This is a genomic window from Pseudoalteromonas arabiensis (assembly GCF_001550155.1).
GTDB classification, from domain to species: domain Bacteria; phylum Pseudomonadota; class Gammaproteobacteria; order Enterobacterales; family Alteromonadaceae; genus Pseudoalteromonas; species Pseudoalteromonas arabiensis.
The window spans coordinates 1-115,343 of the sequence record NZ_LRUF01000005.1; the positions used below are offsets into that span (position 1 = coordinate 1).

The 115,343-nt window shown below is 40.2% G+C and carries 107 protein-coding genes and 2 tRNA genes (1 of these 109 running past the window's edge); 82 read left to right on the forward strand and 27 right to left on the reverse strand.

What is annotated here, in order from left to right:
• Positions 1–9: 9 nt before the first annotated feature.
• Positions 10–1,338 carry an IS4 family transposase gene (locus PAARA_RS00720; protein ID WP_062567086.1) on the reverse strand — a complete coding sequence of 443 codons (1,329 nt, stop codon included), beginning with the start codon at positions 1,336–1,338 and terminating at the stop codon, positions 10–12.
• 209 nt (positions 1,339–1,547) lie between these two features.
• On the opposite strand from PAARA_RS00720, the gene tsaE reads away from it, so the two are divergent.
• The 10 genes from tsaE to PAARA_RS00770 all read left to right on the forward strand — a co-directional run bounded on the left by tsaE (position 1,548) and on the right by PAARA_RS00770 (position 12,241).
• Positions 1,548–2,018: a tRNA (adenosine(37)-N6)-threonylcarbamoyltransferase complex ATPase subunit type 1 TsaE gene (gene tsaE, locus PAARA_RS00725; RefSeq protein ID WP_062567170.1), complete on the forward strand. Its 471-nt coding sequence runs from the start codon at positions 1,548–1,550 to the stop codon at positions 2,016–2,018.
• 33 nt (positions 2,019–2,051) lie between these two features.
• Positions 2,052–3,395 carry an N-acetylmuramoyl-L-alanine amidase gene (locus PAARA_RS00730; protein WP_062567171.1) on the forward strand — a complete coding sequence of 448 codons (1,344 nt, stop codon included), beginning with the start codon at positions 2,052–2,054 and terminating at the stop codon, positions 3,393–3,395.
• A gap of 23 nt (positions 3,396–3,418) precedes the next feature.
• Positions 3,419–5,257, forward strand: coding sequence for a DNA mismatch repair endonuclease MutL (gene mutL / locus PAARA_RS00735; protein ID WP_062567172.1), 1,839 nt, complete (start codon positions 3,419–3,421; stop codon positions 5,255–5,257).
• A 15-nt stretch (positions 5,258–5,272) separates the two neighbouring features.
• Positions 5,273–6,190, forward strand: a complete 918-nt coding sequence (gene miaA / locus PAARA_RS00740; protein ID WP_083515228.1) for a tRNA (adenosine(37)-N6)-dimethylallyltransferase MiaA — start codon at positions 5,273–5,275, stop codon at positions 6,188–6,190.
• 80 nt (positions 6,191–6,270) lie between these two features.
• The gene (gene hfq / locus PAARA_RS00745) at positions 6,271–6,534 is read left to right on the forward strand and encodes an RNA chaperone Hfq (RefSeq protein WP_062567174.1); all 264 of its coding nucleotides are present in this window, start codon (positions 6,271–6,273) and stop codon (positions 6,532–6,534) included.
• A 17-nt stretch (positions 6,535–6,551) separates the two neighbouring features.
• Entirely contained in the window at positions 6,552–7,841 is a 1,290-nt protein-coding gene (gene hflX / locus PAARA_RS00750; protein ID WP_062567175.1) for a ribosome rescue GTPase HflX, read from the forward strand.
• Positions 7,842–7,932: 91 nt separating this feature from the next.
• Complete coding sequence (gene hflK, locus PAARA_RS00755; RefSeq protein WP_062567176.1) at positions 7,933–9,099, forward strand: FtsH protease activity modulator HflK; 1,167 nt, start codon at positions 7,933–7,935, stop codon at positions 9,097–9,099.
• 5 nt (positions 9,100–9,104) lie between these two features.
• Positions 9,105–9,983, forward strand: coding sequence for a protease modulator HflC (gene hflC / locus PAARA_RS00760; protein WP_062567177.1), 879 nt, complete (start codon positions 9,105–9,107; stop codon positions 9,981–9,983).
• A 224-nt stretch (positions 9,984–10,207) separates the two neighbouring features.
• Positions 10,208–11,521 carry an adenylosuccinate synthase gene (locus PAARA_RS00765; protein WP_062567178.1) on the forward strand — a complete coding sequence of 438 codons (1,314 nt, stop codon included), beginning with the start codon at positions 10,208–10,210 and terminating at the stop codon, positions 11,519–11,521.
• 111 nt (positions 11,522–11,632) lie between these two features.
• On the forward strand, positions 11,633–12,241 hold the full coding sequence (locus PAARA_RS00770; RefSeq protein ID WP_062567179.1) for a tetratricopeptide repeat protein: 609 nt from the start codon (positions 11,633–11,635) through the stop codon (positions 12,239–12,241).
• A 42-nt stretch (positions 12,242–12,283) separates the two neighbouring features.
• Here PAARA_RS00770 and PAARA_RS00775 read toward each other — a convergent pair whose 3' ends face one another.
• Positions 12,284–14,143, reverse strand: a complete 1,860-nt coding sequence (locus PAARA_RS00775) for a cation:proton antiporter (RefSeq protein WP_062567180.1) — start codon at positions 14,141–14,143, stop codon at positions 12,284–12,286.
• A 914-nt stretch (positions 14,144–15,057) separates the two neighbouring features.
• Between PAARA_RS00775 and proB the strand changes: the two genes are divergently transcribed.
• Both proB and PAARA_RS00785 read left to right on the forward strand, forming a co-directional pair.
• Positions 15,058–16,164, forward strand: coding sequence for a glutamate 5-kinase (proB, locus tag PAARA_RS00780; protein WP_062567181.1), 1,107 nt, complete (start codon positions 15,058–15,060; stop codon positions 16,162–16,164).
• Entirely contained in the window at positions 16,161–17,408 is a 1,248-nt protein-coding gene (locus tag PAARA_RS00785; protein ID WP_062567182.1) for a glutamate-5-semialdehyde dehydrogenase, read from the forward strand. Before proB ends, PAARA_RS00785 begins: the two co-directional genes overlap by 4 nt.
• 159 nt (positions 17,409–17,567) lie before the next feature.
• Here PAARA_RS00785 and PAARA_RS00790 read toward each other — a convergent pair.
• Positions 17,568–17,643 (reverse strand) — tRNA-Ala (locus PAARA_RS00790).
• A gap of 166 nt (positions 17,644–17,809) precedes the next feature.
• Between PAARA_RS00790 and PAARA_RS00795 the strand changes: the two genes are divergently transcribed.
• A complete protein-coding gene (locus PAARA_RS00795) occupies positions 17,810–18,196 on the forward strand; it encodes a hypothetical protein (protein ID WP_062567183.1) in 387 nt (128 codons plus the stop codon).
• Entirely contained in the window at positions 18,197–18,697 is a 501-nt protein-coding gene (locus tag PAARA_RS00800) for a prolyl-tRNA synthetase associated domain-containing protein (RefSeq protein WP_062567184.1), read from the forward strand.
• Here the strand turns inward: PAARA_RS00800 and PAARA_RS00805 are convergent.
• Positions 18,664–19,800, reverse strand: a complete 1,137-nt coding sequence (locus tag PAARA_RS00805) for an MFS transporter (RefSeq protein WP_062567185.1) — start codon at positions 19,798–19,800, stop codon at positions 18,664–18,666. The genes PAARA_RS00800 and PAARA_RS00805 overlap by 34 nt on opposite strands.
• 233 nt (positions 19,801–20,033) lie before the next feature.
• Between PAARA_RS00805 and PAARA_RS00810 the strand changes: the two genes are divergently transcribed.
• From PAARA_RS00810 to PAARA_RS00835, 6 genes are all read left to right on the forward strand, one after another.
• Positions 20,034–20,573, forward strand: a complete 540-nt coding sequence (locus tag PAARA_RS00810; RefSeq protein ID WP_062567186.1) for a DUF2058 domain-containing protein — start codon at positions 20,034–20,036, stop codon at positions 20,571–20,573.
• Between the two features lie 125 nt (positions 20,574–20,698).
• Entirely contained in the window at positions 20,699–21,022 is a 324-nt protein-coding gene (locus PAARA_RS00815) for a c-type cytochrome (RefSeq protein ID WP_062567187.1), read from the forward strand.
• Between the two features lie 130 nt (positions 21,023–21,152).
• Positions 21,153–21,920, forward strand: coding sequence for a class II aldolase/adducin family protein (locus PAARA_RS00820; RefSeq protein ID WP_062567188.1), 768 nt, complete (start codon positions 21,153–21,155; stop codon positions 21,918–21,920).
• Between the two features lie 9 nt (positions 21,921–21,929).
• Entirely contained in the window at positions 21,930–23,105 is a 1,176-nt protein-coding gene (locus PAARA_RS00825; RefSeq protein ID WP_062567189.1) for a mandelate racemase/muconate lactonizing enzyme family protein, read from the forward strand.
• A gap of 138 nt (positions 23,106–23,243) precedes the next feature.
• On the forward strand, positions 23,244–23,636 hold the full coding sequence (locus tag PAARA_RS00830; protein WP_062567190.1) for a hypothetical protein: 393 nt from the start codon (positions 23,244–23,246) through the stop codon (positions 23,634–23,636).
• Positions 23,637–23,659: 23 nt separating this feature from the next.
• A complete protein-coding gene (locus PAARA_RS00835; RefSeq protein ID WP_062567191.1) occupies positions 23,660–23,992 on the forward strand; it encodes a hypothetical protein in 333 nt (110 codons plus the stop codon).
• Positions 23,993–24,038: 46 nt separating this feature from the next.
• Here PAARA_RS00835 and PAARA_RS00840 read toward each other — a convergent pair whose 3' ends face one another.
• Complete coding sequence (locus tag PAARA_RS00840; RefSeq protein WP_062567192.1) at positions 24,039–25,001, reverse strand: FHA domain-containing protein; 963 nt, start codon at positions 24,999–25,001, stop codon at positions 24,039–24,041.
• Between the two features lie 120 nt (positions 25,002–25,121).
• On the opposite strand from PAARA_RS00840, the gene PAARA_RS00845 reads away from it, so the two are divergent.
• Positions 25,122–27,668, forward strand: a complete 2,547-nt coding sequence (locus PAARA_RS00845; RefSeq protein WP_276325274.1) for a serine/threonine-protein kinase — start codon at positions 25,122–25,124, stop codon at positions 27,666–27,668.
• Between the two features lie 16 nt (positions 27,669–27,684).
• Here the strand turns inward: PAARA_RS00845 and PAARA_RS00850 are convergent, their stop codons facing one another.
• From PAARA_RS00850 to PAARA_RS00895, 10 genes are all read right to left on the reverse strand, one after another.
• The gene (locus PAARA_RS00850) at positions 27,685–28,167 is read right to left on the reverse strand and encodes a hypothetical protein (protein ID WP_062567194.1); all 483 of its coding nucleotides are present in this window, start codon (positions 28,165–28,167) and stop codon (positions 27,685–27,687) included.
• A gap of 70 nt (positions 28,168–28,237) precedes the next feature.
• Entirely contained in the window at positions 28,238–28,600 is a 363-nt protein-coding gene (locus PAARA_RS00855; RefSeq protein ID WP_062567195.1) for a hypothetical protein, read from the reverse strand.
• A 156-nt stretch (positions 28,601–28,756) separates the two neighbouring features.
• The gene (locus PAARA_RS00860) at positions 28,757–29,119 is read right to left on the reverse strand and encodes a hypothetical protein (RefSeq protein ID WP_062567196.1); all 363 of its coding nucleotides are present in this window, start codon (positions 29,117–29,119) and stop codon (positions 28,757–28,759) included.
• A 44-nt stretch (positions 29,120–29,163) separates the two neighbouring features.
• Entirely contained in the window at positions 29,164–30,006 is an 843-nt protein-coding gene (locus PAARA_RS00865) for an amidohydrolase family protein (RefSeq protein WP_062567197.1), read from the reverse strand.
• Positions 30,003–30,728: an SDR family NAD(P)-dependent oxidoreductase gene (locus tag PAARA_RS00870; RefSeq protein WP_062567198.1), complete on the reverse strand. Its 726-nt coding sequence runs from the start codon at positions 30,726–30,728 to the stop codon at positions 30,003–30,005. The genes PAARA_RS00865 and PAARA_RS00870 overlap by 4 nt, the downstream gene beginning before the upstream one ends.
• A gap of 9 nt (positions 30,729–30,737) precedes the next feature.
• On the reverse strand, positions 30,738–31,226 hold the full coding sequence (locus PAARA_RS00875) for an FKBP-type peptidyl-prolyl cis-trans isomerase (protein ID WP_062567199.1): 489 nt from the start codon (positions 31,224–31,226) through the stop codon (positions 30,738–30,740).
• A 63-nt stretch (positions 31,227–31,289) separates the two neighbouring features.
• Complete coding sequence (locus tag PAARA_RS00880; RefSeq protein ID WP_062567431.1) at positions 31,290–32,762, reverse strand: transglycosylase SLT domain-containing protein; 1,473 nt, start codon at positions 32,760–32,762, stop codon at positions 31,290–31,292.
• A gap of 43 nt (positions 32,763–32,805) precedes the next feature.
• Positions 32,806–33,807: an MBL fold metallo-hydrolase gene (locus PAARA_RS00885; RefSeq protein WP_083515230.1), complete on the reverse strand. Its 1,002-nt coding sequence runs from the start codon at positions 33,805–33,807 to the stop codon at positions 32,806–32,808.
• 65 nt (positions 33,808–33,872) lie between these two features.
• Positions 33,873–34,160: a cell division protein ZapA gene (locus PAARA_RS00890; RefSeq protein ID WP_062567200.1), complete on the reverse strand. Its 288-nt coding sequence runs from the start codon at positions 34,158–34,160 to the stop codon at positions 33,873–33,875.
• Positions 34,160–34,390 carry a cell division protein ZapB gene (locus PAARA_RS00895; RefSeq protein WP_062567201.1) on the reverse strand — a complete coding sequence of 77 codons (231 nt, stop codon included), beginning with the start codon at positions 34,388–34,390 and terminating at the stop codon, positions 34,160–34,162. The genes PAARA_RS00890 and PAARA_RS00895 overlap by 1 nt, the downstream gene beginning before the upstream one ends.
• A gap of 240 nt (positions 34,391–34,630) precedes the next feature.
• Between PAARA_RS00895 and PAARA_RS00900 the strand changes: the two genes are divergently transcribed.
• The gene (locus PAARA_RS00900) at positions 34,631–35,470 is read left to right on the forward strand and encodes a 23S rRNA (adenine(2030)-N(6))-methyltransferase RlmJ (protein ID WP_062567202.1); all 840 of its coding nucleotides are present in this window, start codon (positions 34,631–34,633) and stop codon (positions 35,468–35,470) included.
• A gap of 51 nt (positions 35,471–35,521) precedes the next feature.
• Here the strand turns inward: PAARA_RS00900 and PAARA_RS00905 are convergent, their stop codons facing one another.
• The 3 genes from PAARA_RS00905 to PAARA_RS00915 form a co-directional block, all read right to left on the reverse strand.
• The gene (locus PAARA_RS00905; protein WP_062567203.1) at positions 35,522–36,331 is read right to left on the reverse strand and encodes an META domain-containing protein; all 810 of its coding nucleotides are present in this window, start codon (positions 36,329–36,331) and stop codon (positions 35,522–35,524) included.
• A gap of 109 nt (positions 36,332–36,440) precedes the next feature.
• The gene (locus tag PAARA_RS00910) at positions 36,441–37,007 is read right to left on the reverse strand and encodes a PhnA domain-containing protein (protein WP_062567204.1); all 567 of its coding nucleotides are present in this window, start codon (positions 37,005–37,007) and stop codon (positions 36,441–36,443) included.
• 124 nt (positions 37,008–37,131) lie between these two features.
• Entirely contained in the window at positions 37,132–37,800 is a 669-nt protein-coding gene (locus tag PAARA_RS00915) for a substrate-binding periplasmic protein (RefSeq protein ID WP_167346327.1), read from the reverse strand.
• A gap of 203 nt (positions 37,801–38,003) precedes the next feature.
• Between PAARA_RS00915 and PAARA_RS00920 the strand changes: the two genes are divergently transcribed.
• From PAARA_RS00920 to PAARA_RS00950, 7 genes are all read left to right on the forward strand, one after another.
• Positions 38,004–39,290, forward strand: coding sequence for an EAL and HDOD domain-containing protein (locus PAARA_RS00920; RefSeq protein WP_062567206.1), 1,287 nt, complete (start codon positions 38,004–38,006; stop codon positions 39,288–39,290).
• A 43-nt stretch (positions 39,291–39,333) separates the two neighbouring features.
• Complete coding sequence (locus tag PAARA_RS00925; protein ID WP_062567207.1) at positions 39,334–39,948, forward strand: paraquat-inducible protein A; 615 nt, start codon at positions 39,334–39,336, stop codon at positions 39,946–39,948.
• Between the two features lie 43 nt (positions 39,949–39,991).
• Entirely contained in the window at positions 39,992–40,345 is a 354-nt protein-coding gene (locus tag PAARA_RS00930) for a hypothetical protein (RefSeq protein WP_062567208.1), read from the forward strand.
• A 106-nt stretch (positions 40,346–40,451) separates the two neighbouring features.
• Positions 40,452–41,774, forward strand: coding sequence for a TolC family protein (locus tag PAARA_RS00935; protein ID WP_062567209.1), 1,323 nt, complete (start codon positions 40,452–40,454; stop codon positions 41,772–41,774).
• The gene (locus PAARA_RS00940) at positions 41,767–43,224 is read left to right on the forward strand and encodes an efflux RND transporter periplasmic adaptor subunit (RefSeq protein WP_062567210.1); all 1,458 of its coding nucleotides are present in this window, start codon (positions 41,767–41,769) and stop codon (positions 43,222–43,224) included. Before PAARA_RS00935 ends, PAARA_RS00940 begins: the two co-directional genes overlap by 8 nt.
• Positions 43,221–46,325 (forward strand): efflux RND transporter permease subunit, encoded by a 3,105-nt coding sequence (locus PAARA_RS00945; protein WP_062567211.1) that lies wholly within the window; start codon positions 43,221–43,223, stop codon positions 46,323–46,325. Before PAARA_RS00940 ends, PAARA_RS00945 begins: the two co-directional genes overlap by 4 nt.
• A gap of 142 nt (positions 46,326–46,467) precedes the next feature.
• Positions 46,468–46,923, forward strand: a complete 456-nt coding sequence (locus PAARA_RS00950; RefSeq protein WP_062567212.1) for a hypothetical protein — start codon at positions 46,468–46,470, stop codon at positions 46,921–46,923.
• Positions 46,924–46,950: 27 nt separating this feature from the next.
• Here the strand turns inward: PAARA_RS00950 and ppx are convergent, their stop codons facing one another.
• The 3 genes from ppx to PAARA_RS00965 all read right to left on the reverse strand — a co-directional run bounded on the left by ppx (position 46,951) and on the right by PAARA_RS00965 (position 51,147).
• On the reverse strand, positions 46,951–48,438 hold the full coding sequence (gene ppx, locus PAARA_RS00955; RefSeq protein WP_062567213.1) for an exopolyphosphatase: 1,488 nt from the start codon (positions 48,436–48,438) through the stop codon (positions 46,951–46,953).
• Positions 48,431–50,518, reverse strand: a complete 2,088-nt coding sequence (gene ppk1, locus PAARA_RS00960) for a polyphosphate kinase 1 (protein WP_062567214.1) — start codon at positions 50,516–50,518, stop codon at positions 48,431–48,433. The genes ppx and ppk1 overlap by 8 nt, the downstream gene beginning before the upstream one ends.
• A gap of 122 nt (positions 50,519–50,640) precedes the next feature.
• On the reverse strand, positions 50,641–51,147 hold the full coding sequence (locus PAARA_RS00965) for a glycine cleavage system transcriptional repressor (protein ID WP_062567215.1): 507 nt from the start codon (positions 51,145–51,147) through the stop codon (positions 50,641–50,643).
• A 330-nt stretch (positions 51,148–51,477) separates the two neighbouring features.
• Between PAARA_RS00965 and PAARA_RS00970 the strand changes: the two genes are divergently transcribed.
• The 10 genes from PAARA_RS00970 (at position 51,478) to PAARA_RS01015 (ending at position 62,318) form a co-directional block, all read left to right on the forward strand.
• Positions 51,478–53,712, forward strand: a complete 2,235-nt coding sequence (locus PAARA_RS00970; RefSeq protein ID WP_062567216.1) for an ABC transporter permease subunit — start codon at positions 51,478–51,480, stop codon at positions 53,710–53,712.
• Positions 53,713–53,727: 15 nt separating this feature from the next.
• Positions 53,728–55,377 (forward strand): phosphate ABC transporter permease PstA, encoded by a 1,650-nt coding sequence (pstA, locus tag PAARA_RS00975; RefSeq protein WP_062567217.1) that lies wholly within the window; start codon positions 53,728–53,730, stop codon positions 55,375–55,377.
• A 26-nt stretch (positions 55,378–55,403) separates the two neighbouring features.
• Complete coding sequence (gene pstB, locus PAARA_RS00980) at positions 55,404–56,231, forward strand: phosphate ABC transporter ATP-binding protein PstB (RefSeq protein WP_062567218.1); 828 nt, start codon at positions 55,404–55,406, stop codon at positions 56,229–56,231.
• 46 nt (positions 56,232–56,277) lie between these two features.
• On the forward strand, positions 56,278–56,979 hold the full coding sequence (phoU, locus tag PAARA_RS00985; protein WP_062567219.1) for a phosphate signaling complex protein PhoU: 702 nt from the start codon (positions 56,278–56,280) through the stop codon (positions 56,977–56,979).
• Between the two features lie 151 nt (positions 56,980–57,130).
• Positions 57,131–57,808: a TIGR00153 family protein gene (locus PAARA_RS00990; RefSeq protein ID WP_062567220.1), complete on the forward strand. Its 678-nt coding sequence runs from the start codon at positions 57,131–57,133 to the stop codon at positions 57,806–57,808.
• 42 nt (positions 57,809–57,850) lie between these two features.
• The gene (locus PAARA_RS00995) at positions 57,851–59,119 is read left to right on the forward strand and encodes an inorganic phosphate transporter (RefSeq protein WP_062567221.1); all 1,269 of its coding nucleotides are present in this window, start codon (positions 57,851–57,853) and stop codon (positions 59,117–59,119) included.
• A gap of 85 nt (positions 59,120–59,204) precedes the next feature.
• A complete protein-coding gene (locus PAARA_RS01000) occupies positions 59,205–60,131 on the forward strand; it encodes a hydrogen peroxide-inducible genes activator (protein WP_062567222.1) in 927 nt (308 codons plus the stop codon).
• Between the two features lie 133 nt (positions 60,132–60,264).
• On the forward strand, positions 60,265–60,807 hold the full coding sequence (locus PAARA_RS01005) for an RNA polymerase sigma factor (protein WP_062567223.1): 543 nt from the start codon (positions 60,265–60,267) through the stop codon (positions 60,805–60,807).
• On the forward strand, positions 60,800–61,399 hold the full coding sequence (locus PAARA_RS01010) for a hypothetical protein (protein WP_062567224.1): 600 nt from the start codon (positions 60,800–60,802) through the stop codon (positions 61,397–61,399). Before PAARA_RS01005 ends, PAARA_RS01010 begins: the two co-directional genes overlap by 8 nt.
• A 1-nt stretch (position 61,400) precedes the next feature.
• Positions 61,401–62,318 carry a hypothetical protein gene (locus PAARA_RS01015; RefSeq protein ID WP_062567225.1) on the forward strand — a complete coding sequence of 306 codons (918 nt, stop codon included), beginning with the start codon at positions 61,401–61,403 and terminating at the stop codon, positions 62,316–62,318.
• 31 nt (positions 62,319–62,349) lie between these two features.
• On the opposite strand, the gene PAARA_RS01020 is transcribed toward PAARA_RS01015, so the two are convergent.
• Together PAARA_RS01020 and PAARA_RS01025 are read right to left on the reverse strand one after the other, a co-directional pair.
• Positions 62,350–62,553, reverse strand: a complete 204-nt coding sequence (locus PAARA_RS01020) for a hypothetical protein (protein WP_062567226.1) — start codon at positions 62,551–62,553, stop codon at positions 62,350–62,352.
• Between the two features lie 230 nt (positions 62,554–62,783).
• Entirely contained in the window at positions 62,784–65,294 is a 2,511-nt protein-coding gene (locus PAARA_RS01025; protein WP_062567227.1) for an EAL domain-containing protein, read from the reverse strand.
• 214 nt (positions 65,295–65,508) lie between these two features.
• Between PAARA_RS01025 and queA the strand changes: the two genes are divergently transcribed.
• The 8 genes from queA to PAARA_RS01065 all read left to right on the forward strand — a co-directional run bounded on the left by queA (position 65,509) and on the right by PAARA_RS01065 (position 74,501).
• Positions 65,509–66,540: a tRNA preQ1(34) S-adenosylmethionine ribosyltransferase-isomerase QueA gene (gene queA / locus PAARA_RS01030; RefSeq protein WP_062567228.1), complete on the forward strand. Its 1,032-nt coding sequence runs from the start codon at positions 65,509–65,511 to the stop codon at positions 66,538–66,540.
• Between the two features lie 253 nt (positions 66,541–66,793).
• Positions 66,794–67,921 (forward strand): tRNA guanosine(34) transglycosylase Tgt, encoded by a 1,128-nt coding sequence (tgt, locus tag PAARA_RS01035; protein WP_062567229.1) that lies wholly within the window; start codon positions 66,794–66,796, stop codon positions 67,919–67,921.
• A 29-nt stretch (positions 67,922–67,950) separates the two neighbouring features.
• A complete protein-coding gene (gene yajC, locus PAARA_RS01040; RefSeq protein ID WP_062567230.1) occupies positions 67,951–68,289 on the forward strand; it encodes a preprotein translocase subunit YajC in 339 nt (112 codons plus the stop codon).
• Between the two features lie 22 nt (positions 68,290–68,311).
• Positions 68,312–70,171, forward strand: coding sequence for a protein translocase subunit SecD (gene secD, locus PAARA_RS01045; protein ID WP_062567231.1), 1,860 nt, complete (start codon positions 68,312–68,314; stop codon positions 70,169–70,171).
• Positions 70,172–70,179: 8 nt separating this feature from the next.
• Positions 70,180–71,127 carry a protein translocase subunit SecF gene (secF, locus tag PAARA_RS01050; RefSeq protein WP_062567232.1) on the forward strand — a complete coding sequence of 316 codons (948 nt, stop codon included), beginning with the start codon at positions 70,180–70,182 and terminating at the stop codon, positions 71,125–71,127.
• Between the two features lie 56 nt (positions 71,128–71,183).
• Complete coding sequence (locus PAARA_RS01055) at positions 71,184–71,702, forward strand: hypothetical protein (RefSeq protein WP_062567233.1); 519 nt, start codon at positions 71,184–71,186, stop codon at positions 71,700–71,702.
• 94 nt (positions 71,703–71,796) lie between these two features.
• On the forward strand, positions 71,797–73,587 hold the full coding sequence (locus PAARA_RS01060) for a GGDEF domain-containing protein (RefSeq protein WP_062567234.1): 1,791 nt from the start codon (positions 71,797–71,799) through the stop codon (positions 73,585–73,587).
• Between the two features lie 83 nt (positions 73,588–73,670).
• Positions 73,671–74,501, forward strand: a complete 831-nt coding sequence (locus tag PAARA_RS01065) for a substrate-binding periplasmic protein (RefSeq protein WP_062567235.1) — start codon at positions 73,671–73,673, stop codon at positions 74,499–74,501.
• Between the two features lie 25 nt (positions 74,502–74,526).
• Here the strand turns inward: PAARA_RS01065 and suhB are convergent, their stop codons facing one another.
• Positions 74,527–75,330: an inositol-1-monophosphatase gene (gene suhB, locus PAARA_RS01070; protein ID WP_062567236.1), complete on the reverse strand. Its 804-nt coding sequence runs from the start codon at positions 75,328–75,330 to the stop codon at positions 74,527–74,529.
• A 334-nt stretch (positions 75,331–75,664) separates the two neighbouring features.
• Between suhB and trmJ the strand changes: the two genes are divergently transcribed.
• From trmJ to nagP, 11 genes are all read left to right on the forward strand, one after another.
• Positions 75,665–76,387, forward strand: a complete 723-nt coding sequence (gene trmJ, locus PAARA_RS01075) for a tRNA (cytosine(32)/uridine(32)-2'-O)-methyltransferase TrmJ (protein ID WP_062567237.1) — start codon at positions 75,665–75,667, stop codon at positions 76,385–76,387.
• Between the two features lie 193 nt (positions 76,388–76,580).
• On the forward strand, positions 76,581–77,072 hold the full coding sequence (iscR, locus tag PAARA_RS01080; protein ID WP_062567238.1) for a Fe-S cluster assembly transcriptional regulator IscR: 492 nt from the start codon (positions 76,581–76,583) through the stop codon (positions 77,070–77,072).
• Positions 77,073–77,094: 22 nt separating this feature from the next.
• Positions 77,095–78,312: an IscS subfamily cysteine desulfurase gene (locus PAARA_RS01085; protein WP_062567239.1), complete on the forward strand. Its 1,218-nt coding sequence runs from the start codon at positions 77,095–77,097 to the stop codon at positions 78,310–78,312.
• A gap of 41 nt (positions 78,313–78,353) precedes the next feature.
• Positions 78,354–78,737, forward strand: a complete 384-nt coding sequence (gene iscU / locus PAARA_RS01090) for a Fe-S cluster assembly scaffold IscU (RefSeq protein ID WP_062567433.1) — start codon at positions 78,354–78,356, stop codon at positions 78,735–78,737.
• A gap of 11 nt (positions 78,738–78,748) precedes the next feature.
• The gene (iscA, locus tag PAARA_RS01095) at positions 78,749–79,072 is read left to right on the forward strand and encodes an iron-sulfur cluster assembly protein IscA (protein WP_062567240.1); all 324 of its coding nucleotides are present in this window, start codon (positions 78,749–78,751) and stop codon (positions 79,070–79,072) included.
• Between the two features lie 78 nt (positions 79,073–79,150).
• A complete protein-coding gene (gene hscB / locus PAARA_RS01100; protein WP_062567241.1) occupies positions 79,151–79,678 on the forward strand; it encodes a co-chaperone HscB in 528 nt (175 codons plus the stop codon).
• Between the two features lie 46 nt (positions 79,679–79,724).
• On the forward strand, positions 79,725–81,587 hold the full coding sequence (hscA, locus tag PAARA_RS01105; RefSeq protein WP_062567242.1) for a Fe-S protein assembly chaperone HscA: 1,863 nt from the start codon (positions 79,725–79,727) through the stop codon (positions 81,585–81,587).
• An 11-nt stretch (positions 81,588–81,598) separates the two neighbouring features.
• Positions 81,599–81,937 carry an ISC system 2Fe-2S type ferredoxin gene (gene fdx, locus PAARA_RS01110; RefSeq protein WP_062567243.1) on the forward strand — a complete coding sequence of 113 codons (339 nt, stop codon included), beginning with the start codon at positions 81,599–81,601 and terminating at the stop codon, positions 81,935–81,937.
• A 94-nt stretch (positions 81,938–82,031) separates the two neighbouring features.
• Positions 82,032–83,459, forward strand: coding sequence for an NAD-dependent succinate-semialdehyde dehydrogenase (locus PAARA_RS01115; RefSeq protein ID WP_062567244.1), 1,428 nt, complete (start codon positions 82,032–82,034; stop codon positions 83,457–83,459).
• 227 nt (positions 83,460–83,686) lie between these two features.
• Positions 83,687–86,335 carry a family 20 glycosylhydrolase gene (locus tag PAARA_RS01120; protein WP_062567245.1) on the forward strand — a complete coding sequence of 883 codons (2,649 nt, stop codon included), beginning with the start codon at positions 83,687–83,689 and terminating at the stop codon, positions 86,333–86,335.
• A 389-nt stretch (positions 86,336–86,724) separates the two neighbouring features.
• Positions 86,725–88,008 carry an N-acetylglucosamine MFS transporter NagP gene (nagP, locus tag PAARA_RS01125; RefSeq protein WP_062567246.1) on the forward strand — a complete coding sequence of 428 codons (1,284 nt, stop codon included), beginning with the start codon at positions 86,725–86,727 and terminating at the stop codon, positions 88,006–88,008.
• A 279-nt stretch (positions 88,009–88,287) separates the two neighbouring features.
• On the opposite strand, the gene PAARA_RS01130 is transcribed toward nagP, so the two are convergent.
• A tRNA-His gene (locus PAARA_RS01130) sits at positions 88,288–88,363 on the reverse strand.
• A 277-nt stretch (positions 88,364–88,640) separates the two neighbouring features.
• Between PAARA_RS01130 and PAARA_RS01135 the strand changes: the two genes are divergently transcribed.
• The 22 genes from PAARA_RS01135 to galU all read left to right on the forward strand — a co-directional run bounded on the left by PAARA_RS01135 (position 88,641) and on the right by galU (position 111,926).
• Complete coding sequence (locus PAARA_RS01135; RefSeq protein ID WP_062567247.1) at positions 88,641–89,471, forward strand: mechanosensitive ion channel family protein; 831 nt, start codon at positions 88,641–88,643, stop codon at positions 89,469–89,471.
• 23 nt (positions 89,472–89,494) lie between these two features.
• On the forward strand, positions 89,495–90,274 hold the full coding sequence (locus PAARA_RS01140; protein ID WP_062567248.1) for a DUF481 domain-containing protein: 780 nt from the start codon (positions 89,495–89,497) through the stop codon (positions 90,272–90,274).
• Positions 90,275–90,400: 126 nt separating this feature from the next.
• On the forward strand, positions 90,401–93,061 hold the full coding sequence (locus PAARA_RS01145; RefSeq protein ID WP_062567249.1) for an SLBB domain-containing protein: 2,661 nt from the start codon (positions 90,401–90,403) through the stop codon (positions 93,059–93,061).
• 70 nt (positions 93,062–93,131) lie between these two features.
• Positions 93,132–94,088: a Wzz/FepE/Etk N-terminal domain-containing protein gene (locus tag PAARA_RS01150; protein WP_062567250.1), complete on the forward strand. Its 957-nt coding sequence runs from the start codon at positions 93,132–93,134 to the stop codon at positions 94,086–94,088.
• 59 nt (positions 94,089–94,147) lie between these two features.
• Positions 94,148–95,428, forward strand: a complete 1,281-nt coding sequence (gene tviB / locus PAARA_RS01155) for a Vi polysaccharide biosynthesis UDP-N-acetylglucosamine C-6 dehydrogenase TviB (RefSeq protein WP_209438160.1) — start codon at positions 94,148–94,150, stop codon at positions 95,426–95,428.
• A 14-nt stretch (positions 95,429–95,442) separates the two neighbouring features.
• Positions 95,443–96,387 carry a Gfo/Idh/MocA family oxidoreductase gene (locus tag PAARA_RS01160; protein ID WP_062567251.1) on the forward strand — a complete coding sequence of 315 codons (945 nt, stop codon included), beginning with the start codon at positions 95,443–95,445 and terminating at the stop codon, positions 96,385–96,387.
• Positions 96,388–96,389: 2 nt separating this feature from the next.
• On the forward strand, positions 96,390–96,971 hold the full coding sequence (locus tag PAARA_RS01165; RefSeq protein ID WP_062567252.1) for an acyltransferase: 582 nt from the start codon (positions 96,390–96,392) through the stop codon (positions 96,969–96,971).
• A 7-nt stretch (positions 96,972–96,978) separates the two neighbouring features.
• On the forward strand, positions 96,979–98,082 hold the full coding sequence (locus PAARA_RS01170) for a DegT/DnrJ/EryC1/StrS family aminotransferase (protein WP_062567253.1): 1,104 nt from the start codon (positions 96,979–96,981) through the stop codon (positions 98,080–98,082).
• Positions 98,079–99,356, forward strand: coding sequence for a lipopolysaccharide biosynthesis protein (locus PAARA_RS01175; protein ID WP_062567254.1), 1,278 nt, complete (start codon positions 98,079–98,081; stop codon positions 99,354–99,356). The genes PAARA_RS01170 and PAARA_RS01175 overlap by 4 nt, the downstream gene beginning before the upstream one ends.
• Positions 99,340–99,957 carry an acyltransferase gene (locus tag PAARA_RS20860; RefSeq protein ID WP_062567255.1) on the forward strand — a complete coding sequence of 206 codons (618 nt, stop codon included), beginning with the start codon at positions 99,340–99,342 and terminating at the stop codon, positions 99,955–99,957. Before PAARA_RS01175 ends, PAARA_RS20860 begins: the two co-directional genes overlap by 17 nt.
• 13 nt (positions 99,958–99,970) lie before the next feature.
• Positions 99,971–100,591 carry an imidazole glycerol phosphate synthase subunit HisH gene (gene hisH, locus PAARA_RS01185; protein ID WP_062567256.1) on the forward strand — a complete coding sequence of 207 codons (621 nt, stop codon included), beginning with the start codon at positions 99,971–99,973 and terminating at the stop codon, positions 100,589–100,591.
• Positions 100,592–100,593: 2 nt separating this feature from the next.
• Positions 100,594–101,367, forward strand: a complete 774-nt coding sequence (locus PAARA_RS01190; protein WP_062567257.1) for an AglZ/HisF2 family acetamidino modification protein — start codon at positions 100,594–100,596, stop codon at positions 101,365–101,367.
• Entirely contained in the window at positions 101,364–102,488 is a 1,125-nt protein-coding gene (locus PAARA_RS01195) for an N-acetyl sugar amidotransferase (protein WP_062567258.1), read from the forward strand. Before PAARA_RS01190 ends, PAARA_RS01195 begins: the two co-directional genes overlap by 4 nt.
• The gene (locus tag PAARA_RS01200; RefSeq protein WP_062567259.1) at positions 102,485–103,024 is read left to right on the forward strand and encodes an acyltransferase; all 540 of its coding nucleotides are present in this window, start codon (positions 102,485–102,487) and stop codon (positions 103,022–103,024) included. The genes PAARA_RS01195 and PAARA_RS01200 overlap by 4 nt, the downstream gene beginning before the upstream one ends.
• Positions 103,021–104,139, forward strand: coding sequence for a glycosyltransferase (locus PAARA_RS01205; RefSeq protein ID WP_062567260.1), 1,119 nt, complete (start codon positions 103,021–103,023; stop codon positions 104,137–104,139). Before PAARA_RS01200 ends, PAARA_RS01205 begins: the two co-directional genes overlap by 4 nt.
• Positions 104,140–104,144: 5 nt before the next feature.
• Entirely contained in the window at positions 104,145–105,422 is a 1,278-nt protein-coding gene (locus tag PAARA_RS01210) for an O-antigen ligase family protein (RefSeq protein ID WP_062567261.1), read from the forward strand.
• A complete protein-coding gene (locus PAARA_RS01215; protein WP_062567262.1) occupies positions 105,412–106,563 on the forward strand; it encodes a glycosyltransferase in 1,152 nt (383 codons plus the stop codon). The genes PAARA_RS01210 and PAARA_RS01215 overlap by 11 nt, the downstream gene beginning before the upstream one ends.
• Positions 106,560–107,690, forward strand: coding sequence for a glycosyltransferase (locus PAARA_RS01220; protein ID WP_062567263.1), 1,131 nt, complete (start codon positions 106,560–106,562; stop codon positions 107,688–107,690). The genes PAARA_RS01215 and PAARA_RS01220 overlap by 4 nt, the downstream gene beginning before the upstream one ends.
• Before the next feature lie 119 nt (positions 107,691–107,809).
• Positions 107,810–108,883, forward strand: a complete 1,074-nt coding sequence (gene wecB / locus PAARA_RS01225) for a non-hydrolyzing UDP-N-acetylglucosamine 2-epimerase (RefSeq protein WP_062567264.1) — start codon at positions 107,810–107,812, stop codon at positions 108,881–108,883.
• A complete protein-coding gene (locus PAARA_RS01230) occupies positions 108,883–109,611 on the forward strand; it encodes a WecB/TagA/CpsF family glycosyltransferase (protein WP_062567265.1) in 729 nt (242 codons plus the stop codon). The genes wecB and PAARA_RS01230 overlap by 1 nt, the downstream gene beginning before the upstream one ends.
• A gap of 160 nt (positions 109,612–109,771) precedes the next feature.
• Entirely contained in the window at positions 109,772–110,824 is a 1,053-nt protein-coding gene (wecA, locus tag PAARA_RS01235) for a UDP-N-acetylglucosamine--undecaprenyl-phosphate N-acetylglucosaminephosphotransferase (RefSeq protein ID WP_062567266.1), read from the forward strand.
• A 193-nt stretch (positions 110,825–111,017) separates the two neighbouring features.
• Complete coding sequence (galU, locus tag PAARA_RS01240) at positions 111,018–111,926, forward strand: UTP--glucose-1-phosphate uridylyltransferase GalU (protein ID WP_062567267.1); 909 nt, start codon at positions 111,018–111,020, stop codon at positions 111,924–111,926.
• 303 nt (positions 111,927–112,229) lie between these two features.
• Here the strand turns inward: galU and PAARA_RS01245 are convergent, their stop codons facing one another.
• Positions 112,230–113,306, reverse strand: coding sequence for a phosphotransferase enzyme family protein (locus PAARA_RS01245; protein WP_062567268.1), 1,077 nt, complete (start codon positions 113,304–113,306; stop codon positions 112,230–112,232).
• 7 nt (positions 113,307–113,313) lie between these two features.
• Positions 113,314–114,234 (reverse strand): NTP transferase domain-containing protein, encoded by a 921-nt coding sequence (locus PAARA_RS01250; RefSeq protein ID WP_062567269.1) that lies wholly within the window; start codon positions 114,232–114,234, stop codon positions 113,314–113,316.
• A gap of 201 nt (positions 114,235–114,435) precedes the next feature.
• Here PAARA_RS01250 and PAARA_RS01255 point away from each other — a divergent pair, with 201 nt between their 5' ends.
• Both PAARA_RS01255 and secA read left to right on the forward strand, forming a co-directional pair.
• The gene (locus PAARA_RS01255; RefSeq protein ID WP_062567270.1) at positions 114,436–114,909 is read left to right on the forward strand and encodes a DUF721 domain-containing protein; all 474 of its coding nucleotides are present in this window, start codon (positions 114,436–114,438) and stop codon (positions 114,907–114,909) included.
• A gap of 412 nt (positions 114,910–115,321) precedes the next feature.
• Positions 115,322–115,343 carry the start of a preprotein translocase subunit SecA gene (secA, locus tag PAARA_RS01260; RefSeq protein ID WP_062567271.1) on the forward strand. Its footprint extends 2,687 nt past the window's final position, so 22 of the gene's 2,709 nt are visible here — the first part of the coding sequence; the start codon lies at positions 115,322–115,324; the stop codon falls past the right edge of the window.

Here is a 115,343-nt window from a genome sequence, read left to right on the forward strand (position 1 = left end):
TAATGCCAGTCAGTTAAGCTGACTGGCTTTTTTCTTTGTGGGGTATTTAGTCGGTCTTTTCCTCACAACTCTTGGGTAATACCTATCAGGCCGTTTGTCAGGTAATTTCATCATCCTTAACGATTCCATCAGGTATTCATAGTGAACGGGCAACTTGGTTACTGTTTCCGGTAAAGTGGTTAGGAAGAACACGATGATGTGTCTCATGCAGAGGCCGAAGCTAAGCCGCGATGGGGATAGCTCAGGCATATCTTTAACGGCATCCAGCATAATCATCCGAATCAGGTTGTAGGCCAGTAGTAGTCCCCAGAGCTCCTGTCGTACCATCTCAGGTTTCTTGCTACGAAGTGTTAGCTTGGCCTGATTTAGCGTCTGTTTCATTTCCCTGAACCCTAGCTCTATTTCCCAGCGTTGAACGTACACATCAACAACTTCTTCGTAGGGAAACTGCAATACATCGACCATTGAACTGAGCACATGGTAGCTTTTCCCGTCTACTTTGTAACTGGTTAGCCTCGCGTCGATGGTTTCTGGTAGACCATCAAATTTTTTCCGAGCCTGAGGCGAAGTCTTGAGAGTGATAACAGCATCATGTTCGCTTAGTCGGTGTTTTACTGTGTACTGTAGATCTTTACGGGCAGGGAGCATCCAGTGCGTATTAACGCCTTTAGTCATCCATAAGTACAATAACCCCAGCGAATAATATCCTCTGTCGAAAAGAGTCAGAGAGTTATTGGGAACCGAAGGAATAAGCCGCTGCGCAAGAGACATCTCCCCCACATCCCGACTGTCAAACTCACTGGCCAGTAGAAGGTGGCTGGAGGTTTCCATCAGACTACACATGCGTACCTGTGGATACGGATTATCGCCTTTAGCATTACGGTCACAACCGAATGCAGTAAGGTTCTCACCGGTATCCTGAGCACGAAACATCACGCCATCAACTGCTAACACATTTAAACCACACCACTGTTCAAAGGCAAAATCACCAAAGGCCCGTTGTGCCATCAGCTTAAAGACGTGACCGACAGCTTCATCACCTAGTCGTTGCCGAGCTTGAACTACCGCACTGGGGGCAACAAATCGATTTTTACCTGGTAATGAGATATCAAGTTTATTTGCGATGTCCCAGACAGGGTCATTACGAAAAAGACTCATACCCACGATAGTAAATACGACCGAATCCAGAGGTAACCGGCGACGTCTGATAGTTGCTACGCCCGATAGTGTATAGGCTTGCTGAAGAAGTTCAGGGTCGACAAAAGACATAAGCTTATCGACAGCCTTCAAGTCTTCCGCATGACTAAATGTTTCATCGAGGTTTGTGAGTAAAGACATAAAAAAATCCGATATCAGTTTCTGATATCGGATTTTGAAGCCTTTAAAAGATCGGTCAACCGATCATGAAAATATTCTTAACTGATCGGCATTAGGCAACTTGCCGGTTTTTTTTGTTTCTGACTCATGGTTCGCCTGATTCTCGCCTTAAAAAAATATTCTGGTATGATTAATAAAGTAATGTGTTTCAAGTATTTCATGAGGTAATAATGACCAACAGTGTTGGCTTTGCATTGGCAGATGAAGCCGCAACGGTAAATATGGGCAAGCAACTTGCAAAATTAATGGAGCAAGGAGCTGTGATTTATTTACATGGAGACTTAGGTGCCGGTAAAACCACCTTAACGCGTGGTATTGTGCAAGGTTTTGGTCATCAAGGTAAGGTTAAGAGTCCAACTTATACACTGGTTGAACCATACCAGTTAGATAAAGCTGATATTTATCACTTCGATCTATATCGCTTGGGCGACCCTGAAGAGCTTGAGTATATGGGGATCCGTGACTATTTTTCCCCACACGCTATTTGCGTAGTAGAGTGGCCTGAAAAAGGGGGGGAGTTTATACCCACGCCAGATCTTGATGTTACATTACGTTATGAAGGTGAAGCACGTGCTATTTTAATAAATAGTTTAACAGAGCGTGGTCATTCGATTGTAGAGAAGTTGAAGAGCACGCAATAATAAACAGATAAAAATAAAGGTGTATGAGCAAAAATGGGTCGTTGTACATTTAAACTATTAACTATCTTAATGTTTTTGGTTGTAAGCCAAGTTGCGTTTGCACAAAATACAATTAATAGCGTACGTGTCTGGCCCTCTCCTGACAGCACTCGTGTGGTCTTTGATTTGAACGAGAAGCCTGATTTTAGTTATTTTATGCTAAAAAACCCAGCCCGTTTAGTGGTTGACTTAAAAAATACCAATAAGCTAGATAGCTTGCCTAATATTCCTAAAAAGCATCAGATAGTTTCAAAACTGCGTTACTCAAAGCCAAAAGATAGTAAAAGTGTCCGTTTTGTTTTTGAACTCGCGCGCGCCAGTAAACCGGTTGTGTTTGCTTTATTGCCTACCGAACCATACAAACACCGCTTAGTGGTTGACCTTGTAGATAAAACACCGAATGCAGAACCGATTGCTTCAACTAACACGAGTGTGAAAAAACGAGAGCTTCATCAAGAACGTGATATCGTCATTGCTATTGACGCGGGTCACGGTGGTGAAGACCCAGGTTCAATTGGCCCCTCAGGTACCTATGAAAAAGATATCACGCTACAAATAGCGAAGCGCTTAGAGCGCATGATAGACGCTGAACGAGGAATGATCTCGCGTATGGTGCGCCGCAGTGACTACTTTGTAAATTTAAACACCCGAACCAGCATTGCTCGTAAGAAAAAAGCCGACTTTTTTGTGTCGATCCATGCCGATGCCTTTACTAGCCCGCAACCAAATGGTGCGTCAGTATGGGTGCTTTCACTGCGCCGTGCTAATTCAGAAATTGGTAAATGGATTGAGGATAAAGAGAAACATTCCGAGCTTTTAGGTGGTGCTGCTGGGGTATTAAAAGATACTGCGAGCGAAAAATATTTAGCGCAAGCACTGTTAGATATGTCGATGGATCACTCGATGAAAACAGGCTTTAGTGTTGCACAAGAAGTTGTTAGTGAATTAAAAAAAGTTGCTAAAATGCACAAAAAGCACCCTCAAGCGGCAAGTCTTGCGGTATTGAAATCTCCAGATATTCCGTCTATTTTGGTCGAAACTGGGTTTATTTCGAACCCGCGTGAAGAGCGAATGCTAAAAACAGCACAGCATCAAGAGCGCTTAGCAAAAGCAATTTTCACCTCAATTAAAAATTACTATATGCAAAACCCGCCAGACGACTCGTTATTTGCTAAGTTAAAAGCGCAGTTTCCGACTAAACACAAAGTACGTCCAGGTGAATCATTAAGTATTTTGGCAAGCAGATACAATACCTCCGTTAGTAAGTTAAAAACGGCCAACAACTTAAAATCGAATACCCTGTTTATTGGTCAAGAGCTTGATATTCCGCAAAGCTAATCAATTTTTGCGTTAGGAACACTATGAGTATAGAAATACTACCCGCGCGATTGGCTAACCAAATTGCTGCGGGTGAAGTGGTTGAACGACCAGCCTCGGTTGTTAAAGAGCTAGTCGAAAACAGTTTAGATGCTGGCGCAACGCGCATTCAAATAGACATTGAACGTGGTGGCCACAAGCTTATTCGCATTCGTGATAATGGCTCAGGCATTAATAAAGATGAGCTGACATTAGCCTTGTCACGCCATGCCACGAGTAAACTAAAATCACTTGATGACTTAGAGAACATTTGCTCACTGGGTTTTCGTGGTGAAGCCTTGGCATCTATTAGTTCAGTATCGCGCTTAACTTTGAGCTCAAAGCCAAAACAGCAAGAAGCTGCATGGCAAGCCTTTGCAGAAGGGCGTGATATGGCTGTGCAAATAAAACCAACAGCCCACCCAGATGGCACCACTATTGAAGTTAAAGATTTATTTTTTAACACCCCCGCACGACGCAAATTTCTGCGCACAGAAAAAACAGAGTTTTCACATATTGATGAGCTTATAAAGCGGATTGCATTGAGCCGGTTTGATGTCTCAATTACGTTAACGCATAACGGCAAAGTGGTGCGTCAATACCGTGCAAAGCCTAATCCAGAACAAGCAATTAGCCGTGTTGCACAAGTTGCCGGTAAAATCTTTAGTGAACAAGGTTTGCATATTCAATCTGGTGAAGCAGGGTTAATGCTAAGAGGCTGGGTATTGCCTGTTGGGTCAAGCAATACGACTCAGTATACCTATGTGAATAACCGCATGATGCGCGACAAGCTCATTTTACACGCGATTCGCCAAGCATTTGAAGAAGTCGCAGGCTCAGAAGAACTACCAGGCTTTGTTATCTACATTGATATTGACCCACGTCAGGTCGATGTAAATGTGCATCCAGCCAAGCATGAAGTACGTTTTCATCAAGGGCGTTTAGTGCATGACTTTATTTTGCAGGCAATAAAACAAGTTGTGGTGCCGCTGCAGCATGAAGCTGGTTTTACTGAGCACAATGACACTGCTTTTCAGCAGGCCCCGTTTGAAGAGTTGAGTCTGAGTAGCTCGCAGTTAAGCTATACTGCATCAGCGCCTACAGAGCAGTATGATTATCCTAAATCAGAGTTACAGCCAACACGCTCAGCGAGTTACTCTGGCACAGCAGGGCGTTCGGGAGGGGGGGTTAGTCGCGATAGCCAAGGACGCAGTAAAGCATCACATCAAGATGTGAATGCTTTTTATCAAGGGATCAGTGAGCAACATGCTGCGCATTTTGATCAAGTACGGCCTGAGCCAAGCATTGCTGCACCGGTTGTGGAGCAAACAAAACTTGCCAAACTTATTCACGTACGCGAAGGTGAATGCGTATTTAGTGAAGACAAGCAACTATTTGCTGCGCATTTTAAGCATGCTTTAGCGCTCGACTGGCAAGCGCAAGTAGAGCAAGCTGGCAGTCTTGATGGCAAAGCTTTGTTGTTACCTGTACGAGTAAACACACATGCTGATGATATTAGTGCTTTAAATGCTCAGCAGTCGTGGTTTACCCTGCTAGGTTTTGATTTAGTGATTGAAAAGCAATTTGTGATGGTTAAAAAGCTTCCGCCTTGTATGTATTTACTTGATGTTAGTAATGCCATTGAGCGACTTATCATTGCTTGCAAAACATCGCCAAGTTCATTGGATGAATGGCTAGAATGGTTAACACAGCAAATTCCGACACGTTATTACACAAGCCAAGCCTTTATGGAACAAGTGACTCGGTTAGAAAATAATCCACAAACTATGCAACGTTTACGTCAAAAAGCAGTTAAAATAGAACTATCTCAGTTTTTAAACTAAGCAAGGTATTTAGGCTTGAATAACTTACCCGTCATTTTTTTAATGGGACCAACCGCAGCAGGGAAAACAGACTTAGCAATTTCGCTGTGTGAGCATTTAAACACAGAAATAATCAGTGTAGATTCAGCGCTGGTGTACAAAGATATGAATATTGGTACAGCTAAACCAGATGCTGATGAATTAGTGCGAGCGCCTCATCATCTAATCGATATTATTGATCCTGCAGAAAGTTATTCAGTTGCTGATTTTCGTCGCGATGCGATTGAAAAGATTGATCTATTTCATAAGCAAGGTAAAGTACCTGTATTAGTTGGCGGTACAATGATGTACTTTAAGTCATTGATTGATGGTTTGTCGCCACTACCAGAGGCATCACCCGAAGTGCGGGCTGAACTCGAAAAGGAAGCAAAGCAGTTTGGTTGGCCGCATTTGCACGCAGAGCTCGTTAAAATCGATCCTGAGGCTGCGAGTAAAATAAGTGAAAATGATTCACAACGTATTAATCGTGCGCTCGAAGTTTATCGTATAACTGGCAAAACAATGACAGAGTTACAAAAACAAAAGCAGCCAGCGCTTCCTTATACTTTTCATCAATTTGCTATCGCGCCTGCCGATCGCAGCGTTTTACATCAGCGAATTGAGAAAAGGTTTAAAATAATGCTTGAACAGGGGTTTGAAAATGAAGTTTCATCCCTATATAAACGTAAGGATTTACACCCAGATCTACCTTCGATTCGTTGCGTAGGTTATAGACAAATGTGGGATTACATTGCAGGCGAAATTGACTATGATGAAATGGTCTTTCGTGGTGTTGCTGCCACGCGCCAGCTTGCCAAGCGGCAGTTAACTTGGCTAAGAGGTTGGCCTGATGTTACATGGTTGGCCACGGGTGATGAAGAAAACTTGCAACGTGTAGTAAGTTCGCTAAGCTAGTAGTAGTTGAAAAATTTTTAGCTTTGTTAAATTAGTTCAGCTACTTAATTATAATAACACCTAGAACGAAGGAAAATAACATGGCAAAAGGCCAGTCGTTACAAGACCCATTTTTGAATGCGTTACGTCGTGAGCGCATTCCAGTATCAATCTTTTTGGTTAATGGCATTAAGTTACAGGGTAAAATCCAGTCATTTGACCAATTTGTTATTTTACTTGAAAACACCGTGAATCAAATGGTGTATAAACACGCTATTTCTACCGTAGTTCCAGCGCGTACTGTTAACTTCCAAGGTGCACAAGGAAGCGATGATTCAGAAGAGCAAGAGCCTGGAAATTTTTAAATTTAGGAGCGTAATGCTTGTTTGACCGTTATGAAGCCGGCGAACAGGCAGTTTTAGTTCATATCGACTTACCTAAAGAAGGGGATCGTGAAGATCTTCATGAATTAGAGTTGTTGGTATCTTCTGCTGGTGTTAGTAGTTTGGCGATTGTGCAAGGCAGTCGTCAAGCACCACATCCGAAACTTTTCGTCGGTACCGGAAAAGCAGAAGAAATCGCTGAAACTGTCAAAATCCACAATGCAGATGTCATTATTTTCAACCATCAACTAAGCCCGTCACAGGAACGTAACTTAGAGAGCGTTTGTCAGTGTCGTGTACTTGATCGTACGAGTTTGATCCTTGATATTTTTGCCCAGCGAGCGCGTACTCATGAAGGTAAACTTCAAGTTGAGTTAGCGCAGCTACGTCACATTTCAACACGCTTGATCCGTGGTTGGACTCACCTTGAGCGCCAAAAAGGTGGGATAGGTTTACGTGGTCCAGGTGAGACGCAGCTTGAAACCGATAGACGACTTCTGCGTGCAAGAATTAAGAATATTCGTGCACGATTAGATAAAGTTGCTGTGCAACGTGAACAGGGGCGACGAGCACGTACCCGTAATGAAATACCCACAGTGTCATTAGTTGGTTACACTAACGCAGGTAAATCGACCCTGTTTAATCGAATAACAGACTCAGATGTGTATGCGGCCGACCAATTATTTGCAACACTTGACCCGACATTACGTAAGTTAGACATTGGCGATGTTGGTCCAGTGATCCTCGCGGATACTGTTGGCTTTATTCGTCACTTACCACATGATTTAGTGGCTGCTTTTAAAGCTACATTAACTGAAACCCGGGAAGCCGATTTACAGCTACATGTTATTGACGTAGCAGACCCGCGTCGTAAAGAGAATATTGAGCAGGTGCAGTCAGTTCTAAAAGAAATTGATGCAGATGAAGTGCCGCAATTATTAGTGTATAACAAAATTGATGCGCTAGATGACGTTGCGCCGCGTATAGATAGAAACGATGAAGGCCAGCCAATTAGAGTGTGGTTATCTGCTCGAACGGGTGTGGGTTGTGAGTTACTGTCAGAGGCAATTAATGAGTTGCTAGCAAAGAAAATGCTGGCAGAGTCGCTTAAATTACCTCCACAGCATGGTCGTATTCGCGCTGCATTATTTAACTTAAATGCTGTTCATGAAGAGTGCTTTGATGAACAAGGTAATTGGTTGCTTTCAGTGCGTTTACCGATGGCTGAGTGGAATCGTTTGAAAAAAGAAATGGGACAGGATCTCGATTCTTTTATAGTTGCGAACTAAAAATCGTCAGCATTTGTTAATTTTAGTATGAGAAATGCTGTAGATTTGATAGATTTAACCCAATTCATTTAGATAACAATGGAGTATAGCTATGGCCTGGAATGAACCGGGTAATAATGGCAATGATAAAGATCCGTGGAATAACAAAGGCGGAAAAGATCAAGGCCCACCTGATTTAGACGAGGTACTGCGTAAATTCGGCAACAAGTTTGGCGGTTTATTTGGTGGTAACAAGCCAGGTAAAAACGGCGGCGGACTTGGTGGCGCAGGCATTTCTTTCATATTAATTATTGCCATCATCGTTTGGGCATTAAGCGGTATTTATACAGTTAAAGAAGCTGAGCGCGGTATTGTTTTACAATTTGGTCAGTTTAGTCGCATTGCAGAGCCAGGCTTACGTTGGAAAATGACGTTCATCGAACGTGTCATTCCGGTTGATATTGAAGCGGTACGCTCTTTATCTGCGAAAGGCTTTATGCTGACTGAAGATGAAAACGTCGTAAATGTAGAGTTTGAAGTGCAGTATCGTGTTATCGATCCTCACCTATATAAGTTCAGTGTAACGGATGCTGATCACAGCCTACAACAAGCGCTCGATAGCGCACTTCGCTATGTTATTGGTCATGTGAAAATGGACCAAGTATTAACAACAGGTCGTGAGGTCGTTCGTCAACAAACGTGGGATGAGCTAAACAAAATTATCGAGCCGTATAACCTTGGTATTATTGTTAGCGACGTGAACTTTAAAGATTCACGCCCACCAGGTGAAGTAAAAGATGCCTTTGATGATGCTATTGCTGCACAAGAAGATGAAGAGCGTTTCATCCGTGAAGCAGAAGCTTATGCCCGTGAGATAGAGCCGCGTGCCCGTGGTCAAGTGACACGTATGACACAAGAAGCTGAAGCATATCGCGAGCGTATTACATTAGAAGCGCAAGGTGAGGTAGCACGCTTTGAAAAGCTATTACCAGAGTACCAAGCAGCGAAGGAAGTAACACGTAAACGTTTGTACATTGATGCAATGGAAGAAGTACTGGGTAATAGCTCTAAAGTACTTGTTGATGTGAAAAACGGTAATAACATGATGTATTTACCGCTTGATAAAATAATGGAAAAGCAAGGCACCGCGACCCGTGTTGCACTGCCAAGTTCAAGTGATATCAAAGATTTGCGCAACAAGTTGAATACATCACGCAACAGTACGGTTAACTCGAGTAATGACCGTTTTGCAACTGATCGCTTTAATGAGGGGAGATAAGCAAAATGAAAAATTTTAGTTTAGTAATACTTGCCCTTGCGGTTGTTATGTCTTTTTCATCTATTTTTGTCGTACAAGAAGGTGAAAAGGCGATTGTATTGTTGTTCAGTAAAGTGCAGAAAGACAGTAATGACACGGCAGTAGTTTATGGCCCAGGCTTGAACTTTAAAGTGCCATTTTTCAGTCAAGTACGCCGTTTAGATGCACGTATCCAAACATTAGATGGTGCACCTGATCGTTTTGTAACAAGCGAGAAAAAAGACTTAATTGTTGATTCATACGTGAAATGGCGTATCAACGACTTTAGTGCATTTTACCTACGCGCACGCGGTGATAAGCAATACGCTGAAACACTGCTTAAGCAAAAGGTAAATAATGGTCTACGTACTAATTTTGGTTCTCGTACTATTAAAGAAATTGTTTCAGGTGAGCGTAGTGAGCTTATGGAAGAAGCATTAGTACAAGCTTCAGAAAGTGCGCAAGAGTTAGGTATTGAAGTACTTGATGTACGTGTTAAGCAAATTAACTTACCACAAGAAGTCAGTAGCTCAATCTTCCAACGTATGCGCGCTGAGCGAACTGCGGTGGCGAAAGAGCATCGCTCTGAAGGTCAAGAAAAGGCAGAAACAATTCGTGCTGAGGTTGATCGTCGTGTAACAGTTATGCTGGCAGATGCTGAGCGAAATGCGCGAACTGTTCGCGGTCAAGGCGATGCAGAAGCGGCGGGGATTTATGCTAATGCTTATAATAAAGATGCTGAGTTTTTTAGCTTTGTGCGCAGTCTTGAAGCTTACAAAAAAACCTTTAAAGATAAGCAAGACGTCATGATTATCTCTCCAGATAGTGATTTCTTTAATTACATGAAAGGCGCTAATGCCCAGTAATTAAACACTTAATAATGAAAGCCCTGCACTTTGCAGGGCTTTTTTATTTCAGTCGTGAACTAATTTCTTTGTATTATAAATTTATAACTCCCTGTTCTGGCTGCGGTTGTTTTATTGGCTATGGTGATAAAAAGTCGGCCGCAGAAAAAATAAGCTAAACGGGGTGATCTTTCACCTCGTTTTCTGGTAAAATCTCGTCCTAATTTTTTCTAAGTGAATTTGCAATGGGTAAAAACGTTGTTGTACTAGGCACCCAATGGGGTGACGAAGGTAAGGGTAAGGTAGTTGACCTCCTTACAGACAAAGCATCTTTAGTAGTTCGTTATCAAGGTGGTCATAACGCAGGCCACACTTTGGTAATTAACGGTGAAAAGACGGTTTTACACCTTATTCCATCGGGTGTATTACGTGACAATGTTAAGTGTGTGATTGGTAATGGTGTTGTTTTATCACCAGAAGCGTTGATGAAAGAAATTGGCATGCTAGAAGAGCGTGGCGTGCCTGTGCGTGAGCGTTTATTAATTAGTGAAGCGTGTCCGCTTATTTTACCTTTCCACATTGCATTAGATTTAGCCCGTGAAAAAGCACGTGGCGATAAGCCAATCGGTACTACAGGTCGTGGTATTGGTCCAGCTTATGAAGATAAAGTAGCACGTCGTGGTTTACGTGTTGGCGACTTATTCAATCCTGAATTATTCGCGAGCAAATTAAAAGAAGTATTGGAATACCATAACTTCACACTAGAGCATTACTACAAAGTAGAGCCGGTTGATTTCCAGAAGACATTTGATGATGCAATGGCTATTGCTGATATCTTAAAAGCGATGGTTGTTGATGTGACTGAGCTACTTGATCAAACGCGTTTAGCGGGCGACAACATCTTATTTGAAGGTGCGCAAGGTACATTGCTTGATATCGACCATGGTACTTATCCGTACGTAACATCATCAAACACAACCGCAGGTGGTGTAGCAACAGGTGCTGGTTTTGGTCCATTACACCTTGATTACGTACTAGGTATTATCAAAGCTTACACAACACGTGTAGGTTCAGGTCCTTTCCCAACAGAGCTTTACGATGGTCTTGATAAGCAAGACCCTGTAGGTAAGCATTTAGGTGAGAAAGGTCATGAATTCGGTGCAACGACAGGTCGTTTACGCCGTACTGGTTGGTTAGATGCAGTGGCGATGCGCCGTGCAGTTCAAATCAACAGCATCTCAGGTTTCTGTTTAACTAAATTAGACGTTTTAGACGGTTTAGAAACATTAAAAATCTGTACTGGTTATCAGTTAGAAGATGGCACAGTAACGAACGTGACGCCATTAGCTGCTGAAGGTTACGAGAAAGTAACGCCAGTATACGAAGAGATGCCAGGCTGGTCAGAAAACACAGTAGGTGTAACCTCAGTTGATCAGTTGCCTAAAGCGGCACTTGATTACATCAAACGTATCGAAGAAATCACGGGTGTTCCAGTTGATATCATCTCAACAGGTCCTGATCGTGTAGAGACCATGGTATTACGCAACCCGTTTGCATAATTGCCATAGTGACTAAAAAAGCTGCTTCGGCAGCTTTTTTTGTGCCTAAAATTCACTCTGGAATGATAATTGTATATTATTTGCTAAGACTGACTTTTTTAAGTGATTTTGATGCGTGTTTTATTGCCTTTAACATTACTCTTTTCCAGCCTGAGCATGGCTGAAGAGCCCATTGCAGCAGTACCTCTGTACACAGAAAGCGAGTTAATTGGCTTGATCAATAAAAATGCACACCTAGCACGTGTAAAGGCAGATGATTGCCAGTTAGTACAAGATATCGAAGCGCGAGCCAATAAAATGGCGCTACCATCGTATCAGTTCCTGTATGGCGATATGCTGGCATATGCAGTCTGTGTTGATCGTAACGTAGAGTTGGGGGTGTATTATATGCGTCAAGCTGCTGAGCAAGGGTTAGCAGCAGCACTAGAACAACTTGGCCGCTATTATGATATCGGGCGGTTGGTTCAGCAAGATAAAGCGATGGCCGTGACCTATTTGCGCGAAGCATCTGCACAAGGTAACTTAAAAGCGCAAATGCGCTTAGTTAGGCTATTCAACCAAGGGTATGGTAGCCCAAGAGACTATGAGGATGCTTATCGCTGGTTGTTTCACTCTATGGTAGCAGATAAAGCGCAGCATAAAAAAGTTGAGCAATTATTAGCAAAACTAGCGCAAAAAATGCCTGATAGTGTGGTTCGGCGCGCACGTTTACCTATGTAATTTAAACCGTTAAAAATAAGGCCAGCATGTGCTGGCCTGTGATCATTTATCTTCTTTTTTATCTTTATTTTTGTTCTGGTTAGGGTCTTTAAGAACCGATAACTTGGGTGGTTGTAAAGCAACGATGCGCTCACCTACTTGCGGTGTTTTCTCCATATTTGTCGTAAATGGTCTAATACGAACAGGAGAGTCGTCATCATCATCTTTTTCACCGTTTAAAATAAATAACGGAATAGCTTCACTATTAACTTCTTTATATTGCTCCCAGCTAAACTCATCCGAAATGCGTGTAGCACTCACTTTACCACCTTTGGCTATTAGACTGCTTAAACGTGCATATGCGCCATTGTCACCAAATAGAATCTGACGAGACAAAAATGTTGCGCTATCTTTGTTTGCTTTAGCGTGGTTAGTTGAAGAACGAAGAGAATACACATCCTTTTCATTTAGCAAATGCGAGAAATACTGCACACCCAATGCATTATGGTGACGATTAGGTGAAAGTGCTAAAACACTACGAATTGTTGTTAAAGGTAAATAACGCTCGGCATGTTCAGACTGTGGATTACCATAATAACAAGGCAGGCCATCCATACGTGCCATTTTGCAGTTCTCCCATGCTGGATCAGAAAGATGTACAGGAATATTCTGCTCTTTTAGTCCACAGGCTATTGCACGTGCAACATGGTTTGCACCAATGATTAAAATAGTATTTGGCGCAGGCTGGCGCACTTTTAATAGTTTAGCCAGTGGTGTAGCTGTCAGACTTTGTAGTACAACCGTGACGATGATTACCGTGAAAATCAGCGGCACGATTTTCTCTGCGTCCGCGATACCTGCTTCAACCATGCTCAGTGCAAACACTGAGCCCACAGCGGCTGCGACGATACCTCTTGGTGCGATCCAAGAGAGTACCAAACGGGACTTTATTGGCAGATCTGAGCCGATAGTTGAAATAGCGATGCATGCAGGGCGCGCGATAAAGAGCACGATGGCTAAGAAAATAAACACATCACTGTGTAACATCATTAAGTCTGAAAGCTGTAAGCGTGCGGCAAGTAAGATAAACAAGGATGATATCAAGATCATCGACAAGTCTTCTTTAAACTCAAGTACTGAGTCTATTTCCAAGTCATCTTGATTGGCTAGCCAAATACCGAATACAGTCACAGCCAGTAATCCAGATTCATGGCTCAGATGATTTGATACTGTAAAGCTAATCAATACCAATGCTAAAATACCAAATTTGTGTAACTCAAAAGGCAACCACTCGCGACGAATGAGTAAGGTGGTTAGCCAGCCCGCGGCGACACCAATTGTTAAGCCAACCCCTAAGGTTTTAAACAAGGCAATAATTGTATGGCTTAATACTTCTCCTTGCCCAACAAGCATAACGGCTTCAAAGACGAGCACTGCAAATAAGGCTCCGATGGGGTCAATAACAATACCTTCCCACCTGAGGATGCGGTCTATATCTTGGTTAGGGCGCATTGAATTAAGTAAAGGTGCGATAACTGTTGGTCCTGTAACCACAAGCACAGCCCCTAGTACTGCGGCAACTCGCCAATTAAGTTCTAAGATCCAATAGGCACTTAAACTGATAATAATGCAGGTGGTTATCATGCCGATGGAGCAGAGATTTCGGACAACTTTTCCTATCCCTTTAAGTTCTTTAAAGTGTAATGTCAGCGAGCCTTCAAAGAGTATAACTGCAACACTTAACGAAACCACGGGGAATAGTAAGTCGCCTAAAAGGGCATCGGGTTCAAGCACGCCACTGAAAGGGCCAAGTAATAAACCCGTTAGAAGTAAAAATAAAATAGCCGGTACACGAAACGCCCATGCTACCCACTGTGCTATTACAGAACACAAGGCGATCCCTGCTATATAAATTGCTGACATAAAATGAATTATCCTTTTAGCTTTAGCACCAACATCATAGATAATTGCTATTGATGACGATAAATTGTCGCTGACTTACAAATAAAACTGCCTACTTATTAAAGCTTACTCACCGTCATAGACACAAGAAAACTTATTGCTCTAAATACGATTTTAGTCGTTATTAATACTTTTTGGGTTGTTATTGAAAACAAAACGGCCATAAGCTGATGAAAAATTATTAATATCGAAATGTATTCATTTAACTATTTGTTAAGTATGAACTATTTTCTAGGTTTATGGTAAGTATAAAATTAGTGATTAATATCTACTCTTGATCTTTCACCTCTTTATATCGTATTATAATTCGTGTTCAAACAATTTGATATCTAAATGATTAACTTTGTTTTTCTTTAGTAATTAGAGGATAAGCCCTAATAAATCAGTTGTTTGCTTTATATATTGTGTTTTATACACTTTGTTTTCTAATTAAATAGAAATGAGCTAATGATTGTTCAGTGCGTATTTATTACGAGTTGAATACAATAAAAGTTCATTATCTTATCAATGTTTAGCTCCCATCGTGGCGGCTAAATCTCGGTCATACAATCTACGCCCTATCTGTCGGTGTACCAGATTGTATAGGCTCTATGTATGTTGTTATTAATAAAAGCCGCACACAGCTTTTTACAGCGATACATAAACAACACTTATCTTTTTTTATCAGCTTATGGTTTATAACCGTTTGGTCTACTGACTGAATAAAAGTTGTGCTATACCTAAACGCAGTCCATGCGCGGACTAGTTGCGTGTGCAGATAAGTGTCTGTGACAAAGTGAGAATACTCAGCACGTTTAGTTGTTCTAAACGTGAGTCTTTTAATCAGCGGCTTTAATGACGCTGAACAGATAGTAAAATGGAAAAGTTGAACAGTTATGCAAAAGTTTAAATGGCGACGTATTGTACTTAAAGTTGGTAGCGCATTGATCGCACCGGAACAAGATGGGTGTCGTTCACGTTATTTATTGACCATTGCGCAGTTCATCGTTCGCTGTCGAGCACGAGGTATCGAAGTGATTTTAGTATCATCTGGTTCGGTGGCAGCGGGTTCGCATTTATTTCCTGAGCAAGAAACTCGCTCGGTAACGATGAAAAAGGCAATGGCAGCTGCCGGCCAAACAGAAATGATGGCTATGTGGGATCGTTTTTTTGATTTCCCTTCCGCACAAATATTATTAACACACGGTGATTTACGAGACCGTGAGCGCTATACCAGCATTCGTGAAACGGTGTTCACTTTACTAGAGCACGGTGTACTACCTATCATCAATGAAAATGATACGGTCACCACGGATGACTTGAAAGTAGGTGATAATGATAACCTATCAGCGATGGTTGCTGCAGCAGCAGACGCAGATGCGCTGATGATTTTTTCGGATGTTGATGGTCTTTATGATAAAAACCCGAACTTGCATGATGATGCCGTATTGTTACCTGAAATAGAGAGCATCGATGAGTCAATCTACGCAATGGCAGGGTGTGCAACCAGCGCGGTTGGTACCGGTGGTATGAAAACTAAGATTGAAGCGGCAGAAAAGGCGACATCGCATGGTATTACAACCTTTATTCTAAATGGTTTCAAAGAAGAAACCTTCAATCGCCTACTTGAAGGTGACAACCCAGGCACTATTTTTATGCCTTATGAAAAACCAATGCAAGAAGCGGTGCATTGGATGACACACACCGCGAATGAGCAAGGTGAGGTTGTCGTAGAAGGCTCGTTTGATGAGTCTGCTCATCATGAAGATGGGTGTATTCGTAGCGATGAAATTGTTGCGGTACACGGAGAATTTGGCGTAGGCGATACTATTTTAGTCCGCAGTGACGATGGTACACGTCTAGCAAAAGCAACAGCGAATTACAGTAGCTGTTTATTGAATTTTATTGCTGACAACGAGCAAAGTGAATTTAGCGAAAAAATGCAAGATTCAATCGGCCCAGTTGTTTCAGAAAAAGATATCGCATTATTGGAGAAGTCATGAGTTTAATTACGGATATTTCTAGTCAAGCTGCAAAAGCTGCAACCCAGCTAGCTCTGCTTGATACTGCCACTAAGAATCAAGTGTTATCTGAGATGGCGCAGGCATTACGTGAAAGTAAGGCCTTCATCATCAAAGAAAACGAAAGCGATTTAGCGGCAGCACGTGATAATAACCTTGCTGCGGCGATGATTGATCGTTTGACCCTAAATGATGAGCGCATTGAAGCAATGGCTGAAGGCATCGAAGTGATTGTCAGCCTTGATGATCCGGTTGGTCAATTACGCGACATTTCAGAGCGTCCGAATGGTATTAAGATTAGCAAGATGCGCGTGCCACTTGGTGTTGTATGTATGATTTATGAAGCACGTCCAAATGTGACGGCTGATGCAGGTGCTTTGTGCTTTAAATCGGGTAATGGGGTAATTTTACGTGGTGGTAAAGAAGCACTGCGTAGTTCGCAAGCCATTGCCAGCGTAATGCATAAAGTACTTGAGAAGCATGGTTTACCAGCTGCCTTAATCTCAGTGATCCCTGATCCTGATCGTGGCTTATTAATGGAGTTAATGCAGCAACGTGACACAATTGATTTAATCATCCCACGAGGTGGCGAAGGTCTAATTAATTTTGTAACTGAAAACAGTACCATCCCTGTTATTCAACACTTTAAAGGTGTGTGTCACCTTTATGTTGATAAAGAGGCTGATCTGAATGTCGCCATTAACTTGCTGTTAAATGGTAAAACTCAGCGCACTGGTGTGTGTAACGCATTAGAAGGCCTAGTAGTACATCAAGATATTGCCGATGAATTTTTAAACCTGTGTGCAGTTGTGCTTCGTCAAGAAGGCGTGAAAGTAAATGCAGATGCAAAAGCGGCTGAATATTTTGACAACGCGACTGTGCTTGCTGATGATGAGTTTGGCGAAGAGTACCTAGACTTAGAAATCGCCATTAAGGTTGTGCCAGATTTTGCTGGAGCGATCGATCATATTGCTCAATTTGGCTCAAACCACACAGAAGTCATTTGTACTAAGGATCAAGCAGCAGCAGAGTTATTCCAGCGCAGTGTTGATGCGTCTGTTGTGATGGTTAACGCGTCATCACGTTTTTCTGATGGTTCACAGTTAGGCTTAGGTGCTGAAATTGGTATTGCGACCACTAAGCTACATGCTTATGGACCTATGGGTCTAGAATCGCTTACAACTGAAAAATACTTAGTGAATGGCGAAGGCCAAATTCGTGAATAATCGCTAAGAAGTAACTACGTTTAAAAGCCGGGCTTTGCTCGGTTTTTTTGTGTCTGATATAAAACGAAGAGGATAGTAAGACTAATTAAATAGCTTAAATTTAGAGTATGATACTGTCAGTTGATAATTCGGCAGATTGCCTAAAGAAGAGTAGGAAAGTGGTGGAGCTAAGCAGGATCGAACTGCTGACCTCCTGCGTGCAAGGCAGGCGCTCTCCCAGCTGAGCTATAGCCCCACATTCCTAAAATACAGGATGCTTAAGTCTTGCGTCTCAAGCGGGGTGAACTTTAATTATTTTTGTTTATTTGGTCAAGTGTTTTTTAAAAAATCATCGAATTTTTACCTAAGTCTTTTATTTTTGATAGACTAATGAGCATATACTGTTCAAGGCTTATCCAATAATGAAAAAAATAGCATGGCTTTTGGTTATTCTACTAACGGCTTGCGCCAGTCAAGACGACGCGCCTCCTTTCGAAATTAATAACAAACAGTTTTACGGCAAAAATGATGAACAAGGCAGCAAAATTTTTGCATACGTCGTGTCGGTGAAAGCACAAGGCAGGAAGCCACTAAACCTTGATAAGCCATTAACGCGTAGACAGTTTAAAGATTTTGCCGAGCAAGAGTACTTTGAAGAATCGAGCAGCTTAAAACTGATGCTTGAAGATCAAGCCGTTGAATTATTAAACCAAGAACTTAAGGCACGACAGTATTGCAACGATGAGCATATTATTGATGATGTGCTTTGGCGTGACTTAAGTGTACAACTACGAGGACGTTGTTTGTAAATGTATGCAGAAAAAACCAAGCTTGCCGCTGCATTAGCTCAGTTAGATATTAACTTTGATGTGATTGAGCACCCACCATTACATGGCAGTTTAGATGCCGACAAATTCATGGTTAATAGACCTGGCACGCGATTAAAGAATCTATTTTTGCGTGATAATGAAGGTAAACGCCATTTTTTAGTGATCACAGCGCATGACAAACAATTAGATTTAAAAGCAATAGCACAGATGCAGGGGCTTTCTCGTTTGGGCTTTGCATCTGATGAGCGATTAGCGCGTTATTTAAAAGTGCCGCCTGGTTGTGTGTCTATGTTGGCACTTTTAAACGATAAACAAAATAATGTCACACTGTGGCTCGATCAAGAAGTGTGGTTTAACGAACTATTTCATTGCCATCCGTTTGAAAATACCGCGACATGGCTAATGAAAAAAGATGATTTAGAATTATTTTTCGAAAGCACTGGGCATCAACCCCGAATTGTTTTCTTACCTGCTAAATAAACTAAGCTTAAACCTACCAAGCAAACTAAAAGTAGCACGGTCATAAAGGCAACTTGGCCGTGTTGCTGATATACCAGACCCGGCAGCAAAGAGCCTAAAGCGCCTCCACTATAATAAAAAGACACATATCCACCATTTGTTACACTGGCAGGGGCACTGCTAATTTTATTAACCAAGGGTGCTGCACTTGAGTGAATAACAAACATCGCACCACAAAAGCCAGTAAAGGCAATAAAGAATAATAACAATTGTTGGCTCATTAATAGCACCATCGTCAGGCTATAGAATACAAATACCCAAGTTAGTAAACGCCAAGGTGTTAATGATTTACGTAATAGCCAAGGTGTCGCTATAGATGCTAGTGCACCAAGCAAATAACCGCTATAAACAAGGCCAATATCTCGAGTATTCGTAATAGCAAAACTGTCTTGCAGTATAAAGGGTAGGTAGTTTAGTAGTGCCGCAAAGCAAAAAAACATACAAAAAACCGCCCCGTAGAGCTTTAATACCAACGGATCTTTTAATTGTTTTAGATACAATAGCGGCGATTTAGCTGCATGAATGTTCGCACCTTTGCTTGCTTTAGGAATGGCGATTGCAAATATGATTAATCCTAACGCAATCACATAGTAAAAACTTTGCCAGCTTAAAAAGTCAGTAAATAAAGCGGCAAGCATACGACCAAAGTAACCACCGACAATCGTGCTGCCAATGTAGAGCGTCATATTACGCTGTAGCTCATCGGCTTGATAAGTTACACCAATGTAGCTTGTCATGGCGGTGAGTGCTGCAGGTAGAGTAATGCCTTGAATAAAACGTACTAATAGTAGTAGCTTAAAGCTTGGCACGTAGGTAAATGCAATGCAGCTTATGGCCAGAATAAACATGGCAAACTTTAAGATTGTTAAAGGGTTTCGTTTAGCTAAAAACAAGCCATACACTAAAGGTGCAATGGCTAACGGCAGCATAGTCGCAGTCATTAAACTGCCAGCAGCGGCAGGTGATACAGAAAAATGGCTGGCAAATAATCCGAGTAAGGGTTGTGGGGCGTATAAAACAAAGAAAATAAATACAGAGCAAAGTAACAAATGTCGCAGCTGCATTTTTAGCTCCCTAAAGATAAAGCACAAGCTTATCGGGTATCACTTTTTTTACAAGTTAAAAGGCGATTAAAATAATAAATATTGCGTTAAATCAATATGTCATGATTTCATCGCGTGTTAATCTCAGGGCGTTAAAATAGATATCATGGAATCAAGTTGAGTCAATACTGTTATTTGTTTGCATAGCTGATTAAAATAGCCTTAATTAGGCATTTTATTATTGGAATTTCGTTATGGGTTCATTACAAGATCAATTACTTAAGGCAGGGCTTACTACGTCGCACAAAGCTAAGGTAGCTAAAACTGAAAAGCGCAAACAGCAAAAGAAAAAAAAGAAAGGCGCAACGAGTAACCCCAGCGATTTACAAAAGCACATTGAGCAAACCAAGCTTGAACAGCAGAAAAAAGCAGATGAGTTAAATAAAGCGCGTTTAGAAGAGCAGAAGCAGCGTGAGCAAGTTGCACGTGTTAAACAAATTTTAGAGCACCACAACCAAGATGAAATCCGTGGTGATCGTACTTTCAACTTTACGTACCAAAACAAAGTGAAAGAGTTGGACGTAAATGAAAAAACACAAAAAGCCCTTGCTGGTGGTCGCCTCGCGATTTGTGTTTTAGAAGGTCAGTTTTTTGTACTGGAAGATGAACCAGCACGAAAAGTCGCTGAAGTCAGCGAAGAATATATAGTGTTCCATGTTGAACCAGAAGATAAGCAAAAGGATGAAGATGATCCTTATGCTGATTTCGAAGTACCTGATGATTTAATCTGGTAAATACAGTTACTGTATAGGGTGTTTAAGTTGCGGTAACAATTATGTGTTTTTTCGGGTGCAATATTCCTAAATCATGGTCTACACTAAAGAAAATGTTTTCTAACCCATCACTAAGAGAAGATACAATGAGCAAGATAACTAAAATACTATGTGGGGCAAGCTTAGCAATGGCAGCTAGCTTATCGTTTAACTCAATGGCCGCTGACGGTGCTACGCTTTACACAGCAAAACTTTGCCAAACTTGCCATGGTGCAGAAGGTAAAGCACCAATTATGCCGCAATACCCTAAACTAAATGGCCAAAATAAAGAGTATTTACTTGCGCAAATGAAAGACATCAAGTCTGGTGCGCGTAGTAATGGTATGGCTGCAGCGATGAAAGCAATGGTTGCAAATGTATCTGAAGAAGAAATGTCAGCAATCGCAGACTACTTATCGCAAGTTAAATAATCTTCGTTTTTAAGTTATTAAAGGCCACATCAACTGATGTGGCCTTTTTGTATCAGCTATTGATTATCACCAAATAGTTATTTAGACTTCTATACATCTATTTGTGCGTGTCACATTAACAAGGTTTTCCATGTTTGATTTACCAAAACTCGATTTAAAAAATAAAGTATCAGAGCAGGAATGGCAGCTACGTGTCGATTTAGCGGCATGTTACCGCTTGGTGGAACACTTTCGTTGGGGTGATCTCATTTACACTCACCTTTCGGCACGTTTACCAGGTACAGATCATTACTTAGTCAATGCTTTTGGTTTAAGTTTTGATGAAGTGACAGCATCCAATCTTGTTAAGGTTGATTTAGCCGGTAATATTCTTGATGATACGCCGTTTAAGATTAACCCAGCAGGTTTTACCATCCACAGCGCTATTCACGAAGTACGTGATGATGCTCACTGCGTTATTCATCTACACACAAAAGAGACCATTGCTGTGGCAACCCAAGAAAAAGGCCTGTTGCCACTAAGTCAGTATTCAATGTTTTCATTACCATCATTGTCTTATCATGGCTACGAAGGCTTAGCGGTAAACAGTGACGAGAAAAAGCGCTTGCAAGATGATTTAGGCACCACCAATCACATGCTATTGGTGAACCACGGCGGCTTAACTGTTGGCCCAACAGTCGGTGATGCGTTTATGCGTTTTTATGATTTACAGCGTGCCTGCGAAATTCAATTGGCGATTCAAGCCAGTGGTCAAGCGGCAATTCCAGTACCACAACCTATTATCGATAATATTTATAATCAAGCGAATGTCGTGCACAGCGGCAGCACCGGTGGGCAGCTAGCCTGGCCGGCAATGCTGCGAAAAGCTTATCGTCTTGATCCTCGTTTTGCTCAGTAAGGAGTAACCATGAAAGTTAATCGCGTCGAAGTGTTCGATATTCATTGTCCAGACAGACCTGCTTGGACACCTGTTTTTGTGCGTATTCACACCGATGAAGGTATTAGCGGTGTGGGTGAAGCGGGTCTGGCTTATGATTTAGGTCATAGTGCCGCTGCGGCAATGATCAAAGAAATGGCCGATGCCTTTTTAATTGGTCATGACCCATTTCAAACAGAAAAACTATGGTCACGAATGCTACGCGAAAGCTTTTGGGGTTTAGGTGGTGGGCCTGTTGTGTATGCAGCAATGAGTGCCATTGATACCGCACTTTGGGATATTAAGGGTAAAGCGCTTGGTTTACCTGTTTACCAGTTACTAGGTGGTAAAGTTAACGACAAACTGCGTACTTACGCTTCACAACTGCAATTTGACTGGGATAGTGAATTCAAAGCACTTGTTCACCCACAGGAATACGCAGAAGCAGCACTAAAAGCCATGGCTGAAGGGTATGATGCGGTAAAAGTTGACCCAATCCAGTACGATAAAAACGGCAATACTTATTACGATCGCACTAACATTATTTCTCGCGCAGAAATGAAGCTATATCGCGCGCGTATGCAAGCTATTCGTGAAGCGGTAGGTGATGAAGTTGACATTATTTTTGAGTGTCACAGCTTACCTGGCGCAACATCAGCAATTCAAATTGGTGAAATTGCTGAAGAGTTCGATTGTATGTATTACGAAGAGCCAGTGAACTACTTAAATCATTCATTACATGCAAAAGTTGCTGATAAAGTAGCGGTGCCAATTGCAGGTGGTGAACGTTTGTATAACCGCTGGGGTGTGCGCCCTTACTTAGAAGATCAAAGTATTGATGTATTACAGCCAGACTTAGGCCTGTGTGGTGGTTTTACTGAAACTAAAAAAGTGTGTGATTATGCAGATATCTTCGATGTGCGTATTCAAGCTCACGTGTGTGGCGGCCCAGTAGCAACAGCTGCTTCGTTACACCTAGAAACCGCTATTCCTAACTTTTTAATTCACGAACATCACACCTATGCGATTAAAAAGTGGAACCGTGAGCTATGTATTCAAGATCCACAACCTAAAAATGGTTTCTTCCAAGTATCAGAAGAGCCAGGGATCGGTATTGAGCTAAATGATGAAGTTGTTATGCGCTCACAGCGTGTTGAGATAAAGTAAAAGCGTTTAGGTAATGCCCCGTTAATCGGGGTATTACCTGTGCTGTGTAATAATCTGTTATGGATTATTTCTCCCTAGTATCTAGATTGAGAAAGGAAGAGTGACTTCCTATCAATTTAGATTACAAAGGAGACAGTAATGAAATTAATTAATTCGGTTATCTATTGCAGCTTTATCAGTTGCCTATTTATTTCTGCGACTCAGGCGGCTGCAGACCCAAAATGTGATGTAACAGCACAATCTTTTGCTCATATTCAACAAAGGCATTGCACTTTTGGTGTACAAGCCAGTCAATTTTTGCCTCAGTACTGTGCAACAATACAAGATGCGCAAAAATTTTGCGAACAAGTGCAAAATGCAACTAATAAATCACGAACAGTACAGCCTGATGCTCGTATTAGGTATGATGCTAACTTAGGGATAGTTGTTGGTACTCAACAAGAGAAGTGCGCCCGCTTGATAATTAAGCCAAATGGAGAGGTTGTTACTCAGTTCCCTGAATTAAATGGTGCACCAGGAAACTGTTCTTAATGTCAATTTGGGAATAGATACTTATGAGAAAGGTCGTTCTATCATCTACAAAATTAAGTCTCGATGAGCCTGAATTTCAATGTTCTTTGACAGATGAACTTTGGCATGATGGTTATGAGTATATAATGACGTTAGATGATGCTCCTGTACTACAGCGGTTTTGGAAGCATCAATATGGCGTAGAGGCCGAAAATCCGATACGAGTAAGTATGCTTAACCAGCTTACAGAAGAGCTTGATAAGTGTATTGCTTGTTACCCTACGGAAGAGTCGCTTGTGGCATTTAGCCTTGAATTTAAGTCATTGATAAATAAAGCTGTAAGCTACAACTGTTCGCTACAAATAATAGCGCAGTAATCGACCAATGAATGGCTGTAGCTCTGCTCGTTGCCACAGCCATTTCTTAATTTGTAGGCTCTGTTGATTCGCAATTCGGCCCCTTTACAATTGTAAAACACTTCCCTCCAAAACGAACCTTACCTCGTTTACGTTCAATCAAAACATCAGCAGAGAGTGTATTATTGAAAGATTCCATAAACTGTTTTCGCGCACGGTGGATCTGAATATTGACATGGCATTCATTAATACCAAGATCGCGTGCTAATTTCTTAACTTGTACCCAGCCCTGTACATCTTTCTCAAATTTATTTTTAATATCGGCCAGTTTATTGCGAGCCAGCAGCACGGTGAGGTAGTGATGAGAGCGAACATCTAGGTCAATTAATGTGTTGTGTTGTCTTATTTTGAGTTCGGTTTGCTCTTCATCTAGGCTCAAATTGAATATAAATTGAAGGTCATTAATAGGTGTGGGGCTTAAATTCAGTGTATTTTCTTGTGATGTCATTTCAGCTTGAAAAAACTGCCACAGCTGCTCTCCTATTGTTATTTGATGACCATCTTCTAAAGTAACTAATTGGTGAGTTTCTGTGTTTTCGTAGCACCAAGAGAGCCTATCAGGATCGTAAAAAATAACGGCTGTTGGATGTTGGCTATCGGGTAAAAAATGATAACGTTCAAGCAAAATACAATGTGTATTTGTGCCATTGATAGGTAGTAAAAGATCTCTGGGTGGATCGATAGAAGTTAATTGGTAATCTAAGTTATTTATTTCTGAAAAGCTTAGGCGATCATTTAGGGCTAATGGGGAGTTGATTTGTTTATCAAGCCGTTTCCCGTTTAGCCAAATACCATTTTTGCTTAGATCACGAATATACCAGTGTGGTTCGACCCATTCTATTACAGCATGAATACGTGTCACTTCTGGGTAGTTTAATAATGTGTCAACAGAGTGGGCTAGTCGACCAAAACGATGAAAGTCGCGCAGATAAAAGCTCACATCTGAGTTTAAACTAGCCAGTATAGCCATATAGCTCTCTTTTAGTCCTTGAATAAAAATATAACTCTATCATAGTGTGTACATTAATTTTGCATTTAATTAACATTGAATACTAAACTAATTATTTATATGTGATGGATCGAGTAGTTTGTGATAGAGGATTACTATAAAAATATACAAGTCTTGGCGCAAGGAGGGATGAGTACGATATACCTTGCAACTGATCGAGAGCTGAATAGGCAAGTCGTACTCAAGGTAATGAAATTAGCTGGAGACACTACTGAGCGAGCCATTAGTGAAGCAAAATTAATAGCGAGCTTTAATCATCCAAATATAGTGCAGCTTTATAAAATCATTCATCGCGATCAACAAGTTTTATTAGAAATGGAGTATGTTAAAGGGAATACGTTAGCTCATGTAATGAAAGAGCAGAGGCTTACACTGACTGAAAAGCTAGAAATACTCATTCATATTAGTGATGGTTTAGCTGCAATTCATGATAAAGGCATATTACATCTCGATTTGAAACCGGCTAATGTGCTAGTAAGTGATGAAGGTACAGTTAAAATAACTGATTTCGGTATCTCAAAAATCAAAGGGGTAGAAGCAACTGATATAGTCAATGATTATGGCAGTTTAAACGCCATGTCGCCTGAGCAATTGAATAATCAAGCTGTTGACTTTCGAAGTGATTTATTTTCATTGGGGTTAATCGCTTATCAGTTATTAACGGGCTATCATGCTTATTCAAAACAAGCCTCAAGCAGTACAGCGCAAGATTTAGCAAAACAAATCAAATCATTTCCTTGTTGCGCAAATTATAAACCTATCAAAGAGTTATCTGCTGATTTAGTACCTTTACTAAAACAGTTATTAGCATTTAAAGTGGATAAACGCCCTGAAAGCGCTCGCGCCGTAGCATCTCAGTTTAGAGACGTTTTAGCCTCGCTTAGCTTCGAAAGCGTGACCGTAGATGTTACAAGTTACAAAAATAATAACAACCTAAGCAAAACTTTTTTCAATAGAAGATTACTTCTTGTTGTGATTCTTTTTTTGCTATTAAGCGGGGGGAGTTGGTTCTGGTATGCATCTAAACCGATAGAGAGAATAGCTTTATTACCCGTAGAATTTATAGCAAATAGCCAAGTTACGGATGCACAAAAACGCTTGCTCAGTCTTGGCGTCAAGGATGCAATAACCGAATATGTACTTGCTGATCGCAAGCTTGCTTTAATTGCGAGCAGGGAAGTTAAACAAGCACAATTAATACTTGGTAAAGAAGCAGGCCTAAATGATTTAGCTGCCGCTCTGGGAGCTACCAAACTATTAATACCTTTATTAGACTGCAACCGTTTATCGTGTGATTTCACACTAAACGAACTAGATAAAAACGCCACAATGATAGGCACAACACGAAGTGCAACAGATAAAGAAAACTATCTAAATATTTATAACTCAACTTTATCCTCGATACAAAGCTTGCTTACTCCAAGTATTCTTTCGAACAGAGAGCTGTTATTGTCAGATGAGTTTATTAGGCAGTATGTGTCGTTAGTTGCTCTGACTGCGAATGATTTAGGTAGCAGTCAAAAGCAACGCGCCATGGCTGAGTCTTTGTTGTTGCAAGAGCCTGATTTTAAGCCTTTGTATCCTTTATATCGAAAAATAGTTTTACGCCTTTATAAATCGTCAAAAAATGTAGAGCTCATAACAAAGTTACAATTTCAACTTGAACGATCGCCAACTTCATACCGTGAAAGCCCTGCTTATTTAGTTGATCTACTTGAAATATACCAGTATACGGGAGAGCACCTTAAAGCTGAAAAAATTATTAGCAGAATTCAAAGCTCATCTTTAGAGGAATACCAGAGAGAAATTATTTTGGCTATTTATTTTAAGCGTACAGGCCGCCTAGAAGAGTCTTTAAAGCACGCGAAGATGGCATATAAAATTAGACCCACTTTATTGGCCACCAGAAACCTTGCAATCGCGTACCTTACCTTGGGGAAACGTGCTGACGCATTAAAATATTTAAAGGAAGTATTAAGTTATAACCCTGATGATGTTGTAACGCTTAAAACAGTCGCGGATGTATCTTTGTTATCAGGCGACTTGACGGCGGCAGAGGATAATTATCAAAAACTGATCGATTCGGGACAGCAAAGTGCCTCTATTTATAGTAATTATTCAATTGTTCTTTCTTTACAAGGTGAGCTTGTAAATGCATTAAACCTTGCTGAAAAAGCCATGATGTTAGATACCAAAACAACCACCTTACAACTTAATTATGCTGATTTACTTTATTTGCAAGGCCGCTTTACAGAGGCTGAAAGCTTATACTTAAAAATTAGCGATCAGCTTGGCTCCTCGTCGAAAAACGTTGCAGACCAGCTTGAAAAAGCGCAAGTGTTGATTCACCTAAATAGGAATCAACAAGCGATGAATCAGGTTGAGCAGTTGTTAGCTGCTCAGCCAAATTTGGCCGAGGCATATTTTATCAAAGCAATGCTGCAAAGCTTATTGAATGAAAAATACTCAGCACTCGCGTCGGTAGAACAAAGTATAAATTTGGGATGGAGTCCAGTTTTTTACCGTCTACCTTGGTTTAAGGGGTTATGTTCTGAAAGTAAGTTAATGAGCTTAATCGGCAAAGAGCATTATTACTTTTTATGTTCTGTAAAAAATAACGCAGAGTAAGCTCTGCGTTGGTGTTTTAAAGGGTTGGCTCCATATCTTCAATTATAACCCGTGGATCTTGTGAAAAATAACGCATAAGAGAGTTAGCGTCAGTGCTCTTTTTCGCAATTAATCGAAAATTAATTTCATAATTTGCACCTTGATCTAACTTGCCTGATACCGCTTTTTTTGGATTATCAGCTAATTGTTTACTCAATTCGGTTGATAAAGCGTGATGCGGTAAAATACTGGATATTGTGACAATTAGTGATTTTCCATCGTTGGCAACAATACTATTGAGTTGATAATTGAAGTTGTCTTTAGCATCTGAAAAATAGCTACCGTTTTCGGCAAAAGCCCACTCTGATTTGTTTGCAAGTTCGAAATAGAGATTCAGACTACCACCTGCAATAAGATCTTTGTAATTTACTTTAATTTCTTCTGCACTTGCTCCAGACTGAGAAGTGAGCTCCCATTGGCCATGGTCATTGGGAATAACAAAAAAGCTGAGATCATTCATGATATAAAGTCCTGTTTTGAAATTGAAGAGCTGCTTATTTATTTGATAAGCAGCTATTACTATAGGCTATCTAGCAAGAACCCCAAATCGTGCCAGTCCATAACGGACTGTTGTTTGCGTATACCGTAGCTTTAATACCATTAAAAGGTGGAACACCTATGCGGAAACCACACGTTTGCATACATACTTTAACCGATGTACCGCTTGGAATGGGCAAACTGACTGAAAAGCAAATATTGCCGACTATTGGAAAGTTTACGCAAATTTTGCCATTTTCATAGCTTGCACCAACACATGCTGAAATCTGTGCGGCTAAAGTCGATGGATGAAACTCAAGAGGTTGATTAGATGCCGCTTCGCTTGTTGCTAGACTAACTGAATGATCTTGGGTTAGGTCCGGCACTAGGCTATTGTTTTTATCACCGTTACACATGGTAAAATTCTCCTTGCTAAATTTTAAAGGTGGTAATAAGCAAATGAAATTCTGAAAGTTAATTAGCTTATTGCCTGTTTGTGCAAGGAAAAGAATAGATAGATCTGTTTTAGGTTGTTATTACAGATTATTACATGGTTGGTTTTTTATTAAATATCAATCGATTTCTTTACATTTTACCTGTGGTAGTAGCTCGGTAGCTTTACTATCTAAATGCCGGATAAAACATTGCTTATCTTTAATTAGCAGCTCAAAGCTGTCAGGCATGTTATTAAACCCTTTATCTTGTGATTCATGCCCTTTCATATTACCTATTACCAGCACACTGTTGTTTAAAAAAGCATCTTTATCGAGGATGATTGGCTTACTGTGCATAAGTCGGGAGATTCCCTGTGCTATGAGCTCACTTTGTGGTTCTGTAAGCTGTGCATGTTGGAGTTTTGGAGTGGGCTGCTGTGTTTGATGACTACAGCTATAGAGGGCAAAGGATAAAACAAAACAGCTAAGTTGCAATTTCATAGGGGCTCCTAACGAGCAAGACTTCCTTTATGTATAGTTAGTCTTTAACTAATTTGATAGATATAACGGCTATTTTTGTTGCTCAGCTGTTGCCAAATATGATGCGTATCACACAATGAAAAATAGTGCAGCCAACAACTGCTGTAGTCTACCTCGATTTGGCAAACAGGGAAATTACTGGCAAACATAATACGTTGCTCACCAAAGTGATTTAGTAAATTCTTAAGAAGCCATCGATGCGTGTCTTTACTCAATGAGCTAAATTCTAGTCCTGAAAATTTAATAGCAATATTATTGCAGCGGCTTAATTTAGTGATTGCCTTTAACCAGTGCTCTGGGTTTTTGATAAAACCTAAGTGATTAATCACTACACGTAATGAAGGAAGAGCATGGCAGTATGTAATGAGCTGTTCGGTTACTGCATGGTTTTCAATTTCAAATTGGGTTTCAAACAGTAAGTTTTCGGCGGCTAGATAGGCAAGATTTTCAAGGCTGTTTGGTGCACATAATCGCGTCGCATCATCACCTTCGGTAATATCACGAATACCAACAAGCGTTGGTTGCCTAAGCTCAGTCATTGCGTTTATAAACTGGCTATTAGGGGCATCAATCTGACTATAGCTAATGGCTTTATAAGCAAAATCTTTTAAATGTGTTGCAAGCCAATTAAGCTCCTTTATTGGCGCTTGATTGTCAAAGCCTGCTTCAATATGTACAAGCGCTTCTAGCTCAAATGAACAGGCTGATTGCAGTTGCTCTACACTAACAGGTGCTTTTATCTGTGTAAGGTTAGGCCAGGCAGGGGGATGCTCGCCTTGTAGCCAAATGTATTGACCCTCGTTGAGGTTAAAAAAGTGTATATGAGGGTCAATAATTTTGTCGCTCATTGCGTGGTGTATCCACCATCAATACTTTGCAAGCTACCGGTGATAAAGCTGGCTTCTGGGCTTATCAAAAAGTTTATCAAAGCAGCTATTTCTTCAGGCTGCCCTAAACGGTTTAAAGGTTGCAATGCAGCTTCTTCGGCAACAATATCAGCTTTACTAGCACCGCTTCTTTGGCAGTAAGCATCAATCGCGTTATGAAATAATGGGGTTTCAATGGTGCCTGGGCACACTGCATTCGCGCGAATATTAAACGCGGCATAATCCAGCGCAGTGGTTTTTGCCATTGATGCAAGCGCATGTTTTGTTAAATTATAAGCAAATGAGTTTGGTTTGCCGATAATCGCCTGATCAGAGGCAACCAATACGATGCAGCCCCCTTGTTGGCTTTTCATGCTAGGTAACACAGCTTGAATTGCAGCATAGGCACCTTTCACATTGAGCGCAAACAGGGCGTCAAACGTTGCTTCATCGGTGTTTTCAATGTTGGCACTTAAATGGCGACCTGCGTTTGATATTAACGCATCAACTCGGCCTGTTTCTGCAATTATTTCGTTAATCACAGATTTAACTTGCACAGCATCACTGACATCACAGTGGCGATAGTTGCCCTCAGATGGCGTGATATCTAAGTTGTAAACTGTGTATGCTTCGCGCTCTAAACGCTCAACAACCGCTTTGCCTATGCCTTTACTGCCACCAGTGACAATTGCAACGTTTGTCATCATTTATCCTTAGTGGCTGTGGCCACAACCGCCTTCGCCGTGCACATGGCCGTGTGATAACTCGCCGGCTGTTGCTTGGCGAACATTGATCACTTCAACATCAAATGTCAGTGTTTTGCCAGCAAATGGGTGGTTTAAGTCACAATCTGCATTGAAGCGACCTACTTTCACGATAGTCACTTGGTGGCGACCTTGGTTTGAATGCACTATTGCTGTCATACCCGGCTTCCAGACTTTTGTGTTGCCTTGTAAGTGCTTAAGTGGGATGCGTTGGATTAGGTTATCAACGCGTTCACCGTAAGATTCGCTGGGCTCAAGTGTTACGCTAAAGTTATCACCAGCTACTTTACCTTCAAGGGCTTTTTCAAGACCTGGAAGCATGCCCTCAGTACCATGGATATATGAAAGCGGCTCGCCATCTTTACTTGATTCGATTTGCTCGCCTGCTTCACTTAATGTGTAGTGAAACTCAACCGCTGAGTCTTTGCTGATTTGCATGTTTTTACTCTTTAGAATTTAAATATAAATGCCGATTTTACGCTAACCGCTTTAGCTGAGCAATCAAGGCTTTTTTAAAGAGCTTTCGATACCCGACAGTATCGTCTCGCTCGCTGGTGCATTATGTTTTGTGGGCTCGGCTTGTGGCAAATGTAATGTCAAAATCGTACCTGGTTTTAATACGCTTGTTGCATTTAACTTATTCCACATCGCGACATCCTTGTGGGGGACATCATAGAGCCGGCTAATGCGCCAAATAGAGTCACCGGGTTTGACTTGGTAATCAACTGCAACAGTGGGAATTGTTGGTTCGTTTTGCTCTAGATAAGGGCTAATTTTATAATCGACCAACAAGGACTTCTGTATTGTCTGTGGTTTATTTAAGTGGAGCTGTTCACCAACCTTTATGAGGTTTGAGGCTTTATTATTTAATTTTTTCAGCGCCTCGACTGACATGCTAAAGCGCCGTGCAATACTGTATAAAGTATCGTCTTTTTGTACTGTGTATTGGCCTGCAAAGTTATTACGGAATAGTTTGCTCTGTAGTATGGTTTGTTGCTCCATTGGGAGTAATAAAGTATGTGGGCCATTAGGCGAACTTTGGTTTTTTAAGTAACCAGGGTTAAGTTTGTGCAATTGACTGCGGCCGATTCCAGATAGGTTTGCAATCACAGAAAACTCAAATTGTTGGCCAACATTAAATTCAGTAGTCAGTGGTTTATTGACCAATTTTGGGCGCTTAAAGCCTTTTTCAGGATGCCTCACTAAGTAGCTGAGGGCTAATAATTTGGGTATATAATCTGCGGTTTCTTTTGGTAATGAGAGCGACCAGTAATCGGTTTTTTTTCCTCGTTTTTTATTGTCTTTAATGGCTTTCTTTACTCGACCCTCACCACTGTTATAGGCTGCTAATGCATGAAGCCAATTACCATTAAAGCGCTTGTGTAGGTAGCTTAAGTAAGTGAGTGCAGCATCGGTTGAAGCTAAAATATCTTGACGACCATCATACCATTGGTCGCTTTGCACACCGAAATGATAGGCCGTTGCGCCTACCAATTGCCATATTCCCACCGCATGTTCTGAGGAGCGAACTGTGGGTCTAAAATCACTTTCAACAAAGGGTAACAGTGCAAGCTCCATAGGGAGGTTTTGCTTTTCGACACGTTTAACAATGTGATAAAGATAAGGAGCGGCTCTACGATTCACTGTTTCGAGATACTCAGGCTGTTTTAAATACCACTTTACACGTGCAGTAGTCTGTTTATTGGTTTGAAAAACCAAAGAGAGATTATTTGCTATATGTTGCCATAAGTCATCAGAAGTTGGCTCAGAGGCTGGAATACTTACTTTGGATGACGGTAGCGCAGCGGTGGGTGATACATCTAATTGCTCACTGGTTTTTTCTTGATAGCTTAAGTTAGGCTCAAAGTGGTTAAAGATCTTTGGCTGATCATCTTGATTTTGTTGCGATTCTTTCTTAGTGGTTTGGCATCCTTGTAAACTAATAAATATGCATAGCAATAGAAAATATTTCAAACGTAATAGAGCCATATAATAAAATCCCTTTATTATTTTAGCGCTATTTTGAAGTTTTAGCCTGCTTTAGTCCAGCCTCAAGAAACATATTAAATGCACGTTCGCCAATTTCGTCGCTCTGATAGCTTTGTTTTATGGTTATAGGGAATGTTGTTATTAACTCTTCTACGGGGGCATTCGGCTGAGCTTTTACCTGCTCTTCAATCGTACTTAAAAATGCAATTGGTTTTGCAAGCATCGCGGGTGTGAGCTTTTCGCCATGGCCAGGTAAAATGGTTGTGATGGTTTTACTTTGCGCAAGCTGTGTGAGTGCGTTAAGCCACGGTGTTAGTTGTCCATGACCTGGATAAGGCAGGCTATCAACCATATCGCCACCCAATAAGATTTGGCCATTATCAGCAAGTAAGGTTAAATCACCATATGTGTGCGCGTGATAGGGCTCAATGATAATTGGGTAATTGCCTAGGTCAAGCTTGGTTTGTTCAGCGATGATAAGTCCGGGCTCTTTAAGCGATAACTCACGCCAGCGTAACAAACGTTGTTTCGCAAGCGTTAACTTTTCTCGCCATGTGTGTTGTTGTTCCTTGGGCAGGGTGGCAAGGCGCTGGTAGCTAAGCTCAATACTTTTTTCATAGCTATCAAGCTTATCAGTAAAGGCACGTTGTACATGTGCAAAGTTTTCTGCAACCTGTTGATGAACTATGAGCTTTGCTGTGGGGAATTGTGCTTGTAGTACGGCCATGCCAAGGAGGTGGTCGTCATGATAATGGCTGCCAACCAGATAACATAAAGGTGTTTTCAAACGCTGCTTTAGAGTGCTGGCTAGTTGCTCCACGGCTGCAAAGTCGCCACTGGCATCGAACATTAATGCACACTCTTTTCCTTCGATAAGAACTTGGTTCGAATCGTAAAAGCGTAGCTTAGCTTGTTGCTTTAAAAATTGAATTTCTGGTGTAATGGAATGCCAAGTAACATGGGCATTCACGGTAAAACAGGCAGAAAATAAAGCCGTTATAATTCCTTTTAGAAAAGCACTCGTACGCATTGTTAATTCGCTCGTTTATTATTCGAATGGAGAGTGTAAACAAAAAAAGCGCGAAATGCGCTTTTTTAAGGATCTAAATGTTGGCTTAGCTTATCGATTAATGAGTCATGCTGTTGCTCTTGTTTTGCTTGTTGCGATTTGACTTCGAGCAACTCATGACTCAAGTGCAACGCGGCCATTAATAAGGCTTTTTGTTCGTTTCGAACAGCAGAGCGTTGCTTCATTTGTTCCACTAAGTCATTTAAATGTTGAGCTGCACCAACGAGCGCTTTTTCCTGCCCTTCAGGACAAGAAAACTCATGCTCTTTGCCAAGCAGCTCGACGGCGACACGCTGACTTTGTGGAGTGGCCATTAGCTAGCCTGATTAGCGCTTTGTAGTTTTTCAAGTAAGCCTGTTAATGTGCTGCTGGCATCCTTTTGCTTTTCTTCACTTTCAAGTACTTCAAGTTGTAGTGTTTCGTTTTCATCAAGTAACTTGGCGGTTTGCTCTTTTAAGCTTTTAACTTCGCTTTCAAGTTCGCTATTTCGGTTAATTAGTTTGTCGATCAGTTGTTCGAGTTGGGAAAGAGTTTCGTTATTCATAAATGCGCTCATAAAACTGTGATTATTGTCATGCAAATGTAAAGGAAACTGTATCGATATGCCAGCATTTACGCCTGTTTTAGCGCATTTTTATTAAAAGTTAAGCTTCAATTCAGTCTCGGGGCATTTTTATTCATTTATGGTTCACTCAGTGCTGAGTATTTAGGATCATTATCGGTTTATCGTGTACAATGAGGTCATCTATTTTTTGCGCACATTCGTATTTGGCGACTTATAAATATGCTTAGTTACCGACACTCTTTTCATGCAGGAAACCCTGCTGATGTAGTTAAACATCTAGTTTTAGCGGAAGTTCTTAAATATCAAACAATCAAAGACAAGCCACTTGATTATATTGATACGCATTCTGGGGCTGGCTTTTTTGAACTTGCAGGAAGTGATGCACAAAAAACACAAGAGTACTTAGAAGGCATCGCTAAACTTTGGCAACATCGCAGTGAGCATAGCGCACTTAATGAGTATATCGAACTAATTAAGTCGTTTAATCAACAGGGGGATTTAGATTTCTACCCAGGCTCACCAAAAATAGCTGAACACTTCTTACGTCGCCAAGATAAAGGCTGGTTCTTTGAGTTACATCCACGTGATTTAGAACTATTGCAAAATAATATGCAAGGTAAGCGTTCTATTCGGGTACGTGGCGAGAACGGTTTTCAAGGGCTTGTGGGCTTATTGCCTCCTGCGTCACGTCGTGCTTGTGTATTAATTGATCCACCGTACGAAATTAAAGCTGACTACGACACGGTTGTTAATACTATTATTAAGGCTTATAAACGTTTTGCAACGGGTACGTATATGATTTGGTATCCAGTTGTTGACCGTGAACGTATCGATAGAATGGAAGCTGGTTTAATTGATTCTGGTGTGCGCAATATTCAGTTATTTGAATTAGCAACGGAGGCTGATACTGAGGTTCATGGTATGACGGCCTCTGGTATGATAGTCATTAACCCGCCTTGGAAATTAAAGCAAACCATGGACGCTATCTTGCCTGAGTTAGTAGAATTACTTGCACAAAACAGCGGTTTTTATCGCAGTGAACAACTGGTTGACGAATAACTTTATTTTAAATAAAACGCCCAGTTTTTACTGGGCGTTTTTGTTTATAGACTAATTCATATAGGTTGCAGTAAACGTTGCCAATGGCTCGTTGCTATCATCAAGTAAAACTAATTGCTCACCATTAATTGAAAACTGTGCTGTTGATGCCAATAAGGCTGACATTGCAGCTTCAATATCCATTTGCTCTACACACATTTTTTTAGTGCTTGCGAGTGGGTTGAAAGTGAGCGTTTGTTGATTTACTTCATAGCTTCCTGAGAAGCTATTACACCCTAAGAAGCCGTGAGTTGAGCCATCATCTTTAAATTGAACAAAGGGTTCTTTTGTTTCAACGTTAACGGGCTCACCAGCAATTGTTACTGCTTTCCAGTAGGTGTTAGTTAATGTTACATCTGGCTTTTTAGCGGATACCTTAGAGACAGTGACTTTGTATACATCGTCCATTGCGTTTTCTGAAAATGGATTATTATGGGTTGTGCTGATGTAAAGCAACTGACCTTGGTTTTCTATGCGGGCACTGACGCTGTAACGGTGACGATCGGCAATTTTACTTTCGTCATATTCCAGTGCCACGTTATAAGGTGGAGCCCCATTTAATTGTACTTCCTGCTCACTGATCACATCCGCTTTTGCATCCATCTTCGATACATCGGCCAGCTGTACTTTTAGCACTGAGCCTGGTGGCAACATGCTACGATCTAAATAAGTCACCTGGGTATTGAGTGTTTTCATTGTTGATTGCTCAGCTTGCGGCTCAGCTGAATCTTCACTACAACCGCTTAATACTAAGCTGCTGCCTAATATCATTAAGCTACACAGTGAGGCACGTTTAAAAGAGGAGAAGGTATCCGAAGCCATGATGTTTTCCTTGCGTTTGGAGGACTATCTATTAAATAGCTTAAAATTCGCAGACTTAATCATAGCTTAATTATATAAAAAATGGGCGCAAAGCCCATTTTATCAAGCGTTATTTTTTTACGTATTTAGTTAATATGACAATACGTTGGCCATCTACGCGCCCTTCAATATGTTCAGGGTTACTCGTTAAGCCGATATTTCTAACCGCCGTGCCGCGTTTAGCAACTAAACTACTGCCTTTAACATCAAGATCTTTGATAAGTGTGACAGTGTCACCCGCTTGAAGTACGACGCCGTTGCTATCGATATGTTTAATATCGTCATCTTCAGCAAGGGCCGTTTGCGCCCACTTTAGTGTGTCTTCTTCAAGGTAGATCATGTCGAGTGCATCTTGAGCCCAGCCGTTATCTGCCGCTAAGCGTTTTAGCATGCGATAGGCCACAACTTGTACTGCGGGTGTTTGACTCCACATACTGTCGTTTAAGCAATGCCAATGATTTGCAGTAAGGTCGGTATTGTTTTCAATTTGATCTTTGCAGGTTTGGCAAACATAAATGCATTTATCAGAGTGAGCCTCTGTAACGGGTGGCACTTCGTAAACAGATAAATTATCAGTTGCTGTGCAAAGTTCACATTGGTTATTACTACGTTCAATAAGGGCTTGTTCAATGCTCATGGGAGGCTCTTTTCAGTTTGGAAGACTAATGCCAATTGCTTTATTAAATGATCTATCTTAAAGCAAATCGCTAATAACAGCGCCCTAGTATAACAAAACCGCAGTTAAAGCGGAATAACCTTGTTTAATGTAAGGGTATGGTTTTTGTGTACTTGCTAATAATGGCTTCGATAGTGCCCTCTTTTTTTAAACTACGAATGGCTTCATTTATGGCAGGTAGCATGGCTTGATGCTCTGATCTAAGCCTTATTTGTAAGTAACCGTTCGAGTGCTGTGCACCAAATGCAATAGAGATGTTCAATTTGTTTGCCCAGTACTTCGCACTGAGCTTATCGATAATAATGACCTCTATTCTATTCATTTTTAACGCTTTTATTAGTTCTTTTTCAGAATGAAAGTCCACGCGCTTAAAACGTGTATCATCATAATAGTAATAACCAAGGACTGTTCCGACTGGTTGTTTATTGAGGTGGCTTAATTGTTGCCAGTTTTGGATATTTTCCTCAAGGCTAACGAGGTACTCTTCAATTGCGAATAAGTTCTCAGAATAACTAAATAGATCACTTTTTTGCTCCTGCTCACTTAGCCACGCACGGCTGATAACATCAAAGTCAATATTGCCTAAATGAAGGTATTTAACCGTACGCTTAGCCGGTAACTCTATGTGCTTGGCTTTAATATTTGCGCGGGCAAGTATTTGTGCAATAACTTCAGGAAGAATGCCAGGATTACGTCTATTGTTTATGTAATAAGGGTAAAAATTTCCAGAGCCAGTCACATTATATTTTAACACAGGAAGTTGCTTAGCCTGTGCTGTTTGTTCAGGGCTTAAAGAGAGTAAAAGCAAAAATAATGAGTAAGTTAGTCGCAATGGGTTATATTAAAAGTTTGTCATACACTGAGTGTGGTTGGATTTTTCTTGTTTGGCAAGAAAACAGCTTTCACTATACTAAGAACAATTGTAGTGTTGATTTTTACAATTAAGCGGGATGTAAAATGTCAGAATTAAATATAGAAGGAAATAAGAGTCAGAGTGTGACTCAGTATATAGCTAGGCAACCGATATTTAATGCTGATAAAACTCTCTATGCCTATGAGTTATTGTACAGAGAGTCAACTGACAACGTATTTCCTCAAGGTACAAGCGATGGTAAAGCGACGGGCCGGTTGTTTTTTAATGCGCTAATGTTAATGGGATTAGAGAAACTTACGGGCTTCCAACCTGCATTTATCAACTTGTCTACCGATGCAATATTAGACGACTTTCCAAAGCTATTGCAGCCTCAAAGTGCAGTTATCGAAATAGTTGAGCGAACAACAAGCATTCCTCACGTTGCTAAACGCATAAAACAACTAAAAGAGGAAGGTTACTTTTTTGCTCTAGATGATTATGACGGGGGCGAAAAATGGCAACCCATTTTACCGTTAATGGACTTTATTAAACTTGAAGTTGAACAGCCGGTCATCAAAACAAATATGATGATCAAAAAACTGAAACGTAGTTTTCCTAAAGCTAAAATTATTGTTGAGCGAATTGAAAGTTATGAAGAGTTTGAACAATTGAAAGCGGCAGGTTGTGATTTATTTCAAGGTTACTTTTTTGCTCGCCCTGAATTATTAACGTATGGGAATGTTGAGCCTTCAAAAGTTGCAGTGTTAGAACTATTAAATTGTACGGCTCAACCGAATATAGACTTTTCTGCAGTACAAGAGCGGGTCGCAAAAGATTTAGGGCTGACAGCGCGTATACTAAAGTTAGTTAATGCACGTTCAAGCAGTGCCCAGCAGACTATCAAATCTATTTCACAAGCTGTTATTTACTTGGGAGAAGACGCAATAAGACAATTTGTTCGCGTACTTGCTTTAAGTGAACTGGGTAATGATAAACCCTCAGAGCTGACAAAATTAGGGCTAATGCGTGCTAAATTCATAGCGTTAATGTTAGCGCCTGGTGGAAAAGAGCTGGCGGAGCAGGGCTATTTGGTCGGCATGCTATCTGTTTTAGACGCCATTTTGGATATGGAGATTGATCTTGTTGCAAAAGAGTTTTCATTAGGCTCAGAGTTGTCCAGTGCGCTGTTAAGCTTTAATGGTATGCTCGGCGGAACACTAAAACTTGTTAAAGCTGTAGAAGAAGAGCATTGGCAGCTAGCCGATGAATTACTTGTGATGATTCGTCCCGCGTCAAAAATGGATGTTGTCTATGATGCCATGTACGAATCAAGGGCCTATGCTGATGATGTATTTTCTGCGCTGTCCTTAGTTACTGACTCGGCTGGTTGAGTTAGTTATCATATCTAGCCTATTTATTTTTTGGTTAGTTAAGATGCGTATTATACTCCCTGTTATTACCATTATTATTGCTTTAGCTTTGCTCATTCCTGGAATAACTCAGCCAGTGTTGACTTTAGAAGGTAAAATAAACAAGTCGGAGCTGGCTAAAACAGGTATTGAAATGATTGCCGACGAAGGCGACAGAAATACCCGTAGTGTATTAATGATGGCATCCAGCATGTTAGGGCTTGATAAGCTTGAAGGTGAAATAGATGCCTACAAAAAAACACGCAGCATTTGGGGCACAGTGAATGAGCTTGCCAACAATAAAAATTATTTGGTGGCAGCACTGATTGCTGTGTTTTCAATTGTTATCCCCACATTAAAATTACTGATGCAGTTAGTTTATTGCTTTTTACCAGCGAACAAACTTAAGTATTTACTTGGTCAACTAATACAGGGGTTAAGTAAATGGAGTATGGTTGATGTGTTTGTGATTGCATTGATTGTGGTCTATTTAGCTGGTAATGCCGATGGGCAAATGGGTGAGCTTATAAAAATGCACGCCGAATTAGGTGATGGTTTTTGGTATTTTACTGGCTATTGCCTGTTTGCTATTGCAGCAACTAGCAGCATAAAAATAGCTAAACCCTTGTCGAGCGCGTAAATTTCGGGCTACAATCTGGGCGGTTAATTTTTAAGGTATGATGATGGCGCGACTTTCAAGCTACTTATTGATAGTTATGATGCTGCTCACTTTTGTGGGTCAGTCAGTTGCGTCTGTTGCTATGGTGTGTGATATGCCACATGCCAGCATGCAAATGAACCATCATGCAAATATGAATGCCGACAGCGACATGAGCGAGATGGACTGTTGCCATGAAGATATCATGGACAACAGCGATTGTGCGTGTCCGTTCAATGCTTGTACAGCTCACTCACTCCTCCCTCTAAATAGCCTAGTTGTTAGTTCAATTAAGCAATCTGAAAAAGTCACCGTGTTAGGCGTAAACCAACTTAGCTTTCATATAAGCTCCTTATACCGTCCACCTATTACTGCTTAAGCAGGATAGGTCTGTCTAAAATTCAGCATCACGCTGCAAGAACACCTCATTCTGCACCCTAAATCTATTGTTTTTTTACCATTATTTAAGATTTTTGGAGCATGTGATGATTCACAGCAAATTGATTAAGGCGCTTTATCTAGGCGCAGTTTTGATAACCTCAAGTTTAGTGAAAGCAGAGCCTTTGACACTCAATCAGGTGATTGATTATGCATTGACTCACGAGCCTTGGTTGCAGGCAAATAAATACCAGCAACAGGCAATAGAAGCGCAAAGCATTGCTGCAGGTACCTTACCAGATCCGGTATTAACTGTTGGCCTAATGAACTTACCAACCGATGGCTTTGCCTTTGACCAAGAAGGTATGACGCAATTCAAAGTGGGCTTATCACAACAATTTAGTCGTGGTGATAGTCTTGCCCTACAGCAGCAAGCATTACAGCAATCGGCTGAGCAATACCCTTGGCTTAGAGCTGACCGCCAAGCACAGGTTAAAGCCATTGTTAGCGAAGCATGGCTAAACGCCTACCGTGCACAAAAAAGCATTCAATTAATCAACCAAGATAAAGCATTATTCAATCAACTCATTGATATAACAGAAGCAAGCTATGCCAATACACTTGGTGCGACTCGCCAGCAAGATATTATTCGCGCTCAGTTAGAGCTAACACGCCTTGAAGATAAGCTGGTGATGCTTGAGCAGCAGTTTGATAGTGCCAAAAAGCGACTGGCGCAATGGCTACCTATTGACATGCTAAATGGTGCAGTGAGTGATGAAAGTACCAAAGTGACCGCATTAATGCCTTATCAAGAGCTCGCCCCATCGGGTGTCACTGAAGTGTTGATGGGGCACCCAGCAATGATTGCTATTGAACATGCACTACGTGCTAAAAACACCCAAGTGCAAGTGGCGAAAGAAGCGTATAAACCTCAATTTGGTATGAATTTAGGCTATGGCTATCGTGACGATACCCCGATGGGGGACTCTCGCGCTGACTTATTCTCAATTGGCGTTAGTGTTGATTTACCGCTATTTACCGACAACCGTCAAGATCAACACGTCAATGCTGCAATTGCCAGCGCAGAGGCGGTAAAAACCAACAAACTTATTACCTTACAAAAGCTGCAAGGACAGTACTTTAAAGAACTCAGTCAGTTGAGTCGACTCGCGAAGCGCAAAGCATTGTATCAACAACAGCTATTACCGCAAATGGCTGAGCAAGCTGAGGCAACACTTAATGCTTACACCCATGATGATGGCGACTTTTCAGAAGTGATGCGTGCTCGCATCAGCGAACTAAACGCGAAAATAGATGCGTTAAATATTGAAGTCGATAAACAAATTACCCTCGCTCGCCTTAACTATTACGCAGCAGCAAAAGATAACCGCATAAATGCAGCACAAAGCCAAGGAGCTAGCAATGAATAACACAGTGAAATTAGTTGTCGCTTTGGCGGTCGGTGCAGCATTGGCAACGGCTGTAAATAAGCTTGCTGAGCCAGATCATGCACAAATGCCAAGCGCTGAGAAAAAACCACTATATTGGGTGGCACCTATGGACAGTAATTATCGCCGTGATGAACCAGGTTTATCACCGATGGGTATGGAATTAGTACCCGTTTATGAGGAACAAAGCAGCGCTGAAGACAGCCCAGGTACCGTGAGAATTTCTCCCGCGGTCGTTAATAACTTAGGAGTAAGAACAGCACCTGTGCGTTTTAAATCATTACAAACTACCGTTGATACGGTTGGCTATGTGCAATACGACCAAGACCAACTCGTGCATATTCATCCTCGTGTTGAAGGCTGGATAGAAACCTTATATGTCAAAGCTGCGGGTGACCAAGTTAAGCAAGGCGAGCCTCTTTATACCTTGTATTCTCCACAACTTGTGAATGCACAAGAAGAACTACTGCTTGCCCTTAAACGTAACAACACGGTGCTTATTCGTGCTGCAAAAGCGCGTTTGGCATCACTGAATGTTTCAGACGATTTTATTGCACGATTAGAGCAAAGCCAAAAGGTTAGGCAAAACATTACCTTTTATGCCAAGCAAAGTGGCGTATTGGATGAGCTAAATATCCGCGAAGGTTTTTATGTGAAACCAGGCACAACCATGATGAGTATTGCTCACTTAGAAGAAGTATGGGTTGAAGCTGAAGTTTTTGAGCGTCAAGCAGGGCTTATTCATAAAGGCTTGCCAGTGACTATGACACTCGATTACTTACCAGGGCAACGCTGGCAGGGTAAGGTCGATTATATTTACCCAACCCTTGATGAGAAAAACCGTACCCTGCGTGTGCGCTTACGTTTTGCCAACCAAGATGGCTTACTAAAACCGAATATGTTTGCTGAAGTGAGTATTACCACCAAGCCAACTGAGCCGCAATTAGTCATCGCAAAAGAAGCGGTGATCCGTACGGGTAGCCAGGACCGTGTCGTGATTGATTTAGGCGAAGGGCGCTTTAAGTCAGTCGCTGTGACACTAGGTCGCAGTGATAATCATGACGTCGAAATTTTATCGGGCTTATTGAAAGACGATAACGTAGTGGTTTCAGCACAGTTCTTAATAGACTCAGAATCAAGCAAAAGCTCTGACTTTATGCGTATGCAAGAGCCTGATAGCGATAGCGCAATGGTGAACGGGGTTATCAACAGCATTGACCGCGAAGCCAGAACTGCGGTGATCAGTCGTGAGGCTATCCCTAAGTGGGGCCGCGATGCCGCAACCATGGAGTTTCATTTTTCGCCGCGTATCGATATGTCTAGTTTGCAAAGCGATGATGAAGTGCATTTTACCTTTAAGTTAGTGGACGGTGAGTTTGTGATTTTTGACATCATGACCCTAAGCCACCCTATGCAAGGAGAAATGCAATGATAGCTGCCGTGATCCGTTGGTCAGTCGGTAATCGCTTCTTTGTATTACTGCTGTCTTTAATGTTGGCGGGCTTTGGGATTTTTTCTTTAAAAAATACCCCAGTTGATGCCTTGCCTGACTTATCTGATGTACAGGTTATTGTAAAAACGTCTTACCCAGGACAAGCGCCACAAGTGGTGCAAGACCAAGTAACGTTTCCGATCACCACGGCGATGTTGTCGGTGCCTGGGGCTGAAACAGTAAGGGGTTTTTCGTTTTTTGGTGATTCTTACGTATACGTTATTTTTAATGAAGACACTGATCTTTACTGGGCCCGTAGTCGAGTACAAGAATATTTGAGTCAAGTAAGTGCTCGCTTACCTGATTCAGCAAGGCCCGAGCTTGGGCCTGATGCAACAGGGGTGGGTTGGATTTACCTGTATGCGCTAGTGGATAAAACCGGTAAGCACGATATTAGCCAGCTACGAAGTCTGCAAGATTGGTTTTTAAAGTTTGAACTGCAAACGGTACCAGGTGTATCAGAAGTGGCGTCTGTTGGCGGTATGGTTAAGCAGTATCAGGTTAATGTCGACCCCGATAAATTGCGTGCTTATGGTATTCCGCTGAGTTTAATTCAAACAGCGATTAAGCAAGGTAACCAAGAGCGTGGTGCTTCTGTGGTCGAAATGGCAGAAGCAGAATACATGGTATCGAGCACAGGTTACATCAAAAGTGTCGCCGATTTAGAGGCTATTCCGCTGGGTACTAATGCCAATGGTACGCCATTGCAATTACGCGATGTTGCCGATATAAAACTTGGGCCGCAAATGCGCCGTGGTATTGCCGAACTAAACGGCGAAGGCGAAGTAACTGGTGGTGTGGTGGTGATGCGCTTTGGCGAAAACGCCGAAGCAACCATCAAACTAGTGAAAGAAAAGCTAGAGTCGCTCAAAAAAGGCCTGCCTGAGGGGGTTGAAATCATCCCTGTGTACGACCGTTCAAACCTAATTACCCAAGCACTTGATAACTTAAGCTCAAAGTTAATTGAAGAACTCATTGTCGTGGCCTTAGTGTGTGTGGTGTTTTTATTCCATATACGCTCATCGATAGTAGCCATTATCACGCTGCCAATGGGCATTTTAACGGCGTTTGTGGTTATGTATTGGCAAGGTATAAACGCCAATATCATGTCGCTTGGCGGGATAGCAATTGCCATTGGTGCAATGACAGACGGTGCTATTGTGATGATCGAAAATATGCATAAGCATATGGAGAAAACCCCACTGACCGACGAAAACCGTTGGCAAGTGGTGATGGGCTCAGCCGCAGAAGTCGGGCCCGCATTATTCTTTAGTTTATTAATTATCACCGTCAGCTTTATGCCCGTGTTTATTCTAGAAGCACAAGAAGGGCGTATGTTCTCGCCTCTGGCTTACACAAAAACCTATGCCATGGCGGCCTCGGCTGGTCTAGCGATTACATTGGTGCCGGTATTAATGGGCTACTTTATTCGCGGTAAGGTTATTTCTGAGCAGAAAAACCCTGTGAACCGCCTATTGGTGGCGGCGTATAAACCCTTGTTAAATGCGGTGTTAAAAGCGCCGAAAACAACGCTAGTACTGGCCTTAGTGTTGGCTGTTATCGGTTTTTATCCAGTTAATAAAATTGGTAGTGAGTTTATTCCTCCTCTTGATGAGGGGGACTTGATGTACATGCCAACTACCTACCCAGGTATTTCAATTGGTAAGGCCCGTGAAATCTTACAGCAGACCGATAAGTTAATTGCCAGTGTGCCAGAGGTCGAATCGGTATTTGGTAAGGTTGGTCGTGCGGATACTGCGACAGACCCCGCGCCGCTCACCATGATCGAAACCTTTATTCAGTTAAAGCCAAAGTCACAGTGGCGCGAGGGTATGACAACCGAAAAATTGAAAAAAGAGCTCGATAATCTGGTTAAGTTCCCAGGGCTCACCAATGCGTGGGTTATGCCCATCAAAACCCGTATCGATATGCTTGCCACTGGGATTAAAACGCCTGTGGGGATCAAAGTGGCAGGGCCAAAACTGAGTGAAATTCAAAAAATCGGTGAGCAAATTGAAGTCATCTTAAAAGATTTACCGGGTACCGCTTCGGTTTATTCAGAGCGCGTTGCTGGTGGTCGCTACATCAAAGTCGATATCAACCGTGAGAAAGCAGCGCGATATGGTTTGAACATTGCTGATGTGCAACAGGTTGTTGCCACTGCTATCGGTGGTATGAATGTGACTGAAACCGTTGAAGGGCAAGAGCGTTACCCAGTTAACTTGCGTTATCCGCAAGATTATCGCGACTCGCCTGAAGAGCTTAAGTTGTTACCGATAGTGACACCAAACGGACAGCGTATCGCATTGGCTGACGTAGCCCATGTCTTTATTGAAGATGGTCCGCCGGGTATTAAAAGTGAAAATGCGCGCATCAATGGCTGGAGCTTAATTGATATTGAAGGCAGTGATATCGGCAGTTACGTTGAGCGTGCGCAACAAGCACTGCATCAGCAACTCGAGCTGCCAGCCGGTTATTCAATTACTTGGGCAGGGCAATACGAATATATGGAGCGTGCAAAAGCCAAACTTAGCTACGTCTTGCCATTAACCTTAGCGATAATTGTGGTGCTGCTATACCTCAATTTTAGAAGCTTTACTGAGGTGGCAATGATCATGCTGACCTTACCGCTTGCGATGATAGGCGGTATTTGGCTGATGTATCTGGAAGGTTTTAACTTCTCTGTTGCTGTTGGAGTCGGCTTTATTGCGCTTGCGGGGGTTGCCGTTGAAATTGGCGTAATCATGCTGGTTTATCTCAATCAAGCTTATCAAGATGCCAAAGCGCAATCAGCACAGTTTACGGTGACAGAGCTGCGCCAAGCAATTATCAATGGTGCTGGCCTTCGGGTTAGACCTGTGATGATGACAGTGGCAACCATTATCATTGGTTTACTGCCAGTGCTGTATGGTACAGGAACGGGTAGCGAGGTGATGAGCCGAATAGCCGCGCCTATGGTCGGTGGTATGCTAAGTGCTGTTGTGTTAACGCTTTTAGTCTTGCCTGCGCTTTATTTTATATGGCGTAAACGACACCTATAAATTTTACAGTGGGTGTGTAACTTGTACGTTCTTCTTACTATAAGTTACATACCTTTATGTTTAAGGTTCTGATATTAATTGAGTTTTTTGCTGGTGTGATTTATGCAATGTCTTATTAAATTGATTTTAGTAAGGAATGCACATGCAAGTTAAAACAATACAACAGGTTTATGATTGGACTGTGATGTTTCACACCCAGATGGCGGCGAACTTTCACAGTGTTAAAGATTTATTAGACGAGCATAATCAAATGCTGGTGGATTATTATCTGCAATATGAGAAAAAGCTTGCCGAAGACTTGGTTGGCTTTAAAGCGATTACTGAAATAAACACCCTAGATACGTATTGCTACGAGTATTTTGCTGAAAATCCTGAACTTATTACTTTCAAAGATATTAGCACTGATCAGCAAATAGATGAAAAAGCTATTCAAGTCTACTTAACTTCACAACACCAGAAGGTTATTGATCTATATGAATATTTAGTATCTCGTGCTGAAACCTCTGAAACGATTGAGAAGCTTGAGCGTTTACTTGAGCTGGAACAGCAAGGTTTAAAACAAATGATGCAAAGTTCTAACCGTCATATGGATATGTAAAGTTCTAACCGTCATATGGGTATATATTTAATGAAAATCGAGTAAAAAGCCGACCTTTTTAAGGTATTTTTGCTCTTGTTGTAAGTCAGCCAATAGCAAGGTATGTTCTTTAAGCCAGTTGGTGTGGAACTTTAAGAACATGCTATTTTGCTTGGCTGCTACTTCAAGTTTAAAACCTTGATCGGTAATGCGCTTTTGATTCAGTAGCACTGCTAAGCGCAAAATCACAATGAGCTGTAATATTTCGTAGTGTTGCATGGTGTGTAGTGTTGGGAACTCTTCTAAACGAATTTTTTTACGGTAAAAACGGATCATACAACTTAGTAGAGTTTGCTGCTGCTGCGTAAAGCCCGGCAACTGACTGTTCGCCACGATGTAGGCACTGTGTTTATGTAGCCCTGATGAATTAACCCCCAAGCCAATTTCATGTAGTTGTGCAGCCCAATCCAGTAAGTTTATATAGTCAAAGTCAGTAAGTTGCCAAGCTTCTTTGACTTGTTCAAACAGCCATTTTGCGGTTATCGATACGCGATTAGCGTGTTCTTTATCTATGGCATTACGCTCAGATAGGTTCGCTATGGTATTCGTGCGAATATCTTTATGGGCGAGCTTTTGCTGCATTTCATGAAGTAAGCCTTCACGAAGAGAAAATTCGCTGTATTGCATTGTGTTTATTTTAAATAGCCTGAATACCGCGATTAATATTGCTAAACCACCACAAATACTGATTTGTCGCTCAGCTGTGAGACCATCAATTTGCAGCGCTTGAATGTGTTTTGCAGCAATAAACTGGGTTTTCAATTCGAGTAATCTTCCTAAGGTAATTTGCTGTTGTGCTGCGTCATTAGCATTGATCATAGCAAGGATTGATTTGATTGTGCCCGATGTGCCAACCACCGATTGCCAGCCAGCCGATAAGTAGTTAGCAAAGATCACTTCAAGTTCTTGTTCGGCACGAACCTCAGCTTTGGCAAAGCGTTTAGCGGTAATTTGCCCGTCTGAAAAAAACTGCTTAGTGTAGTTAACACAGCCCATGTTGCGGCTAGCAAGTAAAGTGTGTTCGAAGTGTTTACCAATGATAAGCTCGGTACTACCGCCGCCTATGTCAATAACTAAGCGGTTTTCATCGTGATGGATGTAATGTGCGACACCTTGATAAATCAAGCGTGCCTCTTCTTGCCCTGATATTACTTCAATCGGGTAAGGGAACACTTTACTAGCTTGAGTTAAGAACGAATGAATATTTTTAGCGCGGCGTAATGTGTAAGTGGCGGCTACTTTGACATTCTCAAGTGGAAAGTCCTGTAAAGTGGCTGCGAATTGTTTCAAAATTGCCAGTGCACGCTCAATAGCTGCTTGGTTTAAATGGTTTTTATCATCCAAGCCATCAGCTAAATAAACGCGCTGCTTTTCTTTGTGTAAGACTTGCAAAGAGCCGTCGACCTCTCTTGCCACCACTAAATGAAAGCTGTTTGAGCCTAAGTCAACGGCAGCAATAGAGGGGTAATCATTCATTATTATAGTTACTTTCCCATTTTTTAAGGTGGTCATAAATAGCTATTTGTGAACGAATTTTCTTACGATTGCCACGCCGTACATAACTATTTTTTTGCTCGCTATCGATTACGCGCGCTTTAGTTCTATCTTTAAACTGTAGTTCAAGAATATCAATAATGAGCTGCTTTAATTTTGTATCATAAATAGGTGTGGCGACTTCCACACGGTGGTCGAGGTTACGGGTCATCCAATCGGCTGAGGAAATATAGACTTTCTCCTTACCATTATTGTGAAACACCATTACTCGAGGGTGCTCTAAGAAGCGGTCTACAATACTGATAATACGAATATTATCATTGCCGCTAAGTGATGACGGAACTAAAGAGCACATGCCACGTACAATAATGCGTATCTTTACCCCACGCCTTGCCGCGAAATAAAGATGATCAACGAGCTCTTTATCGACAAGGTTATTTATTTTTACTGTAATTCGGCCAGTCTTACCCTGCTCAGCATGAGTTATTTCTTTATTGATCAATGAGGTGATTGTTTCTCTGGCATTGACAGGTGAAATCATCAAGTGATCGAATTGGAATGGTTTGTAACTACTTTCAATAAATCTAAATACGCTGTCAGATTCTTCTGCTATACCTTCATGCTTAGTAAACAAGCTAAAGTCGGTATAAATCTTTGCGGTTTTTTCATGGAAGTTACCCGTACCAATGTGCGCGTATTTAACGATGCTATGTTTTTCTTTGCGATGAATGACGCACAATTTGCTGTGTACTTTTAAAGCTGGAATACCGAAGATAACTTTAATACCTGCATTACTGAGGGTTTTCGCCCATTCGATATTATTTTGCTCATCAAAGCGCGCCTTAAGCTCTACCATTACTGTGACGTGTTTACCGTTTTTTGCTGCATTTATTAGCGTAGAAACAAGGCGTGACTGGCTGGCTACACGATAAATGTTGACCTTAATCTGTGTAACATCTGGATCAAAGGCTGCTTGGCGCACAAACTCAAGTAAATGATTAAAGGTGTGATAGGGGTAATACAGTAAAATATCTTGCTCTGAGATGGCATCAAACACACTCGAGTGATTATTAAAAGCAGTACTTTGTAATGCGGGTAGGGGCTTGTTTTCTAAATACTGACGGCCAACATTAGGAAAGGCAATAAAATCACGGAAGTTACGATATCGACCACCTGGGATCAGCGCATCATGTTGGCTTATGTTAAGGCGCTTTTTCATCACTTTAAGCATTTCATCAGGCATACTTTCGTCATAAACAAGGCGCACAGGCTCGGCAGAAATTCGTTGTTTCAGGCCTTTCGACATTTTGTCGAGTAAACCTTCTTCAAGCTCATCATCTAAGTTGTATTCAGCATCGCGGGTTAGTTTTATGGCGTAGCATTGAATATCATCAAAACTAAAAAAGCTGCTAAACACGTCGCGAATAAAATAAGCGATAATGTCATCCAGCATCACAATGGTTTTATGGCGGCGTGTTTTCTCAGGTGGCAAAATAACAAAGCGAGACACACGATCAGTGGGAACTTCTAGCATCGCGTAATGACTCTTTTGGTTAGTCATTTCGACAAACAAATAGGTCATGGTGTCGTTGATTTGGTCTGAGTAGTCTTTCTTTTCAGAGAGCAAAATCGGCAATATATGCTGCAGCACATTGTCGTGGAAAAACTTTTTCAGCCAAGTTACGTGAAATTCAGATAGTGTTTCAGGAAGTTCAACGTGAATATTGTGCTCATTTAAATCATTTAAAATATCTTTATGAATTTGATTAAACTTTTTGCCAAGCTGTAGCACTTTGCTTTGGATCTGATGAAGTAAAATCTCATCTTCTTCAAAGTTCGCATCAGGAATTTTATTAAGTAAAATTCGCCGTTTCACATCCGCAACACGTACTCTGAAAAACTCATCCATGTTATTTGAATAAATGCCTAAAAAGCGCATGCGTTCAATAATTGGGTTGGATTTATCTTTTGCTTCTTGTAGCACACGCTCATTAAAAGATAGCCAGCTCAGTTCTTTGGCGAAATAGCTCATTGCTGGTGATGAGGAAGGGGTGGCATTCATCTGATTTCTCAAACATCTATTATTAAAATAAAAGATAGAGGATACAGATGACACAAGTATGACAAGCGTGTCAGTTTTGTGACACGCTTAATCTCACTTAAGTTGTAGAAGTGGTACTTGGTTTAAGCATCCTCAATATCAACAATCAAGTCAGTGGTAATTGACTCAAGCGCTGTTATTACTTCATCTTTATTCATGCCTACAGGCAATGCTACCGTTGCAACAGCACTAAAAATAGGGACTCCCCAGTTAGGTGCGCTCTGCTGTTTTGAGTTCAGATGTGTAATATTTGCGCCTTTATGGCGTATTACACTGGCGAGTTCTTGTACGATTCCTGGTCTATCGTTGCCTGTTATTACGAAATTAATTTGCTCCGTTGAGACCTCTGGAAGAATATCTGAACCACGCTCTATTCGCACTTCTAAGTGCGGCAAGCCATGCAAAGCATCTTGTAGTTCTTGTAAATGTTCCTCTGGTACAGCAGCTTCGATAATGCCTGCAAAGTGACCTGCTAAATGACTTAAATTACTCGATAGCCAATTGCCGTGATGGCTTAAAATTGTGGCCGAAATATCTTCAACGAGCCCCGGTTTATCGGGACCAAGTATGGTGATTACTAACTGCTTCATGCTTAAATCTCTATAAAATGCCTCTGAAAAAATGAAAAAGGAGGGAGGCTTTGGTTAAAATGATTCTTATTATTGAAAAATAAGTCATATTGAGTATTGATGCTGTTTGAGTATTTGTCCAATTTTTTTCATATAGTTATAAAAGATTAGTTATAACAAAATCTTAGTCAAAGAAGTTGAACTTTCTAACGACACGATTTAAGTCAAACTTTAATAAGATGTTAACTCCCCAAATAAAGTTGTTTATTACACTCAATTATGACGTTTGTAACAATACTGTCATCTTGGTGAAATATAATCCGCCCAACGTTAAGATTTAAGGGTGTTTTGATGACTTCCAATCCGAGTAAACCGACCTTTCATACGGATAGAAGCCGTCTATTTAAAGACAGGTTTGCCAAATGGGGTATTTCCGCAGGCGGTGTAATGGTGCTGATAGCGCTGTTACTTATTTTCTTTTACCTTCTTTATGTTGTTCAGCCTATTTTTGAGTCAGCAAAAGTGGAAACACGTAATAGTGTGAAGCTAACGAATGCATCTCAAGTTGTAGGGGTGGGCATGGAGGAGCAAACCGAAGTTGCTTTCTTATTAGGTGAAACAGGTAATGTGGACTTTTATAATATTGAAAAAGACCACTTTGGTAAGAAGATCACCACTCTTAATGCAGAATTACCAAGCGATGTGAGCAGTTTTGCAAGTTCAGCGCCGTTTCAAGGTCAATACGCTTACGGTCTTGAAAATGGCTCTGTGGTTGTTGTTGCGCCAAAGTTTCTAGTCACATTTCCGAATAATCAGCGCCAGTTAACACCGCGTTTAGATTACCCGTTGGGTGATATGGCGCTTGAGGTTGATGACCAAGGTGCAGCGATTACTAAATTTGCATTTAGCCATTATGAAGATAAAACCGCAGTTGTTGCTTTAACTGCAGACAAGCGCGTTTTATTTAGCAGCTTTGTGGGTGAAGAAAATATGTTCACTGGCGAAGTTGAGTGGGTTGTTGAACGCACTGAGCTTGATATTGAAGGACGTGTTGATGAGCTATTAATTTCGCCAGATACAACGCGTACATTCGTTCGTTCTGCAAATCAAATTTATGTTTACGATACGCGTTATCCTTCAGAGGTTGAGCAAATCCAATTGCTTGCTGCAAACGAAGAGAACGCAAATCTTGTTTCAACTCAGTTGTTAGCTGGTGCTAACTCGTTAATGCTTGCTAATGATAATGGCGAAGTCTCACAGTGGTTTGAAGTAAATACAGAAGATGGCCGTGAATTTAAAAAGATTCGTGCTTTTGAAACCAGTAAACAATCTAAGTTAAATATTTTCACTGAATTTTATCGTCGTACTTTCTTCACCGCAGGTGCTAACGGTGAGTTAGGTATTTATTACACCACAAGTGATGCAAAACTGTGGCAAGGTAAAGTCAGTGATGGCCCAATTCAAAACTTTGCAATTGCACCACGCTCAAATGCTGCGCTTATTTTAGCGGATGATGCATTAAAAGTTGTCGAAATCCACAATGAACACCCTGAAGTGACTTGGTCTGCACTATGGCAAGAAGTATGGTACGAAGGCTATCCTGAGCCTGGTTATATTTGGCAGTCGACCTCTGCAAGTGATGACTTTGAGTCTAAGTTCTCATTGGTACCCATTTCATTTGGTACAATTAAGGCAGCGTTATACGCCATGCTGTTTGCCGTGCCAATTGCGCTTTCTGCGGCAATTTACACAGCCTACTTTATGTCGAGCGAACTACGTAAAGTGGTTAAGCCGACGGTTGAAATCATGGAAGCACTACCAACGGTAATTCTTGGTTTCTTAGCCGGTCTTTGGTTGGCACCATTAATTGAAGAACACTTACCAGCGATTATCGGTTTATTAATTCTTTTACCATTAGGGATTTTATTAACTGCTTTTGGTTGGAATAAGTTACCGAACTCAATTCGTCATCGCATTCCAGAAGGTTCACACTCTATTTTATTGATTCCAGTAGTGTTATTCATTGGTTGGTTATCATTTGCTATGAGCGGCACAATCGAACTTTGGATGTTTGATGGTAATGTGCGTCAATTTCTGACTAACGAATTAGGCATGACATTCGACCAACGAAATTCACTTGTTGTGGGGATCGCAATGGGCTTTGCTGTCATTCCGACTATTTTCTCTATCGCTGAAGATGCCGTATTCAGTGTGCCTAAGCACTTATCAAACGGTTCATTAGCATTAGGTGCAACGCAATGGCAAACCCTTGTTCGTGTTGTGTTATTAACAGCAAGCCCTGGTATTTTCTCGGCGGTGATGATGGGACTTGGTCGTGCGGTAGGCGAGACCATGATTGTACTGATGGCTACAGGTAATACACCAATTATGGATTGGAGTATTTTCCAAGGGATGAGAACCCTTGCAGCGAACATAGCGGTTGAAATGCCAGAATCTGAGGTAGGTAGTTCGCACTATCGAATCCTATTCTTAGCAGCGTTTGTATTATTCATATTCACATTTATTTTCAACACAGTGGCTGAGTTTGTACGTCAGCAGCTGCGTGATAAATATAGTTCAATGTAGGTGGAGAGACACGACATGGTAACGCAATGGTTTAAGTCTGGTTCTCCTTGGATTTGGATGACCGGCGGTGCGGTAAGCATCAGTTTAATCTCGGTTCTTGGCTTATTAGCCATGATTGCTTGGAAAGGCTTAAGCTTTTTCTGGCCATCAGAAGTTGTGCAGCTTGAGTTACAGGGTTCTGTAGCCAAGCAAACGGTAATTGGTGAAATTTATGACCGTGAACTTGTTCCAAAATCTCGTATTGAAGCGACGGGCGTTGATTTATCTCATTACGAAAAAGACGAGTTAGAGCGATTATTAATTAAAACCGGTAACCGTGAGTACGTTGATCTGGATTTCCGTTGGGTATTGGAAACGGATATTCAATCGCGTACTGCACCTGCTGCATTAGCGGTATTTGAACGCAGTAAAAATGGTAATTTTTACGGTTATGTAGAGCAGGTTTTTAAAGATGGTGAAGTGATTACTGAAAATAAAGTTGAAGTACTTTATGAGCTTGTGGAGCGTGCAGTTGAGTTAAATGACCAAGCACTGGATCTACAAAATGGCGACATTGGTCACATTAACTATGAACTTGAGCGTTTACGTTTAAAAGAAAAAGCATACCAGCTTGATAATGAACTTACCGATGAGCGTGTCGCTGAGCTTGCACAAGCACGTGCTGAACTTCGTGCTGAGTATTCAGAACTTGAAAAGCAATTATTTGCACTACGTAAAGAAGCAAAACGTGATCAGGTCACAGTTAAAGACATGCGTGGTGAAGTGGTGACTTTACCTCTTTATCAGGTGCTTGATGTATGGTTCCCGAATGACATGGGTTTCTTTGCTAAGTTGGGTCATTACTTTGCGCAACTGGGTAAGTTTGTATCGGATGACCCTCGTGAAGCGAACACGGAAGGGGGTGTATTCCCTGCCATTTTCGGTACTGTTTTTATGGTACTATTAATGGCTGTTATTGTGACGCCATTTGGCGTTGTTGCTGCCATTTATTTACACGAATACGCTGCGAAAAATGCAGTAACTAAGATGATCCGTATCGCGGTAATCAACCTTGCGGGTGTACCATCAATTGTTTACGGTGTGTTTGGTCTAGGCTTCTTCGTATACATGTTAGGTGGCAGTATTGACCAACTATTTTACCCAGAGTCATCGCCAAGCCCTGTATTTGGTACACCGGGTGTAATTTGGTCTGCATTAACCTTAGCGATTTTAACGTTACCTGTTGTTATTGTTTCAACAGAAGAAGGTTTATCACGTATTCCTAGTACAGTACGACATGGCTCATTGGCTCTTGGCGCAACTAAAGCAGAGACGCTTTGGCGTATCATCATTCCAATGGCGAGCCCTGCGATTATGACAGGTTTAATCTTAGCGGTTGCACGTGCGGCCGGCGAAGTAGCACCACTCATGCTGGTAGGTGTTGTGAAGATGGCACCAACATTACCACTTGACGGTAACTTCCCATACGTACATTTAGATAGAAAATTTATGCACTTAGGTTTCCACATTTATGATGTTGGTTTCCAAAGCCCTAACGTAGAAGCGGCACGTCCGCTGGTATATGCGACGGCATTCTTACTGGTATCAGTAATTATCGCCCTGAATATCACTGCGATTGGTATTCGTAACCATTTACGCGAAAAGTTTAGAGCTCTTGAGCATTAATACAGAATTTTTATAGGTAGACAGAGATGATTACAGTTGCACCACAGGTAAACCAAGCAAAAAGCGCGGCAAAACTAGATTTAGATAATCTAACGGCTGAACAAAAAGCATTAGAGATTAAAAACTTAGATCTATACTACGGTGATAAGCAAGCGCTAAGTGGCGTAAATATGAATATTCCGAAAGGTCAGGTAACCGCGTTTATCGGACCATCAGGTTGTGGTAAATCAACACTTTTACGTTGTATCAACCGAATGAATGATTTGGTTGATAGCTGTCGTATCGAAGGCGAAATTTTGCTTCAAGGCCACAATATCTATGATAAAAACGTAGATGTTGCAGCGCTTCGTAGAAATGTCGGAATGGTTTTCCAACGTCCGAATCCATTTCCAAAATCAATCTACGAAAATGTTGTTTATGGCCTACGCTTACAAGGTATCAAAGAAAAGCGTAAATTGGACGAAGTGGTTGAACAATCTTTGCGCGGCGCAGCGTTGTGGGACGAAGTGAAAGACCGTTTACACGATAGTGCATTTGGTTTGTCTGGTGGTCAGCAACAACGTCTAGTTATTGCTCGCTCAATCGCTATTGAACCTGAAGTACTTCTGCTGGACGAGCCAACATCGGCACTTGATCCAATTTCGACGTTAGTGATCGAAGAGCTAATTAATGATTTAAAGAGCAAGTTTACCGTTGTTATTGTTACTCATAACATGCAACAAGCTGCACGTGTATCTGATCAGACAGCGTTTATGTACATGGGTGAGCTGATTGAGTATTCAGATACCAACACGTTATTCACGACGCCAACTAAGAAGAAAACTGAAGACTACATCACTGGCCGTTACGGCTAGCAACTGCCTAGCTTAGTGAACGTCAACGAATTTAGAGAGGTAGACAATGGAACATAACATTAATAAACACATTTCAGGTCGCTTTAATCAAGAGCTTGAGAATGTGCGCAACCATGTTTTAAATATGGGCGGTCTAGTTGAGCAGCAACTAAATAGTGCATTGGATGCAGTAAGCAATGGTGATGCGGAACTTGCGCAAAAAGTGCGAGAGAATGACTATAAAGTTAATGCGATGGAAGTGAACATTGATGAAGAGTGCACGCGTATTATTGCTCGTCGTCAGCCAGCCGCCAGTGATTTACGCTTAGTCATTGCCATTGCTAAAACCATTGCTGATTTAGAACGCATTGGTGATGAAGCAGAACGGATTGCAAAAGTCGCTTTAGATTCATTCACTAAAGACCAGCAAGACTTATTAGTGAATATTGAAAATATGGGTCGTTTAGTCTCAAAAATGCTTCATGATGTACTTGATGCATTTGCCCGTATGGATGTGCAATGTGCGTTTGAAGTACACAAAGAAGACGCCAAAGTTGACCGTGAATATGAAGCTATTACACGTCAAATTATGACATATATGATGGAAGACCCACGCTCAATCCCAAAAATTATGGATTTAGTATGGTCTGTACGTTCTTTAGAGCGTATTGGCGATCGTTGTCAAAACATTGCTGAATACATTATCTATTTTGTTAACGGCAAAGATATTCGTCATACATCTCAAGAGGATATAGAAAAGTCGCTGTAAATTATCCGCTACTTTTCAATATTTAACCGAGCGGCCCAGTGGCCGCTTTGTCTATTATTGGTTATGTAAGGCAGAAAAAGCGTTCACAATCGAACACAATGCTGTAAAATTCGAACCTGCCAAAGCATACTAATTTATTAAAGGGTCAGTTATGCCTACAAATGCATTTTTAGGGGTATTTGCTAAATCTCCTATTAAGCCTATGGAAGATCACATTAAGAAAGTACATCAAGCAAGTAAGGCCTTGATACCTTTCTTTAATCACGTTTTTAAAGAAGAGTGGCAAGAAGCGGAAGAAATCCGTCTAAACATTCGTAATTTAGAGCGTGAAGCGGATGACATGAAACGTGATATTCGCCTTCAACTACCGCGTGGCTTATTTATGCCAGTCGAGCGTACCGATTTACTTGAACTTGTTACTCAACAAGACAAAATAGCGAATAAAGCGAAAGATATTGCAGGGCGTGTCGTTGGTCGAGAAATGACTATTCCTGCTGAAATTCAAGAAGATTTCCTTGCTTATGTTGTTCGCTGTGTTGATGCAACTAAACAGGCATCAAAAGCAATTAATGAGCTAGATGAGCTATTAGAAACGGGCTTTAAAGGCCGTGAAGTTACTTTAGTTGAAAAAATGCTCGTTGAGTTGGACGCAATTGAACAAGACACGGATGACATGCAAATTAAAATACGCCGTCAATTGCGCGCCATCGAAAATGAACTTAACCCTATTGATGCGATGTTCTTATACAAGATCATTGAATGGGTTGGCGACTTAGCTGATATTGCTGAGCGCGTAGGTTCTCGTCTTGAGCTGATGTTAGCTCGATAATTTAAAATCAGTTCAAATACGAAAAATTAAAGGTTTCACACAATGGATATCATTGCAAATTACGGCACGTTTTTAGTTTTAATTGCCGCAGCAGTCGGTTTCTTCATGGCTTATGGTATTGGCGCGAATGATGTAGCTAATGCGATGGGTACATCAGTAGGTTCAAAAGCACTTACTATCAAACAAGCAATCATCATTGCCATGGTGTTTGAATTCGCTGGTGCTTATCTTGCCGGTGGTGAGGTAACATCTACCATTCGTAAAGGTATCATCGACGCTGCGCCATTTACAGACATACCTGAGCTTATGATCCTTGGTATGATAGCCGCATTATTTGCTGCTGGTAGTTGGTTATTAATAGCCTCTTTCCTTGGCTGGCCGGTGTCGACTACTCACTCAATTATCGGTGCTATTATAGGCTTTGCGCTTGTTGCGGTAGGCAGCGAAGCAATTCAGTGGAATAAGGTGATGGGCATTGTCGGTAGCTGGATTGTCACGCCTGCAATTTCCGGCTTTATTGCATACTTGATTTTCATGAGTGCGCAAAAGCTCATCTTTGATACCGATGCACCACTTAAAAATGCCAAACGTTATGTGCCCGTATACATGGGTCTTGCGGGCTTCATTATGTCACTTGTGACAATCAAGAAAGGCTTGAAGCACATTGGTATTAACCTAGGTTCAGTTGAAGGTTATGCCCTTTCAATCGCTATTGCGGTCGTGGTTGGTATTATCGGCAAGATTGCTATTTCGCGTCTTAAAATCGACCCTAAAGCGGATAAAAAAATGCAGTTCAACAATGTTGAGAAAGTGTTCGCAGTACTGATGGTACTAACAGCATGCTGTATGGCATTCGCACATGGTTCAAACGACGTAGCTAACGCGATTGGTCCACTTGCTGCCGTTGTAAACATTGTTGAGCACAATGGCGAAATTGCTAAGAAAGCATCGATTGCGTGGTGGATTCTACCGCTAGGCGGCTTAGGTATTGTTGCTGGTCTTGCTATTTTAGGTAAGAAAGTAATTAAAACAATTGGTGAAGGTATTACTCACTTAACACCAAGCCGTGGTTTTGCTGCTGAGCTTGCTGCTGCTTCTACAGTTGTTATCGCTTCAGGTACGGGTTTGCCTATCTCGACGACGCAAACACTGGTTGGTGCGGTATTAGGTGTTGGTATGGCGCGTGGTATTGCGGCACTTAACATGGGTGTGGTAAGAAACATTGTAGTTTCTTGGGTAATTACATTGCCAGTTGGCGCAGCCCTTGCTATTGTTATTTTCTACGTACTGAGAACTGCCTTTGGGGTATAAAAAAGTACTAACAGACTTTTAGCTTGAAAAGATCTCAATGCCCTAGGTATTGGGGTCTTTTTATTTGCAGGTAGTAAAAAAGAGTATGAATAACTTACCAAGTATTAAACAACTACAGTATTTACTGGCAGTCCATCAATATCAGCATTTTGGCCGTGCTGCGAGCGCGTGTTTTATTGGCCAATCAACATTAAGTAGTGCAATTCAAAACTTAGAGGAAACCCTAGGTTGCCAGTTAATTGAGCGAGAAAATCGCAGTTTAATGTTTACAGTAATCGGTGAAGAGGTCGTCGAGAAAGCACGTAAAATCATTGATGATACTCTGAGCTTAAAAGAGCTAACTAAAAGCTTTTTAACCCCCTTGAGTGGCACGTTGACATTAGGGGTTATTCCTACCATTGCCAGTTTTATTGCTGCACCTTTGTATCATTTCTGCAAGCAAACCTTTACCGAGTTAGAGTTAATTTTGGTTGAGGATACCAGCGATAAATTACTCGATAAGTTAGAACACGGGCAAATTGATATGGCATTGCTCGCCTTGCCGTACGATACTGAAAAATTTCATACCCAAGTGCTTGCCAAAGATCATTTTAGTCTGGTGCATCATAAAGATTATACTCCCGCCGCAGGCGTGGAAGATTTTAACTTGTTACCCGATGCAAGTGTATTCTTACTTGAACGTGAGCACTGTATGACGGGGCACGCACTCAGTGCGTGTCATTTAAATCGCTCAAGTTGCATCAACCCATTTGAGGCAGCAAGCTTACACACTTTACTGAGTATGGTAGAGCATCAACTTGGTGTTACCTTCTTACCACAAATGGCGATTAACGCAGGCATTTTAGATAAAAAAGAGATGGTCGCAACACCTTCACAAGCTGATGCTTATCGAGACATAGGCATTGTGTGGCGAAAAACCACAGGTCGCATTAGGGATTTCAGACTCTTTAGCCAACAGTTGGAGTTATTTCTTAATAAGCAATGTAGCTTAGACGGTCAATGTAACGAATAATAAAAAACCCCAAATAAAGAACCCCAAATAAAAAATTTGGGGTTTTTTTATTATTTAAACAAACTATTTTTCCCCTTCCCTCGACTAACATAATAACAAAACCATTAAAGGCAGATCAGATGACGAGGCTAGTGTGTTTTTTCAATCACTTGAAACATTAATTGCCAAGGCGCAACAGGGCAATAAACGGGCGTGGTTGAAATTAGTCAAACAGCACGAAACACAGGTATATAACTATTGCTTACGGATGTTAAGTCATCCTGATGATGCAATGGACTTGATGCAAGAAGTGTTTATTTCTGTGTATAAGAGCTTACCGAGCTTTCGTGGTGAATCGAGCTTCAATACTTGGCTTTATCAAATTGTGCATCGTCGTAGTGTTGAATATTATCGCCGCCGTAAACTGCATCAAAGCTTAGACGGTGTGCCTGAAGAAAGTTGTGAGCATAGCGAATTAGAGACTAATCAATTGCAATACCAGCAGCATCATGAACTCAAAGAGATGATGAACAATTTACCCTGGGAGCAACGTTTGGTTGTGGAGTTAAAATTTTTTCAGCACTGTACATTCGAAGAAATAGCTGAGCAATTAGGTATTTCGACTAATACAGCTAAATCAAGACTATACAGTGCATTGGGCAAGTTAAAAGTGCATTTGGAGGCCGTAGATGGCTAATTTAGATTCATTATTTACCGCATGGCTAGAAGGTGAAAGCCTGACAGATGAGCAAATTACATTGCTGCAAGCCAATGCTGAGTATGCATTAATGATGAGCAATGCAATTAAGTGGCAACAGCAGAGCCGAGAATATGAAACGATGAAAGTTCCTCACTGGGACAGAGAATCCAGCATGCCAAAAGTGCAGAAATCGCATCTGTTTTTCGGTTCAGGGATGTGGGCGATGGCTGCCTCAATTGCATTATGTGCTTGGCTATTTATGAGTAATCCGCAACAAGGAAATCAGCAGTTACTTGAACAAGTGGCGAAGCAAACGAATTTGTTAGAGTCGCAGCAAAAGCAAATTGATCAGTTACAAAATATTTTAACGGCGCAAAACCAAGTACAGCAGCAACATATGTATCAACTAGCCAAAGAAGCAATCAAAACAGGGCGAATAGAGCGTCAAGAAGATATTGCCAGCGTGCTTGCGTATATCAAAACGCAGCGTGCTCAAGACCAAGCATATTTGCGTATGCAGTTGAATGATTTAGCAGAGCAAGTGGACGGCAGGCCATTGCCAACCGTTGCCAACAATGTGGAGTATTAAAATGTCAAAGAACATGATAACCAGTGCAGTGCTATTGTTATGTGGTATAGCAGCAGTTAACCCTGTGTCTGCCCAAAGTATAGAGGAATTAGACAGAATTCAGCGTGAAGTCGGGATCATGGAAAAAATCCTAACAGCGGCTCTAAAGCAGGATACAGATAACAAAGTCAGAAATGTCTCAGCAAGTTATTTACAGCACCAAGGTGTGGTATTTAGCTTTGACGTGCGAAGCCATTCTCGCTGGTCAAGTGTATTCGCATCCGTGCCCGATGCACCACTTCCGCCACTGCCTGACATTGACTTTGAAGAGATCAGCGAAATTGAAGTATTAGGTGAACATGTACAAGTTATTAGCGATGCCGTTGTTGTTAAAACGCAAGAAGCCTATCAACACGCGATGGAGGTGATGCGTGAAAGTGCGGAGCGTGTGCGCGAAGTCGCAGAGCAAGAGCGTGATGTTAGTCGAGAAATTCGTGATCTTGAGCGTGAAAAGCGTGACCTTGAATTTGATCGCCGCCACGATAAAGATGCAAAAGAACAAGAGCTTGAAAAACGTAAAAAAGAGCTGCAAGCATCAATTAAGGAGCTTGAAAAACAACAGCAAAAGTTGTCTTTACAGCAACAAGCAATGCGTAAAGAGTTAGCGGAAAAAAAACAAGCACGTATTACAGAGCAAAAACAGCAGTTGGCAGAGCTTACACAGCGGGTGGATAAAAGCTTGTCATTGACTTTATGTGATTACGGTAGTGGATTAAGAACGCTGCCGAATGATGAGCATGTTAGTTTTATTATTCGTGGCATGAGCGAGCACAAGGGCGAGCAAATTAAAGTGTTTAAAAAATCAGACATTAAAAAATGTGTGGTAGGTGATATTAAAGCAGATGCTTTACTTAATCGCGCAACCCAGTATGAGTTTTGAAATGGTGAAAACGTTCTCAACAAAAAGCAGCCTATAGTGGCTGCTTTTCATCCATTGTAAAAGGTTTTAAGTTAGGTAAGAAGAGTAAGTAAACCCATACAACCAGATTAAAGTAGGGCACTAGCCCTAAGCTTGTGAATACTTTAACTGGGTACCCCTTAAAAGTTGCATTACGGTAACATTGATAAGCTATCCCTAGGTTAATGATCAGCAACAAAACGATTAATTGTGTCATTACTTTCTCCTTTATACCGATAATACATGAACTTAACAATGTTAAGTTATTTTCAGTATGTGTGATCTAATAATTAATGTCATGTTTTTTTGGTTGTATCACCATAAAAGCGTGACATTTTGTGTTGGTGTGAATTAATTATAGATGAGTATTATCAGGATGAAAGTTAAAAAACCAATAAAATTGTTTAAAAATGTATCAATTCTAGGTGCGCGTTTGCTAGCTAATTGTTAGCTAAAAAGTTTATCCGTAGATATTCTTTCAAGCTCACTAGTAATTTTTTCAACAGGCACTGGACGGGCAATAAAGTAACCTTGCCCGTAATCGATGCCTATTTCTTTTAGTGCTAAAAATATTTCTTTATTTTCAACATATTCAGCAACTGAGCGCTTATCTAGGGAGCGGCTAATATCATTAATTGCTTTCACTAACGCTAAATCAATGGGGTCGTTGAGCATGTCACGTACAAATGATCCATCAATTTTCACATGCTGTGCGGGTAGTTGTTTAAGGTAGTTAAACGTACTAAAACCTGTACCAAAATCATCGATAGAGAAATGGCAACCTAAACTATTGAGACGCTCTATCATTGCTCTGGTTGCGGCTAAATTATTAATACTGGCTGATTCTGTGATCTCAAAAATAATACGCGTAGGCTCAACGTTGTATTCTTCTAAGCTTGATTCGATATGCGGTAATAAGCGCTCATCTAAAAATGATTGCGCCGATAAGTTAATAGCGATCTGATTCAGCTCAGGGTACTCGGCAACACTTTTAATTGCATTTTTAATGACGCACTGATCCATCAAATAAGTGTCATTAAGTAGCTCTAATGCAGGAATAAATTGATTAGGGTAAACCAGTTCATCATTAAGTTTTAAGCGTAATAAAGTTTCAAAATAGGCAACATGGTTGCGTTTAAAATCCCATATTGGCTGATAATGAAGTTCAATTGAATCATGCTGTAGCGCTTGGCGAATACTATGTCCCCACTCTAAACCAGCTTGCAGATTATTGTGGCTGCTGTCTTCTTTTGAGTAGCAATGGACTAAATTTCGGCCTAGGCTTTTTGCTACGTAAAGCGCAATATCAGCCTGTTTAAGACACTCGCTTGGGTCGTTGTTTTGTGCGGTAATCTGCGTCAGACCAATTGAACAGCTAATTGAGTAAACTTGTCCTTCAGAGTGAAATTGATGTTTTTCAATTGCCATACAAATGCTTTCTGCGACTAAGTGAGCATCGAGTAGGGCTGTATTTTTTAAAATGACTGCAAATTCATCACCACCAATACGACAGACTAAGTGCTCTTCGCTAATATTGGCTGTAAATAACTGGGCCACTTCTTTTAGGACAATATCACCTTGCTGATGACCTTTACTGTCATTGATAATTTTAAAGTGATCTAGGTCGATGTATATCAGTGCATGTTCAGCATCGTTACTGGTATATTTAGCTTGGCAAATACGTTGTAATTGCTGGTCAAAGTAGTAACGGTTATGCAGCTCAGTTAAGGTATCGTGAAGGGCTAAGTGGCGTAATTGTAACTCAGCTTGTTTGCGTTCATGAATATTGTCTATCGTTGCCGTAATAGTGGCTGAGTTGCGGCTATTTTTAATCAGTTGCATACGGCATTCAACCCAAATAGCATTGCCATTTTTATGCTTCAGCTGTATCTCAACTTGTTGCTGTTGCGCACCGCCATGTAAGATGCTTTGTACGGTATCTTGTAATTTGTGTTGGCATTGAGGCAGACAAAAATCTGCAAGCGACTTCGCTAAGCTCGATTTTATACCGTAGCCAGTCAGACTTTCCCATGCAGGGTTTATAAAACGAATATGCCCTTGTTGGTCAAATTCAAGTACCACAGTATTAAGGTGAAGCAAAATACGCTGGTGAGCTGAAAACAGTTCTTTATAGCGGCTTTGGCTTTGACTTAACTGCTCCACTTTTTGAGCAAACTCAGCATAACTCACCATAAAGTCTTCACGACGGGCGGCGTGGTCGCACACTTTACTCAATAAAGACTGATCATAAGGCGCACGAATAAAATCAGTAACGCCAGAAAGTAACAACTGCTCCGCGTAATCTGCATCATTGTTATCAATGATGGTGACAATCGCCTGTTTTGGATTATGCTGCAAAATTTCACTAATTAACGTGCCAGCAGGATCAGACTGAGACTGAGTTGCATCAATCAACACGATTGCAAACTTTTGCTGTAAATAAGTAGCAAGTGCTGTTTTTGTCGACGTTGTATGCGTCACTGCAAAGCTCAACTTAAGTTGCTCAGTAATGCTATGTGCTTTGCTATTATCAGTTTCGAGAAGTAATAAGTTGAGCCGACTGCTTTTTTCTAAATGAGTTGAAAGCACATTCGCTAACACTTGTGGCAGCATATCTTGGCGTTCAAATGGTAATACAGCATCAATACCGTAGCTGCGAGCTGTAGTCTCTGCAATACGCTCACAATAAATCGGCGGCGTAAGTAAAATGGGGGTGTTTTTCGGTGTTTTTAATAGCCCAGAGCGGATCATGCGAGAGAAGCGCCAACCGTCTATTTTTCCGACTTCAAGACCTGTAATTATAATATCTACAGGGTGAGTTTTGAGGATTTTTAACGCGTCTTGAGAGTCGCTTACTTCAATAAACGAAAAGACGTTAAGTTTATTGAGTGTTGACTTAATTGTCTCACGTTCTGCAACGCTAGCGTTTAAAATTAGCAGTTTTAACTGCTTTGCCATGGCGCTACTACCTCTTAACTTAACCCATGTTTAATGAATAAGTTAGAATAATGACATTTTGTCTAATCTACAAGCAAACTTTACCTAAAATGGCTAATAAGCCTGTTAAAATTGCACGACTTTTACCCTAGGTCAATATGCACTTGGCTTTGCTTGAGGTAGTGAGCGTATCAGAGTAAACTTGGCGCGTTTTTATTTATAAGAGATACACTCTATGCGCGTGGCCGACTTTAGCTTTGACCTTCCAGATGAATTAATTGCTCGTTTTCCGAAAGCGGACCGTACAAGCAGTCGTTTACTCACGCTTGATGGCCCATCAGGCCAAGTAGAGCATAAAGTATTTAGCGATATTTTATCGCTTGTTAATGAAAATGACTTATTGGTTTTCAATAACACCAAAGTGATCCCTGCGCGTATGTTTGGGCAAAAAGAGTCAGGTGGTAAGCTTGAAGTGTTGGTTGAGCGTGTACTCGACGAGCACCGTGTACTGGCTCATGTACGTGCGAGTAAATCGCCAAAGCCAGGTTCTAAAATTATTCTCGAAGGCAAAGCAGAGGCAACCATGGTTGCCCGTCATGGTGAGCTATTTGAACTTGAATTTGCCAAAGATGGAAATGTGTTAGATATCTTAAACGATATTGGTCATATGCCATTACCCCCCTACATTGACCGCCCTGATAACGAAGCAGACCGTGAACGCTACCAAACCGTTTACGGTGAAAAGCCTGGTGCCGTAGCCGCGCCAACTGCGGGCCTGCATTTTGATGATAAGTTAATGGCGGCCTTAAAAGATAAGGGCATTAATATGGCATTTGTTACTTTGCATGTTGGTGCAGGGACATTTCAACCTGTGCGTGTTGATTCGGTTGATGAACATGTAATGCACTCAGAATACATCGAAGTACCTGATGAGGTGGTTAAAGCAGTAGCAGAAACCAAAGCAAAAGGCGGTCGCGTCATTGCCGTAGGTACTACCTCAGTACGCTCGTTAGAATCTGCTGCTAAAGTACATGGCGGCAAACTAGATACTTACTTTGGTGATACCGATATCTTTATCTACCCTGGTTATCAGTTCAATGTAGTTGATGCTATGGTGACAAATTTCCACTTACCTGAATCAACCTTGATTATGTTAGTGAGTGCCTTTGCAGGGCAAGATAACATTATGGGTGCTTACCATACGGCTATTAAGGAGCAGTATCGCTTCTTTAGCTATGGCGATGCGATGTTTTTAACGCGTAAATAAGCGTTAGTCATCTTATCACCCCGTAAAAAGCCCAGCATTTCACTGGGTTTTTATTTTTTAACCATTCTTACTAAGTTATGTGTTGATATGAAGCCTCTGCAAAGCGCTGAATTCTGCATCGTGGGAAGAGTTTAGCTAGCGGGCTTTTTATTTTCGAATTTAGCCCAATTAATAGTAATAAACCCGCAAACAGGGTAGAATCGAGCGGTTAAATTATAGCTTGTTGGACTGTTTTTCCGACACTGAGGATAATATGAAATTTGAATTAGACCGCACTGACGGTAAAGCGCGCCGCGGCCGCTTGATTTTTGAGCGTGGTGTAGTAGAAACACCCGCATTTATGCCGGTAGGTACTTACGGCACTGTAAAAGGTATGACGCCTGACGAAGTGAAAGAGACCGGCGCACAAATCTGCCTAGGTAACACCTTTCATTTAATGCTACGCCCAGGCACAGAAATCATTAAGCAACACGGTGATTTACACGATTTTATGAATTGGGATCGCCCAATCCTAACTGACTCAGGCGGTTTCCAAGTATTCAGCTTAGGCGCAATGCGCAAAATCACCGAAGAAGGCGTGATGTTTAGCTCACCTGTGAATGGTGAAAAAATCATGCTTTCGCCAGAAAAAGCGATGCAAGTTCAGCGCGATTTAGGCTCTGACATCGTGATGATTTTTGACGAATGTACGCCATACCCTGCCACTGAAAAAGAAGCAAAAGATTCGATGGAGTTATCACTTCGTTGGGCTAAACGCTCAAAAGAAGGTCATGGTGATAACCCTGCTGCGCTATTTGGTATTATCCAAGGTGGTATGTACCCAGAGCTTCGTGCACAATCACAAAAAGGCTTAGAAGAAATCGGCTTTGATGGTTATGCATTAGGTGGTTTATCGGTCGGTGAGCCGAAAAACGAGATGATCAATATTCTTGATCACTGTGCTTACAAAATGCCAGAAGACAAGCCTCGTTACTTAATGGGTGTTGGTAAACCAGAAGACTTAGTTGAAGCGGTTCGCCGTGGTATCGACATGTTTGATTGTGTAATGCCTACGCGTAATGCCCGTAACGGCCACTTATTCGTTACTGGCGGCATTGTTAAAATCCGTAATGCAGTACATAAAACAGACACCGGTCCATTGGATCCTGAGTGTGATTGTCATACATGTAAAAACTATTCACGTGCATACTTGCATCATCTTGATAAATGTAATGAAATCTTAGGCGCACGACTAAACACGATTCATAACTTACGTTATTATCAGCGCGTGATGGAAGGCTTACGTAATGCCATCAGTAATGGCAAACTAGACGAATTTGTTGCAGATTTTTATGCACGCCGCGGCCAAGAAGTGCCAGAGCTTGCAGATACATCAGATTAAATTTTTAGAAAAATTAAAGAGGAAGAGAAATGAGTTTATTCATCTCAAACGCCCACGCAAGTGCGGCAGGTGCAGCACCAGCAGGTGGAGGCATGGAAATGCTAATCATGCTAGGTATTTTTGGTTTGGTATTTTATTTCTTAATCTACCGTCCACAAGCTAAGCGTGTAAAAGAGCATAAAGCACTAATGAGCGCAATGGCGAAAGGCGACGAAGTACTCACGCAAGGTGGTTTAGTGGGTAAGATTACTAAAATCGCTGATGATAAAGACTTCATCGTGATTTCATTAAACGATCAAGCTGAAGTAACAGTACAAAAATCAGCTGTTTCTTCAGTACTGCCAAAAGGCACTATGAAGTCGCTATAACAATAAAAATAAGGACTCACACGTGTTAAACAAGTTTCCATTATGGAAGTATTTACTTGTTCTTGTTGTGTTAGTCGTTGGTATTTTATATGCCTCACCTAACTTGTATGGCCGTGATCCGGCCATACAAGTATCAGGCACTAAAGGTACTGATGCTGACCTCAGCGTACTCGATAAAGTAAATGCGGCCCTCAAAGAACATAACGTTACTGTTAAATCAAGCAAACTTGAAGACGGACAGATCCTGGTTCGTTTTAAGAATGTTGAAGAGCAACTAAAAGCGCAAGACCTACTGCGTGATTCCCTTAGTGAAGATTACATCTCTGCAATCAATATGGCACCAGCTCAACCTGAGTGGTTAAAAGCATTGGGCGGTAACCCAATGAAGCTAGGCCTAGATTTAAGCGGTGGTGTTCACTTTACTATGGAAATCGACATGGCGACGGCGGTTGATACTCAGCTTGAGCAAATGGAACAAGATTTTAAAAGTGACTTACGAGAAGAAAAACTACGTTATCGCACCATTCGCCGCGTAGCAAATAGCGATCGTGTCCGGGTTGAAATGCGTAACGAAGAAGATAAAGATGCGGCAGAGCGTTTCTTATCAACCCGTTACCCACTGAATGTTTATATTGATGATAGCAGCAGTGATAATGCTTTTTACGCTAGTATGAGCGAACAAAAGCTTAAAGAAATTCGTGACTACGCTATCAAGCAAAACGAAACAATTATTCGTAATCGTATTAACCAAATCGGTGTTGCAGAGCCTAACGTACAGCGCCAAGGTGCTGAGCGTATTATCGTGCAACTTCCTGGGGTTCAAGATACTGCCCGTGCAAAAGAAATTCTGGGTGCAACAGCAACACTAGAATTCCGTGAAGTAGACGAAAATGCAGATGCAAGTGCCGCTATGCAAGGTCGTGTACCGCCTGGCACAGAAGTGATTATGGCACGTGAAGGTTATCCTGTGGTGCTGAAAAAACGCATCATCCTTGAAGGTAGCCATATCACGGGCGCGCAATCAGGTATGGATGAATATCAGCGTCCTCAAGTAAGCATTAGCTTAGATAGTAAAGGCGGCGCTAAAATGAATGCCTTCACTAAGCGTGCTATCGGTAAACGCATGGCAACGGTATTCATTGAATACAAGCCATCAGGTAAAACAGACGAAAACGGTAAAGCACTGCCACCAATTAAAGTGGAAGAAGTCATTAACGTGGCAACGATTCAAGCCCGCCTTGACCGTTCATTCCGTATTACTGGTATCGATAACCCTGCTGAAGCGCATAACTTAAGCTTATTACTTCGTGCCGGTGCATTAGTTGCGCCAATTCAAATCGTTGAAGAGCGCACAGTAGGTCCAAGCTTAGGTCAAGAGAATATCGAAGCGGGTATGACTGCGGTTGCACTTGGCTTTGCGTTTGTACTTGTGTTTATGCTTGCTTACTACAAAGGCTTTGGCATGGTCGCTAATATTGCCCTAGGTGCTAACTTAGTGCTAATTGTGGGTGTTATGTCATTAATTCCAGGTGCAGCGTTAACGCTACCGGGTATTGCTGGTATTGTACTGACAGTCGGTATGGCCGTTGATGCTAACGTACTGATATTTGAACGTATTCGTGAAGAACTTGCTGATGGCCGTAGCCCGCAACAAGCCGTTCATTTTGGTTACGACAGCGCATTTAGCACCATTTTCGATGCTAATATCACAACGCTTATCGCCGCCGTGATCCTGTTTGCAGTGGGTACCGGCCCGATTGCTGGTTTTGCAGTCACACTTGCGATTGGTATTATCACCTCTATGTTTACAGCCATTGTTGGTACCCGTGCGGTCATCAACTTATTCATTGGTGGTAAGCGTATTGATAAGTTGTCGATTTAGGAGTCAGCATGCAAATTTTAAAACTAGGTGGTAAAACACTACCGTTTATGAAGTTACGTAAGTTTGCCATGACAGTATCAACTTTGTTGATCTTGGCTTCTTTCGTATCGTTTTTTACTAAAGGCTTGAACTTCGGTCTCGACTTCACTGGCGGTACAGCGGTTGAAGTGGGCTTTGCACAGCCTGCCGATCTGAAAAAAGTGCGTGAAGCCATTACTGAAAGTGGCTTTGAAGACTTCTCAGTACAGCTGTTTGGCTCAAGTAAAGAGATTTTAGTACGTCTTGCACCACAAGGGGATGGCGTAAAAGCAGAGGTGATTGGTAATCAAATCATTACGGCGTTAAAGCAAACAGATTCAAGCGTTGAAATGCGCCGTATCGAGTTTGTTGGTCCAAGCGTAGGCGAAGACTTAAAAGAGCAGGGTGGCCTTGCCATGTTAACTGCGCTTATTTGTATCTTGATTTACGTTGCGTTTCGATTTGAATGGCGCTTTGCGGTAGGTGCGGTATCTGCGCTTTTACACGACGTTATTATCACGTTGGGCTTGTTCTCAGTGCTTGGTCTTGAGTTTGACTTAACGATTCTTGCGGCCATTTTGGCGGTAATTGGTTACTCACTCAACGACACCATCGTTGTATCTGACCGTATCCGCGAAAACTTCCGTAAAGTACGTGTTGATGACACGATTGAAATTATCGATATTTCATTAACGCAAACCCTAAACCGTACCTTAGTTACATCAATCACCACGATCTTAGTATTGATTGCGTTGTTCGTATGGGGTGGTCAAACGATTCACGGTTTTGCGACAGCATTACTATTTGGTGTGTTCATCGGTACATACTCTTCTGTATACGTTGCTTCAGCAGTAGCGATTGCAATGGGTGTCAGCAAAGAAGACCTAATTCCAGAAGTAATTGAAAAAGAAGGTGCGGATCTCGATCCTATGCCTTAATAAGCCTAGCTTGACAAGAACCGCCCTGTTGGGCGGTTTTTTATTGGAACAAATTTATGAAACATCTCTTAATGAGTCTATGTATTATCTACTTATTGAGTGCCTGTAAAGACCAACAAGAGCAGCAATCAACAGCAGCTCAACAATCACAAGAGGCAACTTTACAACAACCACTAATAGCCTATGAAGGCTTAGTGTGGAGGGTGTTAACTAGCCTACAAGCTGAGTCGGATCAATTAACGGTTAAAGAAGCTATCGATAGCTTGATAAACTCATCTGAGTCGCTATTTTTAGCAATGAAAACACAGCTACCAGAATGTGAAGCTAGTTTGCTAGCAATGGCTGATTATGTGTCTAAGATGAAAGCGACAAAGGCGGTACAGTCGACGCCGATGAAGCATGCCCCTGCGTTACCCGATTTTACAGAGCCTCGTTGTTACCATACGCAACAGTTACTGCTTAACGCTTTAGCCGTTTTTGCTATCGCAGAGCAGGCTGCAATAACTGAACAAGACTACCATCAAGCTAAGTTAAAAATGATTGATAGTATTGCGCGTATTAAACAACTAAATTGAATAATCATCATGGTGATAAGTTAAGTTGCCATAAAATTGTCATACAGAATTGCTACTTTAATTGCCTACTTTTAAAACAGACGCTAGGTGAAAGGTGAGCGAACCACTACAGCGAATTTTAGATAACAGTGAAATAAAAACCTTATTTCAGCCTATCTTTGATATTTCTAATCAGCATATCTTGGGTTATGAAGCCCTTAGCCGTGGTCCAAAAGGCTCAGAATTAGAAATGCCCAGCGCCTTGTTTCGCGAAGCAATTGCATGCAATAAAATTTCAGAGTTAGAGCTCTTGTGTCGGAGTAAGGCGATAGAAAACTTCGTTAAGTTAAACTTACAAGGTAAGCTCTTTTTAAACGTAAGCCCAAAGACTCTACTCGACCCGTGCCATCCTAAAGGAGAAACATTACATCTTGTTGAACATTTTGGTTTGGCGGCGAATCGTGTTGTTATAGAAGTCACTGAGCAAGAAAAAGTGGAAGATGGCTTTTTATTATTAAAGACTATTGGCCATTATCGTGAACTCGGTTTTTCCATTGCTATTGATGATTTAGGGGCAGGCTATTCAGGTTTAAAGCAATGGTCTGAATTGTGTCCTGACTTTGTAAAAATAGATCGCTACTTTATTGATCACTGCGACCAGAGTGTGGTGAAAAAAGAGTTTCTAAAATCAATTATTGTGCTTGCCAAAGCAACAAACACGCAAGTTATTGCTGAGGGAATTGAGCGGGCAGAGGAGTTACGCTTGCTTGAGGGGTTAGGGATTCAACATGCACAAGGGTTTTTACTGGAAAGACCAAGCTTACAGCCCAGCTATCAAATTAATATTCAGTGCTTAGCGCACTTAGAGTCACCTGATAATCCGAGTAGTTTTGAGCAATCGATGGCTATTGGCTGGTTAGCTGTGGAATATGCCAGTATCGAAACAACCACACGCTGCAAAGATGCGCATAGCCTTTTTGAGCAGGATAAATCGCTTACAAGTCTTGCTGTTCTTCAGCACAACATTCCCGTTGGATTACTACACCGAGACCAACTAACAGAAGTATTCGCCGCACCTTATGGGCATGCACTTTATGATAAACAACCGGTGACATCCTTGATGGACAAGCAACCTCTGGTCGTTGACGAAAATGAGTTACTGGATACGGTAAGTCAGCAAATTACCGAGTTTGAATTTGATATTCGCCGGCATATTGTCATTACCCGTGAACAGCAATATCTTGGTTTAGCGCCATTGCGTAATATTTTAAAGCATATTACAGAAGAAAAAATACGCCATGCTCAACATGCAAACCCATTGACTATGCTGCCAGGTAATGTCGCTATTAACGAAGCGATTGAGTTGAGACTTCGCAATAAATACCCATTTTCACTCGCCTATGTCGATCTAAACCATTTTAAACAATTTAATGATTTATACGGTTATGCAAGCGGTGACAGTGTTATCAAATTATTAGCAGAGGTTATTGTTGACGCATCTAGTCTCAGTAAAGGGTTTGTTGGCCACATAGGGGGGGATGACTTTATGGTGGTGTTTGATAAAGAGGATGCACACACCGTTTGCCACAACATTATAGCTTTATTTGAGCAAAAATCGCGTGCCTTTTTTACCCCAGAGCATATTGATCAAGGCGGTTATTGGGCCAGCAATAGAGAAGGTAAAAAGCAGTTTGTGCCATTGCTTACATTATCGATAGGTTTAGTTAAGCCTGATTTAGAGCTTTGTATCAATAGCCATCAAGTTGCTGCATTGGCGACTGATGCTAAAAAAGAAGCTAAACGTTATCAAACTAGTCATTTGTTTGTCTGTAAACGCAGTCGTCCTGCCCCCGCGGTGGTCAGGCTTAGCTGTGCAAGTGATGACACAGCGCGTATCGGATTATGAATTAATTTTAAGTTGGACTAATTTTACTTGTACCACTTAAAGGCTAGGTGTAGCTTAAAAAAAACACAATGATAAAAATAATAATGAAGCAATTAACAGCCGTAGCCTTTTTATTAATTACACTAATGTGCAGCCCAAATGTGTATGCCGATACCGTTGTTAATCTAGCAGTTGAACAACGTCCTCTGTATAAACGTGATGATTACCTTAATGAGCTGTTACTTAAAGCCTTAGAGGCTGCTCAATTCCCTGTTAAGATAAACAAAGTGTTGGTTCACCCCCATCAACAACGAACCTTGCTAAGGCTTGATGCTAATCAAGCTGATATCTACTGGAGTATGACCAGCCCAGAGCGTGAGCAATTAGCCATTGCCGTGCCAGTCCCTTTATTCAAAGGGTATATTGGTAAGCGGGCATTACTGACAAAACGGTCATTTTTGCCTCGTTTTACCCAGCTTAAAAATAAGCGTGACCTCGCCCAGTTCACTGCTATACAGGGGCATGACTGGCCTGATACAAAAATTTTAGCTCAAAATGGTCTATCGGTTAGGCCATTAGCTAATTATCAAGCCATGTTTAGCTTAGTTATTGCTGGGCGCGTTGACTATTTTCCTCGCTCTTTTATAGAAGTTATGTCTGAGCTTGAGCAGATAAATGACGAGCGGTTAGTGATTGTTCCTGATGTGTATATTAGTTACCCAACTGCATTTTATTTCTTTGTCAGTCATCGTAAGCCAGCGCTAGCGAAAGCGTTGTTGAAAGGATTGCAAACGATGCAAGCATCGGGAGAGTTTGATGAAATGTTTAATCGATACTTTGCTGAAGGTTTAGCGAGCTTGCCATTCAAAGAAGGTAATACGCTTGAAATTGCATTGGAAAATGAGTACTTTCGGCCACAAAAAAAGGAGCCTTAGCTCCTTTTTTAGATTACAACCGCTGTTAGCGAAGTAGTGACTCAGTTAATACAGGACGAATTTCACGAATGATCGCTTGTGTTAACTTAGGTGCACCGCAGATGATGTTGCCGCTTTGGTTGTAGTTAATACCCCCTGCGAAATCAACAACCATACCGCCAGCTTCTTTTACTAAAAGCTCGCCCGCTGCTGTGTCCCATGGCTTAAGGCCAATTTCAAAGAAACCATCAACACGACCCGCAGCAACATAAGCCATATCTAATGCAGCAGAGCCTGCGCGGCGAATATCAGCAGTGTGTACGAAAAGTGCTTTAAACGCTTCTGAGTATGCGTCTAAATGATGCTTTTGCTTGAATGGGAAGCCTGTTGCAAGGATAGAACCTGCTAACTCGTTAGTTTTAGTTACGCGTAAACGCTTGCTGTTAAGCTGTGCGCCTTGACCACGTGATGCAGTGAATAATTCACCACGAATAGGGTCATAGATCACGGCTTGGTCTAAACGACCTTTAACTTTAAGTGCAATTGATACTGCGAAATGAGGAATACCCTTGATGAAGTTTGTTGTGCCATCAAGTGGGTCTACAATCCATTGGTAATCTGCATCTTTACCTTTGTGCTCACCAAGTTCTTCACCTACGATACTGTGATCTGGGTAAGATTTTAAAATAGTGTCACGAATTGCGGCTTCAGCTTCTTTATCGATGTTAGTCACTAAGTCGTTAGTGCCTTTTTGTTGTACATCAACTTTTGATAAATCTTCGCTTGCACGAAGTAAAATTTTGCCTGCGTTACGCGCAGCGCGAACCGCAATGTTTAACATTGGATGCATAGCATTACCTTTGGGTTGTAAAAGAACGAATATATTTAAGCCGGCGTATTCTAGCGGTTTTTACTGCAAAGTAAACAACAAAGCAGAAATAGTTTTGGTTGTTTTTTGTACTGAGCTGATTTTAAATTAAATTTCGACCTTATAAATTTTAACAGCGAAAAACTTTTAGCGCAGTTTCGTGCTCTAATTCATCCCGACTTATCACCAATAAACGTGATAAATCGCAAACATGATCTACGATCAATTATGATTGACTGCACGATCTATATAGCCTCTAGAATTGCTTTCGTGCTAGAATTCGCGCAATTTTTGACATTCAGTAAGTAACAACGCAATGACACTTGATGATATTCGTATCGTATTAGTTAACACATCTCATTCTGGTAATATTGGCTCAGCAGCACGAGCGATGAAAACGATGGGTTTATCAAATTTATACCTTGTTGATCCTGCTTGTGAAATTGATAGTCATGCCAGTGCGCTTGCAGCGGGTGCAACCGATGTGCTCGGCAAAGCGGTGGTTGTTGATACCCTTGCCGATGCCATTGCTGATTGCTCTCTAACAATTGGTACTAGCGCGCGTTCGCGTACGTTATCATGGCCTATGGTAGAGCCGCGTGAATGCGGTGAAAAGCTCGTGGCAGAGGCTGAAAATGGCCCCGTTGCACTTGTGTTTGGTCGTGAGAATAGTGGTCTAACTAATGAAGAGTTACAGCAATGTAATTACCATGTATGTATTCCTGCAAACCCTGAATATAGCTCACTCAACCTAGCGATGGCTGTACAAACGCTATGCTATGAAACACGCATGGCTTACTTGAATACACAGCCAAAAGCACAAGAAGAAGATGAAGCAACTTACCCAAGTGCTAAACAAACTGAGTTGTTTTACGAGCATCTAGAACAAACATTAAATGACACCGGCTTTATCATTAAACAACACCCAGGTTTAGTGATGACCAAATTACGTCGTTTATTTAATCGCGCACGTCCTGAAGAAGCCGAAATGAATATTCTGCGCGGTATTCTTACCTCAATTAATAAGTCTATAAAATAATCACTGGTTATAAGTATAATACTTGACTAAATTACTCAGGTAATTACAATAACACCTAGTACTTGACTATTTTTGTCAGGTATTCGGTTTTATCAATGATGAACATCTATTTTTATCAGATGATAATACTTGACTATTTTGGTCTGGTAATTAAAATTTGCACACCTTAGCGTGCAGTAATATCGGGGGCTCCATGAAGTTAACATCAAAAGGCAGATACGCAGTAACCGCCATGTTGGATGTTGCACTCCATACAAATGTGGGTGCAGTGCCCCTGGCCGATATATCAGAACGACAAGAGATTTCCTTATCATATTTAGAACAGCTATTTGCCAGACTTAGAAAAAATGGCTTAGTGAGTTCAGTGCGTGGCCCCGGTGGCGGATATTTATTAGGGCGTGACGCAGATAAAATTTCTGTTGGTGATGTTATTAATGCTGTTGATGAATCTGTTGATGCAACTCGCTGCCATGGTGCAACGGGTGGCTGCCAAAGCGGCATGCGCTGCTTGACTCATACTCTGTGGTCTGATTTGAGCGCACGTATCGAAGATTTTTTAAATAGTATTACCCTTGCTGAATTGGTTGAGAAATCAGACGTAAAAGAAGTCGCATCTCGCCAAGATAACAGCATCAATAATGCAATTAAGCAACTGGAAAACATTCAAGTAAGCTGTCAACTGTAGCTTGACGAAAGCGGAGAGAGAAATGAAGTTACCGATTTATTTAGATTACGCAGCAACCACGCCTGTTGATGAACGTGTGGCAAAAGAAATGATGCAATGCCTGACTATGGACGGTAATTTTGGTAACCCTGCATCACGCTCACACCGTTTTGGTTGGCAAGCTGAAGAAGCGGTTGATCAAGCGCGTACAGATATTGCTGATCTAATTAATGCTGATCCACGCGAAATCGTGTTTACCTCTGGCGCAACAGAATCAAATAACCTAGCTATTAAAGGTGCGGCGCAATTCTACAAAAAGAAAGGTAAGCACGTTATTACGGTTAAAACAGAACATAAAGCTGTTATCGATACATGTCGTGAACTTGAGCGTCAAGGGTTTGAAGTAACCTATATGGACGTTGAAGAAAACGGCCTTCTAGACCTTAAAAAGCTGGAAGAAACAATGCGTGATGACACAGTGCTTGTAAGTGTCATGCACGTAAATAACGAGCTAGGTGTTATCCAAGATATCGCGACAATCGGCGAAATGTGCCGTGAGCGCAAAATTATGTTCCACGTAGATGCTGCACAAAGCGCAGGTAAAGTACTTATCGACGTGCAACAGTTAAAAGTAGATTTTATGTCGTTCTCTGGCCACAAAGTATATGGCCCGAAAGGTGTTGGCGCACTTTACGTTCGCCGTAAGCCACGTGCTCGTTTAGAAGCACAAATGCACGGTGGTGGTCATGAGCGTGGTATGCGTTCAGGTACACTGGCTACTCACCAGTTAGTAGGTATGGGTGCGGCATTTAGAATCGCGAAAGAAGATTTCGAAAAAGATCATGCACACATCAGCGCACTACGTAAGCGTTTGATTGATGGCATCATGGCTGATATGGACGAAGTTTACTTTAATGGTGAACCAAGCCAGTCAGTGCCAGGTATTGTAAACATCAGCTTCAACTTTGTTGAGGGTGAGTCGTTATTAATGGCTGTTAAAGACATTGCTGTTTCATCAGGTTCAGCCTGTACCTCAGCAAGCTTAGAGCCTTCTTATGTACTACGTGCATTAGGCCGTAATGACGAGTTAGCACACAGCTCAATTCGTTTCAGCATTGGCCGCTTTACGACTGAAGAAGAGATTGATTACACCGTTGAACTAATCAAAAACTCGATCGGCCGTTTACGTGAGATGTCTCCTCTATGGGAAATGCATCAAGAAGGTATTGATTTAGATTCAGTTGAGTGGGCGCATCACTAATTAGTGATGAACCGCCGCTAGCAGGTAGTGAGGATAGTATTATGGCTTATAGTGATAAAGTAATCGATCATGTTGAAAATCCACGTAACGTGGGTGTATTAGACAAAAACGATCCGTCAGTTGCAACAGGCATGGTGGGTGCACCAGCGTGTGGTGACGTAATGAAATTGCAAATCAAGGTATCACCAGAAGGTGTTATTGAAGATGCAAAATTTAAAACATATGGTTGTGGTAGTGCAATCGCTTCTTCTTCACTTGTAACTGAGTGGGTAAAAGGCAAAACCTTAGACGAAGCGGCAACAATCAAAAACACTGATATCAGTGCTGAGCTTGAGTTACCGCCAGTGAAAATTCACTGTTCTATTTTAGCGGAAGACGCAATTCAAGCAGCAATTGCTGACTACAAAAGCAAACAAGCGAAGTAAGAGATAATTTCATGGCAGTGACATTGACAGATGCGGCAGCAAACCGCGTAGAATCATTTTTAGCAAATCGCGGCAAAGGCATTGGCCTACGCGTTGGCATTAAAACGACGGGCTGTTCAGGTCTTGCTTATGTTCTTGAGTTTGTTGACGACTTAGCAGAAGGCGACGAAATTTTTGAAAGTCGTGGTGTAAAAGTAATCGTTGATGCGAAAAGCTTAGTGTACATTGATGGCACTGAGCTTGATTACACCAAAGAAGGTTTGAATGAAGGGTTTAAGTTTAATAATCCGAATCAAGCTGATGAGTGTGGATGTGGCGAAAGCTTCACGGTTTAAGCTCAAAAAATTTTCCTCGCTTGAAGCCCTGCCTATGTAGGGCTTTGTTATTTCCTGTTTACCTAGTTGGATAATGTAATGCGTTACTTTGAATTATTTGCAATTCCAGTTGATTACAATATTGATTTAGCGACGATAAATAAACACTACCTTGAGCTGCAACGCGCAGTTCACCCTGATCGCCATGCCAGTTCAAGTAGCCGCGATAAGTTACTTGCTGTGCAAAATGCGGCTGAAATCAATGATGCGTTACAAACCTTAAAACACCCCGTGAAGCGCGCAGAGTACATGTTGAGTGAGCTAGGTGTGGATATTCGTGCCGAACAGCAAACCTTACAAGACCCACATTTCTTAATGCAGCAAATGGAACTTCGCGAAGAACTCGAAGAGCTTGAAAATGCCGCAGATCCTGATGCAGCCATCGCGCAGTTTGAAACGCAAATTAAACAGTTAGACAAGCAATATAGTCGCGAACTTGCTGAGCAATTAGCCAGTAATGATGAACAACAATGGCAAGCAGCTGCGGATAATATTCGTAAATTAAAGTTCGTTTATAAATTGCGAGATGAACTTGAGCGCATTGAAGACAGTTTATTTGATGATTAATTATTAGTTGTATAAAGCAGCTATTTAAGAGTTTAAAAAGAGCATTATGGCATTATTGCAAATTGCTGAGCCGGGGCAGAGCGCGGCACCACATGAGCACAAATTAGCAGTCGGTATTGACCTTGGTACGACTAACTCGTTAGTTGCAACAGTGCAAAGCGGCGAAGCCCGTACACTGACTGATTTAGCAGGCAATGCGATGCTTCCATCGGTTGTGCAATACCAAGTAGATAGCATCGTGGTGGGTGAACGAGCGGCGGCAGCTGCCACTCAAGACCCTGCTAATACTTTGATCTCAGTGAAGCGTTTCTTAGGTAAAACGCAGGCTGAAATCGAAAAAAGTTATGGTCAACTGCCGTATCAATTTTGTGAGCATGATGGCTCGTTAGCAATCAGCACCGTTGCGGGCGCAATTAGCCCAGTAACTGCATCGAGTGAAATTTTAAAAGCCTTGAAACTGCGTGCAGAAGATAGCTTTGCAGGGCAAGATATTTTAGGTGCGGTTATTACTGTACCAGCGTATTTTGATGATGCACAGCGACAAAGCACCAAGGATGCCGCTGAACTTGCTGGCATCAACGTATTACGTTTATTAAACGAGCCAACAGCGGCGGCAGTTGCTTATGGCCTTGATTCAGGCCAAGAAGGCATTATCGCCGTATACGATTTAGGTGGCGGTACGTTTGATATTTCTATTTTACGTCTGCACCAAGGTGTGTTCGAAGTCCTTGCTACAGGCGGTGACTCAAGCCTAGGTGGTGATGATTTTGACTCACTGTTAGTGGATTACTTCAAAAAACAAACCGGTGTGAGCGAGCTTTCTGCATCGGTACTGCGTTTATTTATTAATAAAGCAAAAGCCTGTAAAGAAGCGCTAAGCCAATACCAAACTGTCAATGTAGGCTTAGAATTTGATGGTCAAAGCCACAAAGTTGAAGTAACCCGCGAAACCTTTGATGAACTAGCACTTGGTCTTGTGAAGAAAACACTGCGTTCTTGTCGCCGTGCGGTAAAAGATGCGGGTATCGAAAACGAAGAAGTACTGCAAGTGGTAATGGTTGGCGGCTCGACACGTATGCCAATTGTACGCTCTCAAGTTGCGGCATTTTTTGATAAAGAGCCACTGACTTCAATTGACCCTGATCGCGTCGTTGCACTCGGCGCAGCATTACAAGCAGATGTACTGGTTGGCAATAAACCAGATTCAGACATGCTGCTATTAGACGTATTACCACTGTCATTGGGTCTTGAGACCATGGGTGGCTTGGTTGAGAAAATCATTCCACGTAATACCACTATTCCTGTTGCACGTGCACAAGAGTTTACCACCTTTAAAGATGGTCAAACGGCGATGTCACTGCATGTACTACAAGGTGAGCGTGAGCTAGTTGATGACTGCCGCTCGCTGGCAAAATTCAGCTTAAAAGGTATTCCGGCCATGGCCGCAGGTGCTGCGCATATTCGCGTAACCTTTAAAGTTGATGCAGATGGCTTGTTAAGCGTATCGGCAATGGAAAAATCAACCGGTGTGCAAGCTGAAATCCAAGTAAAACCATCATTTGGTTTATCGGATGACCAAGTTGCGAACATGCTAAAAGATTCAATGAGTAATGCCAAAGACGACATGCAAGCGCGTATGCTTAAAGAGCAACAAGTTGAAGCGTTACGCGTTGTTGAAGCACTAGAAGCATCACTCGCAACTGACAGTGCATTACTTGATGAACAAGAATTAGCTGCGTTAAAAGCAGAAATTGCTAAACTTGTTGCGGTACGCGAAAGCGCAACAACACCGGCAGAAATTAAAGCAGCAATTGAAGCTGTCGACAATGCAAGTAGCGAGTTCGCTGCGCGTAGAATGGATGCATCAATCAAAAAAGCGCTGCAAGGGCAGTCAGTAGACGAAGTTTAACGAGGTAAGGTATGCCACAAATTATTTTTCTTCCACACGAAGAGTTATGCCCAGAAGGCGCTGCTATTGAAGCTCCTACAGGCGAAACCGTATTAGATGTTGCGCTTAAAAATGGTATTAGTATTCCGCATGCCTGTGAAAAGTCATGCGCGTGTACAACATGCCACTTAATTATCCGTGAAGGCTTTGACTCTTTAGATGAAAGTGATGAGCTAGAAGACGACATGTTGGATAAAGCATGGGGTCTTGAGCCTGAGTCTCGTCTTGGTTGCCAAGCAATTATTAAAGATGAAGATCTGGTAGTTGAAATTCCAAAGTATAATCTCAATATCGTTAATGAAGAGCATTAATTCTTAACGGCTTTGAATACCTAAAAACCGCTGTAGTTGCTTGGTCTCTACAGCGGTTTTTTGTTTTTTGCGGTCCGCTTTACTAGGAGGTTTTATGTCTGATTTAGTTTTTTCTGATTCGTTTATCGATGGTGACTTTTATTCTACGAGCCAGCGCTTTAGTGTAGATAACCCTGCAACCGGACAAGCAATTACTGATGTGTCTGATATTGATGAAGCTGGCGTTGAGCTGGCCATTAAAAGTGCTGACGAGGCATTTAGCAAGCTAAAACAAACAACGGCAACTGAGCGTAGTGAAACGTTGCGTCGCTGGTATGAGTTGGTTATTGAGCACAAACAGCAACTTGCTGAGCTGATGACCAAAGAGCAAGGCAAACCTTTAAAAGAAGCATTGGGTGAAGTGGAGTACGGTGCGGGCTTTATTAAATGGTTTAGCGAAGAAGCCAAGCGTAGTTACGGCGACACGATTCCTGCTACAGACAGCCAACATCGTCTATCAACCATAAAGCAGCCAATCGGTGTTGTTGCTGGTATTACACCGTGGAACTTCCCAATCGCCATGATCACCCGTAAGGTTGCCCCTGCATATGCAGCGGGTTGTAGTTTTGTTATTAAGCCTTCTGAGCATACCCCTTTATGTGCAATTGCTTTGGCTTACCTTGCAGATAAAGCAGGGTTTGTAAAAGGGGCGTTAAATGTAGTGGTCTCAGAGAATGCAAAAATGGTTGGCGAAATCATGACTGAATCTGAGCGTGTACGTAAGTTCACATTTACAGGTTCAACCGCTGTAGGTAAGCAGTTACTTTCACAGTGCGCATCAACAATAAAGCAAACATCGATGGAACTTGGTGGTAATGCACCGTTTATTATTTTTGAAAATGCCGATTTAGATGAAGCTGTTGCTGGCCTTATGGGGGCTAAATTCAGAAACGCAGGGCAAACCTGTGTGGCAGCAAACCGAATTTTTGTTCAGCGTTCAGTGCTAGAGACGGTGCTTGAAAAACTCACAGACAAAGTGGCTGAGTTAAAGGTAGGCAATGGCCTGGATGACGGGGTGGATATTGGCCCATTAATTTATCCTAAAGCAAAACAAAAAGTGCAAACACTTGTGCAAGATGCAGTAGATAAAGGGGCGTCATTAATTGGTGATAACAGCGAGCTTGAAGGTAGCTTTCAAGCGCCATTAATTTTAACTGATGTGACACCACAGATGGATATCTACCATGATGAAGTGTTTGGTCCTGTAGTAAGCATAATTGCTTTTGATGATGAACAAGAAGTCTTGCAGCTTGCTAACGATGTACCTTACGGTTTAGCTGCGTATTTTTACAGTGAAAATATCAAGCAAGTTTATCGCGTAAGCGAAGCACTTGAATACGGCATGATTGGTATTAATGAAGGCCTCATTTCAAACCCTGTTGCGCCATTTGGCGGTGTAAAGCAATCTGGCTTAGGCCGTGAAGGTGGTCATCAAGGATTAGATGAGTACCTTGAAGAGAAGTATCTTTGCATTAAGGTCTAATCTCGCGCGAAATAAATTTCACGCCTACACCGGTAGGCGTCATGCTTGCATGGCGCGTTTAAATTTCTGCGCCAAACCAGTTTCACGCCGACACCTTCCCGTTTATTTCCGATAAAATGATAGCGCTGTCATTTTAGTTTTTATATGATAGGTATGAATAATAAACAAAAATGACAAGTAATACGGAAAAAATACCGTAAACTCAGGGCATAAACGAGGAGAAAGTAATGGGTTTTAAAAAGTCTGCACTCGCTGCAATGATAATGGCAGCACCTATAATGGCAAACGCGGCACTCACACAGTCGCAGGTAAATCAGTTTGCTAAAGATACCGAGTTACTGTTTTCAGTTGAAGATAACTTTCGTAACAGAGACGCGGGCTTTTTAGGAAAAATCACCCTTAACAACCGCTCTGATGTTGCGTTACCTGCAGGCGAAAGTGATTGGCAACTTTATATCCATTCGGTTCGTAAAATTTCAACAGAGCATGTCGCAGGCCTCAATGTTGAACATGTAAATGGTGACTTACATCGTCTTGTACCAACCAGCTCATTTAAAGGGTTAGCAGCAGGCGAAAGTTTAGATATTCCTTTCGATGCGCAAGTATGGATTGTTGCATACAGTGATTTTATGCCGCGTGCATTTTTTGTGGCAGGTAAGAGTAAGCCAGCCATCTTTGCAAATACAGACACTGAGGACTTTAAAGAGTTTGTTACGCCATTCACTCGTGATAACCAACTATACCGTTACAACGAACCAAAAGATTTATCCGTTTTGGCAACGGCAAAAGTGCGTTTTGAAAGAATCCAAAAAGATAAAGTCGAAGTAAATAAAGACGATGCTTTAAAACGAATTATTCCAAAACCGCAAAAAGTTGATTTTAACCGTGGCACAACAACACTTAACAGTGATTGGCAAATTAGTTACCAAGGCCAGCTTAAACATGAAGTCATGGTATTCATGCAAGACCTGCAAGATGACTATGGAATTAGTTTAAAAGCTCAACCTGACCATATAAACCTTGGCAAAGAAAAAATCATTCGCCTAAACGTTGACCCTGCTTTAAACACAGGTAAAGCAGAAAGTTATACACTGGAAATTGACGATGATGTCATTAATATCGTGGGCAGTGATAATGCCGGTGTATTTTATGCGATGCAAAGTGTATTAAACCTAATTCCAGCAGGCAGCAAAGACTCTGCAAATTTACCACAGCTTGAATTAGAAGATGCTCCGCGTTATGGCTGGCGTGGCATGCATTACGATAACGGTCGTAACTATCATGGCAAAGAAGCCATGTTCAAACTTGTTGAGCAAATGGCTCGCTATAAAATGAATAAGCTACATTGGCACTTTTCTGAAGATGAAGGTTGGCGTCTTGAAATCCCAGGCTTACCTGAACTCACAGACGTTGGCGGTTATCGCTGTTTTGATTTAGAAGAGCGCGAGTGTTTATTAACGCAGCTTGGTACAGGGCCATTTAAATCAGGCTCTGGTAATGGCTACTTAAAACGTGATGAATTTGTTGAGCTATTAAAATTTGCCAAAGATCGCCATATTCAAATTATCCCAGAAGTTGAAGGGCCTGGTCATGCGCGTGCCTCAATTAAAGCGATGGAAGCGCGATACCATAACCTGCTTGAAGAAGCAGAAAAAACAGCTAAAAATAACATCAAGTCACAGTCAGCTAATAAGGAAATTCAAAATGTAGATATTGGCCCTGCAACACAATATTTATTGACCGATCCTAAAGACACCTCTGTGTACATGACAGTTCAAAACTACAAAGATAACTCGATGAATGTATGTATGGACTCAACCTACGCATTCTTAGATAAAGTGACCTATGAACTACAGCAGATGTACCGCGAAGCAGGTGTGCAGCTAAAAAATCTACACATAGGTGGTGATGAAGTCGGGGCCGGTTCGTGGATTGGCTCGCCGATTTGTCAGGCGCTGTTTGCTGATCCTAATAATGGTGTTGCTGGCCCTGCAGATTTAAAACCTTACTTTACTCAGCGTGTGGCGACCTTACTTGAGAAACGTGGTATCTCTCCGGGTATATGGGAAGATGGCATCATGTATGATCGTGAAAACTCGTTTAAGCGTGATGAGTTTCCAAATAAAACCTTTACAGTTAATACATGGGATAACATCTGGGAGTGGGGTGTTGCAGATAGGGCGTATCGCTTAGCCAATGCCGGTTACCAAGTGGTGTTATCGCATGGTACGCATTTGTATTTTGATCACCCGTACGAGGCAAGCCCTGAAGAACGTGGTTATTACTGGGCAACCCGTTACACCGACACCAAAAAAGCGTTTAACTATATGCCAGATGATGTGTATGCCAATGCCGATTACACACGCACTCGCGAGCCAATTGTTAATCTAGAGGCGTTAGTTGGTCGCCCATTACCTAAGCTTGAAAAACCTGAGAATATTTTAGGCATGCAAGGTCAAGTTTGGTCAGAAACAATCCGTACCGAAGATCAAGTGCTAGCGATGATCTTCCCGCGTATTTTATCGGTTGCAGAGCGTGCATGGCACAAAGCTGATTGGGAAGGGCAAAGCGTTGATAGTCAGAAACAAGCAAAAGATTGGGCTGAGTTTTCAAGTGCCGTTGGCTTAAAAGAGCTTGAAAAACTAGCTCAAGGTGGCATTAATTTACATTTGCCTGTGCCAGGTGGAGTGATTGAAAATGGTAAGCTCTATGCCAACAGCGCATTTGCTTATTTGAGCATTGAGTACAGCCTTGATAACGGCCAAAGCTGGCAGTCTTATGCTGAGCCAGTAAAGGTTGATAGCAAGGCAAAAGTAGCTCTGCGCACTCGCTTAAATGAGCAGCAAACCAGTCGCGTTACTTTTGTTGGAGAGTAATGTTTAAGGTATTTCGCGCCTATGTGGTGTGTTTTTAACGGTTGCACAGTGTGGCATCTTCGCGCGAAATAAATTCGCGCCTACGTGGTGCGTTTTTAACGGTTGTGCAATGTGGCATCTGTGCGCGAAATAAATTCGCGCCTACGTGGTGTGTTTGAACGGTTGCGCAATGTGGTATTTCGCGCGAAATAAATTTCACGCCTACGTGGTGTGTTTTTAACGGTTACACAATGTGTACCTGTGGGTGAGTTAAGCTCATAGCTAAAAGAAATATGTCAGCGCTGTCATTTTTGTTGCGATAGTGTTATAAATATTTAATATCAATTTTATATAATTAATCTAAATGAGCAGCATTGCAGGGCCAATGCCTGCTGTGATTGGGAAACACTATGTCAGAAACGAATAAACAAAGTAGCTTAGTGCCAATGGCAATAGTGGCGACACTGTTTTTTATTTTAGGCTTTGCCACTTGGTTAAATGGCTCGTTAATGCCGTTTTTACAACAAATTTTACAGCTTTCACCGTTTCAGGCATCACTGATAATTTTCTCATTTTATATTGCAGTAACATTTACAGCGATCCCATCGGCGATGATCATTCGAAAAGTGGGCTATAAAAATGGCATGGCGCTGGGAATGGCAACCATGATGGTAGCAGGGTTATTGTTTATTCCTGCGGCTAAAACACAAGTGTTTGCACTGTTCTTATTTGCTCAACTTGTTATGGGCGCGGGTCAAACTTTGCTACAAACAGCCGTTAATCCATACGTAGTGAGAATTGGACCTGAAGAGTCAGCAGCAGCACGCGTGAGTGTCATGGGGATACTCAACAAAGGAGCTGGGGTTATTGCACCGATTGTCTTTACCGCGCTGATTTTAAGTGATTTTACAGGGTTTGTTGATAAAGAATTAAGCCAAGCTGATATCGATGCCATGGCAAATGGTTTAATACTCCCTTATTTAGGAATGGCGATTTTTATTGGTGTACTCGGTTTTGCCGTCACTAAAATGCCATTACCAGAGCTAATCGACGATGCTGATGAGCAAAAACCTGGGCAAGTAAAGGAAGCGCTGAGCCACCCAAGTCTTGCGTTAGGGATTGTTGCATTATTTGTTTATGTAGCTGTTGAAGTAATTGCTGGTGATACCATTGGCAGCTTCGCACTTTCATTAGGTGTTGAAAAGTATAGTGTTATGACTTCATACACCATGGGTTGCATGGTATTGGGTTACTTTTTAGGAATTTTATTAATTCCACGCATCTTGTCGCAGCAAGTTGCATTGACAATTTCTGCGATTTTGGGTTGTGCGCTCACAATAGCAATTGTTACAGTAAGCAATGAGTCTGTTTTTATTTCAACATTACTAGGCCTAAAATCGGTACTTCCTGATACCTTATTACTCATCGCTGTGCTAGGCTTTGCTAATGCGATTGTTTGGCCAGCAGTGTGGCCGTTAGCATTATCAGGTTTAGGCAAACTAACGAGTGTAGGCTCGGGCTTGCTTGTGATGGGTATAGCTGGTGGTGCATTTGGCCCGTTATTTTGGGGTTTGGCAAGTGGCGGAGTTAAAAGTGCTGACGCCCAACAGGCAGCCTATATTGTGATGTTGCCTTGTTATTTATTTATCCTTTTCTATGCTTTAAAAGGGCATAAAATGAAAAGTTGGAAGTAATAATAAGCTTAAGGTTAAGTTATACAAATACTAACCTTGAGCTGTGAAAAGCATTTCTAGTAAATAGAAATAATCCCGTGTGTAATGCCACCGAAAGGTGGCATTTTTTTGTTTGAACTTCTTCTTTTCACGCGAAACAAGTTTTACGCTTACGTGGCGCATTTTGAAAATTTCACAATGAGAAGCGTTCGCGGGAAAATTTTACAACGACAAGAATAAGCTTTATAAAGATAAAAATTCGGGATTAAAAGAAATAACAGAATTTACAAAGGAGAAAAGTGGGGCGACTGATGGGGCTTGAACCCACGACAACCGGAATCACAATCCGGGGCTCTACCAACTGAGCTACAGCCGCCACTGAGATACACCTCGATTGGTGTGGCGCGCATATTACATAATTAATATCACCTTGTGAAGCCCTAAATAGAAAAAACTATAAAAAAGTTTCTTTGCTCAGAAAATTCAGAAATGCCCATGCAGTCAGTTGGCGTTCAGTTTTGCGGATTAGACTCTCGGCTTCTGCAATAGAGCAATCACTCATTTTTAATCAGTCTGTAATTTAATGATTTTTTAACCAAAGATCATATATAATTTACGCAGCGTTATGCTAAAAATGAACTTCAGGAGAGAACATGGATACTATAATGAACTGGATCAATGAGAATTCAGGTTTAATCATACATTACGCCATTCAGGGTGTGTTGGCGCTAATTATTTTCCTTATCGGTGGCCGTATCGCAAAATTTTGTGAAGGGTTAACTGAAAAAGCTTTCGACAAGAAAAAAGTCGATAAAGCGGTAGGTTCATTTGTAGCAAGCATTGTGTATGCGATCGTATTTGCTGCAACAATCCTAATGGCACTTTCGCAATTAGGTATTGAAACAACATCATTCATCGCTATTTTAGGTGCGGCTGGTTTAGCGGTCGGTTTAGCACTGCAAGGTTCATTATCTAACTTTGCATCAGGTGTACTGATCATTTTACTTCGTCCTTTCAAATCAGGTGACTACGTTGAAGCTGGTGGCAAAGCAGGTACGGTTAAAAAGATTGAGATCTTCTCTACAGAGTTACGCACGCCTGATAACAAAGTGATTATCATGCCAAACTCAAAAATCATGGGCGATGCCATTATTAACTACTCACGCGAATCAACACGTCGTATCGATTTAGTGATTGGTGTTGGCTATGATGCAGATCTAAAAGAAGCAAAAGCAGTGCTAAAATCAGTGCTTGATAAAGAAGAGCGTTTACTTAAAGACCCTGCTTATACCGTTGCTGTGTCTGAACTCGCTGATTCAAGTGTTAATTTTGTGGTGCGTCCATGGGTCAATTCGTCTGATTACTGGCCGACCTACTTTGATCTTGTAGAAAACATTAAGATCGCATTAGATGATGCAGACATCACTATCCCATTCCCGCAAATGGATGTTCATTTGCATAAAGAAGACGCAAGCGTCAAATAAAAAGCAGTAAAGGTTATTTTTTAATGAAATTAAAAGCTTTATCAATTCTAGTTGCAGCATCAGCTGCAACTAGCGCATTCGCAGCTGACGAAACTAAAACGTGGGATGTAACCAGCGAACTGGGTGCAATTATCACTAGCGGTAATACTGAAACAACCACATTAAAAGGCGGTATTAAGGTATTACACAATCTTGAAAGCTGGAATAACGAATACAAACTTGACGGTCTTTATAAAGAAGATGAAGTTGAGAATGATGCGGGCGAAAAAGAAACGCAGCGTACTAATGAAAAGTACTCATTCTCAGCGCAAGGTAACTATAAATTAAACGAAAAGCACTCACATTTATTCATCTACGGCTCGCACGTATCTGATTATTTTGGTGCATATCGTAACGAAACAGTTATCTCAGCAGGTTACGGTTTACGTTTAATTGATCGCTCAGACATGTGGCTGAACGCTGAAATTGGTCCAGGTTATAAATACTTCCAATACCCTGATGACAGCACTGAAATGGATGACAACGGTAACTCACTTGCCGGTGAACGTGAAGGTGAAGTCATTGCGTTAGGTAAGGTTGATTACAACTGGCAAATTTCAGAAAGCGCACGTTTTACTCAGCTTGTATCTGTGGAATACGGTGATACAAATACCAAAACACGCTCTGAATCAGCTATTTTGGCGAAAATCAACGGCTCGCTACAAATGAAAGTGGCGTATAACATCATCCACAACTCAGACGTAGCGGATGACAAAGAAAATACAGACACAGAAACATCAATAACACTAGTTTACAGCTTTTAACGTTTTTAATAGGTTAATTTACTAGATTTGGTGATAAAAGGGGCTCTAGCCCCTTTTTTATTTTAATGTAATTAATGTATGATACACACCAATTTTTGTGTTGTAGTCTCAGGGAAATATCTACTCGTGAACTTATTTAAACATTTTTTAAGTACTTTTTTACTTTTTTGTAGTTTTACTGCCTTGTCTTTTTCCCCAACTGCAATGCAATTAGAACAATTCAAAAAGCTTCCGAAATCTCAACAAGAGGCTTTGGCTAAGCAATATGGGATAGATATATCTGACTTTAGAAACGCTCAGCCTAACACTAATGACACTAGTAATGAAAAAAGTTCAATTAGTGAGCGCCCAGAAAAGATCCCAGAAAAACTCACAGATGAAGAACGATTCAATCCAGTAACAGCTAATGTTAAGCCTTTTGGTTATAGCCTTTTTGCCGGCGAACCTAGTACATTCATGCCTAATGAAACTGCCTCTGTACCTGATGAGTATTTAATTGGTCGTGGTGACCAATTTTTAATTAATTTTTATGGAAAAGAAAACCAAAGTTACGAGGTAACTGTTGACAGAGAGGGGCGGATTAATATTCCGAACCTATCTCCAGTACAAGTCGCCGGGCTAACTTTTTCTGAGGTGAAGCAGCTCATAAAAGTTAAGGTTGAGCAAGAAGCTATTGGTGTACAGGCTTTTGTTTCACTTGGGAAACTACGCAGTATCCGAATTTTAGTTCTAGGTGAAGCTTATAAACCAGGGAGTTATACTGTATCACCTTTGACGACTATTTCTCATGCACTATTTGTGAGTGGTGGAGTGTCAGACATTGCATCCTTACGAAACATTCAAGTGAAGCGAGCGGGAAAAGTTGTAACTGATTTCGATTTATATGATCTTCTTATTCGCGGTGACAGCAGCAACGATATTATTTTAAAGCCAGGCGACGTTGTTTTTATTCCATCCGTGGGTGATCAGGTTGCAGTGGAAGGTTTAGTGAAACGTCCTGCTATTTTTGAGCTAAAACAAGGGGAAAGTGCTCAGCAATTAATTGAAATGGCTGGGGGGTTAAAACCTAATGCTTATGCAAAAAGTGCCGTCGTTGAACGGTTTAATAAAAGCCGAAAAGAAGTACTTTCTGTTGATTTCTCAGAAGGGAAAGTGAACTACGTTCCTAAAGATGGAGACAGAATTCGGTTCAACTCTATTGGCTCTCAGTATAAAAATTCTATCAGCTTAGTCGGCGCAGTAGTACGTCCGGGGAATTATCAATGGAACGAAGGTAATAAAGTTTCGGATATTATTACCTCAGTTCGTGGAGATTTACTCCCGCAGGCTGATTTAAATTATGCAATAGTGGTACGAGAAATTAATCTAAAAGGTGACATAGAAGTACATCAATTCGATTTAGCACAGGCTATATCAAAAAATAGCGTTCATAACTTAGAATTAAATTCCCATGATAAAATAATTGTATTTAGTCGTTTCGAGGAAAAACAGTTAGAAAAGATTGCTCTTAAGAATATGGCATTAAGCCAAGAGCAGCAAGAGCAGCAAAAGAAGACAGAACAGTGGCATCAGTATCAACAACAACAATTTGAAAAATATATTGGTTTAAATAAAAATGCTGCTGCTGACAATAAAGAAAAAGCTAACTCGCAAAATTTCATGGGTATAAATGCCTCGGAAAACAATGAAATCGATACCGAGCATTTTGCTTTATTTAGCCGTCATAACCTATTAGATCCAATTTTAACTAAACTGTCTGTTCAAGCCGGCGTTGATAAAGCAATTCAGATAGTTGAGATTAGTGGTAGTGTTATGTATCCAGGCATCTATCCTCTTAGCGTCAATGGAAACGTGAAAAACTTAGTCTCAGCTGCTGGCGGGTTACTTGAGTCTGCATATATAGAAGAGGCAGAAATTACCCGTGTAGGTACTTCTAAAAGATCTGGAGTTGAACATATTAAATTTAATTTAGAAGATGCCATAACTAATAATGACAATAGCAACATTAAATTAAAGAGCAAAGACACGTTAAATATTTTTACTATCCCTAATTGGCAAGAAAATTTGAAAGTAGAACTAAAAGGCGAACTCAAGTTTCCTGGTGTTTATACTATTCGCCGTGGTGAAAGCTTAAACAGTTTACTAGAACGTGCCGGTGGGTTCTCTGATTTTGCAGAGCAAAAAGCTGCAATATTCACCCGCAACTCAATTAAACATCAAGAGCAGCAGCAGTTGGCTCGATTAGCAAATGAATTACGCCGAGATATAGCTTCTAAAGGTTTTCAGAACTCAGTAAGTAGTAGTAGTCTTTCTTATAGTGATATGAATAAGCTACTAGAAGATTTGGCAGATGTTAAAGCTGTAGGGCGTTTAGTTATTGACTTACCCCTCGTTGTTAAAAATCAGCAAAACCTAATATTACAAGACGGTGATGTTCTTTATGTGCCCAGTAAGCGTGATTCTATAAGCGTGATTGGTGAAGTAAATTACTCTACGTCACATTTGTATAAAAAAGGTACGAGCGTACATGACTATATTGATTTAAGTGGCGGTTTGAAAGAGCGGGCAGATGATGAGCGCATTTATATCATTAAAGCTAACGGCTCAGTGGAAATACCTAATATGGGCAGTTGGTTTACTGTTAATACATCTGATCAACTAGAGCCAGGGGATACTATTGTTGTACCACTTGACGCTGGTCATATGGATCAATTAACGCTTTGGAGCACGGCTACACAAATAATTTATCAACTGGGTGTCGCTGTAGCAGCTATTAGTAGTATTTGATAGCTATATATACTTCATTGTAAGAATGAATTAAAACTAAGTGTTAAATTTAATAATTACCGAGATGTAAATGGAAAGTAACTTAGAAAAGGCTAATGAATGCCCACAAACATTTAGCAATAATGCTGATGAATTAGACATACGTGAAATATTTATTGCAATTAGGCAAGGCAAGTGGTTAATAATACTGATAACAGCTTGTTTCGCTATAGCGTCAGTTTTTTATGCAGTGAATCAGCCTAATATTTATAAGTCTGAAGCCCTTCTGGCACCTGTTGAACAAGACTCGAAAAGTGGTCTAGGGGCTTTGGCAGGGCAATTCGGAGGCTTGGCAAGTCTTGCTGGAGTTAATTTAGGCATTAATAGCCGTGTAGACAAAACAAAAATGGCGCTAGCAGTATTGAAATCGCGTCAGTTTGTCGGTAATTTCATCGAAAAGCACGGTATCTTACCTGAGCTTATGGCTGTTAAATCATGGGATAAAAACACTAATAGTCTGATTTATAATGAAGATTTATTCAACCCAGCGACTAACGAGTGGTTAAATGATCCTGCCTCACCTGATGCTTTAAAGCCATCCAAACAAAAGGCTTATAAAGTGTTTACCAATATTTTTAACACTGAGGTGAGCTCAGACACTGGTATGGTTATTTTATCTGTAGAGCATGTGTCTCCGTATATTGCTCAACAATGGGTTAACTGGTTAGTTGCTGATATAAATGAAGCAATGAAAGAACGAGATGTTATAGAAGCAAACGAAAGTACCCAATTTTTAACGGCTCAACTAGAGCAAACTAAAGTAGCTGACATTCGCTCGGTGCTTTATAAATTAGTGGAAGAACAAGCAAAAACAATTATGTTTGCAAATGTTCGTGACGAATATGTTTTTAAAACGATTGATCCTGCCGTTGTTCCTGAGCTTAAATTTAAGCCCAAACGAGCATTAATTTGCGTTTTGGGTGTGATTTTAGGCGGCATGGTTAGCGTGTTCTTTGTTTTAACGCATTATTTTATCAGAAGAAGTTAATGGTATTTTTGCTGAGCTTTAATTGCCATGAATAAACCCTAAAGATTAAGAGAAATAAAATGTACATTCCATTTGAGAAAATTAAAATAGGTGTAATCGGTCTGGGTTACGTTGGTTTACCATTAGCCGTGGAATTTGGGAAGAAGTATTCTTCTTTAGGCTTCGATATAAATAAGAATCGAGTAGAAGAGTTAAATAATGGTCATGATTCTACACTTGAGGTGAGTGATTCTGAATTACGACAAGTAAGTAACTTAAAATTCTCATCAGATAAGCAGGAACTTAAAGACTGTAATATATATATAGTGACAGTTCCTACTCCAATAGACGAAAGTAATGCACCTGATCTGACACCGCTGCGAAAAGCATCAGAATTATTAGGTGAGTTTATTCAAAAAGGTGATGTTGTCATTTATGAATCAACAGTATATCCAGGAGCTACTGAAGAAATATGTTTGCCTATAATTGAGAAAAAATCAGGACTAGTATTTAATAAAGACTTCTTCGCTGGCTATTCGCCAGAACGAATTAACCCTGGTGACAAAGTAAATACGTTAACTAAGATCATGAAAATCACCTCTGGCTCTACACCAGAGATAGGTAACTTCGTCAATGAGTTATATAGTTCAATTATCACTGCTGGCACACATTTAGCTGGTTCTATAAAGGTGGCAGAAGCAGCTAAAGTCATTGAAAATACTCAGCGAGACTTAAATATTGCCATTGTTAATGAATTTGCAAAAATCTTTAACCGTTTAGGTATTGATACGGAAGAAGTATTGAATGCAGCAGGTACAAAGTGGAACTTCTTAAAGTTTAAACCAGGATTAGTAGGCGGGCACTGTATTAGTGTTGACCCCTACTATCTAACTCATAAAGCTCAAGAAGTTGGCTATCGTCCAGAAGTTATTTTAGCAGGACGTAGGATAAATGATGGCATGGGCGAGTATGTAGCGACGCAACTAGTCAAAAAGCTATCTAGCAAAAAGATCCATATTGATGAAGCTAAAGTTCTTGTATTAGGTTTTACGTTCAAAGGCGATTGTCCTGATGTTCGAAATACAAAGATTATCGATATTGTCAATGAGTTAAAAGATTTTAACATGACTGTCGATGTTCACGATGGTTGGGCTGATCCTAAAGAAGTCGAGTGTGAATATGGCTTATCATTAACGAGTGAACTGGCTGAAAATCACTATGATGGAATTATTCTAGCTGTAGATCACAGCGAGTTTAAAGAGATGGGAGTACAGGAGATCCGTAAATACGGTAAAGAGACTCACGTACTGTATGATGTTAAGCATGTCTTTAGCGTTGAAGATTCAGATATTCGATTATAAGCAAGGATTTTAAAATGAAAAATTTTGCATTAATTGGTGCTTCTGGTTACATAGCACCTCGCCACTTGAAAGCAATAAAAGAAACAGGGCATAACCTTGTTGTTGCAATGGATATTAACGATTCTGTAGGTATCATGGATAGCCATTTTCCTGAGGCTGAGTTTTTTACGGAATTTGAAGACTTTACAGCTTACGTTGAAGATCTAGCCATGAAAGGGTGCAAGCTTGATTATATTTCAATTTGTAGTCCTAATTATTTACATGCCCCACACATGAAATATGCTCTTAAAAATGGTATTGACGTGATTTGTGAAAAGCCATTGGTGCTTCATTCAGAAGATATGGATACCCTGAAAGACTATGAAAACAAATATGGTGCAAGTGTTAACTCTATACTTCAATTAAGATTACATCCATCAATTATCGAATTAAAAGAAAAAGTAGCAGCAGCTCCTGCTGATAAAGTATTTGATGTAGATTTAACTTATATGACATCGCGTGGTAAGTGGTATATGAAGTCTTGGAAAGGGTTTGACCATAAGTCAGGAGGTGTAGCAACTAATATAGGTGTCCATTTTTACGATATGTTGCATTTTGTTTTCGGAGCCTTAAAGTCAAATGAAGTCCATTATCGAGATGAAAAAACAGCGAGCGGTTATTTAGAATATGAACGTGCTCGGGTTAAATGGTTTTTATCAATTGACGCAAGTAACTTACCAGAAAATGCTGTGGCGGGTGAGAAGCTTACATACAGAAGTATAACGATTGGTGAAGATGAGCTTGAATTTTCAGGTGGTTTTACTGATTTACATACTCAAAGTTATCAGAATATCTTAGCTGGTAAAGGGTTTGGTATTGATGAAAACAGGGTTGCAATAGAAACAGTCGAGAAAATTAGAGAAATGCCCATTGTTCAGGCTGGAGAAAAAGCCCATCCTTTACTTTCCAAGGTGCTATAACTATGAACTATCATGTACATGAAAGTGCAATTGTAGATGAAGGCGCTCAAATTGGTGAACATACACGTGTTTGGCATTTTGTGCACATATGCAGTGGAGCACAAATAGGAAATAGCTGCTCTTTAGGGCAAAATGTATTCATAGGCAATAAAGTTTCTATTGGTAATAATGTAAAAATACAAAATAATGTATCTGTTTACGATAATGTGCACTTAGAAGATGACGTTTTTTGTGGCCCAAGTATGGTTTTTACAAACGTATACAATCCACGCTCATTTATTGAAAGAAAAACGGAATATCGTGATACCTTGGTGAAGAAGGGAGCTACGCTTGGTGCTAACTGTACCATTGTATGCGGAGTCACTATTGGTGAGTATTCATTAGTAGGAGCTGGTGCTGTTATAAATAAAGATGTACCAGCATTTGCTCTAATGGTTGGTGTACCAGCAAAGCAAATTGGTTGGATTAGCAAGTACGGTGAACAATTAGAGCTGCCTATAGAGGGTGTTGCTACTGCACAATGTGCGCATACTGGTGACAAATATCAGCTTTCAGGTTCTACCTTGACTTTAATTCATGAGTAATAATTAAATGCAATTTATAGATTTAGCCGCACAATATAAACATCTAAAAGCAAAAATTGATAAACGAATTCAAAATGTATTGGATCATGGCAAATATATTATGGGTCCTGAAGTACAAGAGCTTGAAGAAAAGCTAGCTGAATACGTTGGTGTTAAGCATGCAATAACATGTGCCAATGGTACAGATGCCTTAACGCTTGCTATGATGGTTTTGAATATTGGTAAAAATGACGCCGTATTTTGTCCGACATTTACCTTTTTTGCGACTGCAGAAGTTATTGCTTATGAAGGTGCCACTCCTGTTTTTGTAGATTCGGATGAAGCGACATTTAATATTTGTCCTGTTGATCTCGAAAAACGAATTCAAGCTACCATCGCTGAGGGTCAGTTGACTCCCAAAGCTATTATTGCAGTGGATTTATTCGGCCTACCTGCCAACTACCCAGAAATTCAAAAAATAGCTGATAAATATGGATTAAAGCTAGTTGAAGACGCTGCACAAGGTTTTGGCGGAAGCATAAATGGTAAGCGAGCTGGTAGCTTTGGTGATATCGCTACAACAAGCTTTTTTCCAGCTAAACCCTTAGGATGTTACGGTGATGGGGGAGCAATATTTACTAACAATGATGAGTATGCTGAGTTAGTAAAGTCGTACCGTGTACATGGTAAGGGCAGCGACAAATACGATAATATTCGCATTGGTATGAACTCGCGCCTAGATACAATTCAAGCTGCGATACTTCTGGAAAAACTAGCAGAGTTCCCTAATGAACTTATTAGCAGAAATAAAGTGGCAAAAGAATATGATGATATGTTGTCAGGGGAATATAAAACGCCTCAAGTCCCCGAGGGCTATATGAGCTCTTGGGCACAATATACATTAGTTTCTGATTCTAGAGATGCTGAAATGGCTAAGTACAAAGAGCTGGGCATACCAACTATGGTTTATTATGGCACCTGTATGCACCAACAAACTGCATTCTCATATTTGAATTCAAAAAAAGATAATTACCCGGTCGCAGAGAGATTAGCGGCAAGTGTATTTAGTTTACCTATGAGTGGCTACTTAGACTCTGGCTATTTGATAGAAAAGAAATTATCAAAGGCATGATCTTTAATTTATTTAAGGGGAAGTCAGAGTATACAAAAAATATTTTGACTTTAGTTACGGGGACAGGCTCTGCTCAGCTTATCCCTATTATTATATCTCCTATTTTAACTAGATTATACTCACCTGAGGATTTTGGTCTCATTGCCTTGTACCTCAGTATTGTCTCTATCATTAGTATATTCGCTACAGGTAGATATGAATTTGCTGTTATGTTACCAAAACTTAATTCTGAAGTAAGAGCTATAATAAGGTTAAGTTGTTTCCTAGCTCTTATTGTTAGTTTAATAACTTTCTTGATTGTTGTGATTTTTAACACTGAGATTAGTAAGTTATTAGGTAATGAAGATATATCAGTATGGCTGTATTTTATACCTGGTTCAGTACTTTTAACCAGTTTTTATCAATTGGTAAACTATACTATGATAAGAGAAAAACAGTTCGGAGTTTTAGCCAAAAATAAAGTTATAGTCTCAACAACAAACGCTAGTACTCAGCTAGGGGTTGGATACTTTTTTAAAAGCCATTTTGGTTTGCTTTTAGGAAATGTATTAGGTCAATTAATTTCTATTTTTATAATCATCAGGACAACGAATGTTTCTGAGTATTTTAAGGCGACTAAATATCCGCTAAAAAAAGTTGCATACAAATATAAAAAATTTCCTCAATATGACGTACCTTCAGTTTTAATGAACACACTTGCCAATCAGATGCCCTTGTTAGTTTTAGGGAAGTTTTTTAGCTTAAGTGTTTTGGGGCTGTATTCTTTTATGTATAAAATTTTGATGATGCCAATAAATTTACTTTCTAATAGCATATTAGATGTATTTAAACAAAAAGCAACTGAAGACTTTAATAACAATCGAGAATGTAAAGGGATCTACACAGAAACGTTTTACAAACTTACCTTGTTAGGTGTTATACCATTTTCAATTCTAGGAATGTTTGCTCCTGAACTTTTCAGTTTTATTTTTGGTGATGAATGGAAAACTGCTGGAGAATATGCTCAGATTATGTCTCCAATGTTATTTCTTAAGTTTATTGTCAACCCTCTTTCTTATACATTTTATATAGCACAAAAACAAAATGTAGATCTCATATTTCAAATTTTGCTATTTATTTTGACATTTTTCTCGCTATCGATAGGAGTGTTGTTTGATAGTGTAGATCTAACCTTAGCCGCCTTTTCTGCGGCGAGTTCAATTATATACTTGATTTATTTGGGTTTTTCCTATCGCTATTCTAAAGGTTTAGTAGAAAATGCTGCACAAACTTAAATTGTTCTTAATGAGAATATTTTTTCCAAAATTATATATAAAAATTAAAGAAACTCGGAATACACAAACGCCTATTACATTCAAATACTGGCTTTATCAAAAAGTTTTTGGATTCAATAAGCAAGTTTATTGGCCTACCCATTTTACTTCTATAGTTACGGGTCATAAAAATATATATGCAGGAATTGATACTTGTCCAGGATATATGCCTGGCTGCTACATTCAAGGTATAGGTGAAATATATATAGGAGATTACACTCAGATTTCGGCTAATGTCGGTATTATTACAGCAAATCACAATATATATGATTCAAGGAAACATGATATTAAAAGTGTACATATTGGTAAATACTGCTGGATAGGTATGAATGTTATGATATTACCGGGAGTTACCCTTGGAGATAATACAATTGTAGGTGCGGGGAGTGTTGTAACTAAATCTTTTGAGGATGGTAATTGCATTATTGCCGGTAACCCAGCGAAAATAGTGAAAAAATTAGATAAAGAAAAATTTACTCACCATAAATGTAGCTATGAATATAATGGTTACATAAAAAGTTGTGATTTTGATGCATATAGAAAACGTTATTTGAATATATAGGTATTAATTAAGTATGGTAACTATAGTTGATTATGGGATGGGGAATTTAGGCTCTGTAAAGAATATGTTAAAAAAAATTGGCTACCCATGTGTCATATCTATGACAAAAGACGATATTATTCAAGCAGATAAATTGATTTTACCAGGTGTTGGTAGTTTTGACCGAGCTATTAACAATCTTAAAAAATTGGAATATTTTGATTTAATTAAAAGCAGGGTTCTTATGGATGAAATCCCTATACTGGGAGTTTGTTTAGGGATGCAGCTTCTTACGAAAGGGAGTGAAGAAGGAAAAGAGCCTGGTTTTGGTTTAATTGATGCATATGCGCATAAGTTTACCTTCTCTCCATCGTCTGGGCTTAAATCACCTCATATGGGCTGGAATCTTGCTAAGATAAATAAGAAAAGTTTGTTGTTTGACTCTATGAATGAACAAGAAAATAGGTTTTACTTTGTTCATTCATATGCTGTTCAATGTGAAAATGAAGAAGATATTCTTACAACAACAAATCATGGTGGCCGTTTTGTGTCCGCTTTTGAAAAAGGCAATATAATTGGTGCCCAATTTCATCCTGAGAAAAGTCATAAGTTTGGTATGGGCTTTTTAGAAAACTTTATGAAAATAAGTAAATAAGCATGCTGCAAACAAGAGTTATACCAGTACTCCTACTTCATAAGAAAGGGTTGTACAAAACTATTAAGTTTAAATCACCTAAATATGTTGGAGACCCAATTAATGCCATTAAAATCTTCAATGAAAAAGAGGTAGATGAACTTATTTTGCTTGATATTGACGCTACCAAAGAAGCTCGTGAGCCCAATTATAGAATGATAGAAAAGATAGCGAGTGAATGCTTTATGCCTTTGTGTTATGGAGGGGGGATCAATAATTTAAAGCAAATAAAAAAAATATTTTCTCTTGGCGTTGAAAAAATATCTATTAATCACAGTGCGTTGTCTTCTAATAGTAACCTAATTGAAGAAGCTGTAGAGATTTATGGTAGCCAAAGTATTGTCGGAGCAGTAAATATAAAGAAAAACTTATTTGGTAGTTTTAAGTTGTATGATCATGTTTCGAAAAGAGTATTAGGTAAGCCAATTAAAGAACATTTAGCTGAGTTAGTGGATAAAGGTGTGGGGGAAATTTTTATTAATGATGTTGACAATGATGGGATGATGAAAGGCTTCAACATTGATCTTATTAAGGAATTTACGAAAGATCTACCTATACCATCAATTTGTTGCGGCGGGGCTGGAAGCTTGGAGCATTGCCTAAATGTTCTTAAAAGTACGAATGTTTCAGCTGTTTCTGCTGGGAGTATGTTCGTCTTTCAGGGGAAGCATAAAGCTGTTTTGATAACCTATCCAGAACGCGATAAATTAGATGTACTTTTTAAAGGTTTAAAATGAAATCACAAAAAATATGTAGTAAGTGTGTTTTAGATACGACTGTTAGTGATATTAAATTCGACTCTCTGGGTGTTTGTAATTACTGTCATGCATATGACAAAGTTTGCAAGACGATTCCGAATGGAGAGATGGCGGCTAAGAAATTAGAGGAGATTGTTTCTAGTATCAAAAAAGATGGCATAGGTCATGAATATGATTGTATTATCGGTCTCAGTGGAGGAGTTGATAGTACTTATCTCGCGCATCTTGTTGTTTCATTAGGGTTGAGACCGTTAGCTGTTCATGTTGATACAGGTTGGAACTCTGATATTGCAGTACAAAATATTGAGAAAGTAGTTAAGATTTTAAAACTTGATCTATACACTGTTGTAATAGATTGGGAGGAAATGAAGGATTTACAACTTGCTTTTTTTAAGGCTTCAGTACCTGACTGCGATATTCCCCAAGATCATGTATTTCCAGCAGTACTAAATAAAATAGCTGCTGAACATGGAATAAAGCATAGTATTAGTGGTCATAATGTAGTCACCGAATATGTATTACCTAGAAACTGGTCTTATGATAGTAATGATCTTGAACACATTAAAGATATACATAAGCAATTTGGGACAGGAAAATTAGTAAAGTATCCAACATTAAGTCTATTTAAAAGAACGATCTATTATAAATTTATAAAACCTGTTAAATCACATCGCCTCCTCTATTATATTCCATATAATAAGGATGAAATAAAAAGATTTATAATCGAAAACTTAGGATGGAAAGATTATGGAGGTAAGCACTTTGAGTCCAGATTTACTAAATTTTTCCAAGCTTATTTCTTACCCACAAAATTTGGTTTTGATAAAAGGAAAGCGCATCTATCAAATTTGATTATGTCGGATCAAATAACTAGAGAGTCTGCACTTAATGAACTGTGCAAACCGCAATATAATAACCGAGAACTTGAAGAGGACTTAGACTATATTATCTCCAAACTTGATATTAGTAGAGAAGAATGGGAACAGATTATGGCTTTACCAACAAAGCAGCATAATTTTTACAAGTCAGATTTTGATTTGACTTGGTTTAAATATTACAAAAAAGTTGCGTTGCTACTAAAGGGCTTTTTAAAAAAATGAGAGCTATATATAATTTAGTATGCTTTTTAGTGGCTAAAGTGTTTGTCGCATTAACTTATACTTCTAGTTTTTATAATATAAGTGTTTTTCTCTCTAAGCTTTCATTCAGTTATGGGAACAAAGTTCGATACTATTATTATCGCTCTATGTTAAATAACGTTGGGGAAAATGTGATATTTCCATGGGGGGTTGTGTTTACAAACAGGCAAATATCCATCGGAAATAATGTAAGGTTTGGACCTATGAATACGATTGGTTTGGTCGATTTTGGAGATGATATTTTAATTGGACAGGGAGTCCATTTCTTAAGTGGTATGAAACAGCACGGAATTGAGCTTGGTCAACTTATCCGAGAACAAGCAGGCGTAAATGAAAGAGTTAGTATCGGTAATGATATTTGGATTGGTACATCTTCTATAATTATGGCAAGCATAAGAAGTGGTGCAGTAATTGGAGCTGGCTCAATAGTAACCAAGGAGGTTGGTGAGAACGCTATAGTGACAGGTGTTGCTGCCAGAGAGCGTAGATACAGATGAATATATTATTTATAGCCTATTATTTTGAGCCATTTCCTGGTGTAGGAGCCAAAAGAGTGTCTTACTGGGCTAAAAATATCAAAAAATTAGACTCTAGAGTTAATAAGTGTCATGTAGTTACAACGACTGAACAAATTAATGAATCAATCGAAGGGATAGATGACTTATTTGTTGTTCCAACTTCACCCAATTCTTTTTTAGGAAGGGCTTTCAAGTTTGATCTAGGTGCTGCTTGGCTGAAGAATTTGGAGCTTTTTTTCAAAGAAAAAGCTATCAAACATGAATATGATTATGTGGTTTTAACTGGTAATCCCTTTTTTCATTTCTTTATATTAAGGAAGTTGAATAAAATGGGGGTAAAATCAATTGTTGATTTTAGAGATCCATTGGCAAACAACCCTAGAGCTGTTAAAGCAGATTCATTAAAGCGAAAAATAAAGTCCCTTTTACTCAATTTCGTTGAAGAGTATTTTATAAAAAAATCACATTTAGCTGTTACTGTTAATAAATATTGTGCTGAATTACTATCAGGATATGAAACTCATAAAGAAAAAATACACATTATTGACAATGGGTTTGATGAAAGTGACTTTGTTGCTATGCCAAAAGCTGAAAGCAATAATGAAGCCTTAAATTTAGTTTATGCCGGCTCACTATATGCAGACAGATCAGCCTCATCTTTAATTAGAGCAATATCTAATGATGAAAATTATATATTTCATCATATAGGAAATATAAATGCAGAGCTTGCCTCTCTAGAAAATGTTATTTCTCATGGACTAAAGAGTTACTCAGAAACAATGAGGCTAATGAATCATTTTGAGGTAACAGTTATATTTACTTCCGGTTATAATTTTGAATCTACAACTAAAGTTTTTGACTATATAGCCCTGAATAAAACTATACTTATTTTAACAGAAGGTGAAGTTAAAACAGGTGCATTGCATGATATAACTAAAGATTACCCAAATATTTATTGGGCCAAAAATGATATAGGTTCAATTCGAGATATTCTCTCAGAGATAAAGTCGACTCCCTTTAACCAAGTGGTTTTTGATAAAACTAAATATTCGCGAAAAACTGGCTTGAAAAAACTAATCAATTTACTGAAGTGACTCAGATGTTTAACATAGCTTCATTTTTTTATTGTTACATAGTTTTATTGGTTTTAGGGCCCTTAATTTATATTAGTAAATTACCTTTGGCTAGCTACCATTTTGCTTTTTTAGCTTTGCTATTTTTAGTTTTTTTGAATCAATTGAAGTATCGAAATACAATTTTTTATTTTCCTATTTATCTTAAATGTTATTTCTCATTACTTGTAACTTATTTATTTACCTATGCTTTTAATTTCTTTGAACCAGCCTATGTTGCAAATATACGGGATTTAATAATTATTTTTGCACCCGCTCAGTATATGTTACTTGTTTTTATTACTTACTTGGCTTTTAAATATTGCTTTGATAAAAAAGAGGATGATAATTTCTTTTTTTTTCGATTGATAAGATTAAATGTTTGTATAATGCCAATCGTGGGACTGATAGCACTCTTTCAAATTTTTAATGTTTTTGGGATTCAAGATATATTAGCTAAATATTACGGTAAAGCCAATGTTGAGGTGTGGAGGCAATATTTTATTTATAATCCTAGAGCTAGTTCGACAATTAATTTGGAGCCTAACTCTTTAGCTTTATATTGTGCGTTTTCTCTAGCTATGTTTCATGTTTTTTATAATGAATTGAAAATGAGTAAGTTTAAAAGTTTTGCTGTTTATATCTTAGGGGTTTTGGGCTTAATATTATCTGGTTCTTTTACAGGGTTTATTATTTATATACTTGTTAGTTCAATGTATTTTTTTAAATATAAAAAAATTGGTGTCAAGTTCATTGTCGTTATATCAGTGCTGTCATTGCTTTTCGGATTGATGTTTAGTGATAATATTGAATCAGCAATTAAAAGGCAGAAACTAGATCAAGGAAATCTGGTCCCTAGCAGTTTTAATGCTAGGATAGAAAATGCTTGGAGTAAGGCTTATATTTCTTTCGAAGATGAGTTTATAAATGGTATAGGGCCTAGCGCTGTGCAGCTGGACTACTCAACTGATAATGATTTCTTAGATAAGTTTTTAAGGTTTGGTTTGATTGGTGGATTAGGTAATGTTTTTTTTATTCTGTTTTTAATAAGCTATCCACTTTTTAAGCGTAAAAATGTCTCTGATCTATTCATTAAAAAACTATACTTTTATTCATTTATGCTAGCCTGTTGTTTTGCTTTGGCTTCAATTACTGGAAGCGCCTTTAAAGCTAAGCGTTTGGCTGAATTATTCTGGATTTATTACTCGTTGCCTTTCATCTTTACTTATGTATTAAATAAAAAAGCTATCTACAATGAAAAATAATAAATTAACCATAATAACCCCTTACTTTCCAACAAAGGCTAATCGTTATGGTGGTATATTTATTTATGATCAAATTAAAGTTGTTGCCTCTTTAGTTAAAGAGGCTGAGGTTTTTGTGACAAGACCTTTGTTCAAAATTTCACGGAAATTTCCATTCATAAAGGTTGTTAGAGATGATCAAGCTTTAATTGATATAGAGTTACCAAATGTAAGATTGAAATTAATACGTTACTTTCCATTTCCAAAAGATTCTATTCTTTATCATGTAAGCTTAGCTATTTCTATTTTTTTAAATAAAAGTAAATTCTCAAAAAATCTCTTAGTACATACTGTTTACCCTGTTGGAGCCGCTGTAAATTTAGCCAAGTTAAATCCAACAATAGTGATTCATGGCTCTGATTATAGATACTTTACAGTTAATAAAAACCAGAAAAAGTCCATTATAAAAACTATTAATAGGTTGGCAGTCATTACTGTAAGCAAAGGGTTGAAGCTAGAGATTGAAGGTATTAATGAAATAAATACAAGTAAGTTAGAAGTAATTGAAAATGGTATATTGCTATCAAATTTAAAGCCTTTACAAAAAGAAGAGACACCAAGAGACAGTATTTTCAGTTTTGTATTTGTTGGAAGTCTTATAAAATTGAAAGGTGTGTACGAATTACTTTATGCATTTTCAGAACTCCAAAAAAATACTACTCGTCAATATAGTTTGACCTTTGTTGGTGATGGTGTCGAAAGGAAGAGGTTAGAAACACTCGCTAGTAAATTAGAGGCTAAAAATGTTTCTTTTTTAGGTGCTGTTGATAACAGCAAGGTTTCAGAGGTCTTAAATAAAAAAGATTGTTTGGTTCTACCGAGTTACCAAGAGGGATTTGGCAGAGTAATTATTGAGATGTTCAGTTTTGGAAAGCCTGTTATTTCAACAACGAGTGGTGGGCCTGAGTATATTATTAATGATGACAACGGTTTAGTTGTTCCACCCAAAGATGTTCAAGCATTATCCAGTGCAATGAACAAAATATGCGTTAATTATGACAGTTATGATGCCGAAAAAATCATAAACTATGTCAATGATAACTATGACTTAATCAATCAAACTACCAAGTTGTTAAATTGCGTTTTTAGAGAAGCTAAATGAAGAAAGTTGCAGTGTTAGTTCTAAATGAATATATCAATGATTCACGAGTGATAAAGATAGTTGAATCTTTATCACACAAATACAAAGTGGACGTTTTTGCTTTAAATAACGGTGATTTAGAGAAAAGCGAAAAACACACGAAAAACGTAAATGTGTTAAGGAAGGTATCTTACTCTAAACCTAATAGTTCTTTAATAAAAAAAGCTAAACAGGCCCTCGTTTATTTACAGTATTTTTTTTCGACACTATTTTGCTTGAAAAATTATGATGTTGTTCATTGCAATGATCTTGAAACGCTACCAATTGGCGTGTTTAGTAAGCTATTCAATCGCAAGTTAAAAGTAGTTTATGATGCCCATGAGTATGAAACAGAAACATTATGGATGCAGAACAAGTATAAAAAGTTTCTGGCTAAAAAGTTAGAAGGCTTTTTAATCCGCTATGCAGATGCTACATCAGTTGTTAGCGATGGGATCGCGAATGAATATGTGCGTCTATACAATATAGAAAAGCCATACTTAGTTCTTAACACTCCTAAATTAGTCCCTCATGTTAAACAAGATCTGTTTCGTGAAAAGTTTGGGATATCTCAAAATAAAAAAATATTCTTATACCAAGGGGGCTTGACCAAAGGTCGTGGTATAGAAATATTACTTGAGTCTTTTAGTAAGCTTGAGGATACCAATCATGTTATTATTTTCATGGGGTATGGTTATTTAGAGAGCGAAATCAAAGAATATGCTGTTAAATATAGCAATATATTTTTCCATCCAGCAGTTACTCCTGATGTGCTAATTTCTTTCACAAGCTCGGCTGACTTTGGTATCTCTTTTATTGAGGATTTATGTTTAAATTACAGATACTGTTTACCCAACAAAATTTTTGAGTATGTAATGGCTGGAATCCCTGTCGTTTGTTCAAATTTAGTTGAAATGAAAAGTGTTGTTGAGGAGCATCAGTTAGGCTTAGTTGCTACAGGGAATGATGTAAATGGCTTTCTAAAGTGCATAAATTCAGTTTCTTCAATAAATTATGGAAGCCTAGTTGAAAAAGTGGCTGTGGCCCGAGAGGTTTTTAATTGGGGCTTGCAAGAAAAAGTTATATATAAAATGTATGAAAATTTATAAAATGAGACTAATGAAATAGGTATTTTGTACATTGCATAACGAGATTATTTAATAAAGCGAATTTTCTTCCGTGGGATTGAACGTATCTCGTTGGGTTATAAAGGTAATATGGTAAAAAAATGAAAATTGTAACAATTTTAGGTGCGCGACCGCAGTTTATCAAAGCAGGAAGTGTTAGTAGAGAAATTGCAAAGTATAATGATGTACAAGAAGTGATAGTCCATACTGGACAGCATTATGATGCTAATATGAGCGATGTCTTTTTTGAAGAAATGAAAATACCAAAGCCTAACTATTTTTTAGGCGTAGGTGGTAAAAGTCATGGTGCAATGACTGGTCAAATGATTGAAAAAATAGAAGAAATTCTATTAAAGGAAAAGCCTGATTGGTTGCTAGTGTATGGAGATACAAACTCAACTTTGGCTGGAGCAATAGCTGCCTCAAAATTACATATCAAAATTGCTCATGTAGAGGCAGGGCTTCGTAGCTTTAATATGAGAATGCCTGAAGAGGTAAATCGAATTCTTACAGATAAAGTTAGCTCGATATTATTTTGTCCAACAAAAGTCGCTGTTGATAATCTAAACAATGAAGGTATTGCTAATACCAAGGCGCAAGTGCATTTATCTGGTGATGTTATGCAAGATGGAGCTATTTTCTACAGAAATCTTGCTGAAAAACCAAGCTGTATAGAAAATGATAACTATATCTTATGTACTATTCATAGAGCTGAGAATACTGATAGTACAGAAAGGCTTTCAGCAATAGTTGAGGCATTGAATGAGGTTGCTAAGAAGCAGCATCTAATTTTACCTTTGCATCCAAGAACTAAAAATAAGTTGGAATCCTTGGATGTAAAGCTAGCTGAAAATATTCAAGTAATCTCTCCAGTTGGTTACTTAAGTATGGTTTGGTTGATCATGAATAGTCAATTTATCATTACCGACAGTGGTGGTTTGCAAAAAGAAGCTTTCTTTTTTGAAAAGCGATGTATCACATTGCGAGATGAAACTGAATGGGTTGAACTTGTTGATGCTGGTGTAAATACTTTAGTTGGTGCAAACACGGATGAAATTATACGAGAATGTAACAAATGTTTAAGTGAGTTGGATAATACTTTTGACCAATCTTTGTATGGAGCAGGCAGAGCATCTGAAATAATTGTTAAATCATTATTATCAGCGAAAATTTAATGAACGGTTTAACTAAAGTTAGCATAATGGACTGCCCTTGTTATGCTATTTCTGAAAGCGAATTAGAAAAAATATTACTTTTTTTCTTAAAAAACAATATTTTTGGTTATTCGGTTGCAATAAATGCTGAGAAAATACAAAAATATAAAACGGATGTTACTCTTCAGAAAGTGATTGATAACTCAATTCTCCCATATCCTGATGGTGCTGGGGCTGTTCTGGCTTTAAAGTGGTTAAATAAACTAGAGTCAGAAAAAATAAATATGCCAATAAGGGCGCTTGAAATAGCAAATAAAAATAGTCTTAAAACATTTATCATCGGTGCGAAGGAAAGTGTTCATAATGAGGCTATTAATATAATAAAAAACCGTTACCCAAACTTGAGGTTAGTTGGTCACATGCACGGGTATAATAGTGAGGAAGATATCATTAATGCTGTTCATAATGATTCTCCGGAGCTTATTTTAATTGCTATGGGATCACCTAAACAAGAGATTTTTGCAAAAAAGCTGATTGACTCAACTCAGTCTGGAATTGCGATTGGGTGCGGTGGCGCGCTTGACATAATATCAGGGAAGTTAAATAGGGCGCCCGAATTTTTTATCAACAATAATCTTGAGTGGTTATATCGTTTAGTGCAAGAGCCTTGGCGATGGAAAAGACAGTTATTTCTTCCAGTTTTCCTACTTAAGTTGCTGTTTCAAAGGTTCAGGAAATTTTTTCAATAGAATGAACTTTATATAAACTTGTTAAATTTTAGCTTACAGAAATACTGAAACTTATTTTTTAGACGCTTTAAACTTTTTGTGAGCCTAGAACAAATAAGTTAAATGGAGCTAAGAGTTATAATTTTTTGGTAAATGGCTTTTAGCTTATATAGGCACTTTGATGTTTTTAGACTTGTTTTTTACTTTCTTTATTGCATTCGCAATACTATTTTTGATGCGTAAAGTTGCGCGTAGAGTTGGATTAGTGGATACGCCCTCTGGTCGTAAAATGCATACAGGTAACATACCTTTAGTTGGTGGTGTTGCAATATGCATAACAATTGTAAACTATATTTATACTCATCCAGGAATGATCAATCATGCTAATTTATACATGCTTTGCATTTGTGGCTTAACGCTCGTTGGTGCTTTGGATGATCGTTTTGATTTAAGCGTGAAAATACGCATGCTGGTACAGGCATTGATATCTGTAGCGATGATCTACTTTGCTAACGCAGAGTTACATACTTTAGGAAATTTACTGGGTTTTGGAGAGATCGAGCTTGGTATATTCGGTGGTTTGATAACTGTTTTTGCAGTTATTGGGTCAATTAACGCATTTAATATGGTTGATGGTATTGATGGTCTTTTAGGGGGGCTATCAATAGTTACATTTGCTAGTATAGGAATTTTACTTTCATTAGTCGGAGAGCAAAGTTTAAGCTACTTATGCATATTGTTGGTTGTTTGTATGGTGCCATATATTTTATTAAATTTAGGGTTTGTTGGTCATAAAAGGAAAGTATTTATGGGTGATGCTGGCAGTATGATGATAGGTTTTACTGTTATTTGGCTTCTTATTGGTGCAAGCCAGACCGCTGGCAATCCTATGATTCGACCTGTAACGGCTTTGTGGCTTATTGCTGTGCCATTAATGGATATGGTGGCAATTATGATACGTCGTATTAAGCAAGGGAAATCACCATTTAAACCAGACCGTGAACATTTACATCATATATGTCAGCGCTTAGGTTTCTCATCTTTGCAAACTTTAATGCTGATTTGTTTTATTGCTACAGTATTTTCATCAGTTGGTATTATTGGTGAGGTTTTACTTATACCTGAATATATTATGTTTTATGGCTTTATCTTTGTTTTTACACTGTATTTAGCATTCTTGTTAAATTATAACAAAGTGATAAATCACCTAGAGAGAAAAGATATAGTTGAATGAAAAGTGATACAAAAAAATAATGTGGATTATTAGATAGTAGAGCTAAGAATAAGGTTTTTTGCTTTTCCCCTTACTATAAAATGAAGCCTCTATGCCCTATAAATAGCAAAAGTGATGATTTGTTCATATTCGAGCAAGCTTTACACTGCTAGTTTAGTTGTAAATTTGAGTTAATATTTAAAAAGGACTTAATATGAAAGCTGTTATCCCTGTTGCGGGTCTTGGAACTCGTATGCTTCCAATGACGAAAGCCATTCCAAAGGAAATGTTGCCGCTTGTCGATAAGCCTCTAATTCAATACATTGTTGATGAATGTGTGGCGGCAGGCATCAAAGAGATAGTGCTTGTAACACACAGCTCTAAAAATGCCATTGAAAACCACTTTGATACCAGCTTTGAGCTTGAAGCGACGCTTGAAAAGCGTGTTAAACGTACTTTATTAGAAGAAGTACGCTCTATTTGCCCTGATGATGTGACGATTATGCATGTACGTCAAGGCGAAGCAAAAGGGCTAGGTCATGCGGTATTATGTGCGAAACCTATTGTAGGTGATGATGACTTTGTTGTTGTGCTACCAGACGTCATTCTTGATAGCTATACAGCGGATCAAAAAACAGAAAATATTGCAGCCATGATTAAACGCTTCAAAGAAGTCAGAGCAAGCCAAATCATGCTTGAGCCTGTTGCAGCTGAAGATGTTAGTAAATATGGTATTGCTGATATTGGTGGAGTGACGATTAAAGCTGGCGAAAGCGCACCGATCAAAACCATGGTAGAAAAGCCAAAAACTGAAGAAGCACCATCGAATCTTGCGGTTGTTGGTCGTTATGTATTGTCTAAAGCTATTTGGCCTATCCTAGCAAAAACCTCGGCAGGGGCTGGTGGCGAAATTCAGTTAACAGATGCAATCGATGCATTGATGGAAGCTGAAATCGTCGAAGCGTTCCACATGAGTGGCCGTTCACACGACTGTGGTGACAAGCTAGGCTATTTAAAAGCAATCATCGAATACGGTATGCGTGATGAAAAGCTAGGTGCTGAGTTTTCAGAGTTTGTTGCACAAGCAGTTGCACCTAAGCCGACCCATTTAAAAGCAGTTTAATGCTGTTTGCTGGTTTAGAGTACACAGAACGCCTGCATTAATGCAGGCGTTTTTGTTTCTAACCGTTATTGCCCTAGTCAAACATGTAGTCGCGACTTTACGTCGCGCAAATCAAATGCAACCAGCCTAATCGTAGTTGCGACTGTATGTCGCGAAAGTCAAATGCAACCAGCCTAATCGTAGTTGCGACTGTATGTCGCGCAAGTCAAATGCAACCAGCCTAAGCGTAGTCGCGACTTTACGTCGCGCAAGTCAAATGCAAACAGCCTAATCGTAGTCGCGACTTTACGTCGCGCAACAACCTTAATTATTGATTTCTAAAATCGCTTTAAGGGTATGCTCTTTATCTAGAATATCACGATAAAGTGCAAACTGATTACGAGCCCGCTCTAAATTGTGGTTTGCATGTTTAGTGGCAAAGTAATTATCACCATCAATAAAGTCAGTCAAAAAGCGCAAGCCAATCATAAACGTCATTACTTTGGTGCCTAGCCAAAAGCTTTGTTTTTCGGCATCTGTGATCACATTTTGCAGCGGTTCAACATAGCCTTTTACAATTGCTGCGAAAATTTCTTCACGCACGCGAACATTATTTAAGTTAGTTGAGTCTTCTTGCTCAGGTGAACAGAATGTACGTACCATATCGCCAAAATCAAACAGCCAATAGCCAGGCATACAGGTATCAAGATCGATCACCGCTTTCGCATTGTCTGACTTTGTGCAAAACAGCATATTGTTGATTTTGGTATCATTATGACAAGGCCTTAAAGGAATAGTACCGTCAAGCGCTTTTAATTCTGCAACGAGGTTTTGCTGTGCTAAGCAAAAATCAACATCGTCTTGGCATAGTGCAGTTCTGTTCAGTGGGTTTTGCTCTAGCACTTTTTTGAAGGCAGCAAATCGCATTTCTAGGTTATGAAAGTTAGGAATGACATGATGTAACTGTTCAGCCTGAAAATCTTGCAGAGCAAGAGCGAATTGACCAAATGCATTGGCCGCAGTTTGTGCTTGCGAGATGCTGGCTACAACATCTTCACTATAACTGCCGCCAATAAATTCGAGTGCGCGCCATACTCCTCGGTCATATTCAACCAAAAAGTCATTTTCAATAGTGGGTACGTGACGAATAATATCTAAATCATACTCACCATTATTATTTTTCTTTGTTAAGTGCTGTTCTATTAAACGGGCATTCTCAACGAGCTTCTCTGGGGCTGGAAATACATCCGTATTTAACTTTTGTACCACCAAGGCCTGATCATCTGCTTTAAGAAGCATGGTTGTGTTTATATGACCATTTCCAATAGGCTTTAGGCTAATATTGGCGTCGTTTAGGCCATAGCACTGAGATAAATGCTCAGCTACAGGGTTTGACTTCATTGAGAGTTCACTCTTCATTTTTGATTGCACTGGGGCGGTGACTGTTACTTCTTCCGTGATATAGTTCATAAAGCTTATTCGAAACCTTTTCTAGCTCTGATTTGTAAGTCACACCATACCAAGGCGACAGGGCTGTATAGACTGTGACAGATTGGTGTTTACCTTGAATGGCGGCTTGGATTTGGTCGGGCAAATAATACTCTTTTTTGACACCGTTGTCATTACTTTCTAGGAACTCAAAAAAGCCGCTTTCTAAGTAATTGAACACATCGGGAGTTATTCCCCAAAAGCTCATTGAGCCCAATGAATCATCTGCAATTACCACTCTTTCACCTTCTGGAGTATCGCCGTAAAGAGCAGTATTTTCGTGTTTAATATTTAAGTATTCAATCACATTAGTGAGCTGCTGTTGTTCATTGACCTCACACAGCCCGCGATTAACTCCCCCTTCATCTGACAGTGTTTGGCTAATTGGGTAACCAACCATGGCCCATTCCATGCTGTGCTTAAAGTGTTCAGCAACTATTTCAAACGAAGTATCGCCATAATAGTCATCAGCGGTGATCACAATCGCAGGATTATCAACATAAGGCTTTGCACAAAGCAGTGCATGCCCAGTTCCCCATGGCTTGATGCGATCTGCAGCTAGGTGGCCGAACTTGTCTGGTAACGCATCAATACTTTGCTCAACTAATACAACATCGAGGCCATTAGGAAGTCGAGGTAAGATTGTGGCCTCAAGTTCAGCACGAATTTTTTGATTAATAATGATCACAACTTGGCTAACACCCACTTTGACTGCATCGGCGATACTTAGCTCCATGATTGTGCGACCAAGACTTGGAATTTCAGCGATTTGTTTATTTCCGCCAAAGCGACTACCTAAGCCACCAGCTAATATAATTAAAGTGAGAGAATGCTGTGCCATTGTATCTATTAAATAAAAAACAAAATCTGAGTCTATCAGAAACAATCAAAACGTAGGAGGCGTTTTAATATTGAATCTTTTTTATTTATAGTTGAAGTTATTTTGTCGGTTTTATTTTAACGAGTAATGTTTACTCGCATCCCCCTTACCCCAGTGGTATATTGTCGTTTGAGGTATTGAATCGTTTAAATAGAGTGGGCGATGGCAAAAGATAGATACGCGCCTAAAGCACTGGGCGATATTATGGCAGGGCTCAATAGCCGACTTGCGTCCTATGCAGGTAAAGCGCAAGGGCTATCGAGTCAACAAGTTATACTGGACGACTTCTTAGGCGAAACATTATCAAAAAAATGCCGAGTGAGTAATTATCGTGATGGTACTTTAATGATTGAGGCGGTCTCTGCCCCTATAGCACTGCGCTTAAATTATTTAAAAATGGACATGCTGTCGCACTTTCGTAAGGCGGGCATGGCTGAACTTGGGCAAATTAAAATTACTGCTAATCCACAAGCTACACAGCGTTTATCAGCAAAATCTGAGCAAGACAAAAAACCAGTTACAAAACGTCAAATGAGTGAGCAAACAGCCGATTACCTCAGCGCCATTGCTGCGGATGCACCGCCGTCGTTAAAAGCTAAATTAGAACGCTTAGCGCAACATGGCCGTAAGAAGTAACGTGTAGGTGTGAAATTTATTTTGTGCGGGGGCTGCGGTCTGCTTGCAGTTCAAAGGGCGTCTTGCGAGCATAAGAGGCCTTCAGGTTCGCCTTTTTTCATCCCTGATCTTGATTTTATTTCGATTGTCGCCATATCTACCCAGTGATTTAATTTTTACGCATTAGATCAAAGATTACGGCTAATTTTTAAATTTTCTTGCTGAAAATCCATATCTTCACACACAGAAGGTTTGATGTTGCGCAGACTCTGGTATGATAGCGCACGAAATAAGCTGTGTTTTAAACAGCGGACTGATAAATTGTTAATTAATATGCCCTACATCATGAGCATAAGCGCATATTAATTATCAATTAAAGAAAGTGGGTTAGCTAACGACTAGCTAACAAAGAATATATTGTAACGGTTTTATCATGATATCTAATTTATTTACCA

Bases quoted from the DNA above. Each gene is read 5' to 3' on its own strand.
- PAARA_RS00720 (WP_062567086.1), bottom strand. From the start codon at position 1,338: ATGTCTTTACTCACAAACCTCGATGAAACATTTAGTCATGCGGAAGAC.
- tsaE (WP_062567170.1), top strand. From the start codon at position 1,548: ATGACCAACAGTGTTGGCTTTGCATTGGCAGATGAAGCCGCAACGGTA.
- PAARA_RS00730 (WP_062567171.1), top strand. From the start codon at position 2,052: ATGGGTCGTTGTACATTTAAACTATTAACTATCTTAATGTTTTTGGTT.
- mutL (WP_062567172.1), top strand. From the start codon at position 3,419: ATGAGTATAGAAATACTACCCGCGCGATTGGCTAACCAAATTGCTGCG.
- hfq (WP_062567174.1), top strand. From the start codon at position 6,271: ATGGCAAAAGGCCAGTCGTTACAAGACCCATTTTTGAATGCGTTACGT.
- hflK (WP_062567176.1), top strand. From the start codon at position 7,933: ATGGCCTGGAATGAACCGGGTAATAATGGCAATGATAAAGATCCGTGG.
- hflC (WP_062567177.1), top strand. From the start codon at position 9,105: ATGAAAAATTTTAGTTTAGTAATACTTGCCCTTGCGGTTGTTATGTCT.
- PAARA_RS00765 (WP_062567178.1), top strand. From the start codon at position 10,208: ATGGGTAAAAACGTTGTTGTACTAGGCACCCAATGGGGTGACGAAGGT.
- PAARA_RS00770 (WP_062567179.1), top strand. From the start codon at position 11,633: ATGCGTGTTTTATTGCCTTTAACATTACTCTTTTCCAGCCTGAGCATG.
- PAARA_RS00775 (WP_062567180.1), bottom strand. From the start codon at position 14,143: ATGTCAGCAATTTATATAGCAGGGATCGCCTTGTGTTCTGTAATAGCA.
- proB (WP_062567181.1), top strand. From the start codon at position 15,058: ATGCAAAAGTTTAAATGGCGACGTATTGTACTTAAAGTTGGTAGCGCA.
- PAARA_RS00785 (WP_062567182.1), top strand. From the start codon at position 16,161: ATGAGTTTAATTACGGATATTTCTAGTCAAGCTGCAAAAGCTGCAACC.
- PAARA_RS00795 (WP_062567183.1), top strand. From the start codon at position 17,810: ATGAAAAAAATAGCATGGCTTTTGGTTATTCTACTAACGGCTTGCGCC.
- PAARA_RS00800 (WP_062567184.1), top strand. From the start codon at position 18,197: ATGTATGCAGAAAAAACCAAGCTTGCCGCTGCATTAGCTCAGTTAGAT.
- PAARA_RS00805 (WP_062567185.1), bottom strand. From the start codon at position 19,800: ATGCAGCTGCGACATTTGTTACTTTGCTCTGTATTTATTTTCTTTGTT.
- PAARA_RS00810 (WP_062567186.1), top strand. From the start codon at position 20,034: ATGGGTTCATTACAAGATCAATTACTTAAGGCAGGGCTTACTACGTCG.
- PAARA_RS00815 (WP_062567187.1), top strand. From the start codon at position 20,699: ATGAGCAAGATAACTAAAATACTATGTGGGGCAAGCTTAGCAATGGCA.
- PAARA_RS00820 (WP_062567188.1), top strand. From the start codon at position 21,153: ATGTTTGATTTACCAAAACTCGATTTAAAAAATAAAGTATCAGAGCAG.
- PAARA_RS00825 (WP_062567189.1), top strand. From the start codon at position 21,930: ATGAAAGTTAATCGCGTCGAAGTGTTCGATATTCATTGTCCAGACAGA.
- PAARA_RS00830 (WP_062567190.1), top strand. From the start codon at position 23,244: ATGAAATTAATTAATTCGGTTATCTATTGCAGCTTTATCAGTTGCCTA.
- PAARA_RS00835 (WP_062567191.1), top strand. From the start codon at position 23,660: ATGAGAAAGGTCGTTCTATCATCTACAAAATTAAGTCTCGATGAGCCT.
- PAARA_RS00840 (WP_062567192.1), bottom strand. From the start codon at position 25,001: ATGGCTATACTGGCTAGTTTAAACTCAGATGTGAGCTTTTATCTGCGC.
- PAARA_RS00850 (WP_062567194.1), bottom strand. From the start codon at position 28,167: ATGAATGATCTCAGCTTTTTTGTTATTCCCAATGACCATGGCCAATGG.
- PAARA_RS00855 (WP_062567195.1), bottom strand. From the start codon at position 28,600: ATGTGTAACGGTGATAAAAACAATAGCCTAGTGCCGGACCTAACCCAA.
- PAARA_RS00860 (WP_062567196.1), bottom strand. From the start codon at position 29,119: ATGAAATTGCAACTTAGCTGTTTTGTTTTATCCTTTGCCCTCTATAGC.
- PAARA_RS00865 (WP_062567197.1), bottom strand. From the start codon at position 30,006: ATGAGCGACAAAATTATTGACCCTCATATACACTTTTTTAACCTCAAC.
- PAARA_RS00870 (WP_062567198.1), bottom strand. From the start codon at position 30,728: ATGACAAACGTTGCAATTGTCACTGGTGGCAGTAAAGGCATAGGCAAA.
- PAARA_RS00875 (WP_062567199.1), bottom strand. From the start codon at position 31,226: ATGCAAATCAGCAAAGACTCAGCGGTTGAGTTTCACTACACATTAAGT.
- PAARA_RS00885 (WP_083515230.1), bottom strand. From the start codon at position 33,807: ATGCGTACGAGTGCTTTTCTAAAAGGAATTATAACGGCTTTATTTTCT.
- PAARA_RS00890 (WP_062567200.1), bottom strand. From the start codon at position 34,160: ATGGCCACTCCACAAAGTCAGCGTGTCGCCGTCGAGCTGCTTGGCAAA.
- PAARA_RS00895 (WP_062567201.1), bottom strand. From the start codon at position 34,390: ATGAATAACGAAACTCTTTCCCAACTCGAACAACTGATCGACAAACTA.
- PAARA_RS00900 (WP_062567202.1), top strand. From the start codon at position 34,631: ATGCTTAGTTACCGACACTCTTTTCATGCAGGAAACCCTGCTGATGTA.
- PAARA_RS00905 (WP_062567203.1), bottom strand. From the start codon at position 36,331: ATGGCTTCGGATACCTTCTCCTCTTTTAAACGTGCCTCACTGTGTAGC.
- PAARA_RS00910 (WP_062567204.1), bottom strand. From the start codon at position 37,007: ATGAGCATTGAACAAGCCCTTATTGAACGTAGTAATAACCAATGTGAA.
- PAARA_RS00920 (WP_062567206.1), top strand. From the start codon at position 38,004: ATGTCAGAATTAAATATAGAAGGAAATAAGAGTCAGAGTGTGACTCAG.
- PAARA_RS00925 (WP_062567207.1), top strand. From the start codon at position 39,334: ATGCGTATTATACTCCCTGTTATTACCATTATTATTGCTTTAGCTTTG.
- PAARA_RS00930 (WP_062567208.1), top strand. From the start codon at position 39,992: ATGGCGCGACTTTCAAGCTACTTATTGATAGTTATGATGCTGCTCACT.
- PAARA_RS00935 (WP_062567209.1), top strand. From the start codon at position 40,452: ATGATTCACAGCAAATTGATTAAGGCGCTTTATCTAGGCGCAGTTTTG.
- PAARA_RS00940 (WP_062567210.1), top strand. From the start codon at position 41,767: ATGAATAACACAGTGAAATTAGTTGTCGCTTTGGCGGTCGGTGCAGCA.
- PAARA_RS00945 (WP_062567211.1), top strand. From the start codon at position 43,221: ATGATAGCTGCCGTGATCCGTTGGTCAGTCGGTAATCGCTTCTTTGTA.
- PAARA_RS00950 (WP_062567212.1), top strand. From the start codon at position 46,468: ATGCAAGTTAAAACAATACAACAGGTTTATGATTGGACTGTGATGTTT.
- ppx (WP_062567213.1), bottom strand. From the start codon at position 48,438: ATGAATGATTACCCCTCTATTGCTGCCGTTGACTTAGGCTCAAACAGC.
- ppk1 (WP_062567214.1), bottom strand. From the start codon at position 50,518: ATGAATGCCACCCCTTCCTCATCACCAGCAATGAGCTATTTCGCCAAA.
- PAARA_RS00965 (WP_062567215.1), bottom strand. From the start codon at position 51,147: ATGAAGCAGTTAGTAATCACCATACTTGGTCCCGATAAACCGGGGCTC.
- PAARA_RS00970 (WP_062567216.1), top strand. From the start codon at position 51,478: ATGACTTCCAATCCGAGTAAACCGACCTTTCATACGGATAGAAGCCGT.
- pstA (WP_062567217.1), top strand. From the start codon at position 53,728: ATGGTAACGCAATGGTTTAAGTCTGGTTCTCCTTGGATTTGGATGACC.
- pstB (WP_062567218.1), top strand. From the start codon at position 55,404: ATGATTACAGTTGCACCACAGGTAAACCAAGCAAAAAGCGCGGCAAAA.
- phoU (WP_062567219.1), top strand. From the start codon at position 56,278: ATGGAACATAACATTAATAAACACATTTCAGGTCGCTTTAATCAAGAG.
- PAARA_RS00990 (WP_062567220.1), top strand. From the start codon at position 57,131: ATGCCTACAAATGCATTTTTAGGGGTATTTGCTAAATCTCCTATTAAG.
- PAARA_RS00995 (WP_062567221.1), top strand. From the start codon at position 57,851: ATGGATATCATTGCAAATTACGGCACGTTTTTAGTTTTAATTGCCGCA.
- PAARA_RS01000 (WP_062567222.1), top strand. From the start codon at position 59,205: ATGAATAACTTACCAAGTATTAAACAACTACAGTATTTACTGGCAGTC.
- PAARA_RS01010 (WP_062567224.1), top strand. From the start codon at position 60,800: ATGGCTAATTTAGATTCATTATTTACCGCATGGCTAGAAGGTGAAAGC.
- PAARA_RS01015 (WP_062567225.1), top strand. From the start codon at position 61,401: ATGTCAAAGAACATGATAACCAGTGCAGTGCTATTGTTATGTGGTATA.
- PAARA_RS01020 (WP_062567226.1), bottom strand. From the start codon at position 62,553: ATGACACAATTAATCGTTTTGTTGCTGATCATTAACCTAGGGATAGCT.
- PAARA_RS01025 (WP_062567227.1), bottom strand. From the start codon at position 65,294: ATGGCAAAGCAGTTAAAACTGCTAATTTTAAACGCTAGCGTTGCAGAA.
- queA (WP_062567228.1), top strand. From the start codon at position 65,509: ATGCGCGTGGCCGACTTTAGCTTTGACCTTCCAGATGAATTAATTGCT.
- tgt (WP_062567229.1), top strand. From the start codon at position 66,794: ATGAAATTTGAATTAGACCGCACTGACGGTAAAGCGCGCCGCGGCCGC.
- yajC (WP_062567230.1), top strand. From the start codon at position 67,951: ATGAGTTTATTCATCTCAAACGCCCACGCAAGTGCGGCAGGTGCAGCA.
- secF (WP_062567232.1), top strand. From the start codon at position 70,180: ATGCAAATTTTAAAACTAGGTGGTAAAACACTACCGTTTATGAAGTTA.
- PAARA_RS01055 (WP_062567233.1), top strand. From the start codon at position 71,184: ATGAAACATCTCTTAATGAGTCTATGTATTATCTACTTATTGAGTGCC.
- PAARA_RS01065 (WP_062567235.1), top strand. From the start codon at position 73,671: ATGAAGCAATTAACAGCCGTAGCCTTTTTATTAATTACACTAATGTGC.
- suhB (WP_062567236.1), bottom strand. From the start codon at position 75,330: ATGCATCCAATGTTAAACATTGCGGTTCGCGCTGCGCGTAACGCAGGC.
- trmJ (WP_062567237.1), top strand. From the start codon at position 75,665: ATGACACTTGATGATATTCGTATCGTATTAGTTAACACATCTCATTCT.
- iscR (WP_062567238.1), top strand. From the start codon at position 76,581: ATGAAGTTAACATCAAAAGGCAGATACGCAGTAACCGCCATGTTGGAT.
- PAARA_RS01085 (WP_062567239.1), top strand. From the start codon at position 77,095: ATGAAGTTACCGATTTATTTAGATTACGCAGCAACCACGCCTGTTGAT.
- iscU (WP_062567433.1), top strand. From the start codon at position 78,354: ATGGCTTATAGTGATAAAGTAATCGATCATGTTGAAAATCCACGTAAC.
- iscA (WP_062567240.1), top strand. From the start codon at position 78,749: ATGGCAGTGACATTGACAGATGCGGCAGCAAACCGCGTAGAATCATTT.
- hscB (WP_062567241.1), top strand. From the start codon at position 79,151: ATGCGTTACTTTGAATTATTTGCAATTCCAGTTGATTACAATATTGAT.
- hscA (WP_062567242.1), top strand. From the start codon at position 79,725: ATGGCATTATTGCAAATTGCTGAGCCGGGGCAGAGCGCGGCACCACAT.
- fdx (WP_062567243.1), top strand. From the start codon at position 81,599: ATGCCACAAATTATTTTTCTTCCACACGAAGAGTTATGCCCAGAAGGC.
- PAARA_RS01115 (WP_062567244.1), top strand. From the start codon at position 82,032: ATGTCTGATTTAGTTTTTTCTGATTCGTTTATCGATGGTGACTTTTAT.
- PAARA_RS01120 (WP_062567245.1), top strand. From the start codon at position 83,687: ATGGGTTTTAAAAAGTCTGCACTCGCTGCAATGATAATGGCAGCACCT.
- nagP (WP_062567246.1), top strand. From the start codon at position 86,725: ATGTCAGAAACGAATAAACAAAGTAGCTTAGTGCCAATGGCAATAGTG.
- PAARA_RS01135 (WP_062567247.1), top strand. From the start codon at position 88,641: ATGGATACTATAATGAACTGGATCAATGAGAATTCAGGTTTAATCATA.
- PAARA_RS01140 (WP_062567248.1), top strand. From the start codon at position 89,495: ATGAAATTAAAAGCTTTATCAATTCTAGTTGCAGCATCAGCTGCAACT.
- PAARA_RS01150 (WP_062567250.1), top strand. From the start codon at position 93,132: ATGGAAAGTAACTTAGAAAAGGCTAATGAATGCCCACAAACATTTAGC.
- tviB (WP_209438160.1), top strand. From the start codon at position 94,148: ATGTACATTCCATTTGAGAAAATTAAAATAGGTGTAATCGGTCTGGGT.
- PAARA_RS01160 (WP_062567251.1), top strand. From the start codon at position 95,443: ATGAAAAATTTTGCATTAATTGGTGCTTCTGGTTACATAGCACCTCGC.
- PAARA_RS01165 (WP_062567252.1), top strand. From the start codon at position 96,390: ATGAACTATCATGTACATGAAAGTGCAATTGTAGATGAAGGCGCTCAA.
- PAARA_RS01170 (WP_062567253.1), top strand. From the start codon at position 96,979: ATGCAATTTATAGATTTAGCCGCACAATATAAACATCTAAAAGCAAAA.
- PAARA_RS01175 (WP_062567254.1), top strand. From the start codon at position 98,079: ATGATCTTTAATTTATTTAAGGGGAAGTCAGAGTATACAAAAAATATT.
- PAARA_RS20860 (WP_062567255.1), top strand. From the start codon at position 99,340: ATGCTGCACAAACTTAAATTGTTCTTAATGAGAATATTTTTTCCAAAA.
- hisH (WP_062567256.1), top strand. From the start codon at position 99,971: ATGGTAACTATAGTTGATTATGGGATGGGGAATTTAGGCTCTGTAAAG.
- PAARA_RS01190 (WP_062567257.1), top strand. From the start codon at position 100,594: ATGCTGCAAACAAGAGTTATACCAGTACTCCTACTTCATAAGAAAGGG.
- PAARA_RS01195 (WP_062567258.1), top strand. From the start codon at position 101,364: ATGAAATCACAAAAAATATGTAGTAAGTGTGTTTTAGATACGACTGTT.
- PAARA_RS01200 (WP_062567259.1), top strand. From the start codon at position 102,485: ATGAGAGCTATATATAATTTAGTATGCTTTTTAGTGGCTAAAGTGTTT.
- PAARA_RS01205 (WP_062567260.1), top strand. From the start codon at position 103,021: ATGAATATATTATTTATAGCCTATTATTTTGAGCCATTTCCTGGTGTA.
- PAARA_RS01210 (WP_062567261.1), top strand. From the start codon at position 104,145: ATGTTTAACATAGCTTCATTTTTTTATTGTTACATAGTTTTATTGGTT.
- PAARA_RS01215 (WP_062567262.1), top strand. From the start codon at position 105,412: ATGAAAAATAATAAATTAACCATAATAACCCCTTACTTTCCAACAAAG.
- PAARA_RS01220 (WP_062567263.1), top strand. From the start codon at position 106,560: ATGAAGAAAGTTGCAGTGTTAGTTCTAAATGAATATATCAATGATTCA.
- wecB (WP_062567264.1), top strand. From the start codon at position 107,810: ATGAAAATTGTAACAATTTTAGGTGCGCGACCGCAGTTTATCAAAGCA.
- PAARA_RS01230 (WP_062567265.1), top strand. From the start codon at position 108,883: ATGAACGGTTTAACTAAAGTTAGCATAATGGACTGCCCTTGTTATGCT.
- wecA (WP_062567266.1), top strand. From the start codon at position 109,772: ATGTTTTTAGACTTGTTTTTTACTTTCTTTATTGCATTCGCAATACTA.
- galU (WP_062567267.1), top strand. From the start codon at position 111,018: ATGAAAGCTGTTATCCCTGTTGCGGGTCTTGGAACTCGTATGCTTCCA.
- PAARA_RS01245 (WP_062567268.1), bottom strand. From the start codon at position 113,306: ATGAAGTCAAACCCTGTAGCTGAGCATTTATCTCAGTGCTATGGCCTA.
- PAARA_RS01250 (WP_062567269.1), bottom strand. From the start codon at position 114,234: ATGGCACAGCATTCTCTCACTTTAATTATATTAGCTGGTGGCTTAGGT.
- PAARA_RS01255 (WP_062567270.1), top strand. From the start codon at position 114,436: ATGGCAAAAGATAGATACGCGCCTAAAGCACTGGGCGATATTATGGCA.